The organism is Bradyrhizobium sp. Cp5.3 (assembly GCF_000426265.1).
Lineage (GTDB): Bacteria > Pseudomonadota > Alphaproteobacteria > Rhizobiales > Xanthobacteraceae > Bradyrhizobium > Bradyrhizobium neotropicale.
The window spans coordinates 110,951-223,400 of record NZ_AUFA01000005.1; the positions used below are offsets into that span (position 1 = coordinate 110,951).

The 112,450-nt window shown below is 64.6% G+C and carries 112 protein-coding genes, 1 tRNA gene and 1 pseudogene (2 of these 114 cut by a window edge); 45 read left to right on the plus strand and 69 right to left on the minus strand.

Annotation, left to right across the window (positions count from 1 at the left end; all coding sequences use genetic code 11):
• Positions 1-165, plus strand: partial view of an ABC transporter substrate-binding protein gene (locus K289_RS0110525; protein ID WP_027551475.1) — the end only. It extends 1,062 nt beyond the left edge of the window; only the last 165 of its 1,227 coding nucleotides appear in the window; its start codon lies beyond the left edge, outside the window; its stop codon occupies positions 163-165.
• A 99-nt stretch (positions 166-264) separates the two neighbouring features.
• Here the strand turns inward: K289_RS0110525 and K289_RS0110530 are convergent, their stop codons facing one another.
• The 9 genes from K289_RS0110530 to K289_RS0110570 form a co-directional block, all read right to left on the minus strand.
• Complete coding sequence (locus K289_RS0110530; RefSeq protein WP_027551476.1) at positions 265-1,521, minus strand: TCR/Tet family MFS transporter; 1,257 nt, start codon at positions 1,519-1,521, stop codon at positions 265-267.
• The gene (gene der, locus K289_RS0110535; protein ID WP_027551477.1) at positions 1,518-2,900 is read right to left on the minus strand and encodes a ribosome biogenesis GTPase Der; all 1,383 of its coding nucleotides are present in this window, start codon (positions 2,898-2,900) and stop codon (positions 1,518-1,520) included. Before der ends, K289_RS0110530 begins: the two co-directional genes overlap by 4 nt.
• A 49-nt stretch (positions 2,901-2,949) precedes the next feature.
• On the minus strand, positions 2,950-3,513 hold the full coding sequence (locus K289_RS0110540; protein ID WP_027551478.1) for a hypothetical protein: 564 nt from the start codon (positions 3,511-3,513) through the stop codon (positions 2,950-2,952).
• A gap of 29 nt (positions 3,514-3,542) precedes the next feature.
• On the minus strand, positions 3,543-4,196 hold the full coding sequence (locus K289_RS0110545; protein ID WP_027551479.1) for a tetratricopeptide repeat protein: 654 nt from the start codon (positions 4,194-4,196) through the stop codon (positions 3,543-3,545).
• Between the two features lie 171 nt (positions 4,197-4,367).
• Positions 4,368-5,963 carry a class I adenylate-forming enzyme family protein gene (locus K289_RS0110550; RefSeq protein ID WP_027551480.1) on the minus strand — a complete coding sequence of 532 codons (1,596 nt, stop codon included), beginning with the start codon at positions 5,961-5,963 and terminating at the stop codon, positions 4,368-4,370.
• Between the two features lie 10 nt (positions 5,964-5,973).
• Positions 5,974-6,795: a 3-methyl-2-oxobutanoate hydroxymethyltransferase gene (gene panB / locus K289_RS0110555; RefSeq protein WP_027551481.1), complete on the minus strand. Its 822-nt coding sequence runs from the start codon at positions 6,793-6,795 to the stop codon at positions 5,974-5,976.
• 2 nt (positions 6,796-6,797) lie between these two features.
• Entirely contained in the window at positions 6,798-7,382 is a 585-nt protein-coding gene (locus K289_RS0110560; protein WP_027551482.1) for an NnrU family protein, read from the minus strand.
• A gap of 199 nt (positions 7,383-7,581) precedes the next feature.
• On the minus strand, positions 7,582-8,160 hold the full coding sequence (locus tag K289_RS0110565) for a hypothetical protein (RefSeq protein WP_027551483.1): 579 nt from the start codon (positions 8,158-8,160) through the stop codon (positions 7,582-7,584).
• 113 nt (positions 8,161-8,273) lie between these two features.
• Positions 8,274-9,893 carry a peptide chain release factor 3 gene (locus K289_RS0110570; RefSeq protein WP_027551484.1) on the minus strand — a complete coding sequence of 540 codons (1,620 nt, stop codon included), beginning with the start codon at positions 9,891-9,893 and terminating at the stop codon, positions 8,274-8,276.
• Positions 9,894-10,050: 157 nt separating this feature from the next.
• Here K289_RS0110570 and sugE point away from each other — a divergent pair, with 157 nt between their 5' ends.
• Complete coding sequence (sugE, locus tag K289_RS0110575) at positions 10,051-10,365, plus strand: quaternary ammonium compound efflux SMR transporter SugE (protein WP_027551485.1); 315 nt, start codon at positions 10,051-10,053, stop codon at positions 10,363-10,365.
• Here sugE and K289_RS0110580 read toward each other — a convergent pair.
• The 7 genes from K289_RS0110580 to K289_RS0110610 form a co-directional block, all read right to left on the minus strand.
• The gene (locus K289_RS0110580) at positions 10,358-11,362 is read right to left on the minus strand and encodes an inorganic phosphate transporter (protein WP_027551486.1); all 1,005 of its coding nucleotides are present in this window, start codon (positions 11,360-11,362) and stop codon (positions 10,358-10,360) included. The genes sugE and K289_RS0110580 overlap by 8 nt on opposite strands.
• Positions 11,363-11,367: 5 nt before the next feature.
• Positions 11,368-12,012: a DUF47 domain-containing protein gene (locus K289_RS0110585; protein ID WP_027551487.1), complete on the minus strand. Its 645-nt coding sequence runs from the start codon at positions 12,010-12,012 to the stop codon at positions 11,368-11,370.
• A 158-nt stretch (positions 12,013-12,170) separates the two neighbouring features.
• A complete protein-coding gene (locus K289_RS0110590) occupies positions 12,171-13,139 on the minus strand; it encodes a branched-chain amino acid ABC transporter permease (protein WP_027551488.1) in 969 nt (322 codons plus the stop codon).
• A 1-nt stretch (position 13,140) separates the two neighbouring features.
• The gene (locus K289_RS0110595; protein WP_027551489.1) at positions 13,141-14,004 is read right to left on the minus strand and encodes a branched-chain amino acid ABC transporter permease; all 864 of its coding nucleotides are present in this window, start codon (positions 14,002-14,004) and stop codon (positions 13,141-13,143) included.
• Positions 14,005-14,077: 73 nt separating this feature from the next.
• Positions 14,078-15,301, minus strand: a complete 1,224-nt coding sequence (locus tag K289_RS0110600; protein WP_027551490.1) for an ABC transporter substrate-binding protein — start codon at positions 15,299-15,301, stop codon at positions 14,078-14,080.
• 37 nt (positions 15,302-15,338) lie between these two features.
• The gene (locus tag K289_RS0110605; RefSeq protein ID WP_027551491.1) at positions 15,339-16,085 is read right to left on the minus strand and encodes an ABC transporter ATP-binding protein; all 747 of its coding nucleotides are present in this window, start codon (positions 16,083-16,085) and stop codon (positions 15,339-15,341) included.
• Positions 16,078-16,833: an ABC transporter ATP-binding protein gene (locus K289_RS0110610; protein WP_027551492.1), complete on the minus strand. Its 756-nt coding sequence runs from the start codon at positions 16,831-16,833 to the stop codon at positions 16,078-16,080. Before K289_RS0110610 ends, K289_RS0110605 begins: the two co-directional genes overlap by 8 nt.
• A gap of 319 nt (positions 16,834-17,152) precedes the next feature.
• Here K289_RS0110610 and K289_RS0110615 point away from each other — a divergent pair, with 319 nt between their 5' ends.
• Entirely contained in the window at positions 17,153-17,833 is a 681-nt protein-coding gene (locus K289_RS0110615; RefSeq protein WP_027551493.1) for a hypothetical protein, read from the plus strand.
• Here K289_RS0110615 and K289_RS0110620 read toward each other — a convergent pair.
• Positions 17,830-18,195 (minus strand): ArsC family reductase, encoded by a 366-nt coding sequence (locus K289_RS0110620; RefSeq protein ID WP_027551494.1) that lies wholly within the window; start codon positions 18,193-18,195, stop codon positions 17,830-17,832. The two genes, K289_RS0110615 and K289_RS0110620, sit on opposite strands and share 4 nt — an antisense overlap.
• Before the next feature lie 114 nt (positions 18,196-18,309).
• Between K289_RS0110620 and K289_RS0110625 the strand changes: the two genes are divergently transcribed.
• From K289_RS0110625 to K289_RS0110635, 3 genes are all read left to right on the plus strand, one after another.
• Positions 18,310-18,681 carry a tRNA-binding protein gene (locus K289_RS0110625; RefSeq protein ID WP_027551495.1) on the plus strand — a complete coding sequence of 124 codons (372 nt, stop codon included), beginning with the start codon at positions 18,310-18,312 and terminating at the stop codon, positions 18,679-18,681.
• Positions 18,682-18,894: 213 nt separating this feature from the next.
• The gene (locus K289_RS0110630; protein ID WP_027551496.1) at positions 18,895-19,527 is read left to right on the plus strand and encodes a TetR/AcrR family transcriptional regulator; all 633 of its coding nucleotides are present in this window, start codon (positions 18,895-18,897) and stop codon (positions 19,525-19,527) included.
• Positions 19,528-19,530: 3 nt separating this feature from the next.
• Positions 19,531-20,313 (plus strand): sulfite exporter TauE/SafE family protein, encoded by a 783-nt coding sequence (locus K289_RS0110635; RefSeq protein ID WP_027551497.1) that lies wholly within the window; start codon positions 19,531-19,533, stop codon positions 20,311-20,313.
• Between the two features lie 2 nt (positions 20,314-20,315).
• Here K289_RS0110635 and K289_RS0110640 read toward each other — a convergent pair whose 3' ends face one another.
• The 3 genes from K289_RS0110640 to K289_RS0110650 form a co-directional block, all read right to left on the minus strand.
• Positions 20,316-21,020 carry a glutathione S-transferase family protein gene (locus K289_RS0110640; RefSeq protein WP_027551498.1) on the minus strand — a complete coding sequence of 235 codons (705 nt, stop codon included), beginning with the start codon at positions 21,018-21,020 and terminating at the stop codon, positions 20,316-20,318.
• Positions 21,021-21,113: 93 nt separating this feature from the next.
• The gene (locus K289_RS51485) at positions 21,114-21,257 is read right to left on the minus strand and encodes a hypothetical protein (RefSeq protein WP_198024682.1); all 144 of its coding nucleotides are present in this window, start codon (positions 21,255-21,257) and stop codon (positions 21,114-21,116) included.
• A gap of 125 nt (positions 21,258-21,382) precedes the next feature.
• Positions 21,383-22,048, minus strand: a complete 666-nt coding sequence (locus K289_RS0110650) for a DUF429 domain-containing protein (RefSeq protein ID WP_027551499.1) — start codon at positions 22,046-22,048, stop codon at positions 21,383-21,385.
• 961 nt (positions 22,049-23,009) lie between these two features.
• On the opposite strand from K289_RS0110650, the gene K289_RS50335 reads away from it, so the two are divergent.
• The 3 genes from K289_RS50335 to K289_RS0110675 all read left to right on the plus strand — a co-directional run bounded on the left by K289_RS50335 (position 23,010) and on the right by K289_RS0110675 (position 26,062).
• A tRNA-Arg gene (locus tag K289_RS50335) sits at positions 23,010-23,170 on the plus strand.
• Between the two features lie 108 nt (positions 23,171-23,278).
• Positions 23,279-24,604: a TROVE domain-containing protein gene (locus K289_RS0110670; protein ID WP_027551501.1), complete on the plus strand. Its 1,326-nt coding sequence runs from the start codon at positions 23,279-23,281 to the stop codon at positions 24,602-24,604.
• A 117-nt stretch (positions 24,605-24,721) separates the two neighbouring features.
• Entirely contained in the window at positions 24,722-26,062 is a 1,341-nt protein-coding gene (locus K289_RS0110675; RefSeq protein WP_027551502.1) for an RtcB family protein, read from the plus strand.
• 84 nt (positions 26,063-26,146) lie between these two features.
• Here K289_RS0110675 and K289_RS0110680 read toward each other — a convergent pair whose 3' ends face one another.
• From K289_RS0110680 to K289_RS0110705, 6 genes are all read right to left on the minus strand, one after another.
• On the minus strand, positions 26,147-27,334 hold the full coding sequence (locus K289_RS0110680) for a serine hydrolase (RefSeq protein ID WP_027551503.1): 1,188 nt from the start codon (positions 27,332-27,334) through the stop codon (positions 26,147-26,149).
• A gap of 78 nt (positions 27,335-27,412) precedes the next feature.
• Positions 27,413-28,105 carry a GNAT family N-acetyltransferase gene (locus K289_RS0110685; protein ID WP_027551504.1) on the minus strand — a complete coding sequence of 231 codons (693 nt, stop codon included), beginning with the start codon at positions 28,103-28,105 and terminating at the stop codon, positions 27,413-27,415.
• Positions 28,106-28,111: 6 nt separating this feature from the next.
• Positions 28,112-28,459 carry a Lin0512 family protein gene (locus tag K289_RS0110690; RefSeq protein ID WP_027551505.1) on the minus strand — a complete coding sequence of 116 codons (348 nt, stop codon included), beginning with the start codon at positions 28,457-28,459 and terminating at the stop codon, positions 28,112-28,114.
• A gap of 24 nt (positions 28,460-28,483) precedes the next feature.
• Complete coding sequence (locus K289_RS44180) at positions 28,484-30,310, minus strand: chloride channel protein (protein WP_051310545.1); 1,827 nt, start codon at positions 30,308-30,310, stop codon at positions 28,484-28,486.
• A 101-nt stretch (positions 30,311-30,411) separates the two neighbouring features.
• A complete protein-coding gene (locus K289_RS0110700; protein WP_027551506.1) occupies positions 30,412-32,067 on the minus strand; it encodes an acetolactate synthase large subunit in 1,656 nt (551 codons plus the stop codon).
• 550 nt (positions 32,068-32,617) lie between these two features.
• Entirely contained in the window at positions 32,618-33,253 is a 636-nt protein-coding gene (locus K289_RS0110705) for a PadR family transcriptional regulator (RefSeq protein ID WP_027551507.1), read from the minus strand.
• A gap of 155 nt (positions 33,254-33,408) precedes the next feature.
• Here K289_RS0110705 and K289_RS0110710 point away from each other — a divergent pair, with 155 nt between their 5' ends.
• From K289_RS0110710 to K289_RS0110725, 4 genes are read left to right on the plus strand one after another with little or no spacing between them, the layout of a single operon-like run.
• The gene (locus K289_RS0110710; RefSeq protein ID WP_027551508.1) at positions 33,409-34,092 is read left to right on the plus strand and encodes a GntR family transcriptional regulator; all 684 of its coding nucleotides are present in this window, start codon (positions 33,409-33,411) and stop codon (positions 34,090-34,092) included.
• Complete coding sequence (locus K289_RS0110715; RefSeq protein WP_027551509.1) at positions 34,089-35,339, plus strand: dicarboxylate/amino acid:cation symporter; 1,251 nt, start codon at positions 34,089-34,091, stop codon at positions 35,337-35,339. The genes K289_RS0110710 and K289_RS0110715 overlap by 4 nt, the downstream gene beginning before the upstream one ends.
• Positions 35,339-36,379, plus strand: coding sequence for a GntG family PLP-dependent aldolase (locus tag K289_RS0110720; protein ID WP_027551510.1), 1,041 nt, complete (start codon positions 35,339-35,341; stop codon positions 36,377-36,379). Before K289_RS0110715 ends, K289_RS0110720 begins: the two co-directional genes overlap by 1 nt.
• A gap of 45 nt (positions 36,380-36,424) precedes the next feature.
• On the plus strand, positions 36,425-36,778 hold the full coding sequence (locus K289_RS0110725; RefSeq protein ID WP_027551511.1) for an MmcQ/YjbR family DNA-binding protein: 354 nt from the start codon (positions 36,425-36,427) through the stop codon (positions 36,776-36,778).
• Between the two features lie 24 nt (positions 36,779-36,802).
• Here K289_RS0110725 and K289_RS0110730 read toward each other — a convergent pair whose 3' ends face one another.
• Positions 36,803-37,300 (minus strand): MarR family winged helix-turn-helix transcriptional regulator, encoded by a 498-nt coding sequence (locus tag K289_RS0110730; RefSeq protein ID WP_371260805.1) that lies wholly within the window; start codon positions 37,298-37,300, stop codon positions 36,803-36,805.
• Between the two features lie 118 nt (positions 37,301-37,418).
• Between K289_RS0110730 and K289_RS0110735 the strand changes: the two genes are divergently transcribed.
• The 6 genes from K289_RS0110735 to K289_RS44185 all read left to right on the plus strand — a co-directional run bounded on the left by K289_RS0110735 (position 37,419) and on the right by K289_RS44185 (position 40,897).
• The gene (locus tag K289_RS0110735; RefSeq protein ID WP_027551513.1) at positions 37,419-37,820 is read left to right on the plus strand and encodes an Ohr family peroxiredoxin; all 402 of its coding nucleotides are present in this window, start codon (positions 37,419-37,421) and stop codon (positions 37,818-37,820) included.
• A gap of 81 nt (positions 37,821-37,901) precedes the next feature.
• Entirely contained in the window at positions 37,902-38,321 is a 420-nt protein-coding gene (locus K289_RS0110740; RefSeq protein ID WP_027551514.1) for a cupin domain-containing protein, read from the plus strand.
• A gap of 51 nt (positions 38,322-38,372) precedes the next feature.
• Positions 38,373-39,245: a bifunctional helix-turn-helix transcriptional regulator/GNAT family N-acetyltransferase gene (locus K289_RS0110745; protein ID WP_027551515.1), complete on the plus strand. Its 873-nt coding sequence runs from the start codon at positions 38,373-38,375 to the stop codon at positions 39,243-39,245.
• Positions 39,246-39,299: 54 nt separating this feature from the next.
• The gene (locus K289_RS0110750; RefSeq protein ID WP_027551516.1) at positions 39,300-39,686 is read left to right on the plus strand and encodes an ester cyclase; all 387 of its coding nucleotides are present in this window, start codon (positions 39,300-39,302) and stop codon (positions 39,684-39,686) included.
• A gap of 107 nt (positions 39,687-39,793) precedes the next feature.
• Entirely contained in the window at positions 39,794-40,210 is a 417-nt protein-coding gene (locus tag K289_RS0110755; protein WP_027551517.1) for an ester cyclase, read from the plus strand.
• Between the two features lie 9 nt (positions 40,211-40,219).
• Complete coding sequence (locus K289_RS44185) at positions 40,220-40,897, plus strand: TetR/AcrR family transcriptional regulator (RefSeq protein WP_051310547.1); 678 nt, start codon at positions 40,220-40,222, stop codon at positions 40,895-40,897.
• 11 nt (positions 40,898-40,908) lie between these two features.
• Here K289_RS44185 and K289_RS0110765 read toward each other — a convergent pair whose 3' ends face one another.
• From K289_RS0110765 to K289_RS0110775, 3 genes are all read right to left on the minus strand, one after another.
• Entirely contained in the window at positions 40,909-42,129 is a 1,221-nt protein-coding gene (locus K289_RS0110765) for an MFS transporter (protein ID WP_027551518.1), read from the minus strand.
• Positions 42,130-42,450: 321 nt separating this feature from the next.
• Entirely contained in the window at positions 42,451-42,975 is a 525-nt protein-coding gene (locus K289_RS0110770; protein WP_027551519.1) for a hypothetical protein, read from the minus strand.
• A gap of 18 nt (positions 42,976-42,993) precedes the next feature.
• On the minus strand, positions 42,994-43,818 hold the full coding sequence (locus K289_RS0110775) for a class I SAM-dependent methyltransferase (protein WP_027551520.1): 825 nt from the start codon (positions 43,816-43,818) through the stop codon (positions 42,994-42,996).
• A 99-nt stretch (positions 43,819-43,917) separates the two neighbouring features.
• Here K289_RS0110775 and K289_RS44190 point away from each other — a divergent pair, with 99 nt between their 5' ends.
• Positions 43,918-44,892: a LysR family transcriptional regulator gene (locus K289_RS44190; protein ID WP_084788591.1), complete on the plus strand. Its 975-nt coding sequence runs from the start codon at positions 43,918-43,920 to the stop codon at positions 44,890-44,892.
• A gap of 35 nt (positions 44,893-44,927) precedes the next feature.
• Positions 44,928-45,428 carry a peptide deformylase gene (locus K289_RS0110785; RefSeq protein ID WP_027551521.1) on the plus strand — a complete coding sequence of 167 codons (501 nt, stop codon included), beginning with the start codon at positions 44,928-44,930 and terminating at the stop codon, positions 45,426-45,428.
• Between the two features lie 612 nt (positions 45,429-46,040).
• Here K289_RS0110785 and K289_RS0110795 read toward each other — a convergent pair.
• Both K289_RS0110795 and guaA read right to left on the minus strand, forming a co-directional pair.
• Positions 46,041-46,940 (minus strand): HNH endonuclease, encoded by a 900-nt coding sequence (locus K289_RS0110795; RefSeq protein ID WP_027551523.1) that lies wholly within the window; start codon positions 46,938-46,940, stop codon positions 46,041-46,043.
• Positions 46,941-47,019: 79 nt separating this feature from the next.
• The gene (gene guaA / locus K289_RS0110800) at positions 47,020-48,618 is read right to left on the minus strand and encodes a glutamine-hydrolyzing GMP synthase (protein ID WP_027551524.1); all 1,599 of its coding nucleotides are present in this window, start codon (positions 48,616-48,618) and stop codon (positions 47,020-47,022) included.
• A gap of 407 nt (positions 48,619-49,025) precedes the next feature.
• Here guaA and K289_RS0110805 point away from each other — a divergent pair, with 407 nt between their 5' ends.
• Together K289_RS0110805 and K289_RS0110810 are read left to right on the plus strand one after the other, a co-directional pair.
• Positions 49,026-49,358: a DHCW motif cupin fold protein gene (locus tag K289_RS0110805; protein ID WP_027551525.1), complete on the plus strand. Its 333-nt coding sequence runs from the start codon at positions 49,026-49,028 to the stop codon at positions 49,356-49,358.
• 265 nt (positions 49,359-49,623) lie between these two features.
• Entirely contained in the window at positions 49,624-49,833 is a 210-nt protein-coding gene (locus tag K289_RS0110810) for a cold-shock protein (RefSeq protein WP_027551526.1), read from the plus strand.
• 260 nt (positions 49,834-50,093) lie between these two features.
• Here the strand turns inward: K289_RS0110810 and K289_RS0110815 are convergent, their stop codons facing one another.
• Genes K289_RS0110815 through K289_RS0110825 form a run of 3 tightly spaced genes read right to left on the minus strand, consistent with a single transcriptional unit; the run spans position 50,094 to position 52,569 of the window.
• Complete coding sequence (locus tag K289_RS0110815) at positions 50,094-51,395, minus strand: RsmB/NOP family class I SAM-dependent RNA methyltransferase (RefSeq protein WP_027551527.1); 1,302 nt, start codon at positions 51,393-51,395, stop codon at positions 50,094-50,096.
• A 37-nt stretch (positions 51,396-51,432) separates the two neighbouring features.
• A complete protein-coding gene (locus K289_RS0110820) occupies positions 51,433-51,855 on the minus strand; it encodes an MAPEG family protein (RefSeq protein WP_027551528.1) in 423 nt (140 codons plus the stop codon).
• Between the two features lie 48 nt (positions 51,856-51,903).
• Positions 51,904-52,569, minus strand: a complete 666-nt coding sequence (locus tag K289_RS0110825) for an NUDIX domain-containing protein (protein WP_035684420.1) — start codon at positions 52,567-52,569, stop codon at positions 51,904-51,906.
• Positions 52,570-52,698: 129 nt separating this feature from the next.
• Between K289_RS0110825 and K289_RS0110830 the strand changes: the two genes are divergently transcribed.
• The 3 genes from K289_RS0110830 to K289_RS0110840 all read left to right on the plus strand — a co-directional run bounded on the left by K289_RS0110830 (position 52,699) and on the right by K289_RS0110840 (position 55,420).
• Entirely contained in the window at positions 52,699-53,700 is a 1,002-nt protein-coding gene (locus K289_RS0110830; protein ID WP_027551530.1) for a radical SAM protein, read from the plus strand.
• A 196-nt stretch (positions 53,701-53,896) separates the two neighbouring features.
• Positions 53,897-54,508, plus strand: coding sequence for a hypothetical protein (locus K289_RS0110835; protein ID WP_027551531.1), 612 nt, complete (start codon positions 53,897-53,899; stop codon positions 54,506-54,508).
• A gap of 69 nt (positions 54,509-54,577) precedes the next feature.
• Entirely contained in the window at positions 54,578-55,420 is an 843-nt protein-coding gene (locus K289_RS0110840; protein WP_027551532.1) for a metallophosphoesterase, read from the plus strand.
• 10 nt (positions 55,421-55,430) lie between these two features.
• On the opposite strand, the gene K289_RS0110845 is transcribed toward K289_RS0110840, so the two are convergent.
• The 4 genes from K289_RS0110845 to K289_RS0110865 all read right to left on the minus strand — a co-directional run bounded on the left by K289_RS0110845 (position 55,431) and on the right by K289_RS0110865 (position 59,182).
• Positions 55,431-55,727: a hypothetical protein gene (locus K289_RS0110845; RefSeq protein WP_027551533.1), complete on the minus strand. Its 297-nt coding sequence runs from the start codon at positions 55,725-55,727 to the stop codon at positions 55,431-55,433.
• Positions 55,728-55,921: 194 nt separating this feature from the next.
• Positions 55,922-56,944 (minus strand): NADP-dependent oxidoreductase, encoded by a 1,023-nt coding sequence (locus K289_RS0110850; protein WP_035684424.1) that lies wholly within the window; start codon positions 56,942-56,944, stop codon positions 55,922-55,924.
• Between the two features lie 307 nt (positions 56,945-57,251).
• Positions 57,252-58,745: an IMP dehydrogenase gene (guaB, locus tag K289_RS0110860; protein ID WP_027551536.1), complete on the minus strand. Its 1,494-nt coding sequence runs from the start codon at positions 58,743-58,745 to the stop codon at positions 57,252-57,254.
• A 188-nt stretch (positions 58,746-58,933) separates the two neighbouring features.
• A complete protein-coding gene (locus K289_RS0110865) occupies positions 58,934-59,182 on the minus strand; it encodes a hypothetical protein (RefSeq protein ID WP_027551537.1) in 249 nt (82 codons plus the stop codon).
• A 154-nt stretch (positions 59,183-59,336) separates the two neighbouring features.
• On the opposite strand from K289_RS0110865, the gene K289_RS0110870 reads away from it, so the two are divergent.
• On the plus strand, positions 59,337-60,830 hold the full coding sequence (locus K289_RS0110870; protein ID WP_027551538.1) for an MFS transporter: 1,494 nt from the start codon (positions 59,337-59,339) through the stop codon (positions 60,828-60,830).
• Positions 60,831-60,847: 17 nt separating this feature from the next.
• On the opposite strand, the gene K289_RS0110875 is transcribed toward K289_RS0110870, so the two are convergent.
• Positions 60,848-62,338 carry a hypothetical protein gene (locus K289_RS0110875; protein WP_156917908.1) on the minus strand — a complete coding sequence of 497 codons (1,491 nt, stop codon included), beginning with the start codon at positions 62,336-62,338 and terminating at the stop codon, positions 60,848-60,850.
• Between the two features lie 245 nt (positions 62,339-62,583).
• Between K289_RS0110875 and K289_RS44195 the strand changes: the two genes are divergently transcribed.
• Complete coding sequence (locus K289_RS44195) at positions 62,584-63,510, plus strand: class I SAM-dependent methyltransferase (protein WP_198024684.1); 927 nt, start codon at positions 62,584-62,586, stop codon at positions 63,508-63,510.
• 73 nt (positions 63,511-63,583) lie between these two features.
• Here K289_RS44195 and K289_RS0110885 read toward each other — a convergent pair whose 3' ends face one another.
• Positions 63,584-64,273: an RlmE family RNA methyltransferase gene (locus K289_RS0110885; protein ID WP_027551540.1), complete on the minus strand. Its 690-nt coding sequence runs from the start codon at positions 64,271-64,273 to the stop codon at positions 63,584-63,586.
• 3 nt (positions 64,274-64,276) lie between these two features.
• Entirely contained in the window at positions 64,277-65,356 is a 1,080-nt protein-coding gene (locus K289_RS0110890; RefSeq protein WP_027551541.1) for a Ppx/GppA phosphatase family protein, read from the minus strand.
• Between the two features lie 210 nt (positions 65,357-65,566).
• Here K289_RS0110890 and K289_RS0110895 point away from each other — a divergent pair, with 210 nt between their 5' ends.
• Positions 65,567-67,936: a xanthine dehydrogenase family protein molybdopterin-binding subunit gene (locus K289_RS0110895; protein ID WP_027551542.1), complete on the plus strand. Its 2,370-nt coding sequence runs from the start codon at positions 65,567-65,569 to the stop codon at positions 67,934-67,936.
• Between the two features lie 185 nt (positions 67,937-68,121).
• Here the strand turns inward: K289_RS0110895 and K289_RS0110900 are convergent, their stop codons facing one another.
• Complete coding sequence (locus tag K289_RS0110900) at positions 68,122-68,922, minus strand: hypothetical protein (protein WP_027551543.1); 801 nt, start codon at positions 68,920-68,922, stop codon at positions 68,122-68,124.
• 119 nt (positions 68,923-69,041) lie between these two features.
• On the opposite strand from K289_RS0110900, the gene K289_RS0110905 reads away from it, so the two are divergent.
• From K289_RS0110905 to K289_RS0110915, 3 genes are all read left to right on the plus strand, one after another.
• On the plus strand, positions 69,042-69,539 hold the full coding sequence (locus tag K289_RS0110905) for a YaiI/YqxD family protein (RefSeq protein ID WP_027551544.1): 498 nt from the start codon (positions 69,042-69,044) through the stop codon (positions 69,537-69,539).
• A gap of 2 nt (positions 69,540-69,541) precedes the next feature.
• On the plus strand, positions 69,542-71,353 hold the full coding sequence (locus K289_RS0110910) for an ABC-F family ATP-binding cassette domain-containing protein (protein ID WP_027551545.1): 1,812 nt from the start codon (positions 69,542-69,544) through the stop codon (positions 71,351-71,353).
• A gap of 116 nt (positions 71,354-71,469) precedes the next feature.
• Positions 71,470-72,549 (plus strand): D-TA family PLP-dependent enzyme, encoded by a 1,080-nt coding sequence (locus K289_RS0110915; RefSeq protein WP_027551546.1) that lies wholly within the window; start codon positions 71,470-71,472, stop codon positions 72,547-72,549.
• Positions 72,550-72,654: 105 nt separating this feature from the next.
• On the opposite strand, the gene K289_RS0110920 is transcribed toward K289_RS0110915, so the two are convergent.
• The 8 genes from K289_RS0110920 to K289_RS0110955 all read right to left on the minus strand — a co-directional run bounded on the left by K289_RS0110920 (position 72,655) and on the right by K289_RS0110955 (position 82,269).
• The gene (locus tag K289_RS0110920) at positions 72,655-73,884 is read right to left on the minus strand and encodes a TIGR03862 family flavoprotein (protein WP_027551547.1); all 1,230 of its coding nucleotides are present in this window, start codon (positions 73,882-73,884) and stop codon (positions 72,655-72,657) included.
• A gap of 152 nt (positions 73,885-74,036) precedes the next feature.
• Positions 74,037-74,954, minus strand: a complete 918-nt coding sequence (locus K289_RS0110925; RefSeq protein ID WP_027551548.1) for an SDR family NAD(P)-dependent oxidoreductase — start codon at positions 74,952-74,954, stop codon at positions 74,037-74,039.
• 132 nt (positions 74,955-75,086) lie between these two features.
• The gene (locus K289_RS0110930; RefSeq protein ID WP_027551549.1) at positions 75,087-75,566 is read right to left on the minus strand and encodes a MaoC family dehydratase; all 480 of its coding nucleotides are present in this window, start codon (positions 75,564-75,566) and stop codon (positions 75,087-75,089) included.
• 194 nt (positions 75,567-75,760) lie between these two features.
• Entirely contained in the window at positions 75,761-77,479 is a 1,719-nt protein-coding gene (locus tag K289_RS0110935) for an AMP-binding protein (protein ID WP_027551550.1), read from the minus strand.
• Positions 77,480-77,526: 47 nt separating this feature from the next.
• Entirely contained in the window at positions 77,527-78,414 is an 888-nt protein-coding gene (gene mmsB, locus K289_RS0110940) for a 3-hydroxyisobutyrate dehydrogenase (protein ID WP_027551551.1), read from the minus strand.
• A 28-nt stretch (positions 78,415-78,442) separates the two neighbouring features.
• Positions 78,443-79,510, minus strand: a complete 1,068-nt coding sequence (locus tag K289_RS0110945; protein ID WP_027551552.1) for an enoyl-CoA hydratase/isomerase family protein — start codon at positions 79,508-79,510, stop codon at positions 78,443-78,445.
• Complete coding sequence (locus K289_RS0110950; protein WP_027551553.1) at positions 79,507-80,652, minus strand: isobutyryl-CoA dehydrogenase; 1,146 nt, start codon at positions 80,650-80,652, stop codon at positions 79,507-79,509. Before K289_RS0110950 ends, K289_RS0110945 begins: the two co-directional genes overlap by 4 nt.
• Before the next feature lie 120 nt (positions 80,653-80,772).
• Positions 80,773-82,269: a CoA-acylating methylmalonate-semialdehyde dehydrogenase gene (locus K289_RS0110955; RefSeq protein ID WP_027551554.1), complete on the minus strand. Its 1,497-nt coding sequence runs from the start codon at positions 82,267-82,269 to the stop codon at positions 80,773-80,775.
• Between the two features lie 100 nt (positions 82,270-82,369).
• Between K289_RS0110955 and K289_RS0110960 the strand changes: the two genes are divergently transcribed.
• Positions 82,370-83,278: a LysR family transcriptional regulator gene (locus K289_RS0110960; protein ID WP_027551555.1), complete on the plus strand. Its 909-nt coding sequence runs from the start codon at positions 82,370-82,372 to the stop codon at positions 83,276-83,278.
• Between the two features lie 111 nt (positions 83,279-83,389).
• Here K289_RS0110960 and K289_RS0110965 read toward each other — a convergent pair whose 3' ends face one another.
• Together K289_RS0110965 and K289_RS0110970 are read right to left on the minus strand one after the other, a co-directional pair.
• Entirely contained in the window at positions 83,390-84,019 is a 630-nt protein-coding gene (locus tag K289_RS0110965; protein ID WP_027551556.1) for a TetR/AcrR family transcriptional regulator, read from the minus strand.
• 57 nt (positions 84,020-84,076) lie between these two features.
• The gene (locus K289_RS0110970; protein WP_027551557.1) at positions 84,077-84,616 is read right to left on the minus strand and encodes a PaaI family thioesterase; all 540 of its coding nucleotides are present in this window, start codon (positions 84,614-84,616) and stop codon (positions 84,077-84,079) included.
• Between the two features lie 149 nt (positions 84,617-84,765).
• On the opposite strand from K289_RS0110970, the gene K289_RS0110975 reads away from it, so the two are divergent.
• The 3 genes from K289_RS0110975 (at position 84,766) to K289_RS0110985 (ending at position 88,408) form a co-directional block, all read left to right on the plus strand.
• Complete coding sequence (locus K289_RS0110975) at positions 84,766-85,536, plus strand: enoyl-CoA hydratase (protein WP_027551558.1); 771 nt, start codon at positions 84,766-84,768, stop codon at positions 85,534-85,536.
• A gap of 264 nt (positions 85,537-85,800) precedes the next feature.
• Entirely contained in the window at positions 85,801-86,997 is a 1,197-nt protein-coding gene (locus K289_RS0110980) for an acetyl-CoA C-acyltransferase (protein WP_027551559.1), read from the plus strand.
• 115 nt (positions 86,998-87,112) lie between these two features.
• Positions 87,113-88,408, plus strand: a complete 1,296-nt coding sequence (locus tag K289_RS0110985; protein ID WP_027551560.1) for an MFS transporter — start codon at positions 87,113-87,115, stop codon at positions 88,406-88,408.
• Positions 88,409-88,437: 29 nt separating this feature from the next.
• On the opposite strand, the gene K289_RS0110990 is transcribed toward K289_RS0110985, so the two are convergent.
• The 3 genes from K289_RS0110990 to K289_RS0111000 all read right to left on the minus strand — a co-directional run bounded on the left by K289_RS0110990 (position 88,438) and on the right by K289_RS0111000 (position 91,776).
• A complete protein-coding gene (locus K289_RS0110990; protein ID WP_156917910.1) occupies positions 88,438-89,778 on the minus strand; it encodes a carbohydrate porin in 1,341 nt (446 codons plus the stop codon).
• A gap of 85 nt (positions 89,779-89,863) precedes the next feature.
• A complete protein-coding gene (locus K289_RS0110995) occupies positions 89,864-90,880 on the minus strand; it encodes a transporter (protein WP_027551562.1) in 1,017 nt (338 codons plus the stop codon).
• A 113-nt stretch (positions 90,881-90,993) separates the two neighbouring features.
• On the minus strand, positions 90,994-91,776 hold the full coding sequence (locus tag K289_RS0111000) for an acetoacetate decarboxylase (RefSeq protein ID WP_027551563.1): 783 nt from the start codon (positions 91,774-91,776) through the stop codon (positions 90,994-90,996).
• Positions 91,777-92,051: 275 nt separating this feature from the next.
• On the opposite strand from K289_RS0111000, the gene K289_RS0111010 reads away from it, so the two are divergent.
• Positions 92,052-93,227 (plus strand): patatin-like phospholipase family protein, encoded by a 1,176-nt coding sequence (locus K289_RS0111010; protein WP_027551564.1) that lies wholly within the window; start codon positions 92,052-92,054, stop codon positions 93,225-93,227.
• Between the two features lie 327 nt (positions 93,228-93,554).
• Here K289_RS0111010 and K289_RS44200 read toward each other — a convergent pair whose 3' ends face one another.
• Positions 93,555-94,094, minus strand: coding sequence for a hypothetical protein (locus tag K289_RS44200; RefSeq protein WP_035684434.1), 540 nt, complete (start codon positions 94,092-94,094; stop codon positions 93,555-93,557).
• A 533-nt stretch (positions 94,095-94,627) separates the two neighbouring features.
• Positions 94,628-95,104: a hypothetical protein gene (locus K289_RS0111015; protein ID WP_027551565.1), complete on the minus strand. Its 477-nt coding sequence runs from the start codon at positions 95,102-95,104 to the stop codon at positions 94,628-94,630.
• A 496-nt stretch (positions 95,105-95,600) separates the two neighbouring features.
• Between K289_RS0111015 and K289_RS0111020 the strand changes: the two genes are divergently transcribed.
• The 3 genes from K289_RS0111020 (at position 95,601) to K289_RS0111035 (ending at position 97,615) form a co-directional block, all read left to right on the plus strand.
• Entirely contained in the window at positions 95,601-95,876 is a 276-nt protein-coding gene (locus K289_RS0111020) for a DUF3303 domain-containing protein (protein WP_018319867.1), read from the plus strand.
• Positions 95,877-96,479: 603 nt separating this feature from the next.
• A complete protein-coding gene (locus K289_RS0111030) occupies positions 96,480-96,644 on the plus strand; it encodes a hypothetical protein (protein ID WP_245283889.1) in 165 nt (54 codons plus the stop codon).
• A gap of 587 nt (positions 96,645-97,231) precedes the next feature.
• Complete coding sequence (locus tag K289_RS0111035) at positions 97,232-97,615, plus strand: response regulator (RefSeq protein WP_035684438.1); 384 nt, start codon at positions 97,232-97,234, stop codon at positions 97,613-97,615.
• 30 nt (positions 97,616-97,645) lie between these two features.
• Here the strand turns inward: K289_RS0111035 and K289_RS0111040 are convergent, their stop codons facing one another.
• The 3 genes from K289_RS0111040 to K289_RS0111055 all read right to left on the minus strand — a co-directional run bounded on the left by K289_RS0111040 (position 97,646) and on the right by K289_RS0111055 (position 100,837).
• Positions 97,646-98,002, minus strand: coding sequence for a response regulator (locus K289_RS0111040; protein ID WP_027551568.1), 357 nt, complete (start codon positions 98,000-98,002; stop codon positions 97,646-97,648).
• Positions 98,003-98,373: 371 nt separating this feature from the next.
• Positions 98,374-99,933, minus strand: a complete 1,560-nt coding sequence (locus K289_RS0111050; RefSeq protein WP_027551569.1) for an acyl-CoA carboxylase subunit beta — start codon at positions 99,931-99,933, stop codon at positions 98,374-98,376.
• A complete protein-coding gene (locus tag K289_RS0111055; RefSeq protein ID WP_027551570.1) occupies positions 99,863-100,837 on the minus strand; it encodes an IclR family transcriptional regulator in 975 nt (324 codons plus the stop codon). Before K289_RS0111055 ends, K289_RS0111050 begins: the two co-directional genes overlap by 71 nt.
• Positions 100,838-100,929: 92 nt before the next feature.
• On the opposite strand from K289_RS0111055, the gene K289_RS0111060 reads away from it, so the two are divergent.
• Positions 100,930-101,157 (plus strand): acetyl-CoA carboxylase biotin carboxyl carrier protein subunit, encoded by a 228-nt coding sequence (locus tag K289_RS0111060; RefSeq protein WP_256380000.1) that lies wholly within the window; start codon positions 100,930-100,932, stop codon positions 101,155-101,157.
• A 112-nt stretch (positions 101,158-101,269) separates the two neighbouring features.
• Here K289_RS0111060 and K289_RS50340 read toward each other — a convergent pair whose 3' ends face one another.
• The gene (locus K289_RS50340) at positions 101,270-101,434 is read right to left on the minus strand and encodes a hypothetical protein (protein WP_156917912.1); all 165 of its coding nucleotides are present in this window, start codon (positions 101,432-101,434) and stop codon (positions 101,270-101,272) included.
• Positions 101,435-101,489: 55 nt separating this feature from the next.
• Between K289_RS50340 and K289_RS0111070 the strand changes: the two genes are divergently transcribed.
• The 3 genes and pseudogenes from K289_RS0111070 to glsA all read left to right on the plus strand — a co-directional run bounded on the left by K289_RS0111070 (position 101,490) and on the right by glsA (position 106,820).
• Entirely contained in the window at positions 101,490-102,653 is a 1,164-nt protein-coding gene (locus K289_RS0111070; RefSeq protein WP_027551572.1) for a TAXI family TRAP transporter solute-binding subunit, read from the plus strand.
• 99 nt (positions 102,654-102,752) lie between these two features.
• Positions 102,753-104,951: a TRAP transporter permease gene (locus K289_RS0111075; RefSeq protein WP_027551573.1), complete on the plus strand. Its 2,199-nt coding sequence runs from the start codon at positions 102,753-102,755 to the stop codon at positions 104,949-104,951.
• A 22-nt stretch (positions 104,952-104,973) separates the two neighbouring features.
• A pseudogene (glsA, locus tag K289_RS44205) lies at positions 104,974-106,820 on the plus strand (glutaminase A).
• 190 nt (positions 106,821-107,010) lie between these two features.
• Here glsA and K289_RS0111085 read toward each other — a convergent pair.
• Both K289_RS0111085 and K289_RS0111090 read right to left on the minus strand, forming a co-directional pair.
• Complete coding sequence (locus K289_RS0111085) at positions 107,011-107,313, minus strand: nucleoside triphosphate pyrophosphohydrolase family protein (RefSeq protein ID WP_027551574.1); 303 nt, start codon at positions 107,311-107,313, stop codon at positions 107,011-107,013.
• 26 nt (positions 107,314-107,339) lie between these two features.
• The gene (locus tag K289_RS0111090; protein ID WP_027551575.1) at positions 107,340-107,867 is read right to left on the minus strand and encodes a carboxymuconolactone decarboxylase family protein; all 528 of its coding nucleotides are present in this window, start codon (positions 107,865-107,867) and stop codon (positions 107,340-107,342) included.
• Between the two features lie 33 nt (positions 107,868-107,900).
• On the opposite strand from K289_RS0111090, the gene K289_RS50345 reads away from it, so the two are divergent.
• Positions 107,901-108,137 (plus strand): hypothetical protein, encoded by a 237-nt coding sequence (locus tag K289_RS50345; RefSeq protein WP_145927836.1) that lies wholly within the window; start codon positions 107,901-107,903, stop codon positions 108,135-108,137.
• Between the two features lie 239 nt (positions 108,138-108,376).
• Here the strand turns inward: K289_RS50345 and K289_RS0111100 are convergent, their stop codons facing one another.
• The 5 genes from K289_RS0111100 to K289_RS0111120 all read right to left on the minus strand — a co-directional run.
• Complete coding sequence (locus K289_RS0111100; RefSeq protein WP_027551576.1) at positions 108,377-108,742, minus strand: Zn-ribbon domain-containing OB-fold protein; 366 nt, start codon at positions 108,740-108,742, stop codon at positions 108,377-108,379.
• Positions 108,739-109,875 (minus strand): thiolase family protein, encoded by a 1,137-nt coding sequence (locus K289_RS0111105; RefSeq protein WP_027551577.1) that lies wholly within the window; start codon positions 109,873-109,875, stop codon positions 108,739-108,741. Before K289_RS0111105 ends, K289_RS0111100 begins: the two co-directional genes overlap by 4 nt.
• Positions 109,876-110,032: 157 nt before the next feature.
• Positions 110,033-111,232 carry a CaiB/BaiF CoA-transferase family protein gene (locus K289_RS0111110; protein WP_027551578.1) on the minus strand — a complete coding sequence of 400 codons (1,200 nt, stop codon included), beginning with the start codon at positions 111,230-111,232 and terminating at the stop codon, positions 110,033-110,035.
• A gap of 124 nt (positions 111,233-111,356) precedes the next feature.
• Entirely contained in the window at positions 111,357-111,557 is a 201-nt protein-coding gene (locus tag K289_RS0111115; protein WP_027551579.1) for a hypothetical protein, read from the minus strand.
• Between the two features lie 124 nt (positions 111,558-111,681).
• Positions 111,682-112,450, minus strand: partial view of an acetyl-CoA acetyltransferase gene (locus K289_RS0111120; RefSeq protein WP_027551580.1) — the 3' portion only. 401 nt of this gene lie beyond the right edge of the window; only the last 769 of its 1,170 coding nucleotides appear in the window; the start codon falls outside the window, past its right edge; it ends in the stop codon at positions 111,682-111,684.

The following is a 112,450-nucleotide window of genomic DNA, read 5'->3' on the forward strand; positions in this document are numbered from 1 at the left end:
CTGCGCATCGACGGACGCCGCATCATCCCGGCCTATCTGTTCGAGGTGAAGAAGCCGGAAGAGTCGAAGGGGCCGTGGGACTATTACAAACTGGTCGCGACCATTTCAGCGGAAGATGCGGCCAAGCCGCTCAAGGACAGCGAGTGCCCGCTGGTCAAGAAGTAAGTCGACGCTGCCGTAGGGTGGGCATGGGCGCCTAAGCGCCGTGCCCACCATCTCTTCGCGGCCTCACGAAATTGGTGGGCACGCTTCGCTTTGCCCACCCTACGAGACCGTCTTCGTCGCAGCCAGCGTCCGCGTCGCAATGACCACACACGCCACCATCAGGGCGGCCGCCAGCAGGAACGGCGCCCCGGGAAGATGCAGCGGCGTGGTGCTGCCGATGAAATACGAGAACGTCAGGGTGAACAGGAACGGGCCGACGAGCTGCGCCACGCTCTGCACGCTTGAGCTCGCGCCCTGCAACTGGCCCTGCTGATCGGGCGCGACCAGCCGCGTCATCAGCGATTGCATAGCGGCGCCCGAAACGCCCCACAGCGACATCACGGGGATGCCAAGCCAGAACAGCGGTCCGGTCGGCGCGCTGCCGAAAATCGCAAAGCCGATCGCGCCGCAGCACAAGCCCATCAGCAGCGCATTTCGCTCGCCGAGCACGCTCACGATCGGGCCGATGGCGAGCCCCTGCACCACCATGGCGCAGATGCCGACCATTGCCAGCGTCAGTCCCACGGTCTTTGAATCCCAACCGTAGCGGTAGGTCGCATAGAGCACGAAAGTCGACGGCAACACGACATGCGCGACCTGCGCGATGAAGTTGACGACCGACAACCCGGCCAGCACCACGTTGGAGCGCAGCAAATGCAGCGCCCCGATCGGATTGGCCCTCGTCCAGCGGAACGGTGCGCGCCTCTCGGGCGCCAGCGATTCCGGCAGGATCAGGAGCCCATAGAGCGCATTGGCAAAGCTCAAGGCCGCCGAGGCCCAGAACGGCAGGCGCGGATCGATATCGCCGAGCAGGCCACCCAGCGCCGGGCCCAGAATGAAACCGGCGCCGAAGGCCGCGCCGATCTTGCCGAACACCGCCGCGCGCCGCTCCGGCGCCGTGATATCGGCGATATAGGCAAAGGCGGTCGAGATGCTCGCCGAGGTGATGCCGGAGATCACGCGGCCGATGAACAGCCAGACCAGCGACGGCGCAAGCGCCATCAGCACATAGTCGGCCGCGAGCCCGAAATTGGACAGCAGCACCACCGGACGTCGCCCAAAGCGATCCGACAGTGCGCCGAGCACCGGCGAGAACACGAATTGCATCAGCGCCCAGGCGGTGCCGAACAGGCCGAATATCCGCGCTGCATGCGCGGTGTCATTGTCGACAAAGCTCTCGATGAGCTTCGGCAGGATCGGCATGATCACACCGAGCGCGAGCATGTCGAGCAGGATGGTGACGAAGATGAAGGCGACGGCGCCGCGCCGGACCGGCGCGGCATGTGGTGCGATGGCCTCGCTCGGCCCGTCGCTCACGACAATCGCTTGCGCTTATGCGCGAACGGATTGGCCTTCTCACGCAGAGTGATGCGCACCGGCGTGCCCGGCAGCTCGAAGGTTTCGCGCAGGGAGTTGGTGAGATAGCGCAGATAGGACTGCGGGATCGCATCTGCGCGCGAGCAGAACAGCACGAAGCTCGGCGGGCGCGCCTTGGTCTGGGTGATGTAGTTGAGCTTGAGCCTGCGGCCGGACACGGCGGGCGGCGGATTGGCCTGGATCGCCTGCTCGAACCAGCGGTTCAATGCCGAGGTCGGCACGCGCCTGTTCCAGATCGCGTAGGCGTCCTGGATCGCCTGCATCAGGCGATCGATGCCCTCGCCCATCAAGCCGGAGACGGCGACGATCGGCACACCCTTGACCTGCGGCAGCCAATGGTCGGCGTCACGACGGAGGCCGGAAATGGCCCCGCCGCCCCTGGTCTCCATCAGGTCCCATTTGTTGACCGCGAGCACGACCGCGCGGCCCTCGCGCTCGATCAGATCGGCAATGCGCAGATCCTGCTCCTCGAAGCGGTTCTGCGCGTCCATCATCAGCACGACGACTTCAGCAAAGCGCACGGCGCGCAGCGCATCCGCGACCGAGAGCTTTTCCAGCTTCTCCTCGATGCGCGACCTGCGGCGCAGGCCGGCGGTGTCGAACACGCGGAATTCGCGGCCATTCCAGTTGATCTCGACCGCGATGGAATCGCGCGTGGTGCCGGCCTCCGGGCTCGTCAGCAGGCGCTCCTCGCCGAGCAGATGATTGATCAGTGTCGACTTGCCGGCATTGGGCCGGCCGACGATCGCAACCCTGATCGGGCGGGTGGCCGCCTCTTCCTCGGACAGCGGCTCGTCGTCCTCGGCCTCATCCTCTTCGACGGGCTCCGGCATCAGCCCACTCAGGGCGTCATAGAGCTCGCCCATGCCCTCGCCGTGCTCGGCCGATATCTGGATGGGATCGCCGAGGCCCAGCGCAAAGGCCTCCATCGCGCCGGCATCGCCGTGCTTGCCCTCGCTCTTGTTGGCGACCAGCAGCACCGGCTTGTTGGCGCGGCGGGCGAAATCGGCGAAGGCGCGATCGGTTGGCGTCAGGCCGACGCGGGCATCGATCACGAAGAACAGCGCGTCGGCCTGCGCAATCGCCGTTTCGGTCTGCTCCTGCATCCGCGCGGTGAGCGAGCCCCTGGCGCCCTCGTCGAGCCCGGCAGTATCGATCACCGTGAACTGGAGGTCGCCGAGCTTGGCATCGCCTTCGCGGCGGTCGCGGGTGACGCCGGGCAGATCATCGACGAGCGCAAGCTTCTGTCCAACCAGGCGGTTGAACAGCGTCGATTTGCCGACATTGGGCCGGCCGATGATGGCGATCGTGAAGGACATCGGTCGTTCGTGCGCTGTGGGGGCTGCGCCTGTCAATGCAATGAAACAATCAGCGCGAGAAGCTGCCGCTTGGCAGCGGAGCCGGGAAGCCCCCTTGGGACTGCTGCTGCGTGGTCTGGGCCGATTGCGCCGGCTGCTGGGTGGACTGATCGGGCGGCGGCGCAGTGGTGCGCTTGCGCACGATCTTCTGCTTCGGCGGCGGGGCGGCGGCGGGCGGCGCCTCGGCAGGCTGGGCCTCGCCATCGACCTCGCCGGCCGGCGCCTCTGCCGGCGCGGCAGCGGCCGCGGCCGGCTGCTTGGTCTTCTTCCCCTTGGCGGACTTTGATGGCGGAGCCGGCTCAGGCGGCGGCGCTGCGGGCGCAGCCGCAACGGCCGCGTTCGGATCCTGCAGCTGTTGTTGCTGGGCGCCCTTGTACATGTCCCGCGGCACGCCCTGCTCGAGGCCCGGCACGCCCTCAGGGAAGACCGGCTTGCGATCGCCCGGCAGCTTCTTCTTGGTATCGAGGAAATCCAGCATATCGGCCGGATCAAACCCGCCGCTGGAGCAGCCGCCCAACAGGCCCGTGAAGGCGATCAGGACGGTGGCTGCGATCAAACGTGGGGTGCGGCGCATATCGATATCTCGTCTAAGCTCTCAGGCCGTCAGCTCTTCGCAACAGGCGGCAGCAAGGCCTGAAGCGCCTCGGCGCGCGAGCGCAGGCCCGGCGGCGTTTCGCCGTCCTCCGCGATCGCGTCGAGCCATTTGCGGGCCGCAGTGGTGTCGCCATTACGCCAGGCCGACAGCGCCAGCATCTCGCGGGCGCTGTGGCGGAAGGTCGACCCGGCCGCAGCCGAGGCCTCCAGCCGCTGCTGCATGTCGGCGTAGCTTGCACTGTCGAGCAGCAGCCCGGCGGCGCGAATCTGCGCGAGATCCCGCCACTCGGCGCCCACGCTGCCATCGGCGGCGATGTCGTCATAAATCTTGGCGGCGGCCTTGGGGTCGCGGCTCACCGCCTCGGCCGCGGCACGCAGCCGTGCCAGCGTGCGATAGCCCGAAGGCGCCTTGGCGGCGAGCTCGGTGAAGGCCTTCTCGGCCTCCGCATGCTTGTCCTGCTCGGACAGTTCGACGGCCTTTTCGAAGAGGGCTCCTGCCTCGGCAGCCTTCTTGGCCTCCAGGTACTGGTTGGCCCGCCAGCCGCCTACGGCTGCCACGATCAGCACCATCAGGGCGATGAAGTAGATCGAATATCTATCCCACAGCTTCTTGAGCTGTTCGCGACGTACTTCCTCGTCGACTTCGTCAAATAATTCAGACACTTATGCTAATCCCATGCCCGGTCGGGAGCGCGCGCCAGATCGTTCGCGTCGGAAATCCCGTCCCCGCGTGGCGGCGACGTACCCTATCGATATGGCGGTGGCAAGGCAAAGCCAGCCCGATCAAGGCGTTAACCCAAGGCCTCGGACCGCCTTTGGGGGCGCATGCCCGGCTCAGGTTCCCGTCAATTGCTCCCGCAACTGGCGCTTCAGTACCTTGCCATTGGCGTTGCGCGGCAGCGGCTCGGCCGTGACGGCAAGCGTCTCCGGCACCTTGTAGTCGGACAGCCGCTCGGCGCACCACGCCCGCAAATCGTCGCCGGCAACCGGCACCCGTGTCACCACCACGGCGTGGACGCGCTCGCCCAGCACCGGGCAAGGCTTCGCAATGATCGCGCTCTCGACCACGGCGGGGTGGCCGGCCAGCACGGATTCGACCTCGGCGGAATAGATCTTCAGGCCGCCGCGGTTGATCATGTCCTTCTGCCGGTCGAACACACGGACAAAGCCGTCCGCATCGATTGAGCCGAGATCGCCGGAATGCCAGAAGCCGCTGGTGAAGCTCTCCGCCGTGGCCGTGGGATTGCTCCAGTAACCCTTGATCACGGAGGCGCTCTGGATCCAGAGCTCGCCAATCTCGCCGCGCGGCAACTCGCGCCCGTCCGCGCCCATCGCGACGATCCGAGCGCCAGGGCACGGCAGGCCGACGCTGTCGATATGGCTTTCCGTCAGCTCCCCCGGCATGATCGTCGAGGGCGACGTCGTCTCAGTGGAGCCATAGCAGTTCATCAGCTTCAGGCCGGGAATCGTCGCCTTGAGCTTTTCGATCGTCGCGACCGGCATCGGCGCGCCGCCGAAGCCGCCGATCCGCCAGCTCGAAAGATCATAACTGTCGAAATCGGGCTGGAGCAGGCAGAGATTGTACATCGCGGGCACCATCACCGTGTAGGTGACGCGCTGGCGCGCGGCGAGCTTGAGATAATCCGCCGCCTTGAACTCCGGCATGATGATCAGCGAGCCGGCGCAACGGATCATGGTGGTGATGTTGGCGACGACCCCGGTGACGTGGCCGAGCGGCACCGCCGCGATCGAACGATCCGCCGCCGTCAATTCCAGGCACGACACGAAGACCATCGAGGAATGGATGATGTTGCAATGGGCGAGCATCGCGCCCTTCGGCTTGCCGGTCGTACCCGAGGTGTAGAGGATCATCGCGGTATCCTCCTCGGCGACGTCGACTGGCGCAGGTGCCGGCGCATTGTCCGTGAACACAGCGAAGCGCGAGCGCTGCGGGTCATCGTCGATCGCGATGCGATCGACGACATCAGGGACATCCCGCGCCTCAGGCAGGCGATCGGCAAGCGCGGCTTCGTAAATCAGGATCCTGGCGCCGCAATCGGTGAGCACATAGGCGATCTCGGGCTTCTGCTGGCGCGTGCTGAGCAGCACCGTCACCAGTCCCTCATGCGCGGCGGCAAACAGGACCAGCGGAAATTCGATGCGGTTGCCAATCAGGATGGCGACACGGTCGCCGCGCTTGAGGCCGAGCTTGCGAAAGCCCGCCGCGATCCGCGCGGCCTGGTCCACGACCTGCCGCCAGCTCAGCCGGACATTGCCGCAGATCAGTGCTTCGCCGTCGGGATTGCGCGCGCAGGCCTCCGCGATCATCGCCCAGACGCTGCCCGGCCGCTCCGGGAAAGCCGGCACGACGCGGTCGCCGAAGCGCGACTCGAGCCGCATGGGCGGAACTGCGTGCTGCGACCAGTCCATGCGCCCCTCGTCAGCTCTTCTTCATTCCGTAGACGTGCTCCGGGCCCGGGAAGGCACGGCTCTTCACGTCGCTCGCATATGCAGCGATGGCTTCCTCGATCGCCGGCCCGAGATTGCCATAGCGGCGCACGAATTTCGGCGACCGCGGCGACAGACCGAGCATATCCTCCAGCACCAAAATCTGGCCGTCGCAGGCTGAGCTCGCGCCAATGCCGATGGTCGGAACGGCGACCGATTGCGTGATCTTGCGCGCCAGCGGCTCGGCGACCGCCTCGATCACGATCGAGAAGGCCCCCGCCTCTGCGATCGCCCTGGCGTCGTTCTCGATCGGAGCCCAGTTCGTCTCCTCGCGGCCCTGTGCGCGGAACGAGCCGAGCGTGTTGATCGACTGTGGTGTCAGCCCGATATGCCCCATCACGGGAATGCCCCGTTCGCAGAGAAACGCCACCGTCTCCGCCATCCGCGCGCCGCCCTCGAGCTTGACCGCGCCGCACTGCGTTTCCTTCATGATCCGGACCGCCGACTGGAAGGCCTGCTCCTTCGAGCCTTCGTAGGAGCCGAACGGCATGTCGACGACGACGAGCGCCTGCCGGGAGCCGCGCATCACCGCGCAGCCCTGCAGGATCATCATGTCGAGCGTCACGGGCACCGTGGTCTCGAAGCCATGCATGACATTGCCGAGGGAATCGCCGACCAGGATCGCGTCGCAGTGCTTGTCGACCAGCGCGGCGGTGTGCGCGTGATAGGAGGTCAGCATCACGATCGGTTCGCCATTCTTGCGAACGCGGAGGTCGGGCGCGGTCTTGCGCTTGATGGCGGATTGGATGGACATTGTCAGGACCCCATGACAGGCACACCGATCACGACCGGGTGGAACGCGAAGGCAAGCGCGACGTAGGCGACGATCCCGACCGCAACCGCGATCAGGTCGTTGGTGGCGCCACCAACCGGGATCGGCGGCGCGCCGCTATCGGTGCGATGCTTCAGCGAAATGCGGTCATACACGCCCCAGCCGAGGAACGAGCCGAACAGAATGATGGAACCGAGATCGCCGTTCGCCAGCAGATGCGCCGCGGCCCACAGCTTGATGCCGGCCAGCATCGGATGCTTCAGCGTCGCATAGATGCGTCCCCGAATGTAGGACGCGACCACCAGAATGACCGCAGGCAACATCAGCGCGACGGTGATGTGCTTCAGCGCCTTCGGCGGATACCACACGTCGATCCAGCCGGTCGCGCGATAATGGCCAAAGCCCCAGACGATCAGCGCCAGGCCCGCCAGCGACACCACCGAATAGAGGATCTTGTAGGTCCCCTCGCCCAGTGTTGCGATCGCCTGCGCCCGCGCCTTGCGTTTCGTGGTGAACACATGGGCCGCAAAAAACAGCACGAGCCCCAGGATCATGACCAGCAGACCCATGACGTCCTCCCCTTAAGCTAGCGCCCCCGCTCATGGCGTACCATTGATCGGCCGCTGATCGCAACTGATGCCCCTCATGGTGAGGAGGCGCGAAGCGCCGTCTCGAACCATAGAGGCCGGGATGGCACCTTGGCCTTCATCCTTCGAGACGCTTGCTTCGCAAGCTCCTCAGGATGAGGGGATGGAGCAATCCTTGCGGTTACTTTCCGGGCCCCCGATTATCGACATATCGGATCGCGATCGGCCGCCCGGCAAGTGCGCCGCCGAGACCACTCGTGAATTTCAGTGGCAGACATGCGTTCAGCGACGCATTGATCGCGTTGAGATAGCTCGTCCTTGTGTCGGCCGGGACGCCCGCGGTCGCAAAGGTCAGGCGCGGCGGGCCGATCAGGCCGCCCGCCTTGTTGAAGCTGAAGCGCACCGACATCTGCATGCCCGCGCGCACGTCGTTGGTCGGCGGCGACCAGCAGGACCTAAGCTCGGCAAAGAGGTCGCCGATCGTATCGAGGTCGTGGTCCGGCCTCGCGTACTTGGCACGATCGGCCTCGGACGGCACGCTCTCGACCGTGAGCTGGAGATTTTCGCCGTAGGGATAGTAGATCTCGGGAATGCAGGGCCCGTGCTCGAGCACGCTGCAAAAGGACGGCGTGCAGGGACGGTTGTCGAGCACGCTGCACGGCTCGTGCGAGAATGGAATCGGATTGATCTGGCGGCGTCTGGCGTCGGCGGGAAGCGTCGATATCGCCAGCAGGAAAAGAACAATAATACCGCGCCACATGACATGAGCTCGCAAGGCCACCCATGCGAAAGTGGCATCGGCCCTGAACACGTCAAGCCCGCGCGTGTTCACATGCTCGCGCTTAAACGGGGATTGGGGCCCTACCCCTACCCCTACCCCTTCTTCTTCACGTCCTTGACGTTGGCGAACTCGATGCCCTCGGCGCGCTCTTTGGTATAGCCGAGATAGAACTCGTTCCTGGCCAGATACACGGGGTCGCCGTCGACATCGTCCGCAATGCTCGAGGTATTGGCGGCGAGGAACGTATCGAGCTTCTTGCGGTCATCCGACGAGACCCAGCGTGCGAGCTGGAACTCGCTCACCTCGAACTCGACCGGCAGTGCATATTCGGCCTCCAGCCGCGCCTTGAGCACGTCGAGCTGCAGCGCGCCGACCACGCCGACCAGAGCAGGCGCGCCGTCGCGCGGGCGAAACACCTGCACGACACCCTCTTCCGACATCTGCTGCAGCGCTTCCTTCAGCTTCTTCGCCTTCATCGCGTCGGTGAGACGGACGCGACGGACGATTTCCGGCGCGAAGCTCGGCACGCCGACGAAGGTGAAATCCTCGCCTTCGGTCAGGGTGTCGCCGATGCGCAAGGTGCCGTGATTGGGAATGCCGACGACGTCGCCGGCAAAGGCTTCGTCCGCCACCGAGCGATCCTGCGCGAAGAAGAATTGCGGGCTCGAGAGCGGCATGCTCTTGCCGGTGCGCACCAGCTTGGCCTTCATGCCGCGGCTGAGCTTGCCGGAGCACAGCCGTGCAAAAGCGATGCGGTCGCGATGGTTCGGATCCATGTTCGCCTGGATCTTGAACACGAAGGCGCTCATGCGCGGATCGGTTGCCTCGACCTTGCGCTGGTTGCTCTCCTGCGCGCGCGGCTCGGGCGCGAACTTTCCGAGCCCCTCCAGGAGGTCGCCGACGCCGAAATTGCGCAGCGCGCTGCCGAAATAGACCGGCGTCAGATGGCCCTCGCGAAACGCTCCAAGCTCGAACGGCTTGGAGGCCTCGGTGACGAGCTCCAGCTCGTCCTTCACGGCTGATACGTCGAGATTCGCGTTAAGCTTTGCGAGCTCCGTGATCTCGATCTGCTGCGCCGCGCCAGTCTTGGCGCCGCCGCCTTCGAGCAGGCGTACGCCGCCATTGACGACGTCATAGGTGCCGAGGAAGTCACGGCCGCGGCCGACCGGCCAGGTCATCGGCGTGGTATCGAGCGCGAGCGTCTTCTCGATCTCGTCGAGAAGCTCAAAGACGTCGCGGCTCTCGCGGTCCATCTTGTTGATGAAGGTGATGATCGGGATGTCGCGCAGGCGGCAGACCTCGAACAGCTTTCGCGTGCGTGCCTCGATGCCCTTCGCCGCGTCGATCACCATCACGGCGGAATCGACCGCCGTGAGGGTCCGATAGGTATCTTCCGAAAAGTCCTCGTGGCCCGGCGTGTCCAGCAGGTTGAACACGAGCCCCTCGAATTCGAAGGTCATCACGGAGGTGACGACCGAGATGCCGCGCTCGCGCTCGATCTTCATCCAGTCCGAGCGCGTGTTGCGTCGCTCGCCCTTGGCCTTGACCTGGCCGGCAAGATTGATGGCGCCGCCGAACAGCAGCAGCTTCTCGGTCAGCGTGGTCTTGCCCGCGTCAGGGTGGGAGATGATCGCAAAGGTGCGCCGCCGCGCCACTTCGGCGGCAAGCGGGGAACGGGCCGGCGATTCGGCTGGAGTGGCGATGTCGGACATGGCGGGAGCGTTTGGCAGGGAAAACGGGCCTGATCAAGCCTCATTTGGTGATTGCAGAGCCGTCTGACCAGCCCCATATCGGCCCTGGGAAGGACGACCTTTCGCCGATCAGCCACATCAGCCGCGGGGACGACCCTGCCTTGAACGGAGGGTCGTCATGGCCTGGACCATATTGTTCGTCGCCGGTCTTTTGGAGGTCGCCTGGGCGATCGGGCTGAAATACACCGAGGGTTTCACCAAGCTCGTTCCGTCGGTCCTTACGCTCGCAGCCATGGCCGGAAGCGTCATCCTGCTCGGTCTCGCCCTGAAATCGCTCCCGATTGGAACCGCCTATGCGGTCTGGACCGGCATCGGCGCGGTCGGCACCGCGACATTGGGAATCATCCTGTTCGGCGAGCCGGCCGCCGCATTTCGCCTCGCCAGCATCGGACTGATCGTCGCAGGGATCGTCGGGCTGAAGCTCGTCACTTGAAAATCTGGACCGCCCACCAGCTGAGCGCCGCAACGATCGCGGACGCCGGGATGGTGATCACCCAGGCGTAGACGATCGAGCTTGCGACGTTCCAGCGCACCGCCGAGACACGTCGCGCGGCGCCGACGCCGACGATCGCTCCGGTGATGGTGTGGGTGGTCGAAACGGGGACGCCGAGGAAGGTCGCCATAAACAGGGTCGCGGCACCGCCGGTCTCAGCGCAAAAGCCCTGCATCGGCGTCAGCTTGGTGATGCGCAGGCCCATGGTGCGCACGATGCGCCAGCCCCCCATCAGCGTGCCCAGCGCCATCGCCGCCTGGCAGGACAGCACCACCCAGAACGGCACGTAGAATTCGCCGTCGTGGCGGCCCTGCGAAAAGAGCAGCACGGCGATGATGCCCATGGTCTTCTGCGCATCATTGCCGCCATGGCCGAGCGAATAGAGCGAGGCGGAGGCGAATTGCAGGATGCGGAAGGCGCGATCGACCGCGAACGGTGTCGAGCGCACCGACGCCCAGGACACGATCGCAACCAGCATCATCGCAAGCAGGAAGCCGATCAGCGGCGACAGCACGATTGCCAGCACGGTCTTGGACAAGCCGCTCCACACCGCCGCCGAGATTCCCGCTTTGGCCATGCCGCCACCGATGAGGCCGCCGATCAGGGCATGCGACGACGAGGACGGGATGCCGAGCGCCCAGGTGACGAGGTTCCAGACGATGGCGCCGACGAGGGCCGCGAAGATCACCTGGGCATCGACGATCGAGGGATCGATGATGCCGGTGCCGACGGTCTGGGCGACGTGCAGGCCGAACACCATGAACGCCACGAAGTTGAAGAAGGCGGCCCACAGCACGGCAAATTGCGGCCGCAACACGCGGGTCGAAACGATGGTCGCGATCGAATTGGCGGCATCGTGCAGGCCGTTCAGGAAGTCGAACAGCAGCGCGACAGCGATCAGTCCGACCAGAACGGGAAGACCCAAAGCGAGATCCACGGCGCCTAGACCTGCTCGATGACGATGCTGTTGATCTCGTTCGCGACGTCGTCGAAGCGGTCCGCGACTTTTTCGAGGTGGTCGTAGATCTCGCCGCCGACGATGAAGTCCATTGCGTTGCCGTCGCGGTGCTTCAGGAACAGTTCCTTCATCCCGATGTCGTGGAGGTCGTCGACACGGCCCTCCAATTTGGTCAGTTCTTCCGTGATAGCCGTCAGCATCGCAACGTTCGGACCGATCGATTGCAGCAGCGGCAGCGCGCGCCCGACCAGATTGGCACATTCGACCACGAGGCCGCCGATCTCGCGCATCGGCGGCTCGAAATCGCGGACCTCAAACAGTATCACCGCTTTCGCCGTCTGCTGCATCTGGTCGATGGCATCGTCCATCGACGTAATGAGGTTCTTGATGTCGCCGCGGTCGAACGGTGTGATGAAGGTGCGGCGAACGGCCGTCAGCACCTCACGCGTGACGTTGTCAGCCTCGTTCTCGAACTGGCTGACGCGCTGGCAATAGAGCGGTGTCTCCTCACCGCCCTTCAAGACGCCCTGGAGAGCAATGGCGCCCTGGATCACGGTCTGGGCATGGCGGTCGAACAGTTCGAAAAAGCGCTCTTCCCTGGGGAGGAGAGCGCGAAACCAACGCATCATGGGGATAGGCTACCGGTTGGAAATGGCCAGGCCCGAACAGGCCGTCACAAAACTGTCATAGACCATTTTCGACCCGCGCGCGTGTCATTCGCACGCCCGCGGAACCGGATCGTCCACCGCTTTCGCATCCAGGCCTAAATTATAGCCAGATCAATATCTTAGAGCGAACGACGAAGGTAATGCGCGATCTCGCCAATGACGCCGCGGCGGAAGGTGAGCACGCAGATTACGAAGATCCCGCCCTGGATCACCGTCACCCACTGGCCGAAGCTCGCCAGATATTGCTGCATGGCGATGATCACGAAGGCGCCGACCACCGGCCCGAAGATGGTGCCGAGACCGCCGACCAGCGTCATCAGCACGACTTCGCCGGACATCGACCAGTGCACGTCGGTGAGCGAGGCGTTCTGCGCCACGAACACTTTCAGCGATCCGGCAAAGCCGGCCAGCGTGCCGGACAGCACGAAAGCCAGGAACTTGTACTGGTCGGTCCGGTAGCCCAGCGAGATCGCCCGCTGCTCGTTCTCGCGGATCGACTTCAGGACCTCGCCGAAGGGCGAGTTGATGATGCGATAGATCAGCAGGAATCCGGCGAGAAAGCCGACCAGCACGACGTAGTAGAGAACGGTCGGCTTCGACAGATCGAAGACGCCGAACAGGTGCCCCTGCGGAATGCCCTGGATGCCGTCCTCACCATGGGTGAACGGCGCCTGGAGGTAGATGAAGTACAGGAGCTGCGACAGCGCCAGCGTGATCATCGAGAAATAGATGCCCTGGCGGCGGATCGAGATAAAACCGGTCACGATCGAGAGCAGGAAAGCAGCGGCGACGCCGACGACGATGCCGAGCTCCGGCGGCAGCCCCCACACCTTCAGCGCATGCGCGCTGCAATAGCCGGCGGTGCCGAGGAACATCGCGTGGCCGAACGACAGCAGGCCGCCATAGCCGATCAGCAGGTTGAACGCGCAGGCGAGCAGCGCGAAGCACAGCGCCTGCATCACGAAGAACGGATAGATGCCGGTGAACGGAACGGCGGCGAGCAGCAGCGCCATCACCACGAACACGATCATCTCGTCGCGCATCGCGCGCGGAGTTACCGGCAACGTATCGTCTGTCAAGGCTGTCATATCAGGCCGCCCTTCCCGTCAGTCCCGTCGGCTTCACCAGCAGCACCAGCACCATCAGGACGAACACGACGGTGTTGGAGGCCTCGGGGTAAAAATACTTGGTCAGGCCCTCGATCACGCCGAGCGCGAAACCCGTGATGATCGATCCCATGATCGATCCCATGCCGCCGATCACGACCACCGCGAAAACGACGATGATGAGGTCGGCGCCCATCAGCGGCCGCACCTGGTTGATCGGCGCCGACAAGACGCCCGCGAGTGCCGCAAGGCCGACGCCGAGGCCGTAAGTGAGCGTGATCATGCGCGGCACGTTGATGCCGAAGGCACGCACCAGCGTCGGATTTTCCGTCGCTGCGCGCAGGTAAGCGCCCAGCCGCGTCTTCTCGATCAGGAACCAGGTCGCAAGGCACACGACGAGCGAGAAGATGACGACCCAGCCGCGATAGACGGGCAGGAACATGAAGCCGAGGTTCATGCCGCCCTTGAGCTGGTCCGGAATGGCATAAGGCAGGCCGGATGAGCCGAAATAGTTCTGGAACACGCCCTGCACGATCAGCGCGATGCCGAAGGTCAGAAGCAATCCGTAGAGATGGTCGAGGCCGGTCAGCCATTGCAGCATGGTCCGTTCCAGGATCATGCCGAAGATGCCGACGATGATCGGCGCGATGATCAGCGCCCCCCAATAGTTGATGCCGCCGAGGTTCAGCAGGAAATAGGCGACGAACGCGCCCATCATGTAGAGCGCGCCATGGGCGAAATTGATGATGTTGAGCATGCCGAAGATCACGGCAAGCCCGAGACTGAGCAGCGCGTAGAACGAGCCGTTGATCAATCCCACCAGTAGCTGTGCATAGAGAGCCTGCATCGATCGCGCACCCAGTCCCTTCGGCGTTCCCTCAAACTTGCCCGCAGGCCGACAAGGCCTGCGGGCCGTTAGCTTACTTCTTCAGCAGCGCGCATTTGCTTTCAGACAGCGGCGTGAAGGCCTGGTCGCCCGGCACCGTGCCGACCAGCTTGTAGAAGTCCCACGGTCCCTTGGACTCGGCGGGCGTCTTCACCTCGAACAGATAGGCATTGTGGATGGTACGGCCGTTGGGCTGGATCTCACCCTTGCCGAACAGATCGTCTTCGGTCGGCATCGACTTCATCTTCTCGACGACCTTCGCGCCATCATGCGGATTGCCGCCGAGCGCTTCCAGCGCCTTGAAATAGTGACGCAGGCCCGAATAGACGCCGGCCTGCACCATGGTCGGCGGCGCATTGTTCTTCATCCGCGCGGCGAAGCGCTTCGAGAATGCCCGGGTCTGATCGTTCATGTCCCAGTAGAAGGTCTCGGTGAAGTTCAGGCCCTGCGCCGTCTCGAGACCGATCGCCTTGACGTCGGTGAGGAACAAGAGCAGTGCCGCGAGCTTCTGGCCGCCCTTCACGATGCCGAACTCGGCCGCCTGCTTGATCGAATTCGTGGTGTCGCCGCCGGCATTGGCAAGGCCGATGATCTTGGCCTTGGAAGCCTGCGCCTGCAGCAGGAAGGACGAGAAGTCCGGCGTGTTGAGCGGGTGCTTGACCCCGCCGACGACCTTGCCGCCGTTAGCGGTAACGACCGCGGTGGTATCACGCTCCAGCGCCGCGCCGAAGGCGTAATCGGCGGTCAGAAAGAACCAGGTGTCGCCGCCGGCCTTCACCAGCGCCTGCCCGGTGGTGTGGGCGAGCATGTAGGTGTCGTAGGTCCAGTGCACGGTGTTGGGCGAGCACTGCGCGTTGGTCAGGTCCGAGGTCGCCGCGCCCGAGTTGATGTAAGCGCCGTTCTTTTCCTTCACGACGTTGTTGACGGCGAGCGCCACGCCGGAGTTCGGCACGTCGACGATGACGTCGACCTTCTCCACGTCGAACCACTGGCGTGCGATCGCGGTGCCGATGTCGGGCTTGTTCTGATGGTCGCCCGAGATGACGTCGATCTTCCAGCCCTTCGCCGTGAGGCCGGAGTCTTCGACGGCCATTTGCGCGGCCAGGGTCGAGCCGGGGCCGCCGAGATCGGCATAAAGACCGGACTGATCGGACAGCGCGCCGATCTTGACGGTCTTGTCCTGCGCGGAAGCGACGCCTGCTGCGGCGAACGTCAGCGCGGTGCTCAGCAGAAATGACGCAATCGACCTGGTCTTCATGCAACTTTCCCTTTTTGAAGTTTCTCGTTTGGCAGCTCTAGACGCCGAGATAGGTGTGGAGCTTGTCCATGTTGGCGGCAAGCTCCGAATTCGCAAATCCATCAATGATCTTGCCGTGTTCGACCACGTAATAACGGTCCGCAACGGTGGATGCGAAGCGGAAGTTCTGCTCGACCAGGAGGATCGTAAAACCCTCCTTCTTGAGCCGTGCAATGGTGTGCCCGATCTGCTGGATGATGACCGGCGCCAGTCCTTCCGTCGGCTCGTCCAGCATCAGGAAGCTTGCGCCGGTGCGCAGGATGCGCGCGATCGCGAGCATCTGCTGCTCGCCGCCGGACAGCTTGGTGCCCTGGCTGGTGAGGCGTTCCTTCAGGTTCGGAAACAGCTCGAAGATCTGATCGAGCGGCAATCCCCCCGGCCGCACCACCGGTGGCAGCAGCAGATTCTCGCGCACGTCGAGGCTGGAGAAGATGCCGCGCTCCTCCGGACAGAGCGCAATGCCCATGCGCGCGATCTTGTCCGAGGTCGCGCGGGTGATCTCCTGATTGTTGAATTTCACCGAGCCGGTGCGCTTGCCGATGATACCCATGATCGACTTCAGCGTGGTCGTCTTGCCGGCGCCGTTGCGCCCGAGCAGGGTGACGACCTCGCCCGCGTTCACGTCGAAATTGATCCCGTGCAGGATGTGGGACTCGCCGTACCAGGCTTCCAGGTTGCGAACCCCGAGGATGTTGCCGCCGGTTGCGGCCTTTGCCGGAGCTTCCGCGGTTGCAGTCTCAGGCATGACCGGCTCCCAGATAAGCTTCCTTGACGCGCTCGTCCTTGGTGAGATCGGCGTAATTGCCCTGCGCGAGCACCTGCCCGCGCGTCAGCACGGTGATGATATCGGAGAGATTGGCGACGACGCTCAGATTATGCTCCACCATCAGGATGGTATATTTCGCCGAAATCCGCTTGATCAGCGCCGCGATCTTGTCGATGTCCTCGTGGCCCATGCCGGCCATAGGCTCGTCCAGCAGCATCATCTCCGGGTCGAGCGCGAGCGTGGTTGCGATCTCCAGTGCGCGCTTGCGCCCATAGGGCATCTCGACCGCCGGCGTATTGGCAAACTCGCTGAGGCCGACATCGTTCAACAGCTCCAGCCCGCGATTGTTGAAGCGGTTGAGCACCGACTTCGAGCGCCAGAAATCAAAGGAGCTGCCATGCTGGCGCTGGAGCGCGACACGGACATTCTCAAGCGCGGTGAGATGCGGAAATACCGCCGAAATCTGGAACGAACGCACCAGCCCCATGCGGGCGACGTCGGCCGGCGCCATCGCGGTGATGTCCTGTCCCTTGTACAGGATTTTTCCGGCAGACGGTTTCAGGAACTTGGTAAGCAGATTAAAGCACGTCGTCTTCCCGGCCCCGTTTGGACCGATCAATGCGTGAATGCTCCCACGGCGGACTTTGAGCGCAACGTCGCGGACGGCAAAGAAGCCCGCGAACTCCTTGGTCAAGCCTTCCGTTTCGAGAATGAACTCATCGGCCAAACAGATTTCCCCCCGCCCGCACGACGCGCTGGTCGCGCGCGGCTGTCCTTTGTTGCTTCGGCTTTCCGGAGGCCTTGGAGCCCAGCCCGGAACGCCGCCTCCGGGCGCGGAATATGCCGGAGGTGACGGGGGTTAGGCAAGGCGGAAAGCTGAGCAGATCAAGGCTCCGGCCGGGATACGCATGCTCCCTTAGTCGGAGGTGTTTGATGTCGCGCCTGCCCGGCCTCCCGGTTCGCAAAGCGCCGGTCATCAAGCTGTCGTTAACGGTCTTTCGCCCCACGCGCCAGCCTTCATAGAAAATTTTCCCGCGACGGCGATCATGCGCGGGTTTCCATTCGCCGGGAATATTGTTTTGGATTTCGCAAGCGCCGCTCCCTCCGTCGTCAAGTCGATCCGGCAGCGTGATCTCCTGAACACGTGGCTGCGACTTTATGCGCGCCAGCAGATTGCGCCGTCGATCTGGGAGTATCAGCCCGCGCGGCTCGAGGAGGAATTATCCGATCTCATCTACTACACGGTGGACACCTCGGTGCCGACGCCGCGCCTGACGATTCAGAGTGAAGGCACACGAATCTCACGCGCCTATGGACATACCGGCAAGGGCATTCTCCTCGACGATTATGTCGGGCCGCGGCTCGCGCCCTTCGTGATGCCGATCTATCACGAATGCGTCGCGCGCGGACTTCCGGTCTACAGCGTTGCCGATGTCGACGACATCTATGGACGCGTCGTCGCTTATGAACGGCTGCTGCTGCCTTTCCTGACGGATGACAAGGTCAGCCATGTCATCGCGTCGCTGAAGACGTTTTGCGAGGACGGCGGATTCGAGATCAAGAACCTGATGCGCGGAAATGACGCGCTGCCGCGTCCAAAGCTGCGCGCCGTGATCGATCGCGATCTCTATCATCGCGCGCCCGGCCGTATCGCGGCCGCGGACGTGGTCGAATTCTCCGATCAGCCCGCACCCGGCGTCGCCACCGAGATCATCGAGCTGAACTAGCCTTTGCGCACTTTCGCGCCGACGTCCTTGGCGTAGATGTCGGGCTTGAAGCCGACCAGGAGCTTGCTGCCGACCTCGAGCACCGGTCGCTTGATCATCGATGGTTGCGCTAGCATCAATGCCAGCGCCTTCTTCTCGTTCAGGCCTTCCTTGTCGGCGTCGGGCAGCTTCTTGAACGTCGTGCCGGCGCGATTGAGCAGCGTCTCCCAACCGACCTCGTCGCTCCACTGCTTGAGCTTGTCCTTCTCCACGCCTGCGGTCTTGTAGTCGTGGAACTCGTAGGCGACGCCATGCACGTCGAGCCAGGCGCGCGCCTTCTTCATAGTGTCGCAGTTCTTGATGCCGTAGATGATGTTGGGCAAGACCCGGTCCTCGCGCATGCGTGGTGTGATGCTGTAGCCGCGGCGTTGTACGAAACTCCGGTTCACGCCACAATATTCCGAACGAAGCTTCCGAATTCTCCAAACGGACACACCATGCACGTCACTCACGATCCCGCCGCTGCGGCATCGCCGACCATCGACTTCAACACCTTCCTCGCGGTCGACATCCGCGTCGGGACGATCGTCGATGCCAAGCCCTTCCCGGAGGCGCGCAAGCCGGCCTGGCGGCTGTGGATCGACTTCGGACCTTCGATCGGCGTGCGGAAAAGCTCGGCGCAGATCACGGAAAATCATCCGCTGGAGACGCTGGTGGGACAACAGGTCGCGGCCGTCGTCAATTTTCCGCCGCGCCAGATCGGACCGGTCGTGTCCGAGGTGCTGACGCTCGGTTTTCCGGATGCGGAGGGCAAGGTCGTGCTGATGCAGCCGAGCAAGCCCGTGCCGAACGGCGGCCGGCTGTTCTAGTACCGGATTTAGGCAACCGAGCACCGTTCGCCCGGTCGCCCGTCCGTTCCTCTGTTTGAGCCGTGCCGGCGATCGGGACGCCTTGACCAAGCGTGCCTTTGATTCTAAAATGACTGATCGATCGTTTTTTATCTTGGTGAAGGAGGCCTAGCCTTATTCTGCATCTTTCTGAGGCAAAAACGATCGATCGATCATTTACTTTGTGAGCAGCCCGTGCCGAAAATCAGCGAGAAGAAACGCGAAGGCCGCCGTCAGCAGATTCTCGACGCTGCGCTCGCCTGCTTCTCCGAAAACGGCTTTCACCAGACCGGCATGGCCGACATCGTCAAGCGGTCGGGGCTGAGCCATGGCGCGGTCTATCTGTACTTCCAGAGCAAGGACGATCTGATCGAGGCGCTCGCCGACGACCGCCATCGCCGCGAGGCGGTGCTGAACTCGGTTGCGCAAGGCTCTGGTGATCCGCTCGAAGCGCTGCATGCGCTGGTCCGCGTCTATGCGCAATGGCTCACCGATCCCGCCGGCGAATCACGGCGGCGCGTCGGAATCCATGGCTGGGCGGAAGCGCTTCGCAACCGCCGCGTCCGCACCAGCGTCGTCGAAGGCATCGATATGCCGCGCGCCCTGATCGTAGCGCTGATCGAACGCGCCCAGCACGACGGGCTCGTCAAGCGCGACCTCAACGCAGACGCGACCGCGCGCGTGCTGATCTCCATCTTCCAGGGATTTGTGCTGCAGAAATGCTGGGGCGAGGAGATCGACGTCGAGGCCTGCATGACGGCCGTCGCCGGCGTGATCGAAGGCTTTCGCACGACCAAACCGGACGTCCGGCGCCGGACCAGGGCGTGAGCGATGACCTGGGTCCACGAACTGCTCGCCGGCGCCGGCGTTGGTCTTGTCGGAGGACTGGCATCCGGCTTCATGGGCACAAGCCCGGGAGGCGGTCTCGTGATCTTCTGCGTGCTGCTGCTCGGCGCGGAGCAACACGTCGCCCAGGGCACGTCGCTGATCGCACAAATCCCTCCGACGGGTCTCGCCGGCGTGCGCCGCTACTGGCAGAGCGGCAATCGCAGCCCGCTGCAATGGATCGTCTGGATCGGCATCGGATTTCTCGTTGGTGGCGCGAGCGGTGGCTACACCGCGGCTGCCGTGTCCGACTCGTTCCTGCAATGGGCCTATGTCGTCTACCTCGTTGCGCTGATAGCAGCGCTGGTTCTGCGCCGCGAGCGCAAGGGCGGTAATAACGAGGCCGAGCATCAAGACGAATTGCCCTGGCTTCCCCTGCTCCTTATCGGCACGCTTGCCGGCTTTTCATCGGGCTTCATGGGTATCGGCGGCGGGCTCGCGATCACCGTCGGCCTCGCCGCCGGCCTGCGCGTGCCGCAGCATCAGGCCCAGCTCGTCAGCCTCATCTTCTCGGTCATCCCAACCAACATTCCGCCGGCCTGGATCTACTGGAGCAAGGGCCTCGTAGTCGGATGGCCCGCCATCATCGGCATCCTTGCCGGCCTCTGGGTCGGCACCGACCTCGGCGCGCGGATGGCCAATGGCGTCAGCAAATCGGTGCTGCGCCGGATGATGATCGGCTTCGTCTCGCTGATGGCGTTCTACATGACCTACAAGGCGCTGAGCTGATCTCAGGGCCGCTTGGGAATGTACAGCCCGCGCTGCACGGCCGGACGCGCCAGCCCGCGTTCGAGCCAGGCGCCGACCGACTTGAACTGGGTGAATTCGACGAGATCGCCGGCGCCATAGAAGCCGATGAGATTGCGCACCCAGCCGAGCATGGAGATGTCGGCGATGGTGTAGTCGTCGTCCATGAACCACTGCCGGCCGCCGAGATGGGATTCCATCACGCCGAGCAGACGCCTGGACTCGCTGACGTAGCGCTCGAGCGGCCGCTTGTCCTCAAAATCCTTGCCGGCGAATTTGTGGAAGAAACCGACCTGGCCGAACATCGGCCCGATGCCGCCCATCTGGAAATGCACCCACTGGATGGTCTGGTAGCGGCGCGCCGCATCCGGCGGCAGCAGCTTGCCGGTCTTCTCCGCGAGGTATTGCAGGATCGCACCGGACTCGAACAGCGGCAGCGGCCGGCCGCCGGGACCGTTGGGGTCGAGGATCGCCGGGATCTTGCCGTTCGGATTCAGCGAGAGGAATTCAGCAGCCTTCTGATCGTCCCTGCCGAAGTCGACGAGATGGACCTCATAGGGCAGCCCGATCTCCTCCAGCATGATGGAGACCTTCACGCCATTGGGCGTCGGCAGCGAATACAGTTGAAGCAACTCGGGGTGCTTGGCCGGCCAGCGCTTGGTGATGGGAAAAGCAGACAGATCGGACATCGGGACCCCGGGTTCATTCTTGCGACGCGCCCCTAATCTAGGCGAGCCGTCGAATGGCGCAAGGTCACACGATTTTCCCGTACTCAATCTCTTTCACAGTGGTCGCAGCAAATGGCTCGTCACGTAAACGATGTCGCGTTGCGCGCGCTGCTCGATGAAAAGCTCCCCGGTGACGAGCAGGGCTGCAATGAAGACGAGCGCGAGCATCGCGGTCGCGAATTGGCTGGCATCATTCATCGCCAAAACTTCTGTCCATTCGGTTCGCAACGTGAACGCGGGGCCACCAGCCACAGTTCCTGTTCACCGCAAAGAAATTGCCATTTTTTCCCGGCGATCTCTGGTGCCCACCAGTGCCGGCAGCCTCAATAGTTGATCTCCATCCGCAAGCCACGCGGATCGATCTCGCCGCCATCGACACGCTGCCAGCTGTCGCGCGCCGCAACGGCACAAGCGCAGGCGTCGACGAGATCGTCGCAGCCGATGCCGGTGCCGTGGCGCTGCGTCAGCCATTTCGGCAATCGCGCGAAGCCGCGCTCCCTCAGGAGTGCGACGCGCTGCTCCCGGCCGCGCGCTGAGGTCTTCCGATCGAGCCGGACGCGGCCAGCGAGATTCCAGAAGATCAATTCGGGATGCGCCTCGCCGATCGTAGCTTGCCGCGCGGGCGTCATGACATCGTCGACCTCCCTGATCTTGTCCCTGATATTCCATAGCTGAGCCGACACGCCCCTGCCCTTGCCTTCGTGCTCCCAGTAATGCCGGTTGGCCGCGGCCATGTCGGGAAAGGCCCAGAGGTCCCGGCGCGCACCGACAAACACGGCGGCACCGACCAGCTCGCGGGCGCGCAGGTCGCAGATCCGATAGCCCTCGGTCTTCAAGCCGATCGGCATGTCGATCATCGCCCGCGCATGCGGCATCGCGAGCAACCGCGTGAGGCCCGGTGAATAATCGAAGCCGTGATCACCGTTATCGTCGATCCAGGCTGCGACCCAGCCGAAGCGAAATCCATCGAGGCCGAGATAGCTTGGCAAGTCATTCGTCCGTCATTTGCAATTTCCACACGCGCGTCGCTTGACATCCGCAAGTTGCAGGGGTATGTCCCCCGCCCTCGCGAGCACTTCCGTTCGCGAAAGCCAACATGAACCGAGCGATGCTGTACCGCTACGAAAGAATTGCCCGCATGCCGAATAGCTCCAAGCTATTCGATGTCGCATGCCCGGCTCATGGGAGCGATCTTGCCTGACCGCAAGATCGACAGTCCGCTTCTCACGGACCCTCCCGAGCCTGCCGCTCCGGAGGGTTTTTTGTTGCCCGCCGCGCGGCCCGTTCGAACTTCCCGGCAATGGCCGGAACGAGAGACCCGGATCTCGGGGCTCGCGCAAACGATGCGCGTGCCCAAGTGCGCGGGGCCTGCCGGAGGGAACGAGGCGATGAGCCGGACACCGATGGCAGAGCGAACCCTGATGGTTCGCAAAATGCGGCGCGTCGACAGCGCCGCGATAGAATTTTTGTAACTCGGTTTGCCGCGATGATCGCGGCTCAACCGACGCTGGTGGTGAAGATCTCGGATACTTCTCGCAAAGGAAAGCGGGTATTCCTCCCGCCTTTGACACACGCACCGGGATGCGGCCTCGAGAAAGGCTTGCACGCGGCCCGGCGCAGTAACTGCTCGCAAGAGCGCTTCCTGCGTTGTTGTCACTGACGCCGATATCGCCCGTTCCCCAGCGTACCCATCAACGGCCGATGCGAGAGCATCGACCTGGCGGTGGTGAAGATGTCTGTTACTTCGGTAGAGCGCCGTTCTGGCTTGCCAGAACGGAGGTCGCGGGTTCGTATCCCGCCGGCTGAAATGCCGTAGCTCAGTCCGCTCACAGAGCAGAGCAGCATCGCCCGTTCCCCGCCAACCCCATCACGATCCGCGGTGAAGATTTCTGTTACTTCGCCTGTCACGCGAGAGGTCGCGGGTTCGAATCCCGCCCGGTGTACCATGCACCGGTAGCTCAGAGGTTAGAGCGCTTTCCGGCGAGCCTCGGTTCGCCGGGTCACAGCAATCGCCTGTTCCCGGACCGTGTCACTATCGTCCCCACCGCCGGTGGTGAAGAGCGCTGATACTTCGAATCACAAGGTCGAAGGTTCGAATCCTTCCGGACGAAAGTCCGTAGCTCAGCGGATAGAGCATGTGACGTGTCCGCAAGGGCAGCACAGCCTCGCTTGTTCCCCGGCAGCCGTTCCAACAAATCATCAACCCAGAGGAGGCCGTCATGGTCAGGCTCAACAAGATCGTTCGCGCCTTCACGCGTGAGGGCGCGCGCGCAACGCGCTTCACGCCCGAGATGGAGCTGAAGCGCACGCTGATGAACTGCCTCCTGTGGGAGGACCAGTTCTACGAGGACGGCGTGTCGATCGCCGACCGCATCAAGGCGCTGGTGCCCAAGGTCGCTCCTGCGCGCGTCGCGCAGCTCGCGATCGAGGCGCGCGAGGTGATGAAGCTGCGGCACGCGCCGCTGCTCGTCATCCGCGAGATGGCGCGCCACGAGAAGCATCGCGCTCTCGTCGCCGACACGCTTCACAAGGTGATCCAGCGTCCCGACGAGATGACGGAGCTGCTCGCGATCTACTGGGCGGATGCGCTCGGCCCTCAGCAGCAGCGCAAACGTCAGCCCGTCTCGGCGCAGGTCAAGAAGGGTCTCGCCCGCGCGCTGACCAAGTTCGACGCCTATCAGCTCGCCAAGTACGACCGCGACGGCGCGGTGCGGATCAGGGACGTGCTGTTCCTGGTGCACGCCAAGCCGAAGGACGCCGAACAGGAAAAGCTGTGGAAGCAGCTCGTCGACGGCGAGCTCGCCTCCCCAGACACCTGGGAGGTGTCGCTCTCGGCCGGAAAGAGCAAGCGCGAGACCTTCGAGCGGCTGATCGCCGAGCGTAAGCTCGGCGGCTTAGCGCTGCTGCGCAATCTGCGGCTGATGCAGAACGCGCAGGTGCCGCGCGAGACCATCGCAAGCGCGATCGAGGCGATGCGGACGGATCGTATCCTTCCCTACCGCTTCATCGCGGCGGCGCGCTATGCGCCGGATTTCGAGCCCGAGCTCGAAGGTGCGATGCTGAAGTCGGTCAAGGACCATGTGCGGCTCCCCGGCCGCACCCGGCTCCTGATCGACGTGTCGGGCTCGATGTTCGCGGCCCTCTCCGCGCAGTCGGAAATGACGCGTGCGGAGGCGGCATGTGGTCTGGCCATCCTCGCCCGCGAGATCTGCGACGAGGTCGAGATCTTCACCTTCAGCAATGAAGTTGTGAAGGTCCCGCCCCGCCGCGGCTTCGCGCTGCGGGACGCGATCATCAACTCGCAGCCGCATGGCGGAACCTATCTCGGCAAGGCCGTCGCCGAGATCGACCGCAAAGGCGACCGCCTGATCGTCTTCACCGACGAGCAGAGCCACGACCAGGTGCCCGAGCCCAGGGCGCGCGGCACGATGGTGAACGTGGCCTCGTATCAGCACGGTGTCGGCCATGGCGCCTGGACCCGCGTCAACGGCTTCTCCGAAGCCGTGGTCGCGTGGATCGCGGCATCGGAGACGGCGCTGAACTGATGCGCAACAACGACGGCCCCGGACGCGAGACATCGCGCCCGGGGCCTTCGAAATGTCTGAAATCATCCACGCGCCCCGGCTATGATGCGGCTGGGCTGTGAAGCAGGAAGCAAGACCATGCGACGATCAGATCCCTACATGGACCGCGCCCGCGAGCTCTGCCTCGCCGCCGGCGTTGATCCCGACTCGCGCGTCGGCGAAGGACGCGGTCAGCCTGCCTGGTGTTCGTACCGGGACGCTGCGCGCAAGGAGCATCTCGCTCGCGAGGCCAATGCGGCCGCGAGCGAAATCGCAAACCTCCGTCCGCAGGAGGCGCGCTTCCAGAATGCGCCGCTGAAGATCTTCGGCGTGCATGACGAGGCGACGGTTGCGCAGATGCGCAACTGCATGGCGGTCGGCAATGTCGTGTCCGGCGTGATCTGCGCCGACGGCCATCTCGGCTACGCCCAGCCGGTCGGCGGGGTCATCGCCTATGAGAAGCAGATCAGCATCTCCGGCGTCGGCTTCGACATCGGCTGCGGCAACATGGCCGCGCGGCTCGACACGCGCTTCGACGACATCGCGGGCATCGTGCCCACGATCATCCGCGACGTCGCCAAGACGATCTCGTTCGGCATCGGCCGCGCCAATGCCGAGCGGGCCGAGCACGAGCTGTTCGACGACAGCGATGCCTGGCGCGAGAGCGACATGGAGGCCTACCGTCAGAAGGCGGTGAGCCAGCTCGGCACGGTCGGGTCCGGCAACCACTACGTCGATCTCATGCGCGACGAAGAAGGCTTTGTCTGGATCGGCGTCCACTTCGGAAGCCGCGGTCTCGGGCATACCTCCGCGACGCGCTATCTCAAGGCCGCCGGCGGCAAGGACGGCATGAACGTCCCGCCCGCCGTGGTCGACGAGGATTCCGAGCTCGGCCGCCGCTACATCGCGGCGATGCAGCTCGCCGGGCGTTATGCCTATGCGGGCCGCGAGTGGGTCGTCGAGCGCGTTCGCCAGCTCATCGGCGGCAACGTGACCGAGAGCGTGCACAACCACCACAACTACGCCTGGCGTGAGACCCACGCGGGCCGCGATCTGTGGGTGGTGCGCAAGGGCGCGACGCCGGCGTTTCCCGGCCAGAAGGGATTCGTCGGCGGCTCGATGGGCGACGACGCCGTCATCCTCGAGGGTGTCGACAGTCCCGAAGCCAAGGCTTCGCTCTACTCGACCGTGCACGGCGCCGGCCGCCTGTTCGGGCGCAAGGAGGCGAAGCGGCGCTTCTCGCGCGCGGAGATGGACTGCTGGCTCAACGAGCGCGGCGTCACCTTGATCGGTGCCGACCTCGACGAGAGCCCGATGGCCTATCGCCGTCTGCCCGACGTGCTGGCGCAGCACGCCGGCACCGTGCGCGTCCTGCACACGCTGCGGCCGTTTGCCGTCGCCATGGCCGGCGAAGGCGAATTCGATCCGTGGAAGGACTGATGACAATATCGACGGACGGGAGGCAATGCCCCCCGCTCGCACTGCGCTGTCACAACGTACACCGACGAAGCGGGCAGCGCCTCGTCATCCCGCGCCGACCGCCTGATAGGCGAGGCGCTTGAACTCGAAGAAGAACGGATTCCAGAAGCCCATGTAGCGCTGGGTCATCAGGACACCTGCCGTATTGGCCTCTGGACAGATCCACCAATGGGTGCCGGCAAGGCCGCCCCACTGGAATTCGCCAATCGAATTCGCGGGATCAAACGGTGTCGGCGCGAAGGTGACGGCGCCGCCGAGGCCGAAGCCCTTGCCGGGGATCGGCCCGAGCGTGGCGAAGCTGATGGTCTGGCCTGCGGGCAGCTGGTTCGTCATCATCTGCCGCAACGTCTCCGGCTTCAGCAGCGCGTTCGAACCGGGCAACAGCGCGCGGACCAGCGCGAGCATGTCCGGCAGGGTCGACACCAGGCCGCCGCCGCCCGAGAGCCGCGGGAACGGCCGCCGATAGGCCTGCGGATAGGGCAGATTGTCGGCCCGCGTGAGGCCTGGCTTCATCGGATCGAGCACGTCGGCGCCATTATAGAGAGCAACCAGCCTGCCCTGCTCGGCCTCGGGCACATGGAAGCCGGTATCGGTCATGCCGAGCGGGTCGAAGATCCGTGCTTTCAGGAAGGCATCGAGGGTTTTGCCCGAGACGACCTCCACGACGCGGCCAAGCACGTCGGTGGCGATCGAATACTCCCAGGCCGTGCCGGGATGATAGGACAGCGGCAGATCGGCGAGCTTGTCGATCATGTCGGTCAGCGGCGTCAGCGGATTGAGGACGCGCGCCTCGTTATAGCCTTTGAACAACACCGTGCCGGGATCGAAGATGCCATAGCTCAGACCAGAGGTGTGGGTCAGGAGCTGGCGGATCGTGATCGGGCTCCGCGCCGGCTCGACATCGGCGAGGCTCGCCGCGCCCTGCTTCAGCACCTTGCGATTGCCGAGCTGCGGCAGGAATTTCTCGACGATATCATCGAGCCCGATGCGCCCTTGCTCAACCAGCAGCATCACCGCGCAGGTGACGAAGATCTTGGTGTTGGAAAAAGCGCGGAAGATATGGTCCGGACCAAGCGTGATATTCGCCTCGCGGTCCGCGAAGCCGACGCACTGCTGATCGACGACATCGGCCCCGCGTAGCACGGCCCAGGATACGCCGGGGATGATCTCCTGATCGACGTAACGCTGCATCGCCGTCCGTATGGCGGAAAAATCGCTAACCCTGGCGTCCATCTGCTTCTCTCTCCCAATGTGGTTGGGATCGATATAGCGCGAATTTTCCGGATATGAAGCCCACCCCTCACCCGCGCCTTATGCCTGCTTCATGAACGCGGTGAAGTGCAGGCGACGGCGGATCCGCATCCCCTGTCGCTGGTACAGCGCGATGGCCGACGCGTTGTTGGAAAGCACGTGCAGGAACGGAATTTCGCCGCGCGCCTCGATCTGGCGTGCGATGGCCGCGAGCAGCGCCTGCGCGTAGCCGCGCCCGCGATGATCAGGATGCACGCAGACTGCCGTCATCTCGGTAAAATTGCCTGGCTTCATCCGCTCACCGGCCATCGCGACCAGCTCGCCGCCTGAGCGGATGCCGAGAAACGTGCCGAGCTCATGTGTTCGCACAGAGAACGGACCGGGCTTCGTCAGCCCGGTCAGCGCCATCATCGCGGGGACGTCGGCGACGCCCAGCATCACGATCTCGGCGTCACGAAGCCGACTGTCGGCGGGAGAGCCGATCATCTGCTCGCCCGCCGCCGCGAGCACGACCTTGAAGCCGGGGGGAACGATCACCGCGTCCGGCGTAGCCAGCGCAGCAACTTCCGAGCCCGACAAGAGCTCGCCGAGCGCGGCGAAGCTTGCTGCGGACATGTCCACCATGTCGGCAAAGGGCGTCATCGCCACGGGAAAGCGCAGCGCCTGCGGACCACCCTCGGCCAGATGTTTCTGGCGGGTTGTCAGCGCACTCCAGATTGGGCGATCCAGCAGCGTTTCATCGCCGTCGGACACCTCGTGTCACTCCTTGTCGAAGCTGACGATGACGGCCGCATTGGCGATGAGGATGGGGTCGTTGGCCTGTTCCGTGGCCGAGGGAATCTCCAGCCCGCCCTTGACCGCGTTGACGGTCACGGTGCCGTAAGGAAGCTCCTTGGCGACCGCGTCCTTATCGACGGCTTCGGGATAGGGCACCCCGATCGTCACATCGACGAACATGTCGTTCGCGGTCTTCCCGATCATGCGGAAGAAACCGAGGCTCGAATGCCTGATCGCGTCCGACACGGCTCGCTTGGCCGCCTTGGTCGCATCCTTGCCGTGGACGTCGACGCCCATGCCCATCTCGGTAACGCAGCGAACGCGGGTCATTTCCATTCCTGTGAATGCTGGAGTTCAGAGGGGCTGACCTTCCGCGATCCGCGCCTCCGGCACAAGCGTCTTTTCACGCAGGAAATATGCGTTGCGATCCTCCTCCTGCGCGTTCACGACCGCGCGAATTCGGAGCAGGTCCTTGCGCGCGACCAGTCCCACCACGCGATGGCTGGCGCGGTCGACCACCGGCAGGCGCCCGAGATCGGACGCGACCATGAGATCGGCGACGCGTCCCAGCACATCGTCGGGATGCGCCACCACGGCCGAGGTGTCCGAGACGACGTCATCGAGCGTCACGGCCTGATGGTCGCCCTCCGTGCGCCAGCGCAGCACGTCGGCGCGGGTGACCATTCCGGTGACCCGTCCATCGGCGGCGACGACGGGATAGGATTTGTGACGGCGCTCATCCGACGTGAAGAAGGCGACCGCCGCGTCGATCGGCATGTCGACCGGCAAGGTATCGACATTCGTCACCATGACGTCGGCGGCGCGCAGCAGTTCAAATGGATCAATCGCGTATTCGCGCGTGATGTGCTGGCCGCGGCGCGCGATCTTCTCGGTGAGGATCGAGCGCTTCAGCAGCAGGACGGTGACGGCATGCGCGGCTCCGGTCGCGGCCAGCAGCGGCAGCAGCATGTCGATGTTGCCGGTCAGCTCGATCGCGAACATCACGCCGGTGAGCGGCGAGCGCATCGTGCCGCCCATCATCGCGGCCATGCCGACCAGTGCCCAGAACGAGGCGCCGCCGGGCAGCACCAGCCCTTCCATCCAGCCGGCAGTGCCGCCGAGAATGAGCAGCGGGGCCAGCACGCCGCCCGACGTGCCTGAGGCCAGCGCGATCACCCAGATCGCGGACTTGACCAGCAACAGCCGGATCGCCTCGTCGCGCACCATGTGGCCGGACAACAGATCGGCGATGACGTCGTAGCCGACACCGAGGGCACGCGGATCGACGAGGCCGCCGAGCCCGACGACCAGGCCACCCAGCATCGGCCACCACATCCAGTGCAGCGGCACATGATCGAACAGATCCTCGGCCGCATAGAGCAGCCGCGTCATCAATCCGGATTGCAGGCCAGCAACGATTCCGACGCCGATGGCGGCCGCCAGTCCCCACCACGGCAGGTCCGGCCGTTCCACGAACGGAAACAGCGGTCCGGTCCCGAACAGCAGCGGGCGCCATGCCGCCGAGATCACAGCCCCCGTCACCACGGGCAGGAAGCTGCGCGGCTTCCATTCGAACAACAATAGCTCGACCGCCAGCAGGACTGCCGCGATCGGCGTGCCGAAGATAGCCGTCATGCCGGCGGCAGCGCCCGCGACCAGCAGCGTCTTGCGCTCGGCTGCAGTGAGATGGAAGCACTGGGCGAAGATCGATCCGATCGCCCCGCCGGTCATGATGATCGGTCCCTCGGCGCCGAACGGACCGCCGCTTCCGATCGAGACCGCCGAGGACAGCGGCTTCAGGATCGCGACCTTCGGCTGCATCCGGCTGCCGCCGATCAGGATCGCCTCGATCGCCTCCGGAATGCCGTGCCCTCGGATTTTCTCCGACCCGAATCGCGCCATCAGCCCGATCACGAGACCGCCAAGCGCCGGCGCCAGCACCATCCAGATCCCCGGATGGGCATTCGCCAGCGAGACGTTCTCGGTGCTGATATGGCCGAACCAGACCAGGTTCGTGACCAGCGCGATCAGTTTCAACAACATCCACGCCGCCCCGGCCCCGAGGCTACCGACCAGCAGGGCCATGCCGATCAGGACCAGCACGCGGCGGTCGGCGGTGAAGTCTCCGGGCTTGCCGCGATGACGCGGGAGCCCGCCGGTAATGTCCAGGGTCTGGCGCATGATTGCTCTTGTCGGGAGGATTCTCGCGCCTGCCAATATATCGTGACACGATATATATCAAGGAATGGCTGGTATGATCCTCCGGACAAATCGGGGCCGCCCTACCTGTCCCGCGCCCGCAGCTCGTCGACCAGCACCCGCACGTTCTCGGAATAGTCGATCGGGATCGAGATCAGATGCACGCCGCCGTCCTTGAACGCCGCATCGAGTGTTGGGACGAAACTTTCGATGCTCGCGATCCGGTGCCCTTTCGCGCCATAAGCCTTGGCGTAGAGGGCGAAGTCTGGATTGCCAAAGGTCATGCCGAAATCCGCGAAGTGATCGACGGCCTGCTTCCATCGGATCATGCCGTAGGCATTGTCCTCCAGCACCAGCACGACCAAATTGAGCTTGAGGCGGACCGCCGTCTCCATCTCCTGGCTGTTCATCATGAAACCACCGTCGCCGGCGACCGCGAGCACGCGACGGTCTGGATGGAGCATCGCGGCCATCATCGCCGACGGCAGGCCAGCGCCCATCGTTGCCAGCGCATTGTCCAGCAACAGCGTGTTGGCGACGCGGGTACGGTAGTTGCGCGCGAACCAGATCTTGTACATGCCGTTGTCGAGCGCAACGATGCCGTTCTCCGGCATCACTTGCCTGATATCGTGCACGATCCGCTGCGGCGTCGGCGGCCAGCGCCCCTCGGTGGCACGGTCGGCGATGTGGCTGAGTATCTTCTCGCGTAAAGGTAACAGCGCCGCCGCCTGCGGCAGCTTGCCTTCGACGCGGTCGGCCAACAGCTCTAGGCTCGGACCGACGTCGCCGACGACCTCTGCATCCGGAAAATAGACCTGCTCGACGCTCGCCGGCGTGTAGCTGACGTGAATGACCTTCGGGCCCGACGGCCCCATGATGAAGGGCGGCTTCTCGACCGGATCATGCCCGATCGCCACGATCAGATCCGCAGCATCGATGGCATCATGAACGTAGTCTCGCTCGGACAGCGCGGCGGTTCCCATGTAGAGATTGGTGCCGCCGGGCACGGTGCCTTTCCCCATTTGCGTGGTGAAGAACGGAATGCCGGTTCGCCGCACGAAGGTCGCTATCCCATGCGTCGATCGCGGCCGGCTCGTCGCCGCGCCCATCATCACCAGCGGGCGCTTTGCGGCCAGAATCATCTCGGCCGCGCGGTCGAGGGCAGCGCGATGGGCGACGGGAATCTCGATCGGATGGGTCGGGATCACCGGGACGGAGGCCACCTCCTCGCCGGCGACATCCTCCGGCAATTCGAGGTGTACCGGCCCGGGCCGCTCCTCCATCGCCACACGAAAGGCGTCGCGCACCACGGTTGGGATGCTGGAAGCACTAACGATCTGCCGAGCCAGCTTCGTCAACGGCTTCATGGACGCAACGACGTCAACGATCTGAAAACGCGCCTGGCGGCTGCTCATAATCGCCTTCTGGCCGGTGATCAAGATCATCGGCATCGCACCGAGATGCGCATAGGCAGCTCCCGTGGACAGGTTGAGCGCGCCCGGGCCAAGCGTCGAGAGACACACGCCCGGCTTGCCGGTCAACCGCCCATGGGTTGCGGCCACGAAGGCGGCAGCCTGCTCGTGCCGGGTCAGGATCAGCTCGATCTTGGAGTTGCGCAGCGATTCCACGAGATCGAGGTTTTCCTCGCCGGGGACGCCGAAGATGCGGTCGACACCCTCATTCTCCAGAGCAGCGACGAACAGATCCGATCCCTTCACCTTGCGCTCTTGCCCGCTCATGTCGCCTCCCGCAAATGTTTCAGCCCCCGCGCGGCGCGGACGCGGCGGTATCGTAGCCGGACGGGGCTCTGGCACAACTCACAAGTCTCTCAACGCTGTCGTCCGGGCCAAAGCCAGAATCCACAACCACACGCGCTTGTTGTGAGACACAATGGTGGCGAGCTTTCGCAACGCTGACGAGGGCAATCGCGATGGGCGAAGGCGCTCGCGCGGCAGTACGGGTTTTCGCCAGGACGACGGGAGATATCCCGCGCAACTGCTTCAACCTCGTCATTGCGAGCGCAGCGAAGCAATCCAGAGTCTTTCCGCGGATACAGTCCGGGATTGCTTCGCTGCGCTCGCAATGACGGAGTATGGCGGCGGCATCCATCACTCTCGTGTCCCAGACACGCAACGCCCTTCTGCGCAGAGCCGGCCCCCAGGAAGCCAACGGCCACGACGTCGTTGACAGCGCGTTCACAAGCGCTCGGCGTGCATCGTTTCCAGCGATCTCACGCCACTTTCAGCGACGGACCCGTATGATGCTTTCCTGAAGATTCCGGGATCGACGTTACGAGCCCACGATCTCTGCGACGGCGCGATCCAGGATGCCGGCAATGCGGCGCGCTTCAGTGGCGTCACAGCCGTGCTTGCTGCGCAGCGCGCGCTTGAGGCCATGGCGGGCCCGCTGCAGCTCGTCGGAAGCGTCCGCATCGAGATCACCGACACCGGCAAAGGCCTCGCGCACCTCTTCCATGCGGCGCCCGATCCGCGACAGCGCCTGAAGGATCGCATCGGCCGTGGTGCGGTTCTCGGCGAGATGCGCCTTGCCCTGCTCTGTGACGCTGTAGAGTTTGCGGCCGCCATCCTGCGCGACGCTGGCGTGGCCGACCTCATCGAGATAGGTCAGCGCCGGATAGATCACGCCCGGGCTCGGCGTGTAGAAACCATCCGAGCGTTCCTCGATGGTTTTGATCAGCTCGTAGCCGTGCGCCGGATTTTCGGCGAGCAGCGCCAGGATCACGAGCTGGAGGTCCTGCGAGGACAGCCGTCGCGCACCCGGAAAATCGCCGCCGGCGCCGCGTCCGAAAAAGCCATGCCCACCGCGGCCAAAGGGATGCCGCCTGCCATGGCGACCCATGGCGAAAGCGAAGCGGAACTCGTGGTCATCTCGACCGTGTCTGTTGTGGTGTTTGTCACGAAACATATCTTACGTCTCCATTGTTAGATATATCGTACGATATGTTTTTCGATGTGGAGCACAAGGCACAAGTCCGTGACTTTGTTTCGGAACGGCTGTTTCCCCGGCAAAATCGATGGCTCGACTTGACACACCTGTGACATGCCGCTGGTATGTCAGGCATGCCCACGACCTCGCTCGACCGTGACCGCGCCTATTCCCTGCTCCGCGACCTCGTCATCTCCGGCGAGTTCGCGCCCGACGAGCCGCTGTCCGAACGCAGCCTGTCGACCCGGCTGGCGCTTGGACGCACGCCGATCCGCGAGGCGCTGAAGGCGCTCGCCCATGACGGCCTCCTCACCATCCATCCGATGCGCGGCACCTTCGTGCGGCAGATGTCGTTCGATGATCTACGCGAGATCCACGAGTTGCGGCTCGCGCTCGAGGGAATGGCGGCCTATCTCGCCGCGACGCGCGGACCGACCGAACCGTTGCGACACTGTGCGGAGGAGCTGCGCAGGATCCAGTCGGGGGCGACGCTCGATGTCGAAGAGGCGCAGCAGGTCGGCTGGGCCTTCCACGACGAACTCTTCCGCGCGACCGGCAATGGCCGGCTGGCGCAGGCCTATGACAATCTGCGCGCTCAAAGCGGCCTCGCCCTGCAGAAGATGCGGCAATACAGCATCGAGCGCACTCGCCAGGCCGTCAGCGAGCATCTCGAGATCTACGCGGCCGTCGAAGCGAACGACCCCGACGTGGCGCAGCAGCGCATGTGGCGCCACCTCTCATCCGCCTTCGAAGCGCGCCTCACCGCGTTGGGCGCCATCCGCACGCAGTATCCGGGGCAGGGAGACCATCGCGCATGATCGGAGCGTCGTTCAGAGTGCCGCTCGTGTTCCAGATGCTGATCGGCCTCGCCGCCGGCCTCTGCGTCGGACTGATCTGGCCGGATTTCGGCGCGAGCCTGCGCCCGATCGGCACCGCCTTCGTCGAGGCGGTGAAGATGATCGTCATCCCCGTCGTGTTCGCCGCGGTCACGCTCGGCCTCTACCGGATGGGTAGCGAGCTGAAGGTCCTGGGCCGCGTTGCCGCGATCAGCCTCGGCTATTTCTACGTCGCGACCGTGATTTCGATCGTGATCGGCCTGCTCCTCAACGCCGCGTTCCATCCCGGCGCCGGGGCGCCGCTCGCCGCGACCGGCAAGGTGCCGCAGAACCTTGCGGTGTCGGTCGACTGGATCAAGTTCTTCATGGACATGATCCCTTCCAACATCGTCGCGGCGATGGCCGAGCAGAAGATCTTGCCGACGCTGGTGTTCGCGATCCTGTTCGGCCTCGCGCTGGCCTCAGTCGGCAAGGTCGGCGAGCCGATGGTCGCCGTGCTCGAAGCGGTGATGGCGGCGATGTTCAAGATCACGAAGTGGATCACGAGCCTTGCGCCAATCGCGATCTTCGCGGTGATGGCCTGGCTGTTCGCGACCCAAGGGCTCGCCACCGTGGTCGCGCTGGCAAAGCTCGTCGGCGTCATGTATCTCGGCCTTGCGATCATGGTCGTGATCTTCTGGCTGATGCTGCTCGCGATCGGCGAGAAGCCGCTTGCCGTCACGAGAGCGGTGATGGAGCCGATGATTTTGGCCTTCTCCACCCGCTCCTCCGAGGTGACGCTGCCGCTACACATGGAGAAGCTGCGCGCGATGGGCGCCTCCGAACGCATCGTCTCGGTGGTGCTGCCGCTCGGCTATGCATTCAACCGCGACGGCGCCATCATGTATTTCGCGCTTGCCGTCACCTTCCTTGCGGAAGCCTATGGCGTGACGTTGACCTGGTCGACGCTGTTCACCATCGTGATGGTCACGACCATCGCGAGCAAGGGCAGCGCCAACGTTCCCTCCGGCGGGCTCGTCGCCATCGCCATGGTGCTGTCGGCGATCGGGCTGCCGATCGAGGCGCTCGCGATCATTGCCGGCGTCGACGCCTTCCTCGACATGGGCCGCACCGCGATCAACGTGTTCGGCAACACGGTCGCGGTGAAGCTGGTCGAGCGCTTTGCCGGCGACGCGGTTCCCGATGAATCGCAGCCGGCGGCCGCCGGCCTTCAGGTGCAGGACGCCTGATGATCGCGCAAGAAAGCCGCAGCGACGTCGTCGATCTGCGCAGCGACACCGTCACGCTTCCGACCGAGGCGATGCTGGCGCGCATGCAATGCGCCCCGCTCGGCGACGACGGCCGCGAGGGCGATCCAACCGTCCGCGAACTCGAGGCGCGCGGCGCCACGCTGACGGGCAAGGAGGCTGGCCTGTTCGTGCCGAGCGGCACGATGGGTAATCTCTTGGCGATGCTCGCCCACGCCGAGCGCGGCATGGATGTCTTCGCAGACAGCGGCGCACATCTCCTCAACTCGGAGCTCGGCAGCGTCGTGACGATCGCGGGGCTCGTGCCCCAATCCATGCCGAGCCATCGCGGTGCGATGGACCAAGCCGCGCTGGAACAGGCGATCCGCGCCTCAAGCCGGTCCGGCCTCATTGCAATGGAGACGACGCATAATGGCGCCGGCGGCGCCGTGCTGCCCCTCGCCCACATGGCCCGCATCCACGCGCTCGGGCAGGAGAGCGGCATCCCCGTGCATCTCGACGGCGCCCGCCTGTTCAATGCCTCCGTCGCGCTCGGCGTGCCGGCCGCGCGGATCGCCGAGCATACAGACAGCGTCATGTTTTGCCTGTCCAAGGGGTTGAGCGCGCCGGTCGGCAGCCTGCTCTGCGGAAACGAGGCGTTCATCGCGCGGGCGCGCAGCTTCCGCAAGCTCGTCGGCGGCAACATGCGCCAGTCCGGCATCGTCGCGGCCGCGGGCCTGGTGGCACTGGAGACCATGATCGAGCGCCTCTCCGAGGATCACGCCGCGGCGAAGCGGCTCGCCGCGGCGCTGGCTTGGCTTGATCCTGCGCTTGCCGATCCCGATCAAGTGCAGACCAACATCCTGCGCATCGATGTCTCCGGCAGCTTGCATGACGCCGCCGCGTGGGCCGCGGACTTGAAGCGACACGGCATTCTCGTCCAGGCGAGCGGGGTGGCGCAGCTCCGGCTCGTCACCCATCGCCACATCGACGTTTCAGCGGTGGATCGCACGATTGCCGCCTTCGCGGCGGTCGCCGGCTAAAGGCGCGACGTTGCAAGCCGTCCACGACGTGCTATCGCTCGCGCCATGACTCCCCGAAGCTTTGAAACGCGCTGCCTGCGCCTGCCCGCGGTCACCAAGGTGGTGCAGTGGGAGGGCACGTCCGTGTTCAAGGTCGGCGGCAAGATGTTCGCGCTCGGCGGCGGCTTTGCCGCGCGATCCGGCGGCTACATGTTCAAGGTTTCGAACATGGCCTATGCGATGCTGATCGAGCACGGCATTGCGCGGCCGGCGCCTTACCTCGCACGCGCCAAATGGGTGCAGCTCACAGGCAACGACGCCCTGCCCGATCCCGAGCTCGCGGCCTATCTCGAGCAGGCGCATGCGCTGATCGTTGCCAAGCTCTCGAAGAAGGCTCGCAAGCAACTGGGACTTGCCTGACCGCGCGCGTAGCCGCGCTGCCGATCAGGACTTCTTCTCACCCAGCCTGGTGTTGCGCAGGAGATTGTCGCGCAGCCTGCTCACGGTCTTCTGCACCACGGGAAAATCCTCACCGAGGCCGGTGGCCGCGATCAGGGAATCACCGAGGTCCTTGTCGAGCAGCTTGCGTCCGGCGGGCGAAAGACTCACCCGCACCTGCCGCTCGTCGGCGGGGTCGCGCTCGCGGCGGATGTAGCCCATCTGCTCCAGCTTCTTCAGGATCGGCGTCAGCGTGTTGGATTCCAGAAACAGCTTTTCGCCGAGCGCGCTGACGGTCTGCCCGTCCTCCTCGGCAAGCGCCACCAGAGCGATGTACTGGGTGTAGGTCAGCCCGACCGCGTCGAGGATCGGCTTGTAGGCGCGGCCGAAGGCCAGATTGGCCGAATAGATCGCAAAGCACAGGAAATTCGAAAGCTTTCGGTCCGGTTTGGCGGATTTGGCAGGACGGGACACGGGAGGCTCCGCAATTCGTGATCTCGCGATCCATATAAATCGCATGCGATTAAATCGGAAAGGCTTGACCGGGACCGCAGCGCGAATTATTTCAAATCGCATCCGATTTGATCGGATACGATATAACTTGATCCCGAAAGGACCCGCCATGACCACCGCTTCGAAGGTTCTCTTCACCGGCAAGGCCCACGTCACCTCCGGCCGCGACGGCGCCGCGCGCTCGGCCGACGGACGGCTCGACATCAAGCTGCCGGAGCCGCACCCGGCCGCCGAAAACCTGTTCGCCGCCGCCTGGTCGGCCTGTTACCTCGGCGCAATCGGCCTCGCCGCCGCCCAGCGCAAGATCAAGCTGCCGACCGAGCCGTCGGTCGACACCGCGATCGACCTGAACAATGCGAACGGCGCCTTCTTCCTGCGCGCGCGCCTCGACGTCAGCGTCCCCGGCATCGACCGCGCCGTCGCGCAGGAGCTGATCGCGGCCGCGCATGGCATCTGCCCCTACTCCAGGGCGGTGCACGGCAACATCGAGGTGACCACCACTCTCGTCTGACGCACGCAACCGCATCGCGGACCGGCCGGACAATCCGGCCCGGTCCCGCGCGATGCAGTCGACCGACACAAGGAGCCGACCATGAGCCATCATCTCTTGCGAGCCGCGCGCGTACTGGCGAGCGCCGCCGTGATCACGATCAACCTTCTCACCCTGCCGGCCGCCGCGCACGCGCAAGGTACGGGCGTGACGCGGACCGACCTGCAGCGCCACGATCTCAGCGCGCCCGGACGCGAAGCGGTCCAGGTTCGCGTCGATCTCGCCCCGGGCGTCGCGTTCGGCCGTCACACCCATCCGGGCGAGGAGATCATCTATGTGCTGGCAGGCGCCATCGAATATGACGTCGACGGAAAGCCACCGGTGACGCTGAAGGCCGGCGACGTGCTGTTCATCCCGGCCGGAACCGTGCATGCGGCGAAGAATGTCGGCGGCGACACGGCAAGCGAGCTTGCGACCTATATCGTCGCGAAGGACAAGCCGCTCTTGACGCTGGCGAAGTGAGGCCAGCAGTTCCGATTGACCCTCGCAAGATATCTGACTAAAGTCAGATATATGCTCGACCCCATCTCCCGCGTCCGCCGCTTCAACCGTGCCGTGACCTCCGCCGTCGGCGCGCTCGATACCTCGTTCCTGGGGCGCGGCCGGCCGCTCGGTGCGGCGCGCGTGCTCAACGCGATCGGACATGGACGCTCGGACGTCGCCGAAATCCGCGACTATCTCGGCCTCGATTCCGGACTGATGAGCCGGCTGCTGCGCAGCCTCGAGGACGAAGGCCTGATCGAGACCACCGCGCATGAGGACGATGCGCGCCGCCGCGTCGCGAAGCTGACGCGCGCCGGCCGGCGCGAGTTCGCCGCCTATGAGGCGCTGTCGAACACGCAGGCGAAAGGCTTCCTCGACCGCCATGCGCAAGCCGACGCCCTGCTCGCTGCGATGGACCTGATCGCCTCCGCGCTGACGCGCGACCGCATCACGCTCGACGAGATGGATCCGCGCAGCGACGAGGCACGTTATTGTCTCGGCGAATACTATGCCGAGCTCGGCCGCCGCTTCAAACAGGGCTTTGACGTCTCGCTGTCGCGCGATCCCGATGCCGCCGACATGCGCCGCCCGCGGGGAACCTTCATCGTCGCGATGTCGGACACGCTGCCGATCGGATGTGTCGGGCTGAAGGGCACGGATCACGGCTACGCGGAAATCAAGCGGCTGTGGGTCGCGCCCGCAGCGCGCGGACTGGGCTTCGGCCGGCGCCTGATGGATGCGGCGGAAGCCGCCGCACGCGAGCTCGGCATCGCGCTGCTGCGGCTCGACACCAACAGCGCGCTGCCTGAGGCCGGTCAGCTCTACCGCAGGACCGGCTGGAGCGAGATCCCGCGCTTCAATGACGACCCCTACCCCGATCTGTTCTTCGAAAAGCGGATGTGAGCGGGGCCGACTGTCCTCCTCCCGCGTTATGGCCGGAGCCGCAGGAGCTTTGCCGTGACGAAGTCCGATCTCGCCGCCATCTACCGCGACTACATCGCCTGCCTGAACCGGCAGGATTGGCCCGCGCTCGGTCGGTTCGTGCATGATGATGTCGCCCACAACGCGCAGACGGTCGGGCTGCCGGGCTATCGCGCGATGCTGGAGCGGGATTTTCGCGAGATCCCGGACCTCAATTTCAAGATCGCGCTGCTGATATCCGATCCGCCTCACATCGCTTGCCGACTGACATTCGATTGCACGCCGGTTGGAAAATTCCTCGGCCTCGACGTGAACGGCAGGCGTGTGTCCTTCTGCGAGAACGTGTTTTACGCGTTTCACGACGAAAAGATTCGGCAGGTGTGGTCCGTGATCGACAAGGCCGCGATCGAGGCGCAGCTCTAGGCGGGGCCCTCCGCGACGCCCCCTTGTTGAGAAATGCGTATTTACATGAGACGATCGTCTCATTATAAGCCGCTGTCGTAATTGTCAAGACAAGGAGATTTGACGACATGGCGATGACTCGCGAACAGATGGACCGGAAGATCGACGAGCATTTCAGCTTCGAGGCGACCGACAACGTTGAGGGCGTGCTGTCGACGCTTGCCGACGATGTCGAGCACGACATCGTCGGTTCGCCGACCGGGCCCACCCATGGCCGTGCGGCTGCGCGCCCGTTTTATGAGTCCATGTTCGCCGACCTTTCGGAGAGCAGCGTCAGGTGCGTGAAGAGGCTTTACGGCGACAATTTCCTGGTCGACGAGTCGATCTGGAGCGGCAGAGCGCCGGGCAAGCCGTTCGGGCTGGACGGCAAGAACCGCCCGCTCGAATTCCGCCTTCTGCATATCGTCGAGTTTACCGACAATGGCGACATCAAGCGCGAAAACGTCTGGCTCGACTTCGCTGCGATTCTGAACCAGCTGCAGTAGACTGACACGATGGACGGTGAAGTGGCGGGTCGCCCGAACCAGCGAAAACGAACGCGCAAAGATCTTCTCGACGCGGCGACGCGCCTTGTGAAGCAGGGCCGCAAGCCCACCCTCGAGGAGATCGCCGAGGCCGCACTCGTGTCGCGGGCAACGGCGTACCGCTACTTCCCGAATGTGGAAGCCCTCCTGCTCGAGGCTTCCTTCGATATCGCCGTTCCGGACGCCGCCGACCTGTTCCACGGCGACGCTGCGGGCGATCCCGTCGCGCGCGTGCAGCAGGTCGACACCGCCCTGCACGACATGATTCTGGCCAATGAGGCCGCCCTTCGCATGATGCTGGTGCATTCTCTCCAGCACGCGATGGGCGGGAGCCCGCAGGGTGAGCTTCCTGTTCGCCAGAACCGCCGCATGCCTTTGATCGAGGCCGCGCTCAACCCCAGCCGACACCAGTTCAAGGCGGGGACGCTGGAGACCCTGAGCAAGGCGCTCGCGCTGATCGTCGGCACGGAAGGCGTGATCGCGATCAAGGACGTGCTGCAGCTCGACGATGCGGAGGCCCGCGCCGTGAAGCGTTGGGCCATCCGCGCATTGATCGAGGCCGCGATGTCGGACACGCAAGCAAAGTCATCCCCTGGAACGCAACGCGATCGGAGCACCAGCAAGCCGCGAGCGCGCCGCATGAAGTGATTCGTTTCCTCTCACGCCGCCGCCGGCACCGCCTCGCCTAGCGGCTTGGCAAACGGCCGGAACGTCATCGCCATCAGGAACGCGCCGAGGCCCATCGCCCAGGAGCCGATATAGAGCCAGGCGTAGCTCGAGAACGCGTCGTAGATCAGGCCGCCGGCGAGCGGGCCGGTGGCCATACCGAGGCTGCCGGCCATCGCCGTGCCGCCGATCACCGTGCCCATCATGCGTAGCGGGAAGTTTTCGCGCACCAGCACCGCATAGAGCGGCATGGTGCCGGCATAGATGAAGCCGAAGACGGCGCCGACCGCGTAGAACGTGGTGAGTTGATGCGCGAAGACGTAAGCGAGTGCGCCGAACGCCTGCAGCAACAGGCCCGAGACCAGCACGCGCTTGGCGCCGAAGCGATCGCCGAGCAGGCCGAAGGCGATGCGGCCGCCCATGCCGGCAAAACCCTCGACGCTGTAGATCGTCACCGCCGCGATCAGCGGAATGCCGCAGCTCACGGCATAGCTGACGGTGTGGATGATCGGGCCGGAATGGGTGGCGCAGCAGAAGAAGTTGGTCGCGAGCAGGATGAGGAATTGCGGCGAGCGCAGCGCCTCGCCCATCGACATCTCGGCCTGCGGCGCGCCCTCGCCTGCCGGCGCGGCCAGAGCATGCGCGAGCGCCGGCGGGCGGCGCACCAGCAGCGAGACCGGGATCATGATGGCGGCGACCACCAGCGCGACGATCTGCATCGAGGTGCGCCAGTCGTGGTGCGAGACGAGCCAGGCCGCGAGCGGCGACATCGTCATCGGCGCCATGCCCATGCCGGCCGACACCAGCGACACGGCGAGGCTGCGATGGGTGTCGAACCAGCCGGTGACGGTCGCCATCATCGGCGCAAAGATCGCCGCGCAGGAGGCGCCGACCAGAAGGCCGAACACGAACTGGAACGCGAGCAGCGAGGTCGCATGGCTCGCCGCGAACAGGCTCAAGGCCAGCACGGCCGATCCCGTCAGCACCACCGGCCGCGGCCCGAACCGGTCCGACAGCGTGCCCCAGGCCATGCTGGTGAAGGCCATCGCCAGAAAGCCGATCGTCATCGCGCTGGAAATGCCGGTCACCGACCAGCCGGTATCCCTGGTGATCGGCTGCAGGAACACCGGCAGCGAAAACATGCCGCCGATCGCGACACAGCCAAGCAGGCCGCCCGCCGCGACGATCACCCAGCGATAGTTGAAAGAGGTCATTTTGGTCTCCCGTCAGGTCTCTCCGGGTGGAAGACGAATGGGAACGGCGGGAGCCGACAATGGGGCCGACGGGATACGGAATATTTTTGGAGCGGAGTTCCAGCGGCCCTTGGCGAAACATCCTTACGATATTTCGAATTTCTTGTAAAGCGAATTTATCGTCGGCGCTGGATCGAAGCTCGGATGAAAATAGGTCCGACTTGAGGGTTTATGCTCCACATCAAAAATCTCGAAAACAACCCCATGCAAAGTAGCCGGCGCCTTGCCCGACGATGTCCGCAAGCGATTTGACACGTCGGGCAAAACACCGGCACGATGTCATCATCGAGCGAGCTCAATCTCATCGCGCTCCAGACGCTGCCGACCGCGAGAAGAGACCAGCAGATAGAACGCGGCCACGTGCGTGATCATCAACAGCGGCACGTAGATGATCGGGATCGCGTAGACGGCACCCAACTCCCCCGCCACATCGGCGAGGCCAAGCTGAACGCCGTGATAGTAGTCGACGAGGATGTCACCTGCCCCGGCAAGATTGAAGGCAACGACGAACGGCCAGAACAGCGCAGGCCGCCGCGTCGTGACAAACGCCAGCATGGCCAATAGTCCGGTTGCGAAGTCGGCGTAGGCGGCGGTGATGGCAAAGCCGGCGGGCAGATGGGGCCCGACCACGCCAGGCACCAGGAAGACGAGGCCGAAGAAGCGGAAGCTGTGAAGAGCGGCAATGACGCGTTGCGCTTCGACGGGCTCCATCGACCTGAGCCAGGGCCAGCCATACGCGAAGAAGAGAAGCAGCCACGGCACGTAGCCAAGCGCGAGATGAATCTGGAAAATGGTGGCCGGCGACATTTGCGGTCCCTCCTTGGCCTAGATCGGCGCGGCTTCGAACACCGCGGTGAGGATGCCGAGACGGCCTTCCAGCAGGTTTCGCCCGAGGTTGGCGGCAAGCTGGGCGAACTCCGGCCCCATCACCACACCGAGATTTGGCGCCGGCGGCGGCCCGGACGCGCGGAGCTGGGCGATCCAGGCCTTGGCGGCTTCGCTGTCGTCCTGCCAGACCAGCACGCGGAAGCCGGCTGCCTCGATCGCCTCGCGCGTGGCCGCGGCGGTCAGGAGGAAACTCGTCGCAGGCGTGCGCGCCCACGGCACCGGATAGAGCGGCTCGCCGCCTCCCATCACGACATCGAAGGTCGCAAAGCGGCCGCCGATCTTCAGCACGCGGCGGATCTCGCGATAGAGCCGATCCCTGTCCGGCACGTTCATGGCCACGTGTTGGAGCCACGCGACGTCGAACCGGCCGTCGTCGAACGGCAACTCCATCGCGCTTGCCGTCTCGAACGACACGCGCTCGCTTTGACCTGTGCGCGCGGTCAGATAGCGCGCGGCAAGGACGAATGGATCGCTGAGATCGACGCCGATCACGCGGCAGCCGTAAGTCGTTGCGAGAAAGCGCGCCGGGCCGCCGACACCCGCACCGACGTCGAGCACCGACATATCGGCCGCAATTCCAGCGAGCTTCGCAAGGTCGGCGGTCGCCGCAAGGCCGCGGGTGTGGAACTGATCGAGGGCTGCCAGTTGCTGGGGAGCGAGCGGCTGATCTTCCGGACCGAACACCGCGAGCGCCGCTTTCAGCCGCTCGGTCAGGCCACTCGCCGCATAGTGGTCGCGCACGCCATCAAGGACATCGGTCATTGCAGGACTCCGTGAAAGCACTCCGTGAAAGCTCGACTTCTCGCGGCAAAGATACGGCCGCTTCCGCCCAGCGACTATCCGCGATAATGTCGACGGGCTATGAAGCAGGACTTCACAATCCGGCAGAGCGCGCTCGACGGCGTCGAGGCCTTCCTCGCCGTTGCCAGGCACCGCAATTTTCGCCGCGCGGCCGCCGAGCTCGGCGTGACCCCGTCGGCGATGAGCCAGGCGGTGCGCACGCTGGAGGCACGCATCGGCGCGGCGCTGTTCACCCGCACGACGCGCAGCGTCGGATTGACCGAGGCCGGCGAGCGGTTCTTCTCGCGCGCGAAACCCGCCTTCGAGGAGCTCGTGGCCGCGAGCGAAGCCGCGCGCGACCTCGGCCAGCGCCCGGCCGGGTTGCTCCGCCTCGCAGTTCCCCGATCGGTCGTACCGCTGATCCTCGAGCCCGTGATCGCCGCCTTCTGCCAGGCCTATCCCGAGATCGAGGTGGAGATCGCCGCGAGCGAGGAGATGGTAGATCTCGCCGCCGGCGGTTTCGATGCCGGCATCCGTCTCGGCCAGCTCATCGCGCCGGATATGGTCGCGGTGCGGCTGACGCAGCCGTTCCCGTTCATGGTCGTCGGCAGCCCCGATTATCTGCGCGGGCGGAAGCGGCCGCAGCGCATCGACGATCTTCGTCAGCATGCCTGCCTGCGCCTGCGCCGCTCCAACGGATCGATCGCGCCCTGGCCGTTCGTCGACGGCAACAAGTCCGTCGAGGCGATCGTGTCAGGGCCCCTCATCGCCCACGACTATGCCACGCTCGTCGGCGCGGCCATCCAGGGTGTCGGACTTGCGCAGGTGCCCGGTCCGCTCGCCCGAGCGGCGATTGCCGATGGCCGGCTCCAGGCGCTCTTGACGCCCTTTGCCGTGACTGGCCCAGGGGTCTTTCTGTACTATCCGGGAAAGCGTCAGGTCCTGCCAAAGCTGCGCGCGTTCATCGAGCACGTCAGATATCGCGGCGCCGATACACCGCGAGGCGCAGCGAACGCGAAGGGATCACGCAAGCTCAGCCGTGCAAGCAGCTCCTGACGGCAACGCTTCAAAATCTTCACCATCCAGAGATCATGACCATACGCCCCATCCTCCGCTATCCCGACCGCCGGCTCACGACGCCGGCACGACCAGTGACCGCGTTCGACGCCGGCTTGCGGGAGCTCGCAACGGATCTGCTCGAAACAATGCACGCCGCACCCGGCATCGGGATCACGGCGCCGCATATCGGCATCCCCTTGCGCGTCGTGGTGCTCGAGCTCGACGCCAAGGACGGCGCGCGCACCTACGTCAACCCTGAGATCGAATGGGCCTCACCCGAGATGATCCTGCACAAGGAAGGCAGCGTCTCGATGCCCGGCGTCACCGACGAGGTCCAGCGCCACGCCCGCGTGCGGATCAGCTATCAGGACCTCGACGGCAACATGCAGACCGAGGAGTCCGACGGCCTACGTGCCGTCTGTCACCAGCACGAGATCGATCAGCTCGATGGCATGTTCTGGATTCAGCGGCTATCGCGGCTGAAGCGGGAGCGGCTGGTGAAGAGGTTCGAGAAGTTGTCGCGAAACTCGTAGGGGGATGCCAACAAATGACCCGCGCACCAACCCTGATCGCAACGTGCTCCTGCAGCAGCGTCGAACTCAAGGCGTTCGGCAAGCCGATTGTAAGCGCCGTCTGTTACTGCGACGACTGCCAGAAGGGGGCAACCCAGATCGAAGCTCTCCCGAATGCCGGCGCCGTGCGCGATCCCGATGGCGGGACAGCCTACATGCTCTATCGAAAAGACAGGTTCGAATGCTCCAGAGGAGCCGAACTGCTAAGGCCTCACAAGCTCAAGGAAAGTTCGGCGACAAACAGAGTTGTCGCTGCGTGTTGCAATTCGGCGATGTTCATGAATTTCGATAGAGGCCCGCACTGGGTCTCGGCATACAGAGCGAGATTTCACGGAGAACCCCCGCCCCTGCAGCTACGGATCTGCACGAAGTTCAAGCCCGATGGAGTTGCACTTCCAGACGATTTGCCAAGCTACCGGGGCTATTCCCCCGGCTTCATGTTTAACCTTCTCGCGTCGCGCATCGCAATGTCGCTAGGAAGATAAGCTCGCAGGAGGGTGGAGGGAAGCGATACCCATCAATCCCGTTTCCCAGGCGCGATGGGTTTCGCTGCGCTCTACCCATCCTACGGGCTTATTGCTTGAAACAATGCTCGCGATGCCATTTCAAGAAATGTGGGTGTGGCCGATCCGACATCCGCTGCGGCTCAAACGCGCGGCCGGTCTTGTTGATTATCGACCGGACTCCGTCCAGATCGTTTGTCTGACGCGAGATCAATATCGCCAGATCATCGGCCAAGCTAATGAGACCGCGATCGAACATCCAATGCGCGGTGCCCGAAAGAGCGATCCCATTGCTAACGATGTCCGGCCCATTTGCCTCCACAGGCCGTATATGCGCTGCCGCGACCTCTGCGCGCCCCATTCCATTGATGAGCTTCAGCCCGGTGATGGCGCAACGCTCATCATAGGCGCGCAGTACGATTCGACGAAAAACTCGATCGCGTAGAACTCTGGATACCGTAAGGCTGACGCGGTCTCGTTGCTGCTCGAATCTAAAGGGTGCCTGCTCTTCATCAAATTGGGACGATCGAACGTCGGTATCAACTCGGGGCAGCAACGGTGCGCCTTCCGCGAAACCAAGCTCGAGTATTCGATTGAAATCGTCGGGCGAAATTGGACGGACTGCCGACTGAGCACGCCCTGAGATTCGTCCATGCTCATTTAGGACGCCGCGTTCCACTGGCCCGCTCGATCCGTTGAAAGGGACAGGGTTGGCAAAATCGAGATAGCTTCCCGGCTCAATCAGAGCGAGATACATCCCCGGCGTGCCAGGGTCAGGAATAACTTGCTGTACCCTTGCAATCGCAAAGTAGCCTCGCATTTCGGCGACCTTGCTCGGTTCATAGTAGATTATCCAGTCCCCGACGCAGGCTTCGACCCGACGCAGGTACTGACTGGGAAACTGATATCGTTCGGCCGGGTTGTCATCGTAGATCGAGTCCAAGCGATGGATGAAGACCCCGAATCCCATGATTTATTCAGTGCGCCCCTTCAATTTCGATCTCCCCAAGATCGAGCTATGCGAAACCTACCGCAGGCGCACGCCCCCCCTACTCCCACTCAATCGTCCCGGGCGGCTTGCTGGTCACGTCGTACACCACCCGGTTCACGCCCTTCACCTCGTTGATGATGCGCGTGGCGGTCTCGCCGAGAAACTTCATGTCGAACTGGTAGAAGTCCGCGGTCATGCCGTCGGTGGAGGTGACGGCGCGCAGGCCCACGACGTAGTCGTAGGTGCGGCCGTCGCCCATGACGCCGACGGTCTTCACGGGGAGCAGCACGGCGAAGGCCTGCCAGATTTCGTCGTAGAGGCCGTGCTTGCGAATCTGATCGATGTAGACGGCGTCGGCCTGGCGCAGGATGTCGAGCTTGTCGCGGGTGATGTCGCCGGGGCAGCGGATGGCGAGGCCCGGGCCCGGGAACGGATGGCGGCCGACGAAGATTTCGGGAAGGCCGAGCTCGCGGCCGAGCTTGCGCACCTCGTCCTTGAAGAGCTCGCGCAGGGGCTCGACGAGCTTCATGTTCATGCGCTCGGGCAGACCGCCGACATTGTGGTGCGACTTGATCGTCACCGAGGGGCCGCCGGTGAAGGAGACGCTCTCGATCACGTCGGGATAGAGCGTGCCCTGCGCGAGGAAGTCGGCGCCGCCGATCTTCTTGGCCTCCTGCTCGAACACCTCGATGAAGAGGCGGCCGATGGTCTTGCGCTTCACTTCGGGATCGGTGACGCCTTCGAGCTCGCCCAGAAACTGCTTCGACGCATCCACGTGCACGAGCGAGATGTTGTAGTGGTGGCGGAACAGATCGACCACGGTCTTCGCTTCGTCGAGGCGCAAGAGGCCGTGATCGACGAAGACGCAGGTGAGCTGGTCGCCGATCGCCTCGTGGATCAGCACGGCGGCCACGGCCGAATCGACGCCGCCGGAGAGGCCGCAGATCACCCTGCCCTTGCCGACCTGGCTACGGATCTTCTGGATCTCCTCCTCGCGGAAGGCGCGCATGGTCCAGTCGCCGCTGAGGCCTGCGATCTTGCGTACGAAATTGCGGATGAGCTTGGCACCGTCCACCGTGTGCACGACCTCGGGGTGGAACTGCATCGCGTAGAATTTGCGCTTGTCGTCGGCGATGACGGAGATCGGCGAGCCCTGGGCTTTCGCCACGCCGCGGAAACCATCGGGGAGCTTGGTGACGCGGTCACCATGGCTCATCCAGACGTCGTAGCGGCCGCCCTTCTGCCAGACGCCCTCGAACAGCGCGCAATCGTCGGTGACCTCTATTGTTGCGCGGCCGAATTCACGGTGATGGCCGGCCTCGACGGTGCCCCCCAACTGCTGCGCCATGGTCTGCTCGCCATAGCAGATGCCGAGCACCGGCACGCCGGCGGTGAGGATAGACATTGGGGCAGCCGGCGCATTGTCGTCGAGCACCGAGGCAGGTCCGCCGGAGAGGATCACCGCCTTGGGCTTCATCTCCCCGAAGGCGCCTTCGGCCTTGTTGAACGGGACGATCTCGCAATAGACGCCGTCCTCACGCACGCGACGCGCGATGAGCTGCGTCACCTGGCTGCCGAAGTCGACGATGAGAATCTTGTCGTGCGCCGAGGCCACGGAGGACGTCGACGGGGAGCGGTCGTTCTGTGCTGCTGTCATGGCAAGCAGATACGCGACGGGGGCCCCGCCCGCAACCGCGTGGGCCGGCGCGCCCACATTCTTCTTTGGGCATGGACAAAGCGGTATAGGTACGTATTATTGACCTAATTTGGGCCTTCCTCACCCACCGCCGTCATTCCCCGCGAAAGCGGGGAATGAAGTACGCCGCGGCTTCTCCGCATCACGTCGCAGCCTCTGGAATACTGGATCGCCTGCTCCAGTGCGCAATTGCGCACAAGGCGGGCGATGACAGCCAGAACGTGGTGCGGTCGTGCCGTAAACTCATCATTGCGAGATTTCCGCGGGTACAGTCCTGGATTGCTTCGCTGCGCTCGCAATGACGGAGATTGCGGTGAGGGCGTACGATAACGGAAGCGGTCCACCCGCACCGAAACAGGATGACCACAATGAAACTCCCGACCTCCCCCTTCACCGTCACCGACTGGAGCCGGATTGCGCCGACGGTGCATCCGGGCGAGAGCGGAGAGGCACTGTGGCGGACGCTGGACATCGGCGAGCTGCGGGTGCGGATGGTCGAGTATTCGCCGGGCTATCTCGCCGATCACTGGTGCGACCGCGGCCACGTGCTCTACGTGCTGCAAGGTGAGCTCGACACCGAGCTGCGCGACGGGCGCCGATTCAAGCTCACGCCGGGCATGAGCTACCAGGTCTCGGATTTCGGCGATGCCGCGCATCGCTCGTCGACCACCACCGGCGCGACGCTTTTCATCGTGGATTGAGGGCGCGCCAGCGAGCGGAGCGGCGAATTTACAGCGCCAAATAGAAAACTGATGGGCTGTCGCGATGTGCGGGTAGTGCCTTGAAGTAGCCCCATTATTTCGCTAGATTGTGATCATCGATCATTGGCCGAACGACTGGGCCGCTTCGCCTCGTTTCTGACGGGCGCGCACGCTTCAGATGATTTTTCCAACACATCGACTCATCAGGATCATGGGCGCAATGCGTACCGGTCCACGTGCGTATCTTATGAAAAAGGAAATTCCCATGGCTATGGGCACCGTGAAGTGGTTCAACAACCAAAAAGGCTTTGGTTTCATTCAGCCGGATGACGGCAACAAGGACGTTTTCGTCCACATCAGCGCGGTGGAACGCGCCGGCCTGAGCACCCTCAACGAGGGCCAGAAGGTGTCGTTCGACATCGTCGCCGACCGCCGCAGCGGCAAGTCCTCCGCTGACAATCTCCGCGTCGGCTAATCCGCCAGCGCAGCGGCGCTCTGACCACGGACGTACCGGCAGAGCGCAAGCCATCAAGCCCCGCCACCGAGCTTCGGTGCGCGGGGCTTTTGTTTGGATGGAACTGTGCCGCTTCGCCCGCGCCAGTCCGTCATTCCGGGGCGCCCGGAGGGCGAACCCGGAATCCATCGCGCGGCGATCTCTGCGGCTCCATGGATTCCGGGTTCTCGCTTCGCGAGCCCCCATTGCGCAACTGCGCAATGTGGAATGACGGAGTACGATTAGCCAGCCTTCCTCAAGACCGACACGAAGAACCCGTCAGTCCCTGTCCGCCGCGGCGTCATCAGCCAGCCTTCGGCCGATTGCAGCGCGGCTTGCGCAAAATCCTCGGCCTTGTCCCACAGCACGCTCGCGGTCTCGTCGGGCGGCACGACCGAGAACTCGGGATGGCGACCGACGAAGGCCCTGACCTGCTCGCCGTTCTCCTCAGTCAGCACCGAGCAAGTGATGTAGGCGATGCGGCCGCCCGCCTTCACCAGCGGCACGGCGCGCTCCAGCACCTCGGCCTGGTCGCGCAAGCGGATCTCCAGCGCGCCGGGGCGCATGCGCCATTTGGCGTCGGGATTGCGGCGCCAGGTTCCGGTTCCGGTGCAGGGCGCGTCGATCACGACGAGATCGGCCGAGCTGCGGATGTCGGACAACGCATCGGCCTCGCCCTTGGGCGTGCGAACATCGGCGTTGTGGACGCCGGCGCGCGACAGCCGCTCGTGGATCGGGGCGAGCTGGCGCTTGTCGCGGTCGGTCGCGATCAGCCGGCCCTTGCCCTGCATCAGGGCCGCGAGCGCCAGAGTCTTGCCGCCGGCGCCGGCGCAGAGGTCGATGACCTGCTCGCCCGGCTTTGCCGCGGTGAAGGCGGCCGCGAGCTGCGAGCCTTCATCCTGCACTTCAATGCCGCCCTTGATGAAATCCTCTTCCGCCTGGATGCCGGGATTGCGCGCATCGGCCGAAAGCTCGATGCGCAGGCCGGTTGGCGACCACGGCGTCGGTTTCGCATGAAGATGAGCAAGCGCGCGCAGCGCCTTGTCGCGATTGGATTTTAGCGTGTTGACGCGCAAATCGAGCGGCGCCCGGCTCGCCATCGCGGTTGCTTCCGCCACGCGATCCTCGCCGAATACTTTGGCGAAGTGCGGGTCGAGCCATTCCGGATAGTCGCCGGCAATCGCGGCCGGCGCGCCCTTGAGGGAACGCGAGGCCAGCGCCGCCGCCTCCGCCTCCGTCAGCGGCGCCGGCGCAAACCGGCTGCCGTCGAACAGCGCGGCCATGGTCGCGGTATCCATGTCGCGCTCGAGGCGGAGCATCCCGATCAGCCGCGCCCGCGCGGTGTCGGCGTCCATCAGGAACGCGCTCGAGGCATAACGGCGCAGCACGTCCCAGACGAGGCCGGCGATCGCGGCGCGGTCGCCGGAGCCGGCAAAGCGATGCGCCGTGCCCCACTCCTTCAGCGCCTTGGCCGCGGGCACGCGGTCCTTCTCGATGATGTCGATCAGTTCGATGGCTGCGGACAGCCGGGCAGCGGGGGTCATTCTAAATCTTTCAGATCAGGATTGGCGCTTAAGGCGCTCAAATCAGCAACAAGATCCGCAGCGTGAAGTAGATCCACATCGCGAGCAGCACGAGCACGCCAGCGAGCCAGATCGTCGAGCGCCGGCCGAGATCGTTCGACGAAACGAAGATGCCGGCATGGGCGAAGCGCGTCACCACGAACACCCAGGACATCAGCACGATGAAGAGATCGGCATGGCGCAGCGGGAGCGCCAGCGCAATCAGCGCGTAGAACAGCACCGGCAACTCGAACTGGTTGCGGTAGCAATTGGCAATTTGTGTGGCCTCCTTCGGCCAGTTCGGCTCACCCAGGGCAACGTCGCGGCTCCTGGTCTCGCCGGAGACCAGCGAGCGGCGGCGCGCCAGCGCCATCCCGATCAGCAGCGCGAAGGTCAGGGCAACCTGCACGAAGACCGGCAGCAAGACCATTTGAACGGACATCGGAACTTTCCCGAAAATGACGCGCGAACGGCAGCGCGCCGACAACCGCTACACGGTGCGATCGAATTCGACAACGCCGGACTTGCTCAGGCGGAACAATTGGGCCGGCCGCGCCGTAGCCTTGCTGACGGAGCCGCTGACCGGCTCGACCATCCGCAACTCGTCGATCTTGCGCCTGAACGCGCTGTCGTTGAGCGAGCGGCCGAGCGCGGCTTCATAGGCGCGGCGAAGTTCCGGCAGGGTGAAGGCCGGCGACAGCAGGAAGGCCGGCAGCGACGAATAGGCCGCGCGGCGCCGGCAGCGCTGCATCGCGCCGGCGACGATGGCATCGTGGTCGAACGGAAGCCCCTTCACTTGCGCAAACGGCAGCATTCTGAGGGACGCATCGCCCCGTTCGGCAATTTCCTCGTGGGGCAGCAGCGCATAATAGGCGACCGATGCCGACCACCCGCGCGGATCGCGGTCGCCGCCGGAAAACGTCATCAATTGCTCGAGCACGCGGACCGCAAGACCGGCCTTGTCGCGCAGCACCCGCGCCGCAGCCGCGGCGGTGGACTGATCCTCCTCCGGATGAACGTAGCCGCCGACAAGAGCGAGCGCGCCGGCGTGCGGGGCCTTTTCGCGCGCCTGGAGCACGACATGGATCCGGTCGTCATGCAGGGTCAGAAGCACGACGTCGACGGTGAGGATCGGGCGGATGAGCTCGGTGGCCATAAGGCCATCATACCGTATTCAAATAGCAAATTGCAAATAACAAGTTGCAATGCACCGATGTGAAGGAGAAGCTTCGTCAAGGTGACAGCAAGCGTCGCCCGAGACACTGGGTCAAAGTGAGAGGCCATCATGATCGTCGTCTGGCGTGTCGTGGACAGTTGCAACCTCGCCTGCGGTTTCTGCGCATTCGACAAGCGCCTCGGCTTCCCGCGAAGCCAGGCCGCGCCCGCGGACATCCTCCGTTTCGCTGCGGTGCTTGCCGAGCATCAGGCAGGGACCGGTGATCGGGTGCTCCTGAGCTGGCTCGGCGGCGAGCCGCTGCGCTGGCAACCGCTACAGGCCCTCACCCACGCCGTGCGCGGGCTCGGCCTCGAGGTGAGTGCGACCACCAACGGCACTACGCTCGGCAGCCCGCAGCTCCGCCGGCATCTCTGCGAGACCTACAAGGAGCTGACCATCAGCGTCGATGGCTTCTCGGCCTTCCATGATCCATCGCGCGGCTGGGCGGGCGGCTTCGAAAAGCTGCGCCTCTGGGTGCCTGCGCTCGCGGCGGAGGCCCGGGCGCTCGGCTCGAGGCTGAAGCTGCGCGCCAATGTCGTGCTGATGCACCAGAACGTCGGCGAATTCGCCGCGCTGTGCCGGGAGCTCGCCGGTTGGGGCATCAGCGAGATCACCTACAATCAGCTCGGCGGCCGCGATCGGCCGGAGTTCTATCCAGAGCACCGCCTCACCCGCGCCGACGTCGATGCGCTGGCGCGGGCGCTGCCGGAGATCCGCCGGGGCCTTTCGGCGCGCGGCGTCGTCCTGGTCGGCGGCGAGCAGTATCTCACTCGTATCCGCGCCAGCGCACGCGACGAGCAGATCCCGGTCGCAGACTGCGATCCCGGACAAAGCTTCCTGTTCATCGACGAAAAGGGCCTGATCTCACCCTGCAGCTTCACGACGCAGGACTACGGCGCCGACGTCGGCAGCGTGCGCAGCGCCGCCGATCTTGCCGCCCTGCCCGACCGCTTCCGCCGGATGCGACAGGCCGCGCGGTCCAGGCAATGCGACGACTGCCTCAGCACGCAAGTCTGCGGCAAGTTCAATGCCGCGCGCCGTGAGGCGCCGGCACTTGCGGCTGCGGAATAGGTCGTCAGCATCGAAACTGGGATCGCGGCCAATCCATTTGAGCTGCCACCGGAATCGCTCGAAGGCCGGCAGCGGTGACGCCCTCATTTTATGGCGGCCGTCGCCGTCGGTTCCTGAACGGCTTGAACCGGCGCTTTCGATCGCACGACCAAGTCTCGATACTTCATGCGATTTTGATCCTCCAGGCGACGCCGCCATGAGCATCACGTCTCTGTTCAACGACTCCCCCGATGCGTCCCTCGGCATCCTGATGTCGGCGCTCGCCGGCATCGCAGCCGCACTGGCGGTTGCGCTGGCAATGACCGTCTATTTCCGCACGGGCTACCGGACCTGGCGCGACGTGCTCCGGCACGGCCTCGCGGCCCTTGCCGCGGCCGTCCTGTTCGTCTTCGTCGCCTACGACATGCACCATGCCGCGCTGGCCTATCTCGGGCTCAACCCGTCCAAGCCCGCGGTCGAGTTCGAAATCCGCATGCCGAAGGAGACCCTGACGGCGGTGAGCGACACCCAGATCGAGCTGCACACCGACCGCAACCAGACGCTGGTGCTGGTCGACGGCGTGCGCGAGCTTGGCGATGGACGCTCGGTGCTACGCGGCGTGGTGGCGCTCAATCACCGCACCGCTGACCGCTTACTGGTCGTGAGCCTGCCCGGAAAGGGCACCTTCGAGTTCCGCCTCCGCCTGCCCGCCGAGCCGCATCGCTCCGAGCAGTTCGGCCCCTGGCATCTTGCCGACCACATCGCCTCGCCCTTTGCAGGCAGCGTCGCGCCGCAGGACGCCTACACGATCCGCTACCGCGTATTTTAAACTTTGTTCATTGCAATGCATGGGCGCGCCGTCATCGTTCCGACGCGTGGCAACGGGTATGCTGACCTCATGTCCGAATTTCGCCTGACGCAGATTTCCGACACGCATCTTGGCCGGCGCTTTCCCGGCCTGGTCGCGAATTTCCACCGCGTCAGTGAGCATATCGACGCTGACAGGCCCGATCTCGTCATCAACACCGGCGACGTCTCCTTCGACGGGCCGACCAGCCGCGACGATGTCGAGTTCGCCAAGAGCCTGCACGACGCCCTGCCCGTCACCTGCCGCTACCTGCCGGGCAATCACGACATCGGCGACAATCCCACCGCGATCGGGCCGGCCCCCAAGCCGCCGGTCGAGGAAGCGCACCGCCAGCAATTCTGCACCGTGATCGGCGAGGATCACTGGTCGTTCGAGGCCGCGGGCTGGTGTTTCATCGGCCTCAACTCGCTGGTGATGAATTCAGGGCTGGCCTTCGAGGCCGAGCAGTTCGACTGGCTGGCCTCGGAAATCGGGCGCGTGAACGGCAAGCCGGTCGCGCTGTTCCTGCACAAGCCGGTGTTTCTCAACCTCCCCGACGATCCCGAATTGGTCGAGACCTCGATCCGCTACGTGCCCCAGCCGGCGCGTGCGCGCCTGATCGAGATGTTTGCGCGCGTCGATCTGCGACTGATCGCCAGCGGGCACGTGCATCAGCGGCGCGACTTCACGTTCCGCCATACGCGACACATCTGGGCGCCGTCAGCCGGCTTCAAGATCAACGACACGCGCCAGGACCGGATCGCGATCAAGGAAACCGGCCTCGTCGAATACCGCTTCCAGCCCGACAGCCTTGAAGTCCGCCACGTCCGCGCGGCGGGTCAGGTCGATATCGACCTCGAGGAAATCCTCACGCAGATGGACGGCGCGCATTAGCGCGCACGCATCAAGCGACGCTCTTGAGATCCTGCTGAATCGCGGCGAGCAAGGATTGCAGAGCCGCGCTGTTCACCGGCTTGGACTCATCAACGCCAGGCTGCACATTCGCAGGCTTGGCGGCCTTGACCGGGCGCCGCGGAAATGGCGGCGGAGGCGTCCGCATCTGGGCCGGCACGAACTCGGCCGCATCCTCGGCATGGACAAACTTGCCATGGATCACGTCATCACGACGGCCCATGACATACATCGCCGCCCAATAGCCGGCAGCCAGCAATATTACGCAGAAAATACCAATCTCTAACATCATCGCACCTGAAATATACGCGATGATTCAATGCCTTCGCTCGGAGGTCAAGGAACCGAGGGTCACACCTGCGGCTTTTGCGGGCCGGGTGTTGCCGATCGGTGACTCTTTCTTAACCATTTGCTGACCCCGGGGGAGCCGAAGACGGCCCCGGGGGAGCCGAAGACGGCCCCCGGGGGAGCTTGAGGTGCCAGCTAGGCTTTGTCGGGGCCGACCCGGACCAGCTGCTTGCCGAAATTGGCGCCCTTCAAGAGGCCCATGAAGGCGCCCGGCGCGCTCTCCAGGCCCTCGGTGACGAACTCCTTGTATTTTACCTTGCCCTCGCGGACCCAGGCCGACATGTCGCGCAGGAAGTCGCCATGACGTGCCGCGAAATCAGAGACGATGAAGCCGCGGAAGGTCAGCCGCTTGGTCAGCGTCGCGCGCATCATGGCGCCTGCCCATTTCGGCGGCTTGGCCTCGGTGTCGTTGTAGTGCGCGATCAGGCCGCAGACCGGCACGCGCGCGAACGGATTGAGCAGCGGGAAGACCGCCTCGAACACCGCGCCGCCGACATTCTCGAAATAGACGTCGATGCCCTTCGGGCAGGCGTCCTTCAGCTTGGCCGCGAGATCGGGATCGCGGTGATCGATGCAGGCATCGAAGCCGAGCTCCTTCACCACGTAGTCGCACTTGTCCTTGCCGCCGGCGATGCCGACGGCGCGTGCGCCCTTGATCTTCGCGATCTGGCCCACGGCGGAGCCGACCGCGCCGGAGGCGCCGGCGACGACGACGGTCTCGCCTGCTTGCGGTTTGCCGATATCGAGCAGGCCCGTGTACGCGGTCATGCCGGGCATGCCGAGCACGCCGATGGAGGTCGAGATCGGACCGAGCTTGGGATCGACCTTGATCAGACCCTTGCCGTTCGAGATCGCGTGTGTCTGCCAGCCAGAACGTATGCGCACGATGTCGCCCTTGGCGAAGTCCGGATTGTTGGAGGCCGCGACCTCACTGACCGCCTCGCCTTCCATCACGCCGCCGATCGGCACCGGCGCGGCGTAGGACGGACCCTCGCTCATGCGCCCGCGCATATAGGGATCGAGCGACAGCCAGATCGTGCGCAGCAGCACTTCGCCCGCCGCAGGCGTCGGGACTGCGAATTCCTCGATGCGGAAATCAGACGGCTTGGGCTCGCCGACGGGACGCGCGGCGAGAACGATGCGTTTGCCTTGAGACATGATGACTTCCTCCGAATTGTCTTTCGCGGACGGAAGCGGAGGGAGCGAGGCGCGTCAATACAAAAGCGATGGAGTGGTTGCCGCAGATGCCTCTCACATTGAGCCGGGCACGTGCCATCCACACTCTCGCTGTCATCGCCCGACTTGATCGGGCGTACTCCAGAGACGGAGACGAATACGGAGAAGCCGCAGCGTACTGGATACCCAGGTCAAGCCGGGGCATGACAGCGGTGTATGGGGCAAGCCGCCAGACCTGGATCGCCGGGTCAAGCCCGGCCATGACGATGGATAGAGCGGAGGAAGGCTACTAACCCCCGCCCGGATAGTTCGGCGATTCGCGCGTGATGGTCACGTCGTGGACGTGGCTTTCGCGAAGGCCAGCGCCGGTGATGCGGACGAACTGTGCTTTCGCATGCAGATCGTTGAGGTCGCGCGCGCCGACATAGCCCATCGCGGCGCGCAAGCCACCGGCGAGCTGGTGCATGACGTTGCCAACCGGGCCCTTGTAGGGCACCTGGCCCTCGATGCCTTCGGGCACGAGCTTCAACGTGTCCTTGATGTCCTGCTGGAAGTAGCGGTCGGCCGAGCCGCGCGCCATCGCGCCCACCGAGCCCATGCCGCGATAGGCCTTGTAGGAGCGGCCCTGCCACAAAAACACCTCGCCGGGCGTTTCGTCGGTGCCGGCCAGCAGCGAGCCAACCATGGCGATGTCGGCACCGGCCGCGAGTGCCTTGGCCAAATCACCGGAGAATTTGATGCCGCCGTCGGCGATGACGGGGATGTCGGCCTTCTTCGCGGCTTCCACCGCATCCATGATCGCGGTGAGCTGCGGCACGCCGACGCCTGCGACGATGCGCGTCGTGCAGATCGAGCCCGGGCCGATGCCGACCTTGATGCAGTCCGCGCCCGCGTCGATCAGCGCCTGCGCGCCGTCTTCGGTGGCAACGTTGCCGGCGACGACCTGCACCGAGTTGGACAAGCGCTTGATGCGGTTGACGGCGTGAAGCACGTGGCGGGAATGACCATGCGCGGTGTCGACCACGACGAGATCGACGCCGGCATCGATCAAGCGCTCGGTGCGCTCGAAGCCGGTGTCGCCGACGGTGGTCGCCGCGGCAACCCGCAGGCGCCCATGCGCATCCTTGCAGGCGAGCGGATGGGCGACCGCCTTCTCCATGTCCTTCACGGTGATCAGGCCGACGCAGCGATACTGGTCGTCGACGACGAGCAGTTTCTCGATGCGGTGCTTGTGCAGCATCCGCCTCGCCTCGTCCTGGCTGACGTGCTCGCGCACCGTGACGAGGTTTTCGTGCGTCATCAGCTCGGAGACTTTTTGCCGGCGATCGGTGGCAAAGCGCACATCGCGGTTGGTGAGGATGCCGACCAGCTTGCCCGGCGTGGTCTTGCCTGCGCCGGTAACGACGGGAATGCCGGAGATGCCGTGATCGCTCATCAGCTTCAGCGCATCGTCGAGCGTGGCCTCGGGGCTGATGGTCAGCGGATTCACCACCATGCCCGACTCGTATCGCTTGACCTGCCGCACCTGGGCGGCCTGCCCTTCGGGGTCGAAATTGCGATGGATGACGCCGAGGCCGCCGGCCTGCGCCATGGCGATCGCCATCCGCGCCTCGGTGACGGTGTCCATGGCCGAGGCCATGATCGGAATGTTGAGCGGAATGGCGCGGGTGACGCGGGAGCGGATGTCGACTTCGCCCGGCATGACGTCCGACAGGCCAGGCTTCAACAGCACGTCGTCGAACGTAAAGGCTTCGCGGATGCCTTGAAGTTGCACCGTGGCCATATGCCAACTCCTTCCTGCGGCCCTGCCGCAAATGCTTATGGATGAGCGCCGCCCTCGGCGTACCTTGCGGCATCGCCGTCGAATCGGAGCCCATCGGTGGGGTTGACGCCGGTCGATAGCACGGCCGGATGACGAATCAAAGCAATTCGGACCGATTGCCAGCCATGCACAGGCTTTTTTGCCTCAAATCAGCGTGGATAGCCCGGCGGCGCGCCGTGCTGACGGATCGCCTCCACCACCTCCCGATGCCGCCGGTCCTCCCTCTTCATGTGCACCGCGATGATGGCATGGGCCGACGGCACCAGCAGCAGGATGTGGAAGACCAGGCCGAAAATCACGCAGACGACGCACAGGACGAGGTTGAAGATCGCCGAAAACGGCTGGCCGTTCAGGAGCAGCCCGATCGGCGGCAGCAGCGCGGCAAGGATGTAGATCATCACGGGATCTCCGGCGCCCGGTGCAACCGCGAGGGGTCACACCGTTGTTACGCAGGATTTAGGTGCTATGCGTGGTTCCGCAATGGTCCCGGCCCGGCGGCGGTGATAAGCCGCAAGCTCACCCTTTCCTTCTGATTTCCATTACCAATCTGTCATGTCGGTCGACAAGCAACGCGTGATTCCGCTGATCGTGGCCACCGCACTGTTCATGGAGAACATGGACTCGACGGTGATCGCCACCTCGCTGCCGGCGATCGCCGCCGACATCGGCACCAGCCCCCTGACACTGAAGCTCGCGATCACCTCCTACCTGCTCTCGCTCGCGGTGTTCATCCCGGCGAGCGGCTGGACTGCCGACCGGTTCGGCGCGCGTATGGTGTTTGCAATCGCGGTCGGCGTGTTCATGGTGGGCTCGGTCGGCTGCGCGCTCTCGACCTCGGTCACCGACTTCGTGTTCGCGCGCATCCTCCAGGGCATGGGCGGCGCGATGATGACGCCTGTGGGGCGGCTCGTGCTGCTGCGCTCGGTCGACAAGAGCGCGCTGGTCAACGCCATGGCCTGGGTGACGGTCCCTGCCCTCATAGGTCCGGTGATCGGCCCGCCGCTCGGCGGCTTCATCACGACCTACGCATCCTGGCACTGGATCTTCCTGATCAACATCCCGATCGGACTGCTCGGCATCTTCATGGCCTTGCGCTTCATCGATCCCATCAAGAGCGAGACGCAGGAGAAGTTCGATCTCTACGGCATGGTGCTCGCAGGGCTCGGGCTTGCCGGCATCGCATTCGGATTGTCGGTCGCCGGCCTCAATTTGTTGCCGTGGAGCACGGTCGCGGCGCTGGTCGTGGGCGGATCAATCTCGATGACGCTCTACGTGCTCCATGCCCGGCGGACGGGATCGCCCGTGCTCGACTTCTCGCTGCTGAAGCTGCCGACGTTGCGCGCCGCCGTCATCGGCGGCTTCATGTTCCGGCTCGGGATCGGCGCGCTGCCCTTCCTGCTCCCGCTTCTGATGCAGATCGGCTTCGGGCTGACGCCGTTCCATTCGGGACTCGTGACCTTCGCCTCCTCGCTCGGCGCCATGGGCATGAAGACGCTGGCCGCGCGGATCATCCGCACCTTCGGCTTCCGCAACCTGATGACGGTGAACGCGATCATCAGCGCGTTCTTCCTCGGCGTCTGCGCGCTGTTCACGGTGACGACCCCGCTGCTCATCATCATGGTCATCCTGGTGGTCGGTGGTTTCTTCCGCTCGCTGGAGTTCACCGCGATCAACACGGTCGCCTATGCCGAGGTCGAGAACCCTCAGATGAGCCGCGCCACCACGCTCGTCAGCGTCAACCAGCAGCTCGCGGTCTCCGCCGGTGTCGCGGTCGGCGCCGCCTCGGTGGAAACGACGATGTGGCTGCGCCACGTCAGCGAGCTCGACGCCACCGTGTTCGCACCCGCCTTCGTCGTCGTCGCGCTGACCTCGGCAGCCTCGAGCTATTTCTTCTGGCAGATGCCCGGCGACGCCGGCCACGAGATCTCCGGCCGCAAGGCGGTGGAGATTTCCAGCCGCAAAGGCGCGGAAAAGAGCGCGGCGAGCGCCGCCGTCAAGGTGGCGACCGAGGATACGCAGGACATGCGGGATCAGCGGCTGGGGTGACCGCCGAGCGCGCGGGATCAAGACCCGAGAAGATGCGGGTTGACGACGCCGCTATCGAGGATAGCGTAACACCCAGCCTGGCTTTCATGAAGGCCATCGACGGTGAAGGCTGGCGTATTGGGCTTCCACAAATATTGGGGAGAGCCGGAATGCCCGGTGGCGATTTGCGACACCACTGAGGCAACATCGAATACGCGAACATTAACGTTCGCTCGCAACAGGGCGTTCAGCGCTTCCAGATTCGAATTTCCCGTCCCGTTGGCTTGATCGAAAGTCGTCCATTGTCCGCTGACCGCCGACGCGGCGCAGGGAAGCGTCAACGTGGCAATCGACGACAGAGTTTTCGTGCTTGTTGTGGTCGGCGCGGTCCAGAAGTTCCAGATGGCCTGCTTGGTACCGAACACGTCCGAGGGCGTCCTCCCGCGGTCTGCAGAAATGATGTCAGCGCCACCGAGATCCTCAATGAGGTTCGTCGTATACGACTTGGCCACATGACTATACGCGTTGTAGGCATCTTGAACGCCGGTCAGATTGCCCATGAAATCATCCGCCCGCTGACCGGGGATGCCGAAGTTGATATAGGCGAATTCATTGCCAATGCTGCGCTCGACCTCCCCCTTGTTGTTCGACAGACCGTTGTAGGTGTCGCCGAGCCCGACAACCCGGCTATCGCCCCAGAGCGTGAATGATGGCTTTTGCGTCGGGCCCAGGATCGCGAGCGGCCGCGTGCTGATCCAGGGAATATATGCGCCCGCGGGATCTTGCTGGTCCCAATAGTTGAACAGACAGGTCTGCGTTTGATTGCCGCTGTCGCGTTGATACACGGGTTTGTCGATGATGGCCGCGGGCGGATTGAAGATGTAGTTGGTTTCGCCCAATCCGTTGCTGATCGTTCGATTGCTGAACGGGCCCGGCTGACCATTGACGTCGAGCGCAGCCAGATTGCTCGTGAGATCGTGAAACAACAACCCCGGCAACGTGCTGCTTGGCGCCGGCGCCTCCGCCGATTGCCACAGCCGCACCCAGAACATCGCATTGTCGGGAATCGGTGTCGGCAGCACCAGCTCGTCCGACACGCTCCAGAGCCCATTGGGCGTCGCCACGAATGTGCCGTCCGAGGTAGCGGGAGTCGATTCCGTCCACCGTACGGTGTTGAGGCTGTTGATGGGATATTCGACCCGCGCAGCCCAGGTCCGGGGAGCGCCAGTCCCGGCAAAGACCGCGAAGTTTGGCACCACAATTCGAATCCTCGAGAGAGGGGCACCCGATCGGTTGAAATGAGCCGATCTGTGCGCGGAGGATTGCAAGGTGTTGTTGTAGCTGTAGAGCGTCGTCGGGACCTGGCAGCTGGTCGCAACCTGACCAATCCCGGTCAGGTAAGTCGGATCGGCGTAGCAGGCGACGCTACTGCTCGTTGAGGCGAGGCTCACTGACGGAATGGTCACCGCACCTGCCTTCAAAAGATCACGTCGCGAAACGGGCATTCTCAACCGCCTTTGCTTGCTCATGGGACGCCGCTCCGAAGGAGAGCGGTGGGCGATATGTAACGTTAGATTGTTATGTTATGATATCAATCAAGTTACACCGAAGTCGCGCGAGTCGGCGGAGGTTGCAAAAAGTAGGGCGAAACCCCGAATAACTTCCGATCGGGCAACGATGTTGCCGTCGCGACTTAACATACCGAACGTGAGCTGCATTAAACTGTCGCATTTCGCGTGATAGAGATGCCGCTCAAACGACGGGGATGCTGCGCGTGAACAGGCTGTCCAGGGACATCATCAAGTCGACCTTCCTGAAGGTGCATCAGGTGGCGCTGAGCGGTGGCGTTGTGGTGCTGCCGAACCACTACTACACGCCGATTGCCGACGTCCGCGAGCTGACGCGGACCAAGGACAAATGGGCGAAGCGCTCGCCGATGACCGGAATAGACACCGACATCGCCCGGCAGGTCGCGCGCCTGCAGGAGATCGTCAAACCGTTCGAGCCCGAATACCGCGGCAACGCCACCTACAAAGAGGGTGCGTCCCGGGGCTTCGGACCGGGCTTCGGCTATGTCGAGGCGCAGGCCCTGCATGGCGTGCTGCGCTGGCTCAAGCCCAAGCGCGTGATCGAGGTCGGGTCAGGCGTGTCGACGCATTGCGCCACGAAGGCGCTGGCGCTGAATGCGTCGGAGGGGCACCCCGGCAAGCATACCTGCATCGAGCCCTATCCCAGCGACTATCTGAAGAGCTCGCCCGGGATCGAGCTCGTGATCAGCAAGGTGGAGGAGCTTGACCCCGCCGCGTTCGACCAGCTCGGCGACGGCGATTTCCTGTTCATCGACACCTCGCACGCGGTGCGGCCTGTGGGCGACGTCGCCCACCTCTATCTGGAGGTGCTTCCCCGCATCAAGCCGGGCTGCGTGATCCACATCCACGACATCTATTTCCCCTATTCGTTCCAGCGCGATCTTCTGGACGGATTGTTTCAGGGCGCCGAGACGACCGTGCTCCAGGCCTTGCTGACCAACAATGACCGGCTGGAGATCCTGTTCTGCCTCAGCATGCTTCACTACGATGCGCAGGACGTGATGAAGGACGTCTTTCCGGAATATTCGCCGATCCCCGACGTCAACGGGCTGAACGTGCCCAACACGACCGGTCACTTCCCGTCGTCGATCTATCTGCGCGTGCGCGGATAAGTGCTGCCGCAAGGGCGACGACGTCTTGCGGCGACTCGCCTGCGCAGGCCACCCGTGAAGGGACTCCCGACGGCTACTCTCCGCCATCCGCGCCGCGAAATCCCGTCGCCAGCACGTAGCGCTCGGAGGAATCCTGCCGACTCGCAGCAGGCTTGACATGGCGCACCGTGGCGAAGTCGCGCTTGAGCTGGGCGAGCAGCTCGGCGTCGGCACCGCTCTGGAACGTCTTCGCCAGGAACGTGCCGCCGGGTTTGAGCACATCGCAGGCAAAGGCGGCTGCGGTCTCGACCAGACCGACGATGCGGAGCTGGTCGGTCTTGCGATGACCGGTGGTGTTGGCGGCCATGTCTGACATCACGACGTCGGCACCGCCCCCCAGCATCGCGGTGAGCTTGTCCGGCGCGTCATTGTCCATGAAGTCGAGCTGCGCGAAGTCGACGCCGGGGATTTCCGGCATCTCCAAGAGATCGATCGCGACCACCTTGCCCTTGCCGTCCACGGAGCCGACGCGCTTGGCGGCGATCTGGCTCCAGCCGCCGGGCGCGGCACCGAGATCGACCACGGCCATGCCGGGCTTCAGCAGACGAAACTTGTCGTCCATCTCGAGCAGCTTGAATGCCGCGCGGGAGCGATAACCTTGCGCCTTCGCCTTGGCGACGTAGGGATCGTTGAGCTGCCGCTCCAGCCAGAGCTTTGACGACAATTTGCGCTTGCCGCCGGTCTTGACCTGAACGTGCAAGCGGCCGGTGGTGTCCTTGGCCATCTCTCACCAGCTCCTGAGCGCACCGTCCTCGCGCATCATCTCGACCAGCATGCCTTCGCGCAGGCCGCGGTCGGCGACACGCAGGCGCGGCAGCGGAAAGGCACGGCGGATGGCGTCGAGAATGGCGCAGCCCGCGAGCACGAGATCGGCGCGCTCGATGCTGATGCAATTGTTGCCGGCGCGCTCCTCATAGCTCATGCCGAGCAGCTTGCTGATGGTCGCGGTGATGTCGGCATCGTTCATCCAGATGCTGTCGATGCGGCGGCGATCGTAGCGCGGCAGGTTGAGATGGATGCCGGCGAGCGTCGTCACGGTGCCGGAGGTGCCGAGCAGATGCATGTCGGCAAGATCACGGCCATGCTCTTCCGCGAACGGCGCGACATGGTTCGCGACCTCCTGCTCCATCGCAGCATAGATGTCGGGCGTCACGTCGCGGCCGCCGAACTGCTCGGCCAGCGTCACCACGCCGAGCGGAATCGACATCCAGGCTTTGATGCGCGGCTGCGGGTTTTCGTCGGCCGGGTCGCGCTCGATCCGCACCAGCTCGGTCGAGCCGCCGCCGATATCGAACAGGATCGCGCCGCGCCCCCTGGGGTCGACCAGCGGCGAGCAGCCGAGCACGGCCAGCGCCGCCTCGGTCTCTCGGTCGATCACCTCGAGCTGGATGCCGGTTTCGGCCGCGACGCGGCTGCGAAATCCTTCCGCGTTCGAGGCCGCCCGGCACGCTTCGGTGGCGATCAGCCGAAGCCGCCTCGCCTTGCGCAGGTTGATCTTGTCGCGGCAAATGCTGAGCGCCGCGATGGCGCGCTCGATCGCCGCCTCGCTGATGCAGCCGGTCGCCGAGACGCCCTCGCCGAGCCGGATGATGCGCGAGAAGGAATCGACCACGCGAAAGCCGTCGTCGGTCGGACAGGCGATCAGGAGCCTGCAATTGTTGGTGCCGAGGTCAAGCGCCGCATAGACGCCGGTTCCCGGCACCGGCGCGGGGACGGCCGAGCCGGCGGCAAGCGCCACCGTCGCCATCGTCCCCTCCAGGCCCCCGTGCGGCGCATGGCCGTTCCGGAGCCGCGTGTGGTCATTCATACAAACGTCTTTCCGCGACCCGCTGGGCCAATCTGGAATTGCTTTTTCGCCTGAAACTTTAGCAGCGCGCGAAGCCTGCGCAACAACGCATCACATAGGACCATGCCTATTCGTGCGTTGTCGTGAACGGGGCCGTGGGTTATCTGAACGGGGTCGGTCCTTCAAGCGCCCGCGAAACCCGCGCAAATGCCGGCTTTTCAGGACATTTCCATGCAAGAACACACCAAATCGTCCTCGCTCGAAAACGCTATTGCACTGCAAAAATACGGCGTCGGACAGCCGGTCAGGCGCAAGGAGGACGACACGCTGGTGCGCGGCAAGGGCCGCTACACCGACGATTTCAACCTGCCCGGCCAGGCCTATGCCGTGATCGTCCGCTCGACCCATGCCCATGGCGTGATCCGCGGCATCGGCACCGACGCCGCCAGGGCGATGCCCGGAGTGCTGGGGGTGTGGACAGGAACGGACCTCGACGACGCCGGCTACGGCCCCTTCACCTGCGGCCTGCCGCTGAAGAGCCGTGACGGTTCGCCCCTGCTCCAGACCAACCGCCAGCCGCTCGCGACCGACAAGGTCCGCTTCGTCGGCGACCCCGTCGCCTTCGTCGTGGCGGAGACGCTGGCGCAGGCGCGCGACGCCGCCGAGGCGGTCGAGGTCGACGTCGAGCCGCTGCCGGCGGTGACCGATCCCGAGGAAGCCGCCAAGTCCGATGCACCGCAGCTCTACGACCACATCCCGAATAACGTCGCGCTCGACTACCACTATGGCGACGTGGAGAAGGTCAACGCCGCCTTTGCCGGCGCCGCCCATGTGACCAGGCTCGACATCGAGAACACCCGGGTCGCCGTGGTCTCGATGGAGCCGCGTGTGGGGCTTGCCTCCTACGACAAGAAGACCGAGCGCTACACCATCCAGGTGCCGACGCAGGGCGTCGCGGGCAACCGCGCCAACCTCGCCAAGAACCTGAAGGTGCCGAACGAGAAGGTGCGCATCCTCACCGCCAATGTCGGCGGCTCCTTCGGCATGAAGAACATCAACTATCCCGAATACATGTGCATCCTGTACGCGGCAAAGGCGCTGGGACGTCCGGTGAAGTGGCTCGACGAGCGTTCGACCAGCTTCCTCTCCGACAGCCACGGCCGCGCGCAGAAGATCCACGCCGAACTCGCGCTCGATGCCGAGGGCCATTTCCTCGCGGCAAAACTCTCGGGCTACGGCAATCTCGGCGCCTACATCACCGGCGTCGCACCCGGCCCGCTCTCGCTCAACACCGGCAAGAACTTCTCCAGCGTCTATCGCACGCCGCTGATGGCGGTCGACATCAAGACCGTGCTCACCAACACCACGCTGATGGGCGCCTATCGCGGCGCCGGCCGGCCCGAGGCGAACTACTACATGGAGCGCCTGATCGACCGCGCCGCCGACGAGATGGGCATCAACCGGCTGACGCTGCGCAAGCGCAACTTCATCAAGCCGAACCAGATGCCGTTCCCGGCCTCCTCCGGCGTCACCTATGACAGCGGCGACTTCCAGTCGGTGTTCAACAAGGCGCTCGAGATCTCCGACCACGAGAACTTCGCCAAGCGCAAGAAGGAGAGCAGGAAAGCCGGTAAGCTGCGCGGCATCGCGGTCGGCTCCTATCTCGAGGTCACCGCGCCGCCGAGCGTCGAGCTCGGCAAGATCGTGTTCGATCCCGACGGTACGGTGCAGCTCATCACCGGCACGCTCGACTACGGCCAGGGCCACGCCACGCCGTTTGCGCAGGTGCTGTGCGCGCAGCTCGGCATCCCCTTCGAGAGCGTCAAGCTGGTGCAGGGCGACAGCGACATCGTCCACACCGGCAATGGCACCGGCGGTTCGCGCTCGATCACGGCGAGCGGCATGGCGATCGTTGGGGCCTCCAAGCTCGTCATCGAGAAGGGCAAGCGCGCCGCCGCGCACATGCTGGAGGCTTCCGAAGCCGACATCGAATTCGCCGACGGCAGCTTCACCATCGCCGGCACCGATCGCAGCATCGACATCATGGAGCTCGCCAGGCGCCTGCATGACGGCAAGGTGCCGGAGGGCGTGCCTGACTCGCTCGACGTCGATCACACCAGCGACGTTGTGCCGTCGGCCTTCCCGAACGGCTGCCACGTCGCCGAGGTCGAGATCGATCCTGATACCGGAGTGGTGCAGATCGTGCGCTACAGCGCGGTGAACGATTTCGGCACGGTGATCAACCCGATGCTGGTCGCCGGCCAGCTCCATGGCGGCGTCGTCCAGGGCATCGGCCAGGCGCTGATGGAGCAGATCCGCTACGACGAGAGCGGTCAGCCGATCACGGGCTCGCTGATGGACTACGCGCTGCCGCGCGCCGAGGACGTGCCGAACATGACGATCGGCGATCACCCGGTGCCCGCCACCACCAACCCGCTCGGCAGCAAGGGCTGCGGCGAAGCCGGCTGCGCCGGCAGCATGTCGACCGTGGTGAACGCGGTGGTCGATGCGCTCTCGGAGTACGGCATCAAGCACATCGACATGCCGCTGACGCCCGAGCGCGTCTGGCGCGCGATCCAGGATGCGAAGGGGGCGGCGTAAGAGACGCGCTTCCGCCTCCGCAATCATCAGTGTCATCGCCCGCCTTGTGCGCAATTGCGCACTGGAGCGGGCGATCCAGTATTCCAGAGGCAGCGCGTGGATACGGAGAAGCCGCGGCGTACTGGGCCTGGTCAAGCCGGGGCATGACACCGTGTTTGAAGTGGCAGGCTTGCCCTCTTCCCGCTTTACGCCGCCGCCTGCTCGCGCGGCTGGTAGATCGCGGTGTGCTGGCAATGCGCCAGCGGCGTCGTGCCGTTGGCGACGACCAGCGCGTCGAGCTCGACGAAGCGGTGGCCCTTCTTCTCGTAGTTCGCGCTGACCTTCGCCCGCGCGGTGATCTCGTCTCCGGAGCGCACCGCCGACAAGAGCTGCATGCGGCTGCCGACATGGATCCACGGCCCCAGAATCGTGTTGTCGACCAGCACGCGGTTCATGACGCGCTGGATCAGCCCGGGATGGCCGAGCCCCTCGCGCGCGAAGATCGGATCCGCTTCCCGGATGTCGGCGAGATAGTCAGTGGCGTCCTGCCCGGCCCAGCGGCGCGGCACCGTCCCGAGCCATTTGCCGGTCTCAAAAGTCGAAAGGGCAACCGGCTTGCGCTCGGCTACAGCCGGGACCGCGACATAGTCGTCCAAGATAGCCATGGGCGCGGCCGCCGGGAGCGAAGCGGTCCCCGTCGCGCAGAGCTCAGTGCGGCTGAACACCTCGATCGTGAGTAGCTCATTGTGCTCGGTGGCATCGACATCGGCGGCCTCACCGTCATAGACCGGCTTGATGAAGCGTGCCTCGACCAGCCCCCTCGAAAGGAATTCGCGGCCCCAGCGGGCGATCGGCACGTGCATCATGTAGGCGAAGACGTCCACGCCGGGCACGAGCCCGCCGGAGAAGCCGAAGCGGCGCGCCACCGTGTCGTCGTGCATCTTGTTCTCGGATTGCTTGGCCGTGTTGTAGGCCTGCACGCGATAGGTTTCGAGCCGGTTCGGCATGGGTGCGCTTTCCCTAGGTTCTTGCCCTGAATTCTTGTTGTTTCGGCATGATCGTAGGGCCTGAGGAACCGGGGTCAATCCCCTCGCCTTTGCGGCCCGAATGGGGTACCACGCGGCCGATGACGAACCCTCCCGGCACCACCCGCATCTATGTCGACGCCGACGCCTGTCCGGTGAAGGACGAGATCTATCGCGTCGCGCTCCGGCACGGCGTGCCGGTGAGCGTGGTCGCCGGCAATTTCATCCGCGTGCCGCAGGATCCGTCGATCGAGCGCGTCGCGGCAGGCGCCGGCATGGACGCCGCCGACGACTGGATCGCGGAGCGCGCGGGCCCCGGCGATGTCGTCGTAACCGCCGACATTCCGCTGGCCAGCCGCTGCGTGAAGGCGGGCGCCGACGTCATCGCGCCGAACGGCAAGCCGTTCACGGAAGAATCGATCGGCATGACCCTCGCGGTCCGCAACCTGATGACGGACCTGCGCTCGGCAGGCGAAGTCACCGGTGGCCCACGATCGTTCGCGCCGCGCGACCGATCCGCCTTTCTCTCGGCGCTCGACCAGACGCTGCGCCGGATCCAGCGCCGCCGCGCCGACCAGGCCATAGCGAGTCAGGGCTGACCATGGCGCCACCGCTGATCCAACTGAAGGACATCAGGCTGACCTTTGGCGGCACGCCGCTCCTGAGCGGCGTCGAGCTCAATGTGGCGCCAGGCGAGCGCGTCTGCCTGATCGGCCGCAACGGCTCGGGCAAGTCGACGCTGCTGAAGATTGCGGCTGGCCTCGTCGAGCCCGACGGCGGCACGCGCTTCGTGCAGCCGGGCGCGACGGTTCGCTACCTGCCGCAGGAGCCGGATTTTGGCGACCACAAGACCACGCTTGCTTACGTCGAGGCCGGGCTTGCGCCCGGCGACGACCATCACCAGGCCCGCTATCTGCTGGAGCAGCTTGGGCTGACCGGCGAGGAGACCCCCGTAAACCTCTCCGGTGGCGAAGCGCGCCGCGCGGCGCTTGCGCGGGTGCTGGCCCCCTCGCCCGACATTCTGCTTCTGGACGAGCCGACCAACCATCTCGACCTCACCACGATCGAATGGCTGGAAAAGGAGCTCGACAGCCGGCGCAGCGCGCTGGTGCTGATCAGCCACGACCGTCGCTTCCTCACCAATCTCTCGCGCTCCACGGCCTGGCTCGACCGCGGCCGGATCAAGCAGATCGATCGCGGCTTTGCGTCGTTCGAGAGCTGGCGTGACGAGGTGCTGGCGGAAGAGGAGCGCGACCAGCACAAGCTCGACCGCAAGATCGTCGACGAGGAGCATTGGCTGCGCCACGGCGTCTCCGGCCGCCGCAAGCGCAACGTCAAGCGCCTCGCCAATCTCCACGCGCTGCGCGATCAGCGGCGCAACTATCGCGGCACGGCCGGCAGCGCCAATCTCGCGGCGGCGGAAGCAGAGCAATCCGGCAAGCTGGTGATCGAGGCCAAGGGCGTCACCAAGGCCTACGGCGAGCGCCCGATCGTCGAGAATTTCTCAACGCGTATCCAGCGCGGCGACCGGCTCGGCATCATCGGGCCGAACGGCGCCGGCAAGACCACGCTGGTCAATCTGCTCACCGGCGGCACGCAGCCCGGGTCCGGCACCGTGCGGCTCGGGGCCAATCTGGAGATGGCGACGCTCGACCAGCACCGCGAAAGCCTCGATCCCAAGTCGACGCTGGCGGAAGCCCTGACCGGCGGCCGCGGCGACCACGTCATGGTCGGCGGCAAGCCGAAGCACGTTGTCGGCTACATGAAGGACTTTCTGTTCGCGCAGGAGCAGCGCGGCACACCGCTCGAGGTACTCTCCGGCGGCGAGCGCGGCCGGCTGATGCTGGCGCGCGCCCTGGCAAAGCCGTCGAACCTCTTGGTGCTGGACGAGCCGACCAACGACCTCGATCTCGAAACGCTCGACGTGCTGGAAGAGATGCTCGGCGACTACGAAGGCACGGTGATCCTGATCAGCCACGACCGCGATTTCCTCGATCGCGTCGTCACCTCCGTGATCGCGCCCGAGGGCAACGGCAAATGGATCGAATATGCCGGCGGCTACAGCGACATGCTGGCGCAGCGTGGCGCCGACCTGAAGCGCGAGACGGCGAAGGCCCAGCCGGTTGCGGAGAAGAAGGAGGAGCGGCCCGCCGCTCCGGCGTCCGCACCCAAACGGCGGCTGAGCTTCAATGAGAAGCACGCGCTCGAAACGCTGCCCAAGAAGATCGACACGCTTCACACCGATATTGCAAAACTGCAGCGCGTGCTGGACGATCCCAACCTCTACGCCAAGGATCGCAAGAAATTCGACGATACCTCCACCGCCATCGCCAAGGCGCATGAGGAGCTTTCCGCTGCGGAAGAACGCTGGCTTGAACTGGAAATGCTCCGCGAAGAAATAGAGCAGGCTTAGGTCGCAAAATTTGTAGGATGGGTAGAGCGCAGCGAAACCCATCGCACAACGGGATTGGTTCTGATGGGTTTCGCTTCGCTCTACCCATCCTACGGGACCGAAAACAGAGAGATCAGATGACCACTCCCCTCGCCGCCAAGATCGCCCGTGAATATGGCACGCCCTGTGCCGTCATCGACATGGACAAGGTCGAGCGCAACATCGCGCGCATTCAAAAAGCTTGCGACGACGCCGGCGTTGCCAACCGGCCGCACATCAAGACCCACAAGAACCCGACGCTCGCGAAGATGCAGATCGCGGCCGGCGCCAAGGGCATCACCTGCCAGAAGCTCGGCGAGGCCGAGATCATGGCCAATGCCGGCATCGACAACATCCTGATCAGCTACAACCTCCTGGGCGAGGAGAAGATGGCGCGGCTGGGCGCGCTGCAGGCCAAGGCCAACATGACGGTGTCCGCCGACAACTCGACGGTCGTCGCCGGCCTGCCCAAGGCAGCCGCCGCCTCGGGCCGGCCGCTATCGGTGGTGGTCGAGTGCGACACGGGGCGCAAGCGCGCCGGCGTCGAAACGCCGGCCGAGGCGATCGCGCTCGCGCGCGAGATCGCGGCGTCCAAGGGCCTGCAATTCGCGGGCTTCATGCTCTACCCGACCGAGACCGGCTGGGCCGAGGCACAGAAATTCTACGACGAGGCACTGGCCGGCGTGCGCGCGCACGGGCTGGACGCCACGATCGTGTCGACCGGCGGCACGCCGAATCTCGTCAATCTCGGCAAGCTCAAGGGCGGCACCGAGCACCGCTTCGGCACCTACATCTACAACGACCGCATGCAGGTCGCGGCCGGCTCCGCCACCTGGGACGACTGCGCGCTGCACATCTATTCGACGGTCGTCAGCCGCGCCGCGCCCGAGCGCGGCATCCTCGACGCCGGCTCGAAGACGCTCACCACCGACACCGGCGGCCTCGACGGCCACGGCCTGATCCTGGAACACCCCGAAGCCAAGATCGCACGCTTCGCCGAGGAGCACGGCTTCCTCGACCTCTCCCGCAGCAACACGCGCCCCAATGTCGGCGATGTCGTGCGCATCGTGCCCAATCACGTCTGCGTCGTCGTCAACATGATGGACGAGGTCGTGATGGTCCGCGGCGAGGAGATCATCGGCGCGCTGCCGGTGGCCGCAAGAGGCAAGCTGCGGTAAGGCGACGTCGCCTCCACGATCGTCATTGCGAGCGCAGCGAAGCAATCCAGAGTGTCACCGCGGAAAGATTCCTGGATTGCTTCGCTGCGCTCGCAATGACGGTGTTTAGCGAGCTAGCCATCTCAAGACGCCCGTGCCTGCGGCAACACCCGTCGCAAACGCGGCCTGAAGCAGATAGCCGCCCGTGGGTGCTTCCCAGTCCAGCATCTCGCCGGCAGCGAACACGCCGGGCAACTTGCGGATCATGTAATCGGCATCGAGCCCGTCGAGAGCGATGCCGCCGGCGCTGGAGATCGCACGCGCGATCGGCGCAACACCGGTGAGCCTGATCGGCACGGCCTTGATGAGCTCTGCCATTCGTTCGGGCGGCATTGCCGATAGCGACTGGCCAGCGCTGATCGTCGCCTCCTGGAGCAGTCCGACCGCAACGGGCGAAAGCTGCGCCGCCTTGCGCAAGAAGTTGGAGAACGACTGCTTGCCGCGTGGCGCAGACAAGCGCTTGGCGAGCTCGACCCGGTCGACGTCGGGCCGCAAGGCGATCTTTAGGATCGTCTCGCCCTTCGCTGCGATCACTTCGCGTAATTCGGCCGACAGCGCGTAGATCGCGCCGCCCTCGATGCCCGCGCGCGTGATGATGGCCTCACCACGCACGCCATGCGGGCCGAAGCTCAGTGCGATGCCCTTGAGCGGCTGGCCTTCGAACCGCGTACGGAAGACGTCCGACCAGGCGATCGTGAAGCCGCAATTCGCGGGCCGCAGCGGCGATATCGCAACGTCTTTCCCGGCGAGAATTGTCGCCCAGCCACCGTCGGAGCCAAGCCGCGGCCAGCTTGCGCCGCCCAGCGCGAGCACCATGGCGTCGGCGGCAACAGCGGACGTGCCGCCGGGTGTTTGAAACAGCAACCGCCCCTCGTCATCCCAGCCGGTCCAGCGCTGGCGAAAGGCAAAGCGCACGCCGGCGGCATCGAGCCGGCGCAGCCAGGCGCGCAGCAAAGGCGAAGCCTTGAACGCCTTCGGAAAGACGCGGCCGCTGGAACCGACGAAGGTCGGCTCGCCCAGCGCCTCGCACCAGGCGCGCAGCGCCTCCGGCGGGAACGCTTCGATCGCAGCTTGCAGCCTCAGTGCCGCCTCGCGGTAGCGCGCGATGAACTGCGGCAGCGCCTCGCTATGGGTGAGGTTGAGCCCGCCACGGCCGGCCATCAGGAACTTGCGGCCCGCAGACGGCATCGCGTCGTACACGGTGACACGGGCGCCGCCCTGCGCCAGCACCTCCGCCGCCATCAGCCCGGCGGGACCGGCGCCGATGATCGCGACGTGGTTTTCAGTTGAGGGCATGGCGGGAGCTTAGGCCAGATTCTCGCCCCACAAAGAGGCTCGTCATTCCGGGGGTCGCCCGTTTGGGCGCGAGCCCGGAATGCATTGGGCGACGGATTTTGCGGCTGGATTGATTCCGGGTTCGCCCTGCGGGCCGCCCGGAATGACGGTGGTTAGAGCTTGATTCCAGCACGGGCCGCGGCCTGCGCGACGTACTTCTGCGTCTGCTCGAACGCGCCGGTGAGCGCCTTGGCCTTCGACATGTCGCTGATCTCGGCGAAATGCGCGGCGATGGCGTCCGGCGTCCATTCGGCCTCCGGCAGGTTGATCCCCTCGCTCTCCATGATCTTGATCACCGCGAAGGAGCCGGCGCCGGCACCCATGATGGTGCGGGTGGGTGCATCCTCGCTGAGGAGATATTCGACCGCGGGCGTGATCGCGTTCGGCTTCATCAATTGCAGCGCCTGCGGCGGCAACAGCTCCTCGGTCATGCGGGTGGCCGCCGTCGGCGAGATGATGTTGACGCGGATGTCGCTCTTGCGGCCCTCCTCGGCCAGCACGTTCATCAGTCCGACCATGCCGGACTTCGCCGCACCGTAATTGGCCTGGCCGAAATTGCCGTAGAGGCCGGAGGACGAGGTGGTCAGCACGATGCGGCCGTAGTTGCGGTCGCGCATGCCGGCCCAGGCCGCCTTGCAGCAGTAGAAGGTGCCGACGAGATGCACGTCGAGCACCTTCTGGAAATCGGCGGCCTCCATCTTGCCGAACGACTTGTCGCGCAGGATGCCGGCATTGGCGCACATGAGGTCGACGCTGCCCCATTCCTTGGTGGCGCGCTCGACCATGGCAGTGACCTGCTCGAAATTCGAGACGTCGGCGCCGTCGGCCATCGCGATGCCGCCGGCTTTGCGGATCTCCTCGACCACGGCTTCCGCCGGCGAGAGCGAACCACCGGTGCCGTCGCGCGCGCCGCCGAAATCGTTGACCACGACCTTGGCGCCGCGGCTCGCCAGCCCCAGCGCATGCGCCCGCCCCAGACCATTGCCCGCGCCGGTGACGATGGCGACGCGTCCATCAAACCTGATTGCCATGAGTGCAGTTCCTGTTCTGTCTTCCTCGCGTTCCGCGAGGCACCCTCCAGGGAGAGGGTCCGAGCGCACCGATTTGGAGAGCTTTTGAGCAGCGATGGATTGCCGGGTCAAGCCCGGCCATGACGGGCAGCGTCAGGCGAAATAGATCAGCCCCAGCCACTCGGCGACCAGCGCCGGCTTGTCCTCGCCTTCGATCTCCACCGTGACATTGGTGCGGGACTGCAATTCGTTGGGCTTGCGCAGCTTGGCCTCGGCCAGCACGAAACGGCCGCGGACGCGCCTGCCCGAACGCACGGGCGAGATGAAGCGCAGCTTGTCGAAACCGTAATTCACGCCCATCGTGGTACCGGCGATGACCGGCATCACCTCGTAGGACATGATCGACATCAGCGACATCGTCAGGAAGCCATGCGCGATCGTCGTGCCGAACGCCGTTTCCTTCTTCGCGCGCTCAGGATCGACATGGATGAACTGGTGATCCTCGATCACGTCGGCATAGGTGTCGATGCGGGGCTGGTCGATCAGGTGCCATGACGACACGCCGACCTCCTTGCCGACCAGGGCCTGATAGGCCTCGAGGGAGATCGGCGGCTTCTTCCAGACTTCGTTCATGAGTAACTCCAACCTCTGTCATTCCGGGGCGCGCGGCGCGCGAGTCCGGATTCCATTTAGCAACAGACTCTGCGGGACGATGGATTCCGGGCTCGATGCTCCGGGCCGCACTTGCGCGGTCCCGTCGCATCGCCCCCATTGCGCACTTGCGCAATGTGGAATGACGAGCGCGCAGACATCCAGACCTGATTCAATTAGGTCTCACCCCTGCTTTTCGGCAGCTCCGGAAAGTCCTCTTCCCGGAATTCGCGACCGCGCAAGGGATCGGCGCGATCGTCGTCGCGTTCGAGCCGGCGTAGCTGCACGCGGCGAATTTTGCCAGAGATCGTCTTCGGCAGCTCGGTGACGATCTCGATGCGGCGGATGCGTTTGAACGGCGCGAGGCGCGTGTGCAGGTGCTTGAAGATCGACAGCGCCGTCTCCGGCGTCCGCTCCGCGCCCGAGGTCAGCAGCACGAAGGCCTTGGGAATCGCGAGCCGGATCGGGTCCGGGCTTGGCACCACGGCGGCCTCCGCGACCAGATCGTGCTCCAGCAGCACGCTTTCCAGCTCGAACGGACTGATGCGGTAATCCGAGGATTTGAAGACATCGTCCGAGCGGCCGACGAAGGTGAGATAGCCCTCCTCGTCCGCGAACACGACGTCGCCGCTGCGATAGAGCGCGCCTTCCGCGCCCGACAATTTGCCGTCGTCGCCCTGATAGCCCTGCATCAGGCCGGCCGGACGGTCTGCGCCGAGCAGCAGCGTGACTTCGCCTTCCTTCGCCGGATGGCCGTCGGCGTCGCTGACCTGCACCCGATAGCCGGGTAGCGGCCGGCCCATCGAGCCGACCTTCACTTTCTGGCCCGGCGAATTGCCGGCAAGTGCGGTCGTCTCGGTCTGGCCGTAGCCGTCACGGATGGTGAGGCCCCAGGCTGCCTGCACCTGGTCGATCACCTCGGGATTGAGCGGCTCGCCGGCGCCGCAGACCTCGCGCAAGGCGACCTTGAAGGATGCAAGGTCCTCCTGGATGAACAGCCGCCATACCGTCGGCGGCGCGCACAGCGTGGTGACGCCGCACCGGCCGATGGTGGCGAGCAGGTTTTTCGCATCGAAGCGCGGTTGGTTGACCACGAAAACGGTGGCGCCCGCATTCCAGGGCGCGAAGAAGCAGCTCCAGGCATGCTTGGCCCAGCCGGGCGAAGAAATGTTGAGATGGACGTCGCCGGGCTTCAGCCCGATCCAATACATCGTCGAGAGATGGCCGACGGGATAGCTGCGCTGGCTGTGCCGCACGAGCTTTGGCTTCGCCGTCGTGCCCGAGGTGAAATAGAGCAGCATCGGGTCGTCGGCGTTGGTTGACCCGTCCGGCGCAAAACTCTCCGACGCCGTTGCCGCCTCTTCGTACGAAAGCCAGCCATCGGCGGCCGTACCGACCACGATGCGGACGAGGCCTTCGGCGCCGAGCCCAGCGAACTTCGCGACCTGGTCCTGGGCTGCGACCACCGCCCTCGCCTTGCCGCGGTCGAGCCGGTCGCGCAGTTCATCGGCAGTGAGCAGCGTCGTGGCGGGGATCACGACCACGCCGAGCTTGATGGCCGCGAGCATGGTCTCCCAGAGCGGAACCACATTGCCGAGCAGCAGCAGGAGATGATCGCCGCGCTTCAGGCCCTGCGCGCGGAGGAAATTCGCGACCCGGTTGGAGCGGCGCGAGAGCGCTCCGAAGGAAAGCTTGGTCTCGCGCTCTTGCGCGGCATCGACAATCCAGAGCGCGGGCCGGTCCTTGCTTTCCGCATTTGCCGCCAGCTCGGCGTCGAACCAGTCGAGCGCCCAGTTGAAGGGAACCGGATCGGGCCAGCGGAAACCTTTGACCGCAGTCTCGTAGTCCGTACGGTTATGAAGCAGAAACGCGCGCGCTTCCTGAAATGTCGTCATGTTCCGGGCCCGTCGAATTGACCTTCGAGCGTAGCCCGAAAGCCTCGCTATTTTCCAGCGAGGCTACGAACGTGATTGATAATTCCGGAAAAATCCACCCCGCCATGTCCGGCTGCGTCGAAAGACTGATAGATCTCCTGCGCATGTTTGCCGAGCGGCGTCGCGGCGCCCGCGGCCTTCGCGGCGTCCTGCGCGAGCGTCAAATCCTTCACCATCAGCGCCGACGCAAAGCCCGGCTTGTAGTCGTTGTTGGCGGGCGAGGTCGGCACCGGGCCCGGCACCGGGCAATAGGTCGTCAGCGACCAGCACTGGCCCGACGAGGTCGAGGCGACGTCGAACAGCGCCTGATGCGAAAGCCCGAGCTTCTCGGCGAGCGCGAAGGCCTCGCTCACCGCGATCATGGAGATGCCGAGGATCATGTTGTTGCAGATCTTTGCCGCCTGGCCCGCGCCGGCGCCGCCGCAATGCACGATCTTCTTGCCCATCTTCTCCAGCACGGGTTTTGCCGCGGAAAACGCCTGCTCGTCGCCGCCGCACATGAAGGTGAGGCTCGCGCCCTTGGCGCCGCCGGTGCCGCCGGAGACCGGCGCATCGACCGACAGCACGCCGTGCTTGGCGGCGAGCGCATGCGCCTGCCGCGCGCTTTCGACGTCGATGGTCGAGCTGTCGATGACCAGCGCGCCCTTGGCCATGGCGGGGACGATGTCGTTCCAGACGCCGAGGACGTGCTTGCCAGCCGGCAACATGGTGACGACGACGTCGGCGCCCTTCACGGCACCCGTCGCGCTGTCGGCGATGCTGGCGCCATCCGCCTTGGCCTGATCACACGAAGCCTGGACCAGGTCGAACGCAACGACCTTGTGGCCGGCCTTGACCAGATTGGCCGCCATCGGGCCGCCCATGTTGCCGAGACCGATGAATGCGATCGTGGCCATCTTCGTTTCCTCCGCTTGAACGTCGTTGTTAGTTGAACTTGAGTTCGTCGGCGCCGATCTCGGCGAAATAAGGTGCAACCATGTCCGGCGTCACATCCTCGATCCGCGGCGGCGACCAGGTCGGATTGCGGTCCTTGTCGATCACGGCCGCGCGCACGCCCTCACGGAAATCGTCGCTGCGGAAGACTTCCAGCGCCGCGCGATATTCGCGCACCAGGCACTCTTCCAGGTTGGAGGCCTTGCGCGCGAGCCGCAGCAGCCTCAAGGTCACCACCATGCCGCGCGGCGATTTTTCGCTGAGCGTCTTCAGCGTCGCTTGCGCAAACTCGGAGCCGTCGCGTTTGAGCGCGGCGACGATGTCCTCCATCCGGTCGAATGCGAACAGCGCATCGATCATCGCCCGCTTCGCGGCCACCGGCCCCGCGGCGTCACCGGTCGCAAAGCTGTTGATGAGCTTGTTGGCATCGGCCGCAGTCACGCCGGGACGAACCTGCGTCAGCGCCTCGCGCAGCGCCTGCAGTCTCGAAGCGGGCACCACAGCATCGGCAAACTTCGCATTGATCGCATCCGGGCCGTTCATGGTCTGGCCGGTCAGGCCGAAATACGTACCGATCTCGCCCGGCGAGCGCGACAACAGATAGGTGCCGCCGACATCGGGGAAGAAGCCGAGGCCGACCTCGGGCATCGCAAGCTTGGTGCGATCGGTCACGACGCGATGGCTGGCATGCGCGGAGAGCCCGACACCGCCGCCCATCACGATGCCGTCCATGAAGGCGACATAGGGCTTCGGGAATTTCTTGATCCGGGCGTTGAGGATGTACTCCTCGCGCCACAGGATCTTGCCGAGATCACCGTTGACCTTGGAACTCTCCCAGAGCGCGCGGATATCGCCGCCCGCGCACAGGCCGCGCTCGCCGGCCCCCTCCAGCAGGATCACGGCAACGGCGGGATCGGTCTCGAACCGGTCGAGCGCCTTGTCGATGTCGCGAAACATCTCCAGCGTGACGGCGTTGATCGCCTTGGGGCGATTGAGCCGGATCACGCCCGCCGAGCCTTCGACGCGCGCGACAAGATCGCCCTCTTCCACTGCATTCATCGCGCGCCCTCGATCAGCTTGCGCGCCACGATGAGCCGCATGATCTCATTGGTGCCCTCGAGGATCTGGTGCACGCGCAGGTCGCGCACGATCTTCTCGATGCCGTATTCGCTGAGGTAGCCGTAGCCGCCGTGAAGCTGCAGCGCATGGTTGGCGACCTCGAACCCGACGTCGGTGCCAAACCGCTTGGCCATCGCACAGAGCATGGTGGCGTCCGGATCCTTGCGGTCGAGCGCGGCGGCAGCGCGCCACAGGAAGGTGCGCGCAGCTTCCAGCTCGATCGCCATGTCGGCGAGGCGAAATTGCAGCGCCTGGAATTCGTCGAGCCGCTTGCCGAAGGCCTTGCGCTCCTTCATGTAGCTGCGCGCCTTGTCGAGCGCGGCCTGCGCCCCGCCGAGCGAGCACGCGGTGATGTTGAGACGGCCGCCGTCGAGGCCGGCCATCGCGATCTTGAAGCCGACGCCCTCCTTGCTCAGCCGGTTGGCCACCGGCACGCGGGCATTCTCGAACATCACGGCGCGGGTCGGCTGCGCGTTCCAGCCCATCTTGCGTTCATTGGCGCCGAAGGAGACGCCGGGGGCCTTGCCGTCGATGACGAGCGTCGAGATGCCGCCGGGGCCGTCGCCGCCGGTCCGCACCATCGCGACCAGCAAGTCGGTGCCGCCGGCACCCGAGATGAACTGCTTCTGGCCGTTCAACACATAATGGTCGCCGTCGCGTAGCGCACGGGTGCGGAGCGCCGCCGCGTCCGAGCCTGCGCCCGGCTCGGTCAGGCAGTAGCTTGCGATCAGCTCCATGCTGCAGAGCCTTGGCAGCCACTTCTGGCGCTGGGTGTCGCTGCCGTAGGCATCGATCATCCAGGACGCCATGTTGTGGATGGAAATGAAGGCCGATGTGGTCGGACAGCCGGTCGCGAGCGCCTCGAAAATCAGCGCCGCGTCGAACCGCGTCATGGCGGAGCCGCCAACATCGTCGCGGATGTAGATGCCGCCCATTCCGAGCGTAGCAGCCTCGCGCATGACGTCGACGGGGAAATGCTTCTCCTCGTCCCAGCGCAGCGCGTGCGGCGCAATCTTCTCCGCCGCAAACGCCAACGCCATGTCGCGAACCGCGATCTGATCCTCGTTCAGAGCGAACTGCATGCTGGGCTGCTCATTTCTCTCGCCATTGCGAGGAGCGAAGCGACGAAGCAATCCATTCTTTCTTTTCGCGGCGACATGGATTGCTTCGCTGCGCTCGCAATGACGGGCTGGGCTACAGCTTTACTTCATCGTCGGGATCGAGAACTCCGCACCTTCCTTGACTCCGGACGGCCAGCGCGAGGTCACCGTCTTGGTCTTGGTATAGAAGCGGATCGAGTCCGGGCCGTGCTGGTTGAGATCGCCGAAGCCCGACTTCTTCCAGCCACCGAAGGTGTAATAGGCGATCGGCACCGGGATCGGCACGTTGATGCCGACCATGCCGACATTCACCTTGGCCGCGAAGTCGCGCGCGGCATCGCCGTCGCGGGTGAAGATCGCAACGCCGTTGCCGTAGTCATGATCCGACGGCAGCGCCAGCGCTTCCTTGTAGTCGTGCGCACGCACGACCGAGAGCACGGGGCCGAAGATCTCTTCCTTGTAGATCCGCATGTCCTTGGTGACGTTGTCGAACAGCGAACCGCCGAGATAGAAACCCTTCTCATAGCCCTGCATCTTGAAGCCGCGACCGTCGACCGCGAGAGTCGCGCCTTCCTTGAGGCCGATGTCGATGTAGCTCTTGACCTTCTCGACCGCCTCGCGCGTCACCAGCGGGCCGTAATCGGCCGACGGATCGATCGAGGTGCCGATCTTGAGCGACTCGACGCGCGGAATCAGCTTTTCCATCAGGCGGTCGGCAGTGGTCTTGCCGACGGGAACGGCGACCGAGACGGCCATGCAGCGCTCGCCGGCCGAGCCGTAGCCCGCGCCGATCAGCGCGTCGACGGCCTGGTCCATGTCGGCATCGGGCATGATGATGGCGTGGTTTTTGGCGCCGCCGAAGCACTGGCAGCGCTTGCCGGTCTGCGCGGCGCGCTCGTAGATGTACTGCGCGATCGGCGTGGAGCCGACGAAACCCACGGCCTTGATGTCGGGATCGTCGAGGATGGCGTCGACAGCTTCCTTGTCGCCGTTGACGACGTTGAGAATGCCGGCCGGCAGGCCCGCCTCGATCATCAGCTCGGCGAGCTTCATCGGCACCCCGGGGTCGCGCTCGGACGGCTTCAGGATGAAGGCATTACCGCAGGCGATCGCGGGGGCGAACTTCCACATCGGGATCATCGCCGGGAAATTGAACGGCGTGATGCCGGCGACGACGCCGAGGGGCTGGCGCAGGGAATAGATGTCGATCCCGGGGCCGGCGCCTTCGGTGTACTCGCCCTTCATCAGGTGCGGAATACCGCAGGCGAATTCCGCGACTTCGAGGCCGCGCTGGATGTCGCCCTTGGCGTCGGGAACGGTCTTGCCGTGCTCGCGCGCCAGAAGCTCGGCGAGCTTGTCGTAGTCGCGCTGCACCAGCTCAACGAATTTCGTCATCACCCGCGCGCGGCGCTGCGGATTGGTCGCGGCCCACTCCGGCTGCGCGGCACGCGCGTTTTCGACGGCGGCGCGGACTTCAGCCTTGGACGCCAGCGCCACCTTGGCCTGGACGTCACCGGTCATCGGTTCGAAGACGTCGGCGGTGCGGCCCGAGGTCCCCTTCACTTCCTTGCCACCGATGAAATGTCCGACTGCGCGCATGAATTCCTCCCACGGAACGGGTTAGATCGCTTTGACAAATCCTATTGACCTGCATTTTATAGGATTCAAGTCTGAGATATTGCACCATAGATGTGCGAAAATGCTGGATCAAGGCGCGATCGACTGGGATGATTTTCGTTTCGTGCTGGCCATCGTGCGCGGTGGCTCGGTCTCGGCTGCGGCCAAGCAGCTCGGCGTCGACCATGCCACGGTGATCCGGCGCGTCGACCGGCTGGAACGGCACCTCTCGGCAAAGCTGTTTGACCGGCGCAAGACCGGCTATCTCCTCACCGAGGCTGGCCAGCGCGTCGCCGACAGCGCCGAGGCGATGGAATCGACCATCGTCGCCAGCCAGGAGCAGGTCGGCGGCTCCGTGGCGCGGCTGACCGGCACGGTGCGGATCGGCGCCCCCGATGGCTTCGGCACCGCCTTCCTGGCACCGCGGCTCGTGGCCTTTGCCGATCGCTACCCCGATCTCGACCTGCAACTTGTGGCAACCGCGCGGCTGTTCAGCCTCTCCAAGCGCGAAGCCGACATCGCCATCAGCCTGACCATGCCGAACGAGGGCCGGATCGTCGGCCGCAAGCTCCTGGACTACCGCCTCGGGCTTTATGCCGCACCCGCCTATCTCGACCGCCACCCCAAGATCGCCTCGCGCGAGGCGCTGCCGCAGCACCGCTTCGTCGGCTATATCGAGGAACTGCTGTTCACGCCGGAGCTGGACTATCTGCCGCAGGTGGCGCCGCGCCTTTCGGCGCGCTTGCGCAGCGCCAATCTGATCGCGCAGCTCAACGCCACGCTGGCCGGCTTCGGCATCGCCGTGCTGCCGCATTTCATGGCGAGCGAATATCCGCAGCTCGTCCCGGTGCTGCGGGACGAAGTCTCGATCACCCGAACCTTCTGGATGCTGATGCACGCCGACAGCAAGGATCTCGCGCGCATCCGCGCGGTGGCGGATTACATCAGCGAGATCGTGGAGCGCGAGCGGGCGCTGTTTGCGGGGCGGTGAGTTGGGACTCCGTAGGGTGGGTTAGCGTAGCGTAACCCACCTCTTTGCTCTCCACGCGTCGAGAGAAGGGATGGGTTACGCCTTCGGCAAACCCACCCTACGGCATCCCGCCTAATTCTGCTTCTCGCGCGGCTTCCTCGCCGCGGCGGGCTTCGCCGGCTCGCGGCGCGCGCCGTCGAGGGCGCCGTCCTTGCCCGCCTTCAGCACCTCGTCCGACAGCTCGCTGGAACCGGCAATGCGCGCCAGCAGCATGGTGCCAGCCATGGTCGCGAGCGTCGCGATCGCCTGCTTGCGTGCCGCCTTGCGCGGCATGTTGGGGATGAAATCGGTCATCATCTCGATCATCTCGTCGAGCTTGCCGGCAAAAGCCTTGCGGGTCTTCGGGCTCTCGCGGGCGATCTCGGCGCCGAGCGAGGGGATCGAGCAGCCGTGACCGGGATTGTCGCGATGGAGCGCGGAGAGATAGGCGTCCGCGATCAGTGCCAGCCGCTTTTCGGGAGCGGCCTCGTCGGTGATCTTGCGCCAGTGCTCCATCGAGCGATCCATGGCATAGGCAAAGGCCTCCATCACCAGCGCCTCGCGGGAATCGAAGTGGGCATAGAAGCCGCCATGGGTCAGCCCGGCCTCCTTCATGAGGTCGGCGACGCCGATGCCGTGAGCGCCCTTTTCGCGCAGCCGCACGGAGGCCTTCTTCACGATGCGGTCGTGGGTTTCCTGCTTGTGTTCCCTGGAGTAGCGCATGCGGATCTCATTGGATGTCGGAAGTCATTTAATAGCACGGGAATGGCCGAGTGCGCATTAATTCGCAGTTAAGTCGTTGCCGATCATGGAAAAGGTTGCAGTTGCATGCACCGCTAGGGCCCCTTTTCCGTCACGGACGAAGCCCTCGGTGTAGCTGGTCCGGCGTCCCAGCTTGATCACCTTGCCTTCGGCCGAGATCAGCCCCGAGCGTACCGACAGCGGCCGCAGGAAGGTCAGCTTCAGATCGAGCGTGACGGACCCCTGCCCGGCCTCCAGCCGGGTCGAGATCGCACACCCCATGGCGGTGTCGAGCAGCGCCGCCGCTGTCGCGCCGTGCAGGAGGCCAATGGTATTCTCGAGGTCCTCGCGCGGCTCCAGTTCCATCACGATCCGCCTCGGCTCCACCACGGCCATGGTGAAGCCGATCAGCTTGGCGAAGGGTGGCGGCGGCAGGCGGCCGTCGCGAATGCCGAGCATGGCGTCCATGCCGGAGAAGCCCATGGCCGCCTTCGCAACCGGTGCCGGCACCTGCCAGTCCACCACGCGCTCGCGCCGGCGCGCTGGCGAAAACAGGTCGAGCTGATCGATGTCGGTCATGGCGGCCTCTTTATATGATGTATGTCATACTATGCCACGGACTTCGCGCTGGCAACCTCTCCTCGCCGCTTGACAAGCAGAGCGTTTCGGCCCGGAAGTGATCCCGACCCGTGCGCCCGCGCACGTCCACGAAACTTAGAGATCCCGCCATGGAAATGCTCAATCATCACTGCGGCGTGACGCGCGATGCGCGCGGCGTCGTTCATGTTGCGATCTGCAACGCCGGCTCTCTCAACATCCTCGGCTCGCCGGTGACCGATGCGGTCCGCGAAGGCCTGCAGCAGTTGGCGGCCGATCGCAGCATTCGCGTGGTCGTGCTGCGCGGCCAGAGCGAGAAGAGCATGATCGGCGGCGCCGACATCAAGGAGATGGCGAAGCTCGACCAGACATCGGCCGAAGCCTTCATCAGCCGCCTGCGCGATCTCTGCGAAGCCGTGCGCGCCTTCCCGACCCCCGTGATCGCGCGCATGCCGGGCTGGTGCCTCGGCGGCGGACTTGAAGTCGCCGCCGCCTGCGATTTCCGGATCGCGGCCCATGATGCGCATTTCGGCATGCCGGAGGTCCGCGTCGGCATTCCTTCGGTGATCCATGCCGCGCTTTTGCCGCGCCTGATCGGCTGGGCCCGCGCGCGCTGGCTGGTGATGACGGCCGAAAACATCGACGCGCCGACGGCGCTCGCCTGGGGATTGGTGGACAAGGTCGCCGCGCCGGGCGAACTCGATGCCGCGGTCGAGCACACAATCAAGAGCCTGCTTGAATGCGGCCCTGAAGCGCTGCGGTCGCAGAAGGCGTTGCTGCGGCAGTGGGAAGAACTGCCGCTGACGGAGTCTGTGAACCTCAGCGTCAAGGTGTTCGGCGAGTCGTTCCTGACCGACGAGCCGACCCGGCTGATGCAGGCGTTTGTGAATCGGAAGCGGTAAGCCCCCAAAGACGATGTCATGCCCCGCGAAGGCGGGGCATCCAGTACGCCGCGGCTTCTCCGTATCCGTGTACTGCCTCTGGAATACTGGATCGCGATGACAGAGGCGTATGGGCGAGCGGCTGCGTGTCAGAAGCTCCTCCGATCGAACGAGCAAAGCTCATCCGATCCACGACAAATTCTCATCCGAGCCGAGGTTGCATTTCCCGCGCCGCATCATATGATGATCATAATCCTAATGACTCGTCATCTCAGGGAGCCCGTCATGGCCGAAGCCGCCGATCCCGTCGTCATCGTCTCCGCCGCCCGCACCCCGCTTGGCCGTTTCATGGGCGAGCTGTCGCCGCTGGCCGCGCACAAGCTTGGGTCGCACGTGATCGGCGCGGCGCTGGAGCGCGCCAAGCTTGCACCCGAGAAGGTCGACGAGGTCTTCATGGGTTGCGTGCTGCCGGCCGGCCAGGGTCAGGCGCCGGCGCGCCAGGCGGCGCGCGCTGCTGGCCTCCCCGACGCCACCGGCGCGACCACCGTCAACAAGGTCTGCGGCTCCGGCATGAAGGCGACCATGCTGGCTCATGACATCATCCGCGCCGGCTCGGCCGACATCGTCGTCTCCGGCGGCATGGAGAGCATGAGCAATGCACCCTATCTGCTGGCGAAGGCGCGCGGCGGCTATCGCGCGGGCCACGACCGCATCATCGACCACATGATGATGGACGGGCTCGAGGATGCCTACGAGACCGGCCGCTCCATGGGCGATTTCGGCGAGGCGACGGCCGAAGCCTACCAGTTCACCCGGAAGGACCAGGACGCCTATGCGATGGAGACGCTGAGCCGCGCGCGCAAGGCGGTCGAGGGCGGCGCCTTCAAGTCCGAGATTGCGCCGATCACGCTCACCGAGAAGGCCGGCCCGCGCATCATCGCCAATGACGAACATCCGCTGAAGGTTGATCCGGCAAAAATCCCGGGGCTGAAGCCGGCGTTCCGCGCCAACGGCACCATCACGCCGGCGGCCTCCTCCGCCAATGCCGACGGCGCTGCCGCGCTCGTGCTGACGAAGCGCTCGATCGCCGATCGGGCCGGCCTTCCGGCGCTGGCCGAGATCAAGGGCCACGCCACCCACAGCCAGGAGCCGCAATGGTTCACCACGGCACCGATCCCGGCAATCCGTAAGCTGCTCGACAAGATCGGCTGGAACGCCGGCGACGTCGACCTGTTCGAGATCAACGAAGCCTTCGCCGTGGTGGCGATGGCGGCACAACGTGACCTCGGCATTCCCCGCGACAAGCTGAACATCAATGGCGGCGCCTGCGCGCTCGGCCATCCCATCGGCGCGACCGGCGCGCGGCTGATCGTGACGCTGCTGCATGCGCTGGAGGCACAGAACCTCAAGCGCGGCGTCGCGGCACTCTGCATCGGCGGCGGCGAGGCAACAGCGATCGCCGTGGAACGGATCGCGCGCTGACCGGACGAAACGTCCGAAAACGAGGGAAGTCTGGCATTTTAGACTTTCGAGTCCTGTGCCAGATTGCAACGATGACGCGGGTCTCGCTATGCCCGCCAACCACGATTGAGGGGCAATGATTTCAAACTGGCTCGCGGCAGCACTCGGCCGCCGCAATATCCACTACGGCTGGGTGATGGTCGGCGTGACCTTCCTCGCCGCGCTGATCAGCGCCGGCACCGTCGGCGCGCCCGGCGTGTTCATCGTGCCGCTCCAGAAGGAGTTCGGCTGGAGCACCGCGCAGATCTCCTCGGCGCTGTCGATCCGCTTCATCCTGTTCGGGCTGATGGCGCCGTTCGCCGCGGCGCTCCTCAACCGCTACGGTCTGCGCAACGTCACGCTGGCCGCGCAGCTCATCGTCGTCTCCGCGCTGGTGGCTTCGCTCGGCATGACCGAGGTCTGGCAGCTCGTGCTGCTGTGGGGCGTCGTGATCGGGATCGGCACCGGCATGACCGCGCTGGTGCTGGGCGCGACCATCGCCACGCGCTGGTTCGCGGCACGTCGCGGTCTCGTCGTGGGCATCATGACCGCGAGCGTCGCTACCGGTCAGCTCGTGTTCCTGCCGCTGCTCGCGAGCCTCACAGACCGCTTCGGCTGGCGCCTAGCGCTCGGCTTCGTCTGCATCATGCTCGGCGTCTCGGCGCTGGCCGTCGCGCTCGCGATGCGCGACCGGCCGAGCGACCTCGGCCTGCGTCCATTCGGCGATGAAGGCACCGAGCCCCTGCCCGCACCGCCCGTCAACCACGGCTCGATCACAGGCGTTGCGCTCGGCACGCTCCGCGACGCCTCGAAGTCGAGCGCGTTCTGGATCCTGTTTGCGACCTTCTTCGTCTGCGGCGCCTCCACCAACGGCCTCGTCCAGGTGCACCTGATCCCGATGTGCCTCGATTTCGGTATCCCGCAGGTGCAGGCGGCGAGCCTGCTCGCGGCCATGGGCATCTTCGATTTCTTCGGCACCATCATGTCGGGCTGGCTGTCGGACCGCTACGACAATCGCTGGCTCCTGTTCTGGTACTACGGCCTGCGCGGGCTCTCGCTGATCTTCCTGCCGTTCAGCGATTTCTCGTTCTACGGACTGTCGCTGTTTGCGATGTTCTACGGGCTCGACTGGATTGCGACGGTGCCGCCGACGGTGCGGCTCACCGCGCAGAAGTTTGGCCCTGAGCGCGCCAACCTGGTGTTCGGCTGGATCTTTGCCGGCCACCAGCTCGGCGCCGGCACGGCCGCGTTCGGAGCGGGCCTGTCGAGGACACTGCTGGCGAGCTATCTGCCCGCCTTCTTCGTCGCTGGCGCGCTCTGCGTGTTCGCATCGCTGATCGTGCTGGCGCTCTCACACCAACCGAGCCCGAAGCCGAAGCCCGCGATGGCCTGAGGGCGCGTATCAGGCCGGCGCGCGCCGGCCTAATACCTGATCGTGGTGGTCACGCCGAACACCGCGGCGTCGCCGATCCGCGAGATGCCGGTCGGATCGTTCGGATTCGGGATGCCGCCGGAGGGTCGGAACACGTACTGGAAGTAAGGCGCGATCAGCCAGCCCGGCTTGATGTGCGCTTCGTAGATCATCTCGATCAGGATCTCGTTGCTTCGTATCGGACTCTGGGTACCGGTGTAGAACCGAGTATCGAGGTCGAGGTTGCGGGCGGTGTTCGAGATCCGCATGTAGGCCATCGCCACGCCGAAGCGATCGAGCGCACGGCCGGGCGTGAAGCCGACGAAGCCGATGCCGCCGTCGAGATAAAGGTCGATCAGGTTGCGGTCCGGTGGGCTGTAGGCAATGCGGCCGAAGGCGGTGACGCCTGGTATCGAGGCCGAAGTGGTATTGTCGGTCGTCCCCGGCGGTCGATACAGCACCTGCTCGATGACCGCGTAGATTCCGTAGTTGCCGCGAAGCTTGGCTGGAATGCCGGTGCCGTCGGGATCGGCAATCGACAGGCCCTCCGCCGTGAAGCGCTGGCTGTTGAAGTCGCCATAGTGCTTCCAGGCGCCGGGTGTGAAGTTGCCGGCCAGCGAACGGCCGCCAATGTCGAGATCGTAGTCGAAGTGAACCTGCCCGATGAGCCAGGGCGGATCATTGACGCGAAACGCGAGGCCGTGATGGTCGCGCATCTGCGGATCGCCCTCGCCTGGCCCCGAGGGGTCGCCGTTGAACACCGCGCCAAAGAGGGTGATCTTGTCCGAGACCGCGGCCTTGACGCGAATGCCGGGCACCGCGATCGGCGGCGCCGGGCCGCCGGCCGGAAGGTTGGAGGCCTTGATGGCAGGCCAGCCGAACGTGCCGTTAATGAAGAGGTCGTCGGTCTCGCTGTCGAAGAACTCGACATCCGCCGCCTGCTGGCCGGCCCTGATATTCAGCGCCCCATTGAAAAAGCTCTGCTCGAAATAGGCATTGTAGAGACGCTGGTCGGGCAGCGCCTCGATCTCGCTGATGGTGGCGAGGTTGAAGATGTAGTTGCGCGTCAGCCCGCGCCCGTAGATCTCGAAGGCGTTGGCGTAGAAGCGGCCACCGGTCCAGCCGACAAGCTTGTCGAGATCGGCGTCGACGGAGATATCGAGGCGGCCGAAATGGATCGCACCGCGCCCGACCCCGCCCGACACGTTGCCGATATTGTCGGCGATGAAGGTCGCGCCGAAATTCAGGCCCTTATTGGCGAGCCCGTCATGCCATTCGTTGAACCATTTTGGGGACAGCCACTCGGCCGCGCTTTCATCCTTGGCGCCAGCGAATGCGCTCGTGCTCGCCATCGTGCACGCCACCGCAATTGCGACCGCGCTCCGCGACTGAGTTCTATGGGCAGTCCCACTCACGGCCGATACCGGTTCGCGTGCGCTATTTGAAAATGCCCGTGCGCCGCATGAACAGATAGGCCGCACCGATCGAGCCGACCATCAGAGCCGCGGCCCAGAGAAACCCCTCGTCGACATCGGTGAGCGGCAGGCCCTTGGTGTTCATGCCGAAGATTCCGGTGATCAAGGTCGGCGGCAGCAGCAGTGTCGTCACGATGGAGAGCGTGTGGAGGTGGCGGTTGCTCTCTTCCTCGTTCTTGAAGCGAAGCTCCTCCTCGAGCAGGCGGCTGCGCTCGCGCAGCTCGACGATGTCGTGATCGAGTCCGTCGAGCCGCTGCGCGAGCTTGCCGGCCTGAATCCGCAGGCTCGGCGTCAGGTGATCGGTGTTCTTCTGGTCGAGGCGGTGAAACAGCACACGCAATCCCGTGAGCTGGCGATGTAGCCTGACGCAGGTGCGGCGCAGCCGGCCGAGGTTGCGGCGCATCTCGGGCTTGGCGTCGTCAGCCAGGATCCGCTCCTCAATGCCGTCGATCTCCTGCCCGAGCTTGTCGGCCATCCGGTCCAGCGTGTCGGCGACCTCGTCGACGATCTTCTCAAGGAGATGGGCGACGTTCTCGACGCGATAGCCGCCCTCGAGCACGCGGCGCGTCGCATCGGCCGAGCACAGCGCCTGATGGCGGCCGCTGACCAGAAGCCGCTCGGTCATGGCAAAGCGCAGGAATGCGGTCTCCTCCGTCGCGGCTTCGATGTCGCGCACGAGGTCGGAGAACACGCCGTAGACACAGTGGTCGATGACGTGGAGCTGCTGGAACGTGTCGTTGGAGAGCAGCAGCTCGCGCGCGAGTGGCGGCAGCTGTGAGGCCGCGATCCACGGCCGCACGCGCGCATCGGTCAGGTTGAAATGGAGCCAGAGCCTGCCGTCATGGCTGAGCTCGATCGGCTGGTCGATCGGCAACGCCTCGGCGCTGCCGTCGCTGTGCAGCCGAAACGCCCACACCAGACCGGGAATGGCAGGCTCGGCTTCAGACATCGCGCTGACAAGCTTTGCCGGCTCAGCCATACTCACCCCCACGTCGATGCAGCCCATATCCGGGGGGGCAGTTGGCGCCTCCCCCGGACCTCTCGCGGGTACTGAATTACGCTTCTGTTACAGCTTGATGATGGTGGTCTGCCCTATTCCGCGGCCAGCCCCGTCGCAGCCGCGGCCTCGGCTTCCTTGACGTAGTCGTGCACGACGCGGCCGAACGGCAGCGTCAGGTCGGCGATGTAGTGATGCGCGCCGACGACGCGGCGGACCGGGAAATCGGCAACCGGCGCGTTGACGTGCGGCACCAGATGCAGGCGGCCGGGCCCCATCCACGACCCCTTCGGCACGATGTCCGTGAGGTTGATCGCGACGAGCTGGCAGACCTCGAGGCGGCCATCGACGCCGGGAATCATCTTCAGATTGACTTGCGTCTTCGACAGCGTGGCGCGTGTGAGTTCGCCGTTGCCGGCCATGCTCTCATGCTTGTAGCCCATCGTGCCCATCGCAACGAGCTGGCCGGCATATTCGAGCGTGCCCGTCAGCGTGTCCTTGACGATCTCGAGTTTTGGATGGGCGTACTTCTTGGGAAAGCCCCAGATCTCGCGGCCCGCCGCGATCGGCGGATCGTCGTCCAGATACATCTGCGAGACGAAGTTGACCTCCTCGCCGTTGAGGCGCGCAGGGATCACGAGACCGGATTCGGTGTAGCTGCCGAAGCCGGACGAGTCCGGCATCCTGATCCATTCGTAATGCACGATCGGCTGGTCGATCGGCTCCAGCGGCTCAGGCAGCCCGGCGCGGATCAGATCCGGGTCGGTCTCGTAGGTGATGACGAGGAATTCGCGATTGATGAAGCGATAGGGACCAGCCGGATAGCTCGGTCCGGCAGCCGGCATGGACGGGAGTCTCAGAACGTCTTCCCTGCGCATCGCGGTCTCCTGTGTGATGTTCGTCCGGCGGCGACGAGCTTAGCGCAAATTGCTAGCCCTCGTCATTGACTGCGATGTGATGGATTTCCGTCAGGCGCGTGACCTAGCCGTCATGCCAGCGGCGCTGACCTGCATGCCCACGATGCATCGGCGCCACAATTGTCATCAGGCCGTCACCGCCGGGCGCAATCGTTTCGGCTTGTTGTAGAGGCATGTTCTCGTCGGAAAACCGCTGCGCACTTTTCCGGATCATGCCTGGCAGGAGGCAATCGGCCATGGACGCCAGGACGTCGCAACCGACATATCAGACACATCAGCCTCCCTCGCGGGGCTGGCGGCCCGAGCGCTGCGACCGCGTCGCGCTGGTGCTGCAGGGCGGCGGCGCGCTCGGCGCCTACCAGGCCGGCGTCTATCAGGCGCTGCACGAGGCCGGCATCGAGCCGGACTGGGTCTGCGGCGTCTCGATCGGCGCGATCAACTCCGCCATCATCGCCGGCAATAGGCCGGAGAAGCGGCTTGATGCGCTCCGCATCTTCTGGGAGCGCATCACCAACCGCAAGATCTGGCACTACACGCCCGACGGCGACGTCTTCCGCCAGTGGCGCAACTTCTACAGCGCCTGGATGACGTCGGCCATGGGCCAGCCGGGCTTCTTCACCCCGCATCAGGTCAATCCCTGGTTCAGCCCGGTCGGCGCCAGAACCGCGACCAGCTATTACGACACCAAGCCCTTGCGCGACAGCTTGCGCGAGCTCGTCGACTTCGACCTCATCAACGAGAAGAAGGTCCGCTTCGCGGTCGGCGCGGTGAACGTGCTGTCCGGCAACTTCATCTATTTCGACAACGCCCATGACGAGATCGAGCCGGAGCACATCATGGCCTCCGGCGCGCTGCCGCCGGCGCTGCCGATGGTACGGATCGGCACCGATCACTTCTGGGACGGCGGCATCGTCTCCAACACGCCGCTGCAGCACCTGCTCGACCAGGAGGACGCGCTCAACTCGCTGGTGTTCCAGGTCGACCTGTTCAGCGCGCGTGGCGTGCTGCCGCGCTCGATCCAGGACGTGATGGCCCGCCACAAGGACATCATGTATTCCTCGCGAACGCGCCACAACACCGACGTCTATCGCCGGACACATAACCTCAAGGTCCTGCTCTACAAGGCGCTGTCGAAGATCCCGGACGAGCAATTGTCCGAGGACGACCGGAAGCTCAAGACGAGCCTGCGCAACATGCCGGAGATCGCGATCCTGCACCTGATCTACCAGCAGAAGGCCTATGAGGGCGACGCCAAGGACCACGAGTTCTCGGGCACCTCGATGCGCGAGCACTGGTCGAGCGGCTACGAGGACACCAAGCGCACCCTGAAGCGCCGCGATTGGATCAAGATGCCCGAGGAAGGCATGGGCCTCGTCGTGCACGACGTGCACCGCGAGACGGAGAGCGCGTAGGCTGCGTCACCACTTGACCCGGCCATCCACGTGACGCCACACATGCTGAAGCACGTGGATGCCCGGGACAAGCCCGGGCATGACGACGGAGTACGGGCGAGCGCTACCCGTCAGCCGCGCGCAACAAAAATCTCGAAAACAACCCCATGCAAAGTAGCCGGTGGCGGGCGGCGGTCGCCTCGCGCATCCGCAAAATCAATTGACACGTCGGGCAAAACACCGGCATCACGTTATCATTGCGAACTCCGCAAGACGCCCCATGCCCTGCCCGTCAGCGGGCGCTTTGCGGAGTGGCGCACACCTCGACATTGACGCCGGCTGTTTTCCTCAGCTCACCGAGCCGCGCGGGTTGACGACCGTATAGCCCCGCAATGAACGCGCGTGCATTCGCGTTGCGTGTCCGCCTGAGTTGGCGTCATACGCCATCCACATGTCGCCTCCGAGGTGCTGCTCCAGGACGAAGACGTGGCCGCGTCGGGCGGCAACCATTCCCGGTGCGGGCGATGTCCGGGGAAAACGCAGCCAGTTGGACGCGAGATTCAATTCCGGCACGATATGACCAAACACACGGATAGCCGCGCCGCAGCCGCAGAAGGATGAAGGGCATCCGGACGGCCGGCCGCCGACGACACGACTGCCAGAGACATTCACCACCGTGGCGGCGTTGCCCGCGTCGGTCACTGTCAATTGCTGCGAACGGTACGCTTGTAGTCTCGACACCCGTTCGCGGCGCGTTTGCGAGTACGAGAAGTCGCAAGGCATGGTCACATTGCATTCGCGTGCTTGCGAAATGCGGTAGGGCCGTGCCTCGGAGGCAATAGAGCTAACGGTAAAGAACAGACACGCCGAAAGAACTTGCTTGAACATTGCAGGACTCCGAATTGAAGCTCCTGCCCCGGGGCCAGAGAAACCGATAACAGTTTGGCTGAAATGGGCCTAAAGCACGGCCGAAAATGGCTGCATCTGCGTGTCGTGTTGATCGGCCGGCTACGTTGCAAGGCTTCTCAATGGTGCAAAAACATCCGACCTCCCCGTCGAGCAACCAGTGAGGTTCGAACTCGGCGTCAACCTGAGGACCGCAAAGACACTTGGTCTTGTCATTCCAGCAACGCAACTCGCCCGCGCTGACGAGGTGGTCGAGTGAGGCACAACGCGCAATCCCGCCGCGATGACAGAACGGGTCCCGCTGGATGTCCGCTTTGCGACGCCAATAGCTGCCCTCCCGCCAGGTCGCATCTTGACCCGAGGCAAACCTCTGACGCCGTTCAGTCAACCGGTCGGAAGCCATGATCCGACCCGCGATCCAGCCGCTCATGTCGAGCTGGCCCGGCACCGCAACGTGTCACCCGCCGGACCAACGCTCACGCTGCGACGTGCACGGTTTTTCTGGCGTTACGCCGCTAAGTGCCGGGCGTTTTGACGACCAGCTTTATATTCAGGAGATTGACGCCCTTGAACGGGTTCGGCGCACTTTCGATAGTTCCCGTGCCCGTAGCGTTCGCATAGACACCAGTGCCGGAAAGGATCGTGTATTCGCCCTGTGACTTGCCGTCTTTCGCCGAGCCGGTGTAGCGCGCGGTTATCGAACCGTCCTCGAACGTATAGGTGCTATAGCCGAAGAACGGACCCGAACCTTTGAGCAGGTCCGAGGTATTGACGAACTCTTTCACCCCGATACGGCCGTCCTTGAAGACAGCAACGCCGAAAAATTTGCCGGACACGACCGTCTGTCCCTCGATATTCGCCGCCTCCATTACCTTGACATCGATCGGCTTGGTGACGAGCTTGAACTCGAGCACCTGCTCACCGGCTACGGCGGTTGACGCTGCAACGACGACTGCCATGCCAGAAAGAAAAAGAGCGAGAGACTTCCGCATAGGTTCCTCCTGCGCTTTGTGAGATCAATCGTGGGATGCACAGCGCTACCTCATGCCCCAGCTTGTGCGCTGCGGCACGACAAGGAGCGCTCAGCGCCCAGCTAGCGGCTGAAACTAATCGGTACTCGGCATGGCTGGGACGCAACTATGAGTCTAAACGATGGAGAAAAGGTTCAGGGTTCGATCGGGCGAAGTTGTCAGCCGACGCCACCGAGACGGCCCTCGGGCGCCCCTTGCCGGCGAAGCGCGATGTGATCAAAGCTGACGCTCGTTCTCAGTAAGGCATTTCCGACGCTGGCACTTCCAAGTCATGCGGGTCCGGTCGAACGCCCGCTTTTGCGCGAGAGCTTGATGATCGCGACCGCTTGCGAGCGGCACGATGAATCAAACGAGCGCACCTCTTATTCGCCGTTGTCATTCGATACGCAGGCACTATCGTGCGCAAGCGGCGCAGCCGCAGCGTTCATCCAATAATTCCAGATTATGGGAGAATCGCATGAAATTCATAACCACATGGAGCGTACCTCAAGGCACCTTCAATGCAGCCGTCGCCCGCTTTCTCGAAACCGGCGGCGCACCACCCGAAGGCGTCAAGATGCTGGGTCGCTGGCACGGCATGAACGGACAGGGATTTGCGATCTCGGAATCGAGCGATCCGAAAGCCATGTATCGTTGGCTCGCACAATGGTCCGACCTGCTCCCGTTGACCGTCACGCCCTGCCTCGAGGATGGAGACGCCGGCGAAGTGATGGCCTCGCTACCCAAGCGTTGATCTTCTCACGTCATTGCCGCCGGGATCGGCGGCAATGGCAGGCCTGCTGAGCTTCGCCTCGAAGCTCAGCTTCGATCTGCCTCCGCAGGCTGGCGAGCCCGTCGACATCACCCGCTAATCATTCTCTCGAGTGCAACCAGTGATCCGAACACGATACCGGTGACAGCGAGGAAGACGACGGCAAGATAGAGGCGATGCATGCGTAAAACACTCTGAATGCGCTATCAGCGATAACAGATGCGCCTTCAGATGGTTTCTGCTCGAATGGTTAAGGGCAATCCTTCCGATCGAGGCGACCCTGCCCTCTGTCACAAATCTGCAAGGCGCCCTTGTGATACTGGCGGCTTGGCCGCCGCTCTCTTCGGTTGAGAAGCATTTTCAATGGCTGGAGCTGTCGATCAGACGTGCATCCGGCCGCCCGAATCAGCGCGCTGGCTACTGCCGAAAACCGCTAGCGAGTTCATTTTGATTGTTAGCTCAGATGAACTACCGTGGGGTTCATTTCAAGAATTAATCATATTTTAGGAGCGACCATTGCCGTCAAGCATTGAATCGATCGTTTCTGCATATGTACGTTTGAGGAACCGGCGAGCACTGGAAGACATGCAAGACCTTCGGCGCCAGTTGCTTGGAAACCTGCAGTCCACATCCAGCATCGATCCGCGCATGGCTCTCGACATCGTGCGCGAGGACCTGCAAGTGATCGAGGACGGACTGGAACAGCTCCAACCGCCGCCCGGGACTCTGCCCGAGAACGAGTGGCGCTAGTCGGATCCGGCCTTCGCACTCCGACGCAACGATAACCCGCCCAGCCTTTGGCTAAGCAGCTCTCGACCGTGGCAACGTTTTTCGATTTTTCGACCGAGATAGAGGATGGGATTTCGAACGTTCAGGCGCACAACGCTTTGCCGGCTTCGGGCGCCGCAAGCGGGAGAACACATTCGAAAGATCCTTGATGACCTTGAACTTGAGGACCGATGGCTCGCCCTGCCGGACGATCGTGGCTTTACGTCGCTCTGTCGGAAGCAGCAGCATCGCGCGAGCAACCGCACAACGTAACTTCATCGAACCATGGTTTGTGAGCTCAACTAGCTCTTCCGGGTCTACTCTCATACTCGTTTCCTCACGCCCACAAAGCCCGTCCCTGACGACCAAATAACTTCCCCGCGCCAGAGTTTCCCAGGCATCATTTCGGAACTCGGCTTTGGCGACGCCTCCCGCGCGGCGCCCGTCGTGCAAAGCCGCACGACGGGGCCCGGCTGGCATTCTTCCGATGCCGCTGAGCGTTCACTTTTGAACTTTTCTGTCTCACACGCATTGTGCCGCCGCTGGCGCGAATTCTGCGGAGGGGGAAGGTGCACAATCTTCCTGTCGTTCTCGTGGTCGAGGACGAAGAGTTGCTACAAGACATTGTTCATGACGCCCTCAAGGAGGGCGGCTTCGACTTGACGGCTGTCGCTTCCAGCCACGAAGCGGTGACGATGATCGACAGCGGGGTGGTCGTGTATTCCGCGCTCGTGACCGACGTTGTCCTCAGAGGACAGATGAGGGGCTGGGACATTGCGCGCCTGGTCAGGCAAATCGATCCTTCATTCCCGATCGTCTATATGACGGGCGCAGCGGCCGACGAGTGGGCACACGAAGGCGTCCCGAACAGCATTCTGCTGACGAAGCCGTTTGCACCAGCGCAGCTTGTTGCTGCGCTGTCTCAACTCCTTCATCTGGCTTCGTCGGACTGACGCGGGATCTGCCGCATCATCTCCCGAGCACTATGGTTGAGACAGAACAACATTGATCGCTGATCCCAGCTCTCTTGCCAGACATGGCTTCGTGAGCACCGGGCGTTCGCGAAGCGTTGCGGGAACCCCGGCAGGGCCGTAGCCCGTGACGAAAAGCAAGGGAAGACCACGTGCCACGACAGCCTCCGCGACCGGCTGCACGTCGAACCCGTGCAGATTGATGTCGAGGATCGCGAGATCATACTCCTCTTCCTGGGCGAGTGCGCGGCCATCGCTGACATCTCCTGCAACCGCAATGACGCGATGCCCGAGCTCTTCAATCATGTCGATAAGCATCAATCGAATGAGCGCCTCGTCCTCGACAAGGATGACGGATGCCTTGCTCATTGCTCGCTCTTGCCTCCCTTTGGGCGGTTAGGCTGCCTTCGCCGCCGCTCTCTCACACGAAATGTAGAAAAGTGGGCGGAACGCCTTTGTTCCGCGGGGCCATCAAGATTTGGCACCGCGCTTCTGTCCTGCCGATCACCGGATGGACTCGTCGGGAAAGCCACGACTCCCTGGCTAGCGCTGAGGAGAGCGCGGAATCTCCCATTGCTGGAGGCGATTGATTGACGCCTCCCGTTCGTGCTGGCCCAGCCAAATCGTGAGGAGAACCAGCGCGCCGGCGAGAGCGCCGATGCCGAAATACAGGTTCCTCATGCGCGGTGAATGCGGAGCGCCGGAAATGGTTCCTCGCACCGCAGCCTTTCGCTGCGCAGCTACGGCCGGATCGTCATATTCCCCGGCGGTCCCGGCGTTCGCAGCGGCTCCGCCAGCCGCGCGAACTCGCACAAGAGCGATCGTGTCTTGCGGGGGTCGATGATCTCCTCGACCCAGAATTTTTCGGCCGAGCGGAACGGCGAGCGCAGCTTGTTGAGGCGCTCCTCGATTTCCTTCAGCTTGGCCGCCCTGTCCTCTGCCGCGTCGATGTCGGCGCGGTAGGCAGCCTCGATGCCGCCTTCGAGCGGCAGCGAGCCCCAATAGGCCGAGGGCCAGGCGTAGCGGATCGAGAAGCGGTCCGCCGGTTGATGCACCACGCCGGCGACGCCGAAGGCGTTGCGCAGGATCACCGTGCACCAGGGCACCGTGGTCTGGTTGACCGCGGCCATGGCGCGGACGCCATGGCGGATGGTGGCCGCCTTCTCGGCATCCAGGCCGATCATGAAGCCGGGGCAGTCCATGAGATAGACGATCGGCAGATGGAAGGTCTCGGCGAAATCGACCCAGCGCACCACCTTCTGGCACGCATCCGCCGTCCATGAGCCGCCATAGTGAAAGCTGTCGCTGGCGAGCAGTAGCACCGCCCTGCCCTCGAGCCGCGCGAGCCCGGCGATGATCGGCCTGCCGAAATTCCTGGCGACCTCGAAGAACGAGCCCTTGTCGACGACGGACTCGATGATGGGGCGCATCTTGTAGACTTGCTTGCGGTTGCGCGGCACCGCGTTCATCAGCGCTTCTTCGCCGCGGTCGGGATCGTCGGTGCAGGGCAATGTCGGCGGCAGCTCGTAGACCGACGACGGCAGATAGGACAGGAAGCGGCGCGCGCAGGCAAACGCCTCCTCCTCGGTCTCGACGGCATGATCAATCGCGCCGGCGCGGGTCTGGATGTCGGCGCCGCCGAGATCCCCCTTCGAGAGGTCCTGTCCCAGCGCCTTCACAACCGGCGGTCCGGCGACGAACATCGCAGAGGACTTCGTCATGATCGAATAGTGGCTGGCGGCAAGACGCGCCGCGCCAAGGCCCGCGACCGAGCCGAGGCCCAGCGCGACTACGGGCACGCGGGACAGGTTTTCGGTCGTGAAGCGATACCAGCGCGTGCCGCCGATGCCGCCCGGCAGATTTGCGGCGCCCTTGGTCTCGATCGTCTTGACCGAGCCGCCGCCGCCCGAGCCTTCGATGATGCGGATGATGGGGAGGCGAAAATCGTGCGCCATCTCCTCAGCCATCAGCGGCTTGGCCGAGATCGACGCATCGGCCGAGCCGCCGCGCACGGTAAAATCGTCGCCGACGACGACCACGGTGCGCCCATCCATACGCGCGCGGCCGAACACGCAGTTGGCCGGCGTGACGTGCTTCAGTTCGCCCTTCGGATCGTACTCGCCGATGCCGGAGACGGCACCGATTTCGTGAAAGCTGCCTCTGTCGATCAGCTTGTCGATGCGCTCCCGAACAGTCAGCCGGCCCTGGTCATGCTGTCGCTTGACCTTGTCAACGCCTCCCATCTCCCGCGCGAAGGCTTCGCGCCGGGCGAGCTCGTCGAGTTCCGGCTTCCAGTTCATTCAATCCCCCCGGCGTGATCGGCTTGTTATTGTTTTGCACCGCCATCGCGATCGCCTTGCGCGCGAGACGATTGTTGAACACGTCGGCTTCCGCGCCTTCGACCAGACTGCCCAGCGACCGGCCGAGCTCAACCATCAGCGGCGCGACTTCCGCATGCAGCCGCTGCTCGTCATACATCGAAGACAAGAGGCCGATCGTGATGACCACGAAGGTCTGATATTGCGGCGACCAGATCGGCACCGCGAGCCCGTTGATGTGCGGGCTCCACAATCCGCAGGCCACCACATAGCCATGCTCGCGCAGGAACTGGCGGTTGGCCTCGATGCGAGGCTTCAGCGTCTTCGCGGCCTCGGGGGCTTCGCGTTCCATTTCCGCAAGCAAGGCATCGCCGACCTCTGGTGCCAGCGCCGCCGTGTAGGCCGCGCCCGCGGCGGTCGAGGCCATCGAGATGCGGCTGCCGGTGCCCTCATGCAGGCCGAGTGCGGCCGCCGAGCGTGCGAATTGCACATAGACGAGATGGAAGCGGTCCGGCACGACGAAGCCGACCGTGCCCGGCAGTTGATCGGCGACCTCCTGGAGGCGCTGCCGGATCATGCTGCGGAGCTGCGCGCCCTTCATCATCGAAGCGCTCATCGCCACCGCGCTCGGCCCGATCCGATATTTCTGGTCACGCGGCAGATAGACGAGCTGGCCCATGCGAGTCAGCGTGTGCGTGAGCCGCGATACCGTCGAGCGCGGCAGGCCGCAGCGATTGGAAATCTCGAGATTGCCGAGCCGGGCCTCGTGGCCCTCGAAGCATCGCAGCACGTCAAACGCGCGCGATACCACCTGGATGACATCACCTTCACCGGCATCGCCGGCGAGCATTCCTTGCCTACTCAAGCGCTCCGAACGTCGTCCCATGTTCCCTACCAAGCTGTGTTCCGCTGTGCGGAATTAAATTCCGCTTGAAGGACACGCTACCTCAGGCATTTTGCGACGACAACAAAAAGGCGATTGGCATGCCAGATATTCGAATTGTCACGGAGGTCGCGGGACGCGTGTGCGCGATTCCCGTGGAGGTTGGCGGAAGCGTCGCAGATGGCGATGACGTTGCAATCGTCGAAGCCATGAAGATGGAGATCCCCGTGTCCTCGCCCGCGACCGGCACGATCAAATCGCTTCTCGTGAAACTCGACGACGTCGTCGCCGAAGGCCAGGCCATCGCGATCGTCGCGAGCTGAAGCGCGCATCAAGCGCGTGGGTGAGCAATCTCTTTGTGGCCCATCCTTCGCGACGCCCGCATTCGGCGGGCTCCTCAGGATGCGGCCTATTTTCGCGGCAATTTCGTAGACCTCATGGTGAGGAGCGCCGCTCGCGGCGCGTCTCGAACCATGGGCCGCGCACTTTGCAATCGACAAGACGCCGGATGCGATTGACCTGCTCGTCGTCCGCGACAATCTGTCTGCCCGACTCTTCGCTGCGCGGTACGGCGTTGCCATCGCCGATTGCCGATGACATGATCCGATCCAAGCAAGAAAGTCTTCGCGGCAAGCGGAGACAATTGGAGGGAAACATGTTTCGTGGGCTGCTCATGCTCGCGCCTGCCTTGGTTGCGGGCTTTTCTTTTGCGTCTACACGCTATGTCTTCGCCGAAGACATCAAGCTGCCGCCGACCCTGACCTTCACCGCCTATGACACGGGAACCGCGGGCTTCAACATCGCGGTCGGCGTCGGCAAGATGATGAAGGACAAATACGGCACCGACGTGCGCGTGCTGCCGGCCGGCAATGACGTCGCGCGCCTCGCGCCGCTGCGCGCCAAGCGCGCGGCTTCCGCGGCGATGGGATCGGGCACCTACTTCGCGCAGGAAGGCGTGTTCGAGTTCGGTAGCAAGGAATGGGGCCCGCAGCCGCTCCAGATCCTGCTCTCGACCGTCGACTGCAATTGCGGCTCGCTTGGCGTCGCGGCGGACTCAGGCGTGAAGGAGCTCAGGGACCTCAAAGGCAAACGGGTCGGCTTCGTGGTCGGCTCGCCGGCGCTGAACCAGAACTCGCTCGCCGTGCTCGCCTTCGCCGGTCTGACGAAGGACGACGTCAAGGTCGTCGAGTTCGCAAGCTATGGCGCGATGTGGAAGGGACTGATCAACAACGACACCGATGCCTCCTTCGGCACCACCATCACCGGCCCCGCCAAGGAAGCCGAGACCTCGCCGCGCGGCCTGATCTGGCCGCCGCTGCCTGCCAAGGACAAGGAAGGCTGGGCGCGGATGCAGAAGGTCGGCTCGTTCTTCTTCCCGCAGCTTGCGACCTGCGGCGCCGGCATCTCGCCGGACAAGCCGATCGAGCTCGGCAACTACCCCTACCCGATCTTCGTCGCCTACGCCGCGCAACCAGCCGACCAGGTCTATGCGATGACCAAGGCGATGATCGCGAACTACGACGCCTACAAGGACTCCGCACCCGGCGCCGGCGGGCTCGCCGCAGAACGGCAGACCAAGAACTGGGTGGTGCCAGTACATCCCGGCGCGGTGAAAGCGCTGAAGGAGGCGGGGCAATGGACCGACGCGCAGGAGGCCCACAACAACAAGCTCTTCAAGCGCCAGGAGGTGCTCGCGTCCGCCTGGGCCGACTACGGCAAATCCAATCCGCCATCGGACGACAAGGCGTTCCTCGACGGCTGGATGAAGCTGCGCGCGGCCGCGCTCGCCAAGGCCGACATGCCGAACGGGTTCGACTGATCGTCACTTCTTGTTTGCGCATGATCTTCTCGGAAAACCGCTCCACACTTTTCCGGATCATGCTTTAGCCTGCCGCAGCAACGTTTGAGGAGAGCGCAGATGTCCGACAGCGCGGCAGCGCCGGCGAAGAAGATCGAATTCGAGGATCCGCATCTCGGCGCGGCGGCGGACTTGCAGGAAGCCGAGGTCACGCGCGTCCGCACACTGCAGGGCACGTGGCGCTGGGTGCTGATGGTCGCCACGGCGGCCACCATCCTGCTGTGCGTCAACCAGCAGTTCTCGCTGCGGTTCTTCATCGACCACACGCAGCTCAACACCGAATATTTCTACCTGCTGATCGCGCTGATGCTGCCGTTCACCTTCCTGATCTTCCCGGGATCGGAGACGGCGCCGCTCGACCGCATCCCCTGGTATGACCTGCTGCTGTTCGCGCTGACCTTCGGCTCGGCGATCTGGCTGATGCTGAACATCCGCAAAGCTGCGCAATTCGGCTGGGAGTTCGACGGCGCACCGGCCAACGTCGTCGCCGCCGGACTCGTGATGTGGTTCGTGCTGATGGAGGCGCTACGGCGCACCGGCGGCTGGAGCCTGTTGCTCAGCGTATTGCCCTTCACCTTCTATCCGATGTTTGCGGATTCCACCTGGCTCGGTCCGTTCCGCGGCACGCAATCGACGCTGCAGCAGACCACGTCCTATCACATGCTCTCGGGTGAAAGCCTGCTCGGAATCCCGATCCAGGCCTTTGCCGACACCGTGATCGGCTTCCTCGTGTTCGGCACCGCGCTGATGATGACGGGCGCCGGGAAGTTCTTCATCAACATCGCGTTCGCGATGTGCGGCACGTTCCGCGGCGGCGCGGCGAAGGTCTGCGTGTTCGCCTCCGGCCTGCTCGGCACAGTCGGCGGCAGCATCGTCTCCAACGTGCTCACCGCCGGCACGATGACGATCCCCGCCATGAAGAAGACCGGCTTCACGCCGTCCTATTCCGGCGCGATCGAGGCCTGCGCGTCGACCGGCGCCGTGCTGGCACCGCCGGTGTTGGGTGCCACCGCCTTCGTCATGGCGCAGTTCATGAACACGAGCTATGCCGACGTGGCACTCGCCGCGACGATTCCCTCCGTACTTTATTATGTCGGCCTGTTCGCGCAGGTCGACGCCTATGCCGCCCGCCACAAGCTGAAGGGCCTTCCGCGCACCGAGCTGCCGCGCTTCTGGGACGCCTTCAAGGACGGCTGGTATTATCTGTTCGTGATCGTCGTGCTCGTGGTGATGCTGCTCTACTTCAAGCGCGAGAGCCACGCGCCGTTCTATGCCTCCGTGCTGCTGGTGATCCTGCACCAATGGTCGGGGCCGGCGCCCTGGAAGCTCGGCAACACGCTCGTGCTCGCGGGCTCGATCGTGGCGACAGCAGCGATGTTCTGGTTCGGTGTGCTCAATGCCGCGCTGTGGGGCATGTGCCTGTTGGCGGTACTGAACGAGTTCTTTCCCGGCAAGAACTGGGGCGGCGCACGCTGGCTGCAATTCCTGGAGCTGAACGGCAAGACCTTCGTTGAGCTGATCGCGATCCTCGCCGGCTGCGGCCTCCTGATCGGCGCGTTCTCGCTCACCGGCGTGATCTCGAGCCTCGCCAATGATCTCCTCAGCATCGCGGGCGGCGATGCCTTCCTGCTGCTCATCATGTGCGCCGTGACCAGCCTGATCCTCGGGCTCGGGCTGACCACGACGTCCTGCTACATCTTCCTCGCCATCCTGGTGGCGCCGGCGCTGGAGAAGCTCGGGCTCAACAAGATGGCGGTGCATATGTTCATCTTCTACTGGGGCATGCTGTCCTCGATCACGCCGCCGGTCGCGATCGCCTCGTTTGCGGCCGCCGGGATCGCCGGCGCGCCCGCGATGAAGACCGGGTGGGAAAGCATGTGGGTCGGCAGCATCATCTACTTCATCCCGTTCTTCTTCGTGCTCAATCCGGCGCTGCTGCTCCAGGGCAATGATCCCTATCTGGAGGCGTTCGGGCTCACCGGGCTCGCCTGCTTCGGCATCGTCTTCATCTGCGGCGGCATCCAGGGCTACCAGGCCTTCGTCGGCGATCTCCGCGGCGCCGGCATGCTGGAGTGGCCGCTCCGCGTGCTGCTGGTGATCGGCGGCTTCGTGGTCGCAACCCCCGGCGGTGGGATCATGCCACTGTCGCAGATGCAGATCACGCTGTTGGGGCTCGCCATCCTGGCGCCGACGGTTCTGCTCGCCCTAGTGCTGGTCCGGCGGCAGCCTGCGGTGCCGGACGGGTTGCGCGTACCCTGATTGCGTTGCACAAAGAGAGGCGATGAAACCGCTATCGCCTCCCGCCTCCGCCTGGACCCGCTCGAAACCGCCCTTGCTGCGGTTTCTGGACAATTGTCTCAGCGAATTCTCCGCCGAAACCTCCGGCGCGGTCGCCGACTACATCCCCGAGCTCGGCAAGGCCGACCCTGCCTATTTCGGCATCAGCCTCGCGACGCTGGACGGCCACGTCTACGAAGTGGGCGACAGCCGGGTGCCCTTCACCATCCAGTCGATGTCAAAGCCGTTCGTGTTCGCGCTGGCGCTGGATCTGCTCGGGGCGGCGCGGGTCGAAAGCACGATCGGCGTCGAGCCGTCGGGCGATCCCTTCAACTCGATCCGGCTCAATGCCGAGAACCACCCGTTCAACCCGATGGTCAATGCCGGCGCGATCGCCTGCACCGGACTGATTCACGAGAGCAAGGGCGACGACGCCTTCGAGCAGATCCGCCTCGCGCTCGGACGTTTCGCCGGGCGCGATCTCGACGTCGACGAGGCCGTCTATACCTCCGAAAGCCAGACCGGCGACCGCAACCGCGCCATTGCCTATCTCCTGCGCACCAATGCCGTGATCAAGGACAATGTCGCCGCTGTGCTCGACGTCTATTTCCGGCAATGCGCGGTGCTGGTGACGGCGCGCGACATCGCGGTGATGGCGGCAACGCTCGCCAACCGCGGCGTCAATCCGGTCACCGGCGAGCAGGTGGTGACGCCATACGCGATCGCGCGGACGCTGTCGGTCATGACGTCGTCCGGCATGTACGACTATGCCGGCGAGTGGATCTACCGGATCGGCATCCCCGCCAAGAGCGGCGTCGGCGGCGGCATCCTCGCAGCCCTGCCCGCCCGCCTCGGGCTCGGCAGCTATTCGCCGCGGCTTGACAAGCACGGCAACAGCGTGCGCGGCATCAAGGTCTGCGAGGCGCTGTCCTCGCATTACGACCTGCACATGCTCAACCGCAGCGACGACGCCCGCAACGCCGTCATCGCCGACTACGACATCGGCAAGAGCCCGTCGCGGCGCGTGCGCCGTCCGCAGGAGCGCGAGATCCTGGCTGCCCATGAGCAGGAGGTGCGGGTCATCGAGCTGGTTGGCACGCTGTCGCTATCCGCAGTCGACTACGTGTCTCGGCGGCTGGCGGGGCGGCCGCGGCCGCAAATCGTGGTGTTCGACCTGCACCGCGTCACCTCCACGACGCGTGCCGGCGCGCGGCTGATTGCGGAGGCTTTTGAGGAACTGGCGGCGCTGAATGTCACGGTGGTCCTGTCCGGGTCAAGCGCGCCTCCCGGGAATGGAACAGCCTGCGCGAATGGACCGCCGAGCTGAAGAACGTTCGCGACTTCTACCTGCTCGACACCGCGATCGAATGGGCGGAAGACCAGATCGTCTATCGCTACGGAGGCTCGATCGACTTCCACGAGACCACCGAGCTTGCCGAGCAGCCCCTGCTCGCCGGCCTCGGCGAGGAGGAGCTGACGGATCTGGCCTCACTCTGCACCATCAGGACCTATCAATCCGGCGCGAAGATCCTGACCACCGGCGATCCGGCCGATGCCCTGTTCTTCCTGCGCAGCGGCGCCGTCCACGTCACGCTGCCCGACGGCGTGCGGCTGGCAACGCTGACCGCCGGCATGGCCTTCGGCGAGATGGCGCTCCTGGAGCAGACCCGCTCCGCCGACGTGTTCGCCGACATGGCCGCGACCGCGTTCGAGGTGCCATTGAAGGATTTCGAACGTTTCCGCAAGCAGCACCCGCGCGCCGGCGAGCGTATCATGCGCAATTTGGCGCAGCTCCTCGCCGATCGCCTGATCGTGGCCAACGCCAAGGTCGACATCCTGACGTCGATGTGAGGCCCTCCGGGATCTTCAGGCGCCTGTTTGTCTGCCGTCACCCATCGGCCTCGTCCTGCGGAGCGCGCTCTTGCGCGCGTCTCGAAGGACGGCCAGAGGCGAGATCCCGCCCGCGGCCATCCTTCGAGACGCCCGCTTCCAGCGGGCCCTCAGGATGAGGTCCATCAGATTGACCGCACGAAGGGATCGTCTAGCGGCTCGCGGCCTCGCTGAGCCGCCGGTTGATCCTGGCTGCGCTTTTCTTGAGCAGTTCGGACGGCGTCTGGCCGGTCGCCGCGCACAGGCAGGCCCAGTAGTAGATGACATCGCCGAGTTCATCGACGAGACCCGCCTGATCGAGCCAACCGTCGCGGAGGAGCTTCTTGATGTGGTCGGCGACTTCGCCGGACTCGCCGGCGAGGCCAAGACCGAGATAGGACAACCGCTCGTTCGACGGGTGCTCTTCGACTTTCGCAATGGTTGCGGCCCAGGCCGCATATTCATCGATCGTCATCGGCATCCCTCGCCGCTGCTGTCGGATCAGCCCACCACTTCGGTCACGGGCTGCAGATCGATCTCGAAGGTCTCGAGGAATTTCGAGGTCATGATGTAGAAGCCGACCGAGAGCTGCAGCTCGACCAGCGCGGCCGGCGTGAGCTTTGAGGCGATCGCCTTGAACGTCGCATCCGTCGGCTTGTTCAGCTTGACGATCTCGTCGGTGAAGGCGAGCGCGGCGCGCTGCGTCTCGTCGAAACAGCTCGCGGCCTGCCAGTTCACCAGCGCTTCGTTCTGCTCGTCGGTGACGCCGACATTCTTGCCGATGCGCTTGTGTGCGACGATCTCGTACGGCGCCTCGCACAGAATTCCGGTGCGCGTGATCGCGAGCTCGCGCACGATCGGATCGAGCTCGCCCTTGTGGCGGATGGCGCCGCCGAGCCGGCAGTACTGTTCAAAATAGCTCGGCGAATGCGCCATCATGCGGAAGATGTTGGCGTGGCGGTTCTTGTCGAGGATCTCGCGGGTGCGGTCGGATGCCTTGGACGGATCGCTGTAGTCGATGCGGGCCATGATTTTCCTGAGGATTTTGGCCGAAGAGTTTCCTTGAGGATTTTCCTCGGACTTTCGATGCTTTTTGTCGTTGTCGGCGAAAATTCCCGGAAACTGTATTCGCACGCCGACGCAGGAGCAACATTATCGAGTCAAATTGCCGCCGCATTGCTGATCGACCTTGGCACAGTCGATATTCGCCGCGTGGGGACAAATCGCGGCGAATACTCGAAGTGGGGTGTTCCGAGTAAAAATAATTGGCCATCGATTGCGCAGCGCGCGCAACGATGAGTCACGCCCAAGTCTAGGGAGAAAAAGGCATGAGGGAAGCCACCAGGAGGGCGGCCTCGGGAGCGCTCGCGCATATGCTGGCGGTGACGGCGATGCTCGTCATCGCCAGCATATTGTTCTACGGGCGTTAGCGTTAGTATGAGTGTTTTCGTCATTCCGGGGTGGCTCTCGCACAAGCCAGGCCCAGAATCCCGTTCCAGGTTCGGTCCTTCTGGACCGCCCCCGAATGACGAATCCTACTACGCCTTCTTGGTGAAGAACGGCACGAGCTTGCCGGCAAAGGACTTGAAGCTCGCATCGACCTCATCGCCGATGGCAAGACCGGCCTCGCCGTGCGCCATCATGCGAAAACCCTCGGCGCAATCGACCAGCAGGATGTTGTAGGGCACGTGCGCGCGCGTCTCGGGCGTGGCGGCGCGGCAGACCAGCGAGGTCGCATAGACCCTGCCCTTGCCGCTTGCGTGCTGCTGGCGCGGATTGGCAGCTCCGCAAGCCGCGCAGAAGGCGCGGTGAAAATATTGCACATGGCCGCATGAGCCGCAGGTCTGGTACGTGATGGCCTCTTCGCCCCTGGTCCAGTCGCCAATTCGCTCGTTGCTGCTCATCGCACCTGCTCCAGGAACATGCTGACATGCGAGGACAGCACGCCGCCATCACCGTGCAGCAGCGCAATTGAGGCGTCGCGCACCTGGCGATTCGCCGCCCGCCCCGTCATCTGCAGATGCGTCTCGACCAGATGCGCCATGGCGCCGCCGACGCCACAATGGCCGTAGCTGAGAAGGCCACCATGGGTGTTGAGCGGCATTGCCCCGTCGCGGCCGAAATGCCCGGCGCGCACCCGCGCCGCCGCCTCGCCGCGACCCGCAAGCCCGAGGTCTTCCAGCAGCATCGCGAGCGTGATGGTAAAACTGTCGTAGACGGCAGCGTAGCGCACGTCCGAGATCGCAAGGCCCGTCGCCTCCTTGGCGCGCGCGATGGAGATCTCGGCGCCAAGCTCGCTCAGGGCAGGTGCCGCCGTGACATGCTGATGCGTGTGAGCCTGGGCGCAGCCGCGAATGCGCACCCCGGCCGCGCCCGTCCGCTCGCGGCTGACGACGAACGCCGCGCCGCCATCGGACACCGGACAGCAGTCGAGCAGCTTCAGCGGCATCGCCACCGGCTTCGAGGCCATGACGTCGGCGACCGTGATCGGCTCGTGAAATTGCGCACCGGGATGCGTGCAGGCATGCTCGCGCATCAGCACCGCGAACTCGGCAAGGTCTTCTTCGCTCACGCCGTATTCGTGCATGTAGCGTGAGGCGACGAGGCCGTAATAGGCGGGGATGGTCGGCCCCAGCGGCACCTCGTAGTCGGGATGACCGACCTGAGCCAGCGCCTGGATCGAGGCATCGCGGCTCTGTCCTGTAAGACGGTTCTCGCCGGCCACCACGAGCACATGCCGCACCACGCCGGCCTCGACGAGATGATGCGCGAGCATCGTCATCGCCAGCCCCGTGGCGCCGCCGACCTGCACAGCATGAGCATAAGAAGGACGAATGCCGAAGTGCTCGGCGAACACGGTCGCCAGCATGATGTGCGGTGAGACGGTCGAATAGCCGCAGAGAATGCCGTCGATCTCGGCGCGCTTGAGCCCGGCATCGTCGATCGCGAGCTGGGCAGCCCTGCTCATCAGGTCGAGCGAGGACGAGCCTTCGTGCTTGCCGTAGGGTGTGAGGCCGACGCCGGTGATGAAGCTCATGGGATCAACCTCCCTGTCGTCATTCCGGGGCGCGACGACGTCGCGAGCCCGGAATCCATCGTTCAGCATGTTCAGGAGATAAATGGATTCCGGGCTCGCGCCCCAAATGGGCGCGCCCCGGAATGACGAATGAGAGAGCCTTTGCCATCGCTTGCCCCTACTCCGGGAAAGAACGTGTAACACCATCGCTGACCATGGCCGCAATCTCGTCTGCGGCGTACCCGATCTCTCGCAAGATCTCCGCGCCGTGCTCGTTGAGCCGTGGCGCGAGTCGAACCGGCTCGGCCTCGGTCTCCGACCAGCTCGCGGTGACCTTCATGCTGCGGATCGGGCCTTCGGTCGGATGCTCGACGACGGGGAAAAAGCCGGTCGCCTCCAGGTGCTCATCGTGCAGGATCGACGCGAGGTCGTGCATCGGCATCACCGGCACGTCGGCTTTGGTGAGCAGCTCGATCCATTCGCCCGTGGTGCGCGTCTCGAAGATGCGCGCGAGCTCGGCGTAGACGACGTCGATACTGGCGGCGCGGCCGGCGAAGGTGGCAAACTTCGGATCGGCGCGCAGGTCATCGCGCTCCGTGGCCTTGAAGAAGTTCTCCCACTGCTTGTCGTTGTAGACGATGACGCTGAGATAGCCGTCTGACGTCTTGTAAGGTCTGCGGTCGCGCGAGAGGTGGCGGGCATAGCCGCCCTTGTCGAGCGGCGGCTCGTAGGTCAGCCCGCCCATGTGATCACCCATGACGAAGCCCGCCATGGTTTCGAACATCGGGATGTCGACGCGCTGGCCGCGCCCGGTACGGTCGCGATGCACGAGGCTGGCGCAGATCGCGCCGACGGCGGTTAAGCCCACGATGCGGTCGACCAGCGCATTGGGCACGTAGCGCGGCACGCCGTCGCCGGTCTGCGCCATCAGCGCCGGCAGCGCGGTGGCACCTTGAATCAAATCGTCATAGGCGGGCTTGGCCGCATAGGGCCCGTCCTGGCCGAAGCCGAACACGCCGGCATAGACCAGGCGCGGATTGATCTCGGAGACGACGTCATAACCAAGTTGCAGCCGCGCCATGGCCTGCGGGCGGACGTTGTAGACGAGGACGTCTGCCCCCCTCAGCAGCCGCAGCACGGCCTCCCGGCCGGCGGGCTTCTTGAGGTCGAGGCAGATCGAGCGCTTGCTGCGATTGGTGTTGAGGAACACCGGCCCCATGCCGGCATGCCGCATCGGGCCGATCAGACGGGTGACGTCACCCTCGAGCGATTCCACCTTGATGACATCGGCACCGTAGTCGCCGAGCATCTGGGTCGCATAGGGCCCCATCAGCACGGTCGTCATGTCGATGACCTTGATGCCCGCTAAAGGCCCCATCGTTCACTCCCGATTGCGCGGGCTCAGCTATCGGCCCGCGATTTCGGTCCAGCTAACGGCAGCGGCGCGGCGCGAGCAAGGGCGGAGAACGTATGCCCGCATGCACCGCGCGGCGGCAGAGGCGCTATTTCTTCTGGCGGGATTCGCGGATCTTCAGCAGCCGCTCGAGTTCTTCGTTCTGCTGGTTGATGCGATCGGCGATGCGTGCCTCGCTCTGCTCGCCGGAAGCGGCGGCGGCCTGCTCGATGAGCTGCCTGATATTGCCTTCGAGGATCGCAATGCGATCGTTGATTTCGTCGAGTGAAAGTGACGTGTCATTGCTCATGATGCGAATCCTGTAAAATCAATCAAGAGCAGTAGGGTGGGCAAAGCGCAGCGTACCCACCATGACTTAACGCAAAGATAAAGGTGGGCACGGCGCATTGCGCCTTTGCCCACCCTACGAAAGCTTACTTCAACGGCTCCAGCACGGAAACGTAGTTGGCGACGGCGGCGCCGCCCATGTTGAAGATGCCGCCGAGCTTGGCGTTCTTGAGCTGCATGCCCTCGGGGGCCTGGCCCGCAAGCTGCATCGCGGTCATCACGTGCATCGAGACGCCGGTGGCACCGATCGGATGGCCCTTGGCCTTCAGGCCGCCGGACGGATTGACCGGCAGCTTTCCGTCCTTGAGCGTCCAGCCTTCCTTGATGGCGCGGGCACCCTGCCCCTTCGGCGTCAGACCCATCGCTTCGTACTCGATCAGCTCGGCGACCGTGAAGCAGTCATGGGTCTCGACGAAGGACAAGTCGGAGAGCGAGATTCCGGCCTTCTCCAGCGCGCGCTGCCAGGCAACCGTGCAGCCCTCGAACTGGAGGATGTCGCGCTTCGACATCGGCAGGAAATCCTGGGCATGCGCGGTGGCGCGGAAGCCGATCGACTTGCCCATGCCCTTGGCTATCTCGGCGTCGGCCAGCACCAGCGCCGCGGCGCCGTCCGAGACGAGCGAGCAGTCGGTGCGCTTCAGGGGTCCCGCGACAAACGGGTTCTTCTCACTCTCGGCGCGGCAGAACTCGAAGCCGAAATCCTTGCGCATCTGGGCGAAGGGATTGGCGACGCCGTTCTTGTGGTTCTTGGCCGCGATCAGCGCCAGCGCATCGGACTGATCGCCGTATTTCTGGAAATAGCCGCTGGCGATCTTGCCGAACACGCCGGCGAAGCCGCCGACGGTGTCGCCATCC

Coding starts and splice junctions, on each gene's coding strand:
- K289_RS0110985 (WP_027551560.1), top strand. CDS start 87,113: ATGATTTCAAACTGGCTCGCGGCAGCACTCGGCCGCCGCAATATCCAC.
- K289_RS0110595 (WP_027551489.1), bottom strand. CDS start 14,004: ATGCAGGCTCTCTATGCACAGCTACTGGTGGGATTGATCAACGGCTCG.
- K289_RS0111050 (WP_027551569.1), bottom strand. CDS start 99,933: ATGAACTGGAAGCCGGAACTCGACGAGCTCGCCCGGCGCGAAGCCTTC.
- K289_RS0110565 (WP_027551483.1), bottom strand. CDS start 8,160: ATGTGGCGCGGTATTATTGTTCTTTTCCTGCTGGCGATATCGACGCTT.
- K289_RS0110680 (WP_027551503.1), bottom strand. CDS start 27,334: ATGGACGCCAGGGTTAGCGATTTTTCCGCCATACGGACGGCGATGCAG.
- K289_RS0111075 (WP_027551573.1), top strand. CDS start 102,753: ATGTCCGACAGCGCGGCAGCGCCGGCGAAGAAGATCGAATTCGAGGAT.
- K289_RS0110670 (WP_027551501.1), top strand. CDS start 23,279: ATGGTCAGGCTCAACAAGATCGTTCGCGCCTTCACGCGTGAGGGCGCG.
- K289_RS0110895 (WP_027551542.1), top strand. CDS start 65,567: ATGCAAGAACACACCAAATCGTCCTCGCTCGAAAACGCTATTGCACTG.
- K289_RS0110725 (WP_027551511.1), top strand. CDS start 36,425: ATGACTCCCCGAAGCTTTGAAACGCGCTGCCTGCGCCTGCCCGCGGTC.
- K289_RS0110700 (WP_027551506.1), bottom strand. CDS start 32,067: ATGAGCGGGCAAGAGCGCAAGGTGAAGGGATCGGATCTGTTCGTCGCT.
- K289_RS0110590 (WP_027551488.1), bottom strand. CDS start 13,139: ATGACAGCCTTGACAGACGATACGTTGCCGGTAACTCCGCGCGCGATG.
- K289_RS0110930 (WP_027551549.1), bottom strand. CDS start 75,566: ATGAACGAAGTCTGGAAGAAGCCGCCGATCTCCCTCGAGGCCTATCAG.
- K289_RS0111015 (WP_027551565.1), bottom strand. CDS start 95,104: ATGCGGAAGTCTCTCGCTCTTTTTCTTTCTGGCATGGCAGTCGTCGTT.
- K289_RS0111020 (WP_018319867.1), top strand. CDS start 95,601: ATGAAATTCATAACCACATGGAGCGTACCTCAAGGCACCTTCAATGCA.
- K289_RS0110925 (WP_027551548.1), bottom strand. CDS start 74,954: ATGGCAATCAGGTTTGATGGACGCGTCGCCATCGTCACCGGCGCGGGC.
- K289_RS0110605 (WP_027551491.1), bottom strand. CDS start 16,085: ATGCCTGAGACTGCAACCGCGGAAGCTCCGGCAAAGGCCGCAACCGGC.
- K289_RS0110795 (WP_027551523.1), bottom strand. CDS start 46,940: ATGGGATTCGGGGTCTTCATCCATCGCTTGGACTCGATCTACGATGAC.
- K289_RS44190 (WP_084788591.1), top strand. CDS start 43,918: ATGAAGCAGGACTTCACAATCCGGCAGAGCGCGCTCGACGGCGTCGAG.
- K289_RS0110840 (WP_027551532.1), top strand. CDS start 54,578: ATGTCCGAATTTCGCCTGACGCAGATTTCCGACACGCATCTTGGCCGG.
- K289_RS0111070 (WP_027551572.1), top strand. CDS start 101,490: ATGTTTCGTGGGCTGCTCATGCTCGCGCCTGCCTTGGTTGCGGGCTTT.
- K289_RS0110715 (WP_027551509.1), top strand. CDS start 34,089: ATGATCGGAGCGTCGTTCAGAGTGCCGCTCGTGTTCCAGATGCTGATC.
- K289_RS0110600 (WP_027551490.1), bottom strand. CDS start 15,301: ATGAAGACCAGGTCGATTGCGTCATTTCTGCTGAGCACCGCGCTGACG.
- K289_RS0110710 (WP_027551508.1), top strand. CDS start 33,409: ATGCCCACGACCTCGCTCGACCGTGACCGCGCCTATTCCCTGCTCCGC.
- K289_RS44180 (WP_051310545.1), bottom strand. CDS start 30,310: ATGCGCCAGACCCTGGACATTACCGGCGGGCTCCCGCGTCATCGCGGC.
- K289_RS0110865 (WP_027551537.1), bottom strand. CDS start 59,182: ATGATCTACATCCTTGCCGCGCTGCTGCCGCCGATCGGGCTGCTCCTG.
- K289_RS0110990 (WP_156917910.1), bottom strand. CDS start 89,778: ATGGCGAGCACGAGCGCATTCGCTGGCGCCAAGGATGAAAGCGCGGCC.
- K289_RS0110640 (WP_027551498.1), bottom strand. CDS start 21,020: ATGTCCGATCTGTCTGCTTTTCCCATCACCAAGCGCTGGCCGGCCAAG.
- K289_RS0110770 (WP_027551519.1), bottom strand. CDS start 42,975: ATGTCGCCGGCCACCATTTTCCAGATTCATCTCGCGCTTGGCTACGTG.
- K289_RS0110980 (WP_027551559.1), top strand. CDS start 85,801: ATGGCCGAAGCCGCCGATCCCGTCGTCATCGTCTCCGCCGCCCGCACC.
- K289_RS0110870 (WP_027551538.1), top strand. CDS start 59,337: ATGTCGGTCGACAAGCAACGCGTGATTCCGCTGATCGTGGCCACCGCA.
- K289_RS0110785 (WP_027551521.1), top strand. CDS start 44,928: ATGACCATACGCCCCATCCTCCGCTATCCCGACCGCCGGCTCACGACG.
- K289_RS0111000 (WP_027551563.1), bottom strand. CDS start 91,776: ATGCGCAGGGAAGACGTTCTGAGACTCCCGTCCATGCCGGCTGCCGGA.
- K289_RS0110950 (WP_027551553.1), bottom strand. CDS start 80,652: ATGCAGTTCGCTCTGAACGAGGATCAGATCGCGGTTCGCGACATGGCG.
- K289_RS0111100 (WP_027551576.1), bottom strand. CDS start 108,742: ATGAGCAGCAACGAGCGAATTGGCGACTGGACCAGGGGCGAAGAGGCC.
- K289_RS0110900 (WP_027551543.1), bottom strand. CDS start 68,922: ATGCCGAACCGGCTCGAAACCTATCGCGTGCAGGCCTACAACACGGCC.
- K289_RS0110960 (WP_027551555.1), top strand. CDS start 82,370: ATGCTGGATCAAGGCGCGATCGACTGGGATGATTTTCGTTTCGTGCTG.
- K289_RS0110815 (WP_027551527.1), bottom strand. CDS start 51,395: ATGACCCCCGCTGCCCGGCTGTCCGCAGCCATCGAACTGATCGACATC.
- K289_RS0110915 (WP_027551546.1), top strand. CDS start 71,470: ATGACCACTCCCCTCGCCGCCAAGATCGCCCGTGAATATGGCACGCCC.
- K289_RS0110735 (WP_027551513.1), top strand. CDS start 37,419: ATGACCACCGCTTCGAAGGTTCTCTTCACCGGCAAGGCCCACGTCACC.
- K289_RS0110890 (WP_027551541.1), bottom strand. CDS start 65,356: ATGAATGACCACACGCGGCTCCGGAACGGCCATGCGCCGCACGGGGGC.
- K289_RS0110845 (WP_027551533.1), bottom strand. CDS start 55,727: ATGTTAGAGATTGGTATTTTCTGCGTAATATTGCTGGCTGCCGGCTAT.
- sugE (WP_027551485.1), top strand. CDS start 10,051: ATGGCCTGGACCATATTGTTCGTCGCCGGTCTTTTGGAGGTCGCCTGG.
- guaA (WP_027551524.1), bottom strand. CDS start 48,618: ATGACAGCAGCACAGAACGACCGCTCCCCGTCGACGTCCTCCGTGGCC.
- K289_RS0110830 (WP_027551530.1), top strand. CDS start 52,699: ATGATCGTCGTCTGGCGTGTCGTGGACAGTTGCAACCTCGCCTGCGGT.
- K289_RS0110810 (WP_027551526.1), top strand. CDS start 49,624: ATGGCTATGGGCACCGTGAAGTGGTTCAACAACCAAAAAGGCTTTGGT.
- K289_RS0110690 (WP_027551505.1), bottom strand. CDS start 28,459: ATGACCCGCGTTCGCTGCGTTACCGAGATGGGCATGGGCGTCGACGTC.
- K289_RS0110560 (WP_027551482.1), bottom strand. CDS start 7,382: ATGGGTCTGCTGGTCATGATCCTGGGGCTCGTGCTGTTTTTTGCGGCC.
- K289_RS0110910 (WP_027551545.1), top strand. CDS start 69,542: ATGGCGCCACCGCTGATCCAACTGAAGGACATCAGGCTGACCTTTGGC.
- K289_RS0110635 (WP_027551497.1), top strand. CDS start 19,531: ATGACCTGGGTCCACGAACTGCTCGCCGGCGCCGGCGTTGGTCTTGTC.
- K289_RS0110755 (WP_027551517.1), top strand. CDS start 39,794: ATGGCGATGACTCGCGAACAGATGGACCGGAAGATCGACGAGCATTTC.
- K289_RS0111040 (WP_027551568.1), bottom strand. CDS start 98,002: ATGAGCAAGGCATCCGTCATCCTTGTCGAGGACGAGGCGCTCATTCGA.
- K289_RS0110875 (WP_156917908.1), bottom strand. CDS start 62,338: ATGAGCAAGCAAAGGCGGTTGAGAATGCCCGTTTCGCGACGTGATCTT.
- K289_RS0111055 (WP_027551570.1), bottom strand. CDS start 100,837: ATGGGACGACGTTCGGAGCGCTTGAGTAGGCAAGGAATGCTCGCCGGC.
- K289_RS0110585 (WP_027551487.1), bottom strand. CDS start 12,012: ATGATGCGTTGGTTTCGCGCTCTCCTCCCCAGGGAAGAGCGCTTTTTC.
- K289_RS44185 (WP_051310547.1), top strand. CDS start 40,220: ATGGACGGTGAAGTGGCGGGTCGCCCGAACCAGCGAAAACGAACGCGC.
- K289_RS0110905 (WP_027551544.1), top strand. CDS start 69,042: ATGACGAACCCTCCCGGCACCACCCGCATCTATGTCGACGCCGACGCC.
- K289_RS0110945 (WP_027551552.1), bottom strand. CDS start 79,510: ATGAATGCAGTGGAAGAGGGCGATCTTGTCGCGCGCGTCGAAGGCTCG.
- K289_RS0110835 (WP_027551531.1), top strand. CDS start 53,897: ATGAGCATCACGTCTCTGTTCAACGACTCCCCCGATGCGTCCCTCGGC.
- K289_RS0111115 (WP_027551579.1), bottom strand. CDS start 111,557: ATGAGCAATGACACGTCACTTTCACTCGACGAAATCAACGATCGCATT.
- K289_RS0110975 (WP_027551558.1), top strand. CDS start 84,766: ATGGAAATGCTCAATCATCACTGCGGCGTGACGCGCGATGCGCGCGGC.
- K289_RS0110935 (WP_027551550.1), bottom strand. CDS start 77,479: ATGACGACATTTCAGGAAGCGCGCGCGTTTCTGCTTCATAACCGTACG.
- K289_RS0110820 (WP_027551528.1), bottom strand. CDS start 51,855: ATGTCCGTTCAAATGGTCTTGCTGCCGGTCTTCGTGCAGGTTGCCCTG.
- mmsB (WP_027551551.1), bottom strand. CDS start 78,414: ATGGCCACGATCGCATTCATCGGTCTCGGCAACATGGGCGGCCCGATG.
- K289_RS0111085 (WP_027551574.1), bottom strand. CDS start 107,313: ATGACGATCGATGAATATGCGGCCTGGGCCGCAACCATTGCGAAAGTC.
- K289_RS0111110 (WP_027551578.1), bottom strand. CDS start 111,232: ATGGGGCCTTTAGCGGGCATCAAGGTCATCGACATGACGACCGTGCTG.
- K289_RS51485 (WP_198024682.1), bottom strand. CDS start 21,257: ATGAATGATGCCAGCCAATTCGCGACCGCGATGCTCGCGCTCGTCTTC.
- K289_RS0110705 (WP_027551507.1), bottom strand. CDS start 33,253: ATGTTTCGTGACAAACACCACAACAGACACGGTCGAGATGACCACGAG.
- K289_RS0110970 (WP_027551557.1), bottom strand. CDS start 84,616: ATGACCGACATCGATCAGCTCGACCTGTTTTCGCCAGCGCGCCGGCGC.
- K289_RS0110955 (WP_027551554.1), bottom strand. CDS start 82,269: ATGCGCGCAGTCGGACATTTCATCGGTGGCAAGGAAGTGAAGGGGACC.
- K289_RS0110675 (WP_027551502.1), top strand. CDS start 24,722: ATGCGACGATCAGATCCCTACATGGACCGCGCCCGCGAGCTCTGCCTC.
- K289_RS0111010 (WP_027551564.1), top strand. CDS start 92,052: ATGGACGCCAGGACGTCGCAACCGACATATCAGACACATCAGCCTCCC.
- K289_RS0110745 (WP_027551515.1), top strand. CDS start 38,373: ATGCTCGACCCCATCTCCCGCGTCCGCCGCTTCAACCGTGCCGTGACC.
- K289_RS0110765 (WP_027551518.1), bottom strand. CDS start 42,129: ATGACCTCTTTCAACTATCGCTGGGTGATCGTCGCGGCGGGCGGCCTG.
- K289_RS0110965 (WP_027551556.1), bottom strand. CDS start 84,019: ATGCGCTACTCCAGGGAACACAAGCAGGAAACCCACGACCGCATCGTG.
- K289_RS0110805 (WP_027551525.1), top strand. CDS start 49,026: ATGAAACTCCCGACCTCCCCCTTCACCGTCACCGACTGGAGCCGGATT.
- K289_RS0111030 (WP_245283889.1), top strand. CDS start 96,480: ATGCAAGACCTTCGGCGCCAGTTGCTTGGAAACCTGCAGTCCACATCC.
- K289_RS50340 (WP_156917912.1), bottom strand. CDS start 101,434: ATGTCATCGGCAATCGGCGATGGCAACGCCGTACCGCGCAGCGAAGAG.
- K289_RS0110885 (WP_027551540.1), bottom strand. CDS start 64,273: ATGGCCAAGGACACCACCGGCCGCTTGCACGTTCAGGTCAAGACCGGC.
- K289_RS0110825 (WP_035684420.1), bottom strand. CDS start 52,569: ATGGCCACCGAGCTCATCCGCCCGATCCTCACCGTCGACGTCGTGCTT.
- K289_RS0110740 (WP_027551514.1), top strand. CDS start 37,902: ATGAGCCATCATCTCTTGCGAGCCGCGCGCGTACTGGCGAGCGCCGCC.
- K289_RS0110995 (WP_027551562.1), bottom strand. CDS start 90,880: ATGGCTGAGCCGGCAAAGCTTGTCAGCGCGATGTCTGAAGCCGAGCCT.
- K289_RS0110775 (WP_027551520.1), bottom strand. CDS start 43,818: ATGACCGATGTCCTTGATGGCGTGCGCGACCACTATGCGGCGAGTGGC.
- der (WP_027551477.1), bottom strand. CDS start 2,900: ATGTCCTTCACGATCGCCATCATCGGCCGGCCCAATGTCGGCAAATCG.
- panB (WP_027551481.1), bottom strand. CDS start 6,795: ATGTCCATCCAATCCGCCATCAAGCGCAAGACCGCGCCCGACCTCCGC.
- K289_RS0110540 (WP_027551478.1), bottom strand. CDS start 3,513: ATGCGCCGCACCCCACGTTTGATCGCAGCCACCGTCCTGATCGCCTTC.
- K289_RS0110550 (WP_027551480.1), bottom strand. CDS start 5,963: ATGGACTGGTCGCAGCACGCAGTTCCGCCCATGCGGCTCGAGTCGCGC.
- K289_RS0111090 (WP_027551575.1), bottom strand. CDS start 107,867: ATGGCCCGCATCGACTACAGCGATCCGTCCAAGGCATCCGACCGCACC.
- K289_RS0110615 (WP_027551493.1), top strand. CDS start 17,153: ATGCGCGGGTTTCCATTCGCCGGGAATATTGTTTTGGATTTCGCAAGC.
- K289_RS0110720 (WP_027551510.1), top strand. CDS start 35,339: ATGATCGCGCAAGAAAGCCGCAGCGACGTCGTCGATCTGCGCAGCGAC.
- guaB (WP_027551536.1), bottom strand. CDS start 58,745: ATGGCCACGGTGCAACTTCAAGGCATCCGCGAAGCCTTTACGTTCGAC.
- K289_RS0110920 (WP_027551547.1), bottom strand. CDS start 73,884: ATGCCCTCAACTGAAAACCACGTCGCGATCATCGGCGCCGGTCCCGCC.
- K289_RS0110570 (WP_027551484.1), bottom strand. CDS start 9,893: ATGTCCGACATCGCCACTCCAGCCGAATCGCCGGCCCGTTCCCCGCTT.
- K289_RS44200 (WP_035684434.1), bottom strand. CDS start 94,094: ATGTTCAAGCAAGTTCTTTCGGCGTGTCTGTTCTTTACCGTTAGCTCT.
- K289_RS0111105 (WP_027551577.1), bottom strand. CDS start 109,875: ATGAGCTTCATCACCGGCGTCGGCCTCACACCCTACGGCAAGCACGAA.
- K289_RS0110850 (WP_035684424.1), bottom strand. CDS start 56,944: ATGTCTCAAGGCAAACGCATCGTTCTCGCCGCGCGTCCCGTCGGCGAG.
- K289_RS0110625 (WP_027551495.1), top strand. CDS start 18,310: ATGCACGTCACTCACGATCCCGCCGCTGCGGCATCGCCGACCATCGAC.